The sequence below is a fragment of the Gordonia soli NBRC 108243 genome, assembly GCF_000334455.1.
GTDB classification, from domain to species: Bacteria; Actinomycetota; Actinomycetes; order Mycobacteriales; family Mycobacteriaceae; genus Gordonia; species Gordonia soli.
In genome coordinates this window covers 1-110,277 of the sequence record NZ_BANX01000018.1, presented here as the reverse complement: position 1 = coordinate 110,277, position 110,277 = coordinate 1, and the positions used below count along the sequence as shown (strand labels likewise).

Sequence of the window (110,277 nt, the reverse complement as noted above, 5' to 3'; positions counted from 1 at the left end):
CGGCGCGGTCGGGGACCGGCCGATCCCGAACAGTCGGCATGGGACCGCTCGGGCGAGTACACCGACCCCCTCCGCTCGGCGGTACCTCGGCGCGCGCGCCCGATCACGGTGCCGCCCCGCCCGGAGGGCGTCCCGCCAGGGCAGCGCCCGGAGGGCGTCCCGCCAGGTCCCCGCCCGGACGGCGTCCAGACAGGCCGGCGTGAACGCATCCGTGTCGACGATCGCGTCGACAGTCGGCCGTTCCGTGCGGCGCCTCCGGAGCCCGACACCGCCGACCAGGACTCGTTCGACCCCGTGCTCGATGACGGGCACCCGGACGAGGTGCCGGTCGGCCGCACGCACTTTCTCGACACGGGCGGCCAGGAGGCCCTCGTCGACGATCTCGAGGACGAGACGGGGCGACGCGACCGTGGCCGACGTTCTCGCGGTCGGCGCGACAACGCGTCGGCACCGCCTCGGCGTGGCCGGACCGGGGCGAATCGTGGTCGACGCCGCGCCGTCCTGGTTGTCGTCATGGTCTTCCTGCTCGCGTTGGTCGGCGGCGTCGGCTACGTAGGCGCTCGGATGACCGGACTCCTCGAGTCCAGCAAGGATTACGACAACGTCGCCGGGACGGCCGATGTGGTGGTCGACATCCCCGAGAACTCGACCCTGCAGGACTTCGGCCAGATCCTCGCCGACGACGACGTGGTCGGCAGCGTCAAGGCGTTCCTGGATGCCGCAGGCGGACAGGCGATGTCGGGCGGCCTCTACAAATTGCGCACGCAGATACCGGCCACCAGGGCGGTGGAGATGCTCACCGACGGCACCGCGCACCGGGTCGGCCGAGTCGTGATCCCGGAGGGGCTGCAACTCGACAGCAAACAAGGCATCGACGGCAAGACCACCCCTGGCATCTTCCAGATGATCGCCGATGCGACCGCGGTGACCATCAACGGTCAGCGTGAGGGTGTCTCGGTGGAACAGCTCGAACAAGCCGCCGCACAGGGATCGCCCGACGAGCTGGGCATCCCCGAGTGGGCCCGTGCCGTGTCCGCCGAACTCGCGGGCGATCATCGTCGGATCGAGGGTCTGATCGCCCCCGGCACCTGGGAGTCGGTCGATCCGCGACAGTCGGCGAGCGAGATCCTGAAGTCGTTGATCACGCAGAGCACGCGCCGGTTCGAGCAGTGGGGTCTGCTCACCGACAACGGTTCCGGGCTGACCCCGTACCAGTCGTTGGTCGCCGCGTCGGTGGTCGAGCGCGAGGTCGCGCAGGCGGGCGATTACGCCAAGGTGGCCCGCGTGATACTCAATCGGTTGGCGAAGGACCAGCGTCTGGAGATGGACTCGACCGCCAACTACACCGCCGAGGTCACCAACATCGATGTCTTCGGCGATGCGTACAAGGCGGACAACAAGTGGAACACCTACCGCAACAAGGGGTTGCCGGCCACGCCCATCGGGGCAGTCGGTCAGCGCGCCCTCGATGCGACCGAACACCCCGCCGTCGGTCAGTGGCTCTACTTCGTGACCATCGACCGCACCGGCACGACGTTGTTCGCCGACACCTACGAGCAGCATCGGGTCAACCGCGATCGCGCCTGCCAGAACAAGCTGCTGCAGACGGGATGTGGCTGACGTGCGCGTAGTCGCCACCACCCGCTGACGGGCGAGACGATGACCGAATCGATCCGCGCGCTGGCGATCCCGGGTCCGCGCAAGGCGGCCGTCCTCGGATCGCCGATCTCGCATTCTCGCTCGCCGGACCTCCACGCCGCGGCGTACCTCGCGCTCGGCCTCGTCGGCTGGACGTACGAGCGCATCGAGTGCTCTGCGGAGGAACTGCCGGGCGTCGTCGACGGCCTCGACGATATCTATGTCGGGTTGTCGGTGACCATGCCGGGCAAACTGGCCGCGCTGGCGCACGCCGCACGGGCCACCGAACGGTCCCGCCTGGTCGGGTCCGCCAACACCCTTGTCCGCACGGCCGACGGTTGGGTGGCCGACTGCACCGACATCGACGGGATGACCGGGGCGCTCGATGAACTCGGCGTCGAGGCCGCCACGAACCCTCGTGCTGTCGTCGTCGGCGCGGGCGGGACCGCGCTGCCGACCGTCGCCGCACTGGTGGACTCGGGGTTCACATCGATCCGGGTCGTCGCCCGTGATGCCGGTCGTGCGCAGCCCGTCCTCGATCTCGCGGACCGGCTCGGGGTGGTCGCCTCGGTGACCGGATTTGCCCCAACCCTCGAACTCGCCGGCGCCGTGGCGGATTCCGGCGTCGTGGTCTCCACCGTGCCCGCCACTGCGGCCGAACCGCTCATCGGTGCGCTCTCCGCCGCGTCGCATCTCGTCGACGTGATCTACGACCCGTGGCCGACACCGCTCGCCGCCGCCGTCTCCGAGAGAGGGGGCGGGGTCGTCGGAGGTCTGGTGATGCTGCTCAATCAGGCATACCGGCAGGTCGAGCTGTTCACCGGCGAACCGGCGCCGCGGGCGGCGATGGCGGACGTCGTCGGCGTCCGCTGATCCGTCGACCCGTCCACACCCTCGATTCCTTCCACAGTCTCCCGATCTCCGGACGGTTCCGAGCGCATCGCCGACGACACTGACGTCCATGAGCGTCCTGGTCTCACCGATCGTCGTCGCGTGGCTCGTTCTCGTCGCCGTCCGCGACGCCCGGACCGGCCGCATCCCCAATGCCGTCCTCTGGCCCGGCGTGTGTGGGGTCGTGGCGATGGGGTCCGATCGCCCCATCGTCATCGGCGCCGCAGTCGCCGCGGCGGCGCCCTACCTCGCCGCGTGGTGGGTCGGACACTGTGGTGGGGGTGATCCGAAGCTGGCGTTCGCGGTCGGCGGGTTGACTGCCGACGTCGGCATCGCGGCGGTCACCGTCATGACCGCCGCAGCGATCACGGTCGTCGTCCACCTGCTGTCGGATGACTCTGCTCGGCGCGGCCGATCGACTGGTCAGGGCGACGAGGCTCCCGAGTCGGCGGCCGGGGCGCGCCCGCACGGGCCGGCCCTGGTGACTGCCGCGCTCGCCTGGATGGTCGGGTGGTGATCGCCGGCACCGACGGGGTGCGGGTCGGGTGGACCCGGCATGGAAGAATCGAACACTGTGTTGCGCTGGATAACCGCCGGAGAATCCCATGGTCCGGCCCTGGTCGCCATCGTCGAGGGGATGGTCGCCGGGGTCGAGGTCACCTCGTCCGACATCGCCGAGCAGTTGGCGCGCCGACGCCTGGGATACGGGCGCGGCGCGCGGATGAAGTTCGAGGCCGATCAGGTGACGGTCCTGGGCGGCGTGCGCCATGGTCAGACCATGGGCGGTCCGGTCGCGGTCGAGATCGGGAACACCGAGTGGCCGAAGTGGGAGACGGTGATGGCCGCCGACCCGGTCGATGAGGCGGAGTTGGCCGGAAGTGCCCGCAACGCCCCCCTGACGCGTCCGCGCCCGGGGCACGCCGACTACTCGGGCATGCTCAAGTACGACTTCGACGACGCACGCCCGGTCCTGGAGCGCGCGAGTGCCCGTGAGACCGCTGCGCGTGTCGCGGCGGGCACGGTGGCACGTAACTTCCTGCGCCAGGTCCTCGGCATCGAGGTCCTGTCGCACGTGATCTGCATCGGCGCCAGCGAGCCGTACGTCGGACCGTCGCCGACCGCCGGCGACCTCGCGGCGATCGACGAGAGTCCGGTGCGCGCCTTCGATGCGACCGCCGAAGCCGCGATGATCGCCGAGATCGAGGCCGCCAAGAAGGACGGCGACACGCTCGGTGGAGTCGTCGAGGTGGTCGCCACCGGGGTGCCGGTCGGACTCGGGTCGCACGTGAGCGGCGAGACCCGACTCGACGCCCGCCTCGCGGGTGCACTGATGGGCATCCAGGCCATCAAGGGGGTCGAGGTCGGTGACGGCTTCGAGACGGCCCGCCGGCGCGGCAGCCTCGCCCATGACGAGATCGTCCCCGGGCCCGACGGCATCCTGCGGTCGACCAACCGCGCAGGTGGCCTCGAAGGCGGAATGACCAACGGCGCGGATCTCCGCGTCCGGGTGGCGATGAAGCCGATCTCGACGGTGCCACGCGCCTTGTCGACGGTCGACATGTCCACCGGCGAGCAGGCGAGCGCCATCCATCAGCGCTCCGACGTGTGCGCCGTCCCGGCTGCCGGCGTCGTCGCCGAGGCGATGGTCGCGCTCGTGGTCGCGCAGGCAGCGCTCGACAAGTTCGGCGGCGACTCCGCGGGTGAGACCGTCCGTAATCTCCGCAGCTACCTGGAGCGGATCGACACACGTCCACCCCGCTCATGAGTCCGGCCCGCGCCGAGGCACGTCCGGTCGCGATCGTCGTCGGCTTCATGGGGGCCGGGAAGTCCTCGGTCGGCCGCGTCGTCGCCGACCTGCTGGGCGTCGACTTCCGTGACTCCGACCTGGAACTGGAGACGAGGGCGGGCCGCGACATCCCGGAGATCTTCCGGACCGAGGGCGTCGACGGGTTCCGCTCCCTGGAGCGGGATGTGATCGTCGATGCCGTCACCGGCTTCGACGGAGTCGTCTCGCTGGGCGGGGGAGCGGTGACGACCACCGAGGTCAGGGAAGTCCTGCGCGGGTTGCGGGTCGTCTACCTCCGGATCGATCCCCGACAAGGCTATGCGCGGGTGCAGGGCACCGACCGGCCGTTGCTGGCCGTCGACGATCCGGAGACGCGATACCGGGAACTGCACGACGAGCGAGCGGCCCTGTACGAGCAGGTCGCGACCATCACGATCGACGCGGGAAGCGGGGACGCCGACGAGGTCGCCGACGCCGTGATCGCCTGCCTTGCAGACGAACTCGCCGCGCAGAGGAAGGTGTAGAGATGACCGAACCGACCATCATCCGGGTGGATGCCGGCAAGCCCTACGACGTCGTCATCGGTCGCGGATTGCTCGACCACGTGGCGACCGCGGCGGCCGGCGCGGACCGGATCGCGATCCTCTACCAGCCCCCGCTGGTCAAGACCGCGGAGCAGATCCGGGAATTCCTCGGGGACAAGGGGTTCGACGCCCATCGCATCGAGATCCCCGACGCCGAGGCAGGTAAGGACCTCTCGGTCGCGGCGTTCTGTTGGGATGTGTTCGGGCGGATCGGCCTCAAGCGCACCGACAAGGTGATCGCACTCGGCGGCGGTGCGGCCACCGACCTCTCGGGTTTCGTGGCGGCCACCTGGATGCGCGGTATCGGCGTGATCCAGATCCCGACCACGCTGCTGGCGATGGTCGACGCGGCAGTCGGCGGGAAGACCGGTATCAACACCGACGCGGGTAAGAACCTGGTCGGTGCGTTCCACGAGCCGGATGCCGTCCTGATCGACACCGCCACCCTCGAGACGGTCCCGCCGAACGAGGTCATCGCGGGGCTGGCCGAGGTGATCAAGACGGGCTTCATCGCGGATCCGGTGATCCTCGACACCATCGAGTCAGATCCCACGGCGGCCGTCGACACGTCGGGAGATGTTCTCCCCGAGCTGATCCGACGGTCGGTGCAGGTCAAGGCGGACGTCGTGTCGGCAGACCTGCGGGAGTCGTCGTTGCGCGAGATCCTCAACTACGGGCACACCCTGGGCCACGCCATCGAGCGTCGTGAGCGCTACCGCTGGCGTCACGGCGCCGCGGTGTCGGTGGGGCTCGTCTTCGCCGCCGAGCTGGCACGGCTGGCGGGGCGTCTCGACGACGCGACCGCCGACCGCCATCACGAGATCCTCGAGTCGGTCGGGCTGCCGGTGACCTATGACGCCGACGCGCTGGGGGATCTGCTCGAGACGATGGCGGGCGACAAGAAGAACCGATCGGGAATCCTGCGGTTCGTGGTGCTGGACGGTCTGGCCAAACCGGGACGACTCGAGGGTCCCGACCCCAGCCTGATCGCGGCCGCCTACTCGGCGGTTGCGGGACGCGCCGGCGGCGGAGGCTCGGTACTTCTCTGAGGGCCACCGATCACGCGCTGCCCTCAGAGCGGTGCGGACCGGGTGGCGGAGGCGACGCGCTGCCAGCGGCCGATCAGCGCACGAGCAGGTCTCCGACGCGGTCAGGGCCTGCTCGGCAGCGCTCAGCGAGCGGCGTGCTCGGCGTCCTGTGAACGGTCCTCGTGCACCGACCAGTCGTCCTCGACCGGGTGCTTCTTGTTGTAGTCGCGGCGGATCAGCCAGCGACCGACAGCAGCACCGACGAAGGCAGGGACGAAGACCAGCAGCGCGGTGAACGAGCCGCCCGCGATGATCTCGACGAACAGCCCCTGCTGACCGATGCCACCGAAGACGAACTTGCCGAGGATCCAGCTGATCAGACCCGCGAGCACACCGGCGAGAACGCCGGCCTGCAGCCAACGGACGGTGAGGTCTTCGTAGTCGTCGGGGTCCGGGTTCGCGCGGGCGTCGCGAAGGCCGTCCACACCACCCCAGAGCAGCGCGACGATGACGACGGCGGCGATGGCCACCGTCTTCCACACCGTGGTCTGCAGTGGCACGTTGACAACCGCGACCCCCAGCAGCACACGAGCGACGACGTGTACAGCGGTCATGACGAGACCGCGCAGCAACCACGAATGCATAGCGGACACCCTACTGAAGGCGGAACGTGTTGCGAAACACATCCCACTGATCGGCGTCGTGATGTCCGCAACGCCCTCGTCGCCGACAGGTGTCGGCGCGGTGCGGACGTCTGCCGGAGCAGGTCGTGCTCTCCCCGATCGAGGGGTCGGTCGAGGAGGTGATCGGCCGGTAGCGTCGAGGTATGTCCGACGCACCCAGCCAGCCCCACCCGGACCGACGCGCCCGCCTGCGCACCGCGGTGGCCACCTCGGCCGACCCGGTGGACGCCCTGGTCGTCACCGACCTGATCAACGTCCGCTATCTCACCGGCTTCACCGGCTCCAACGGGGCCGTCCTGGTGTGGACCGCCGACGCCGCCGCCGACCGGATCAGCACCGACGGCCGGTACGTCACGCAGGTCGGCGAGCAGGCCCCCGACCTGGAACCGGTCATCGCCCGCAACGGGCTGGCGGAGCTGATCGCGCACGCTGAGACTCACGGGGCTCGGCGCATCGGTTTCGAGGCCGACGCGGTGACCGTGGCCGCGCACCGCGCGCTCATCGACCGTGACACCGACCAGGCCGCGGAGTTGGTCGGACTCTCCGGTCTCGTCGAGCGCCTGCGCGAAGTCAAGGACGCCGGCGAGGTGGCGTTGCTCCGCTCCGCGGCCGCGATCGGTGATCAGGCGCTGGCATCCATCATCGACAAGGGCGTGCTCACCGCCGGACACACGGAGCGGGAGGTGGCCCGCGCCCTCGAGTGGGAGATGTACGCACTGGGCGCCGACGCCATCGCGTTCGAGACGATCGTCGCCGCGGGGCCCAACTCCGCGGTCCCGCACCATCGCCCCACCTCGGCCGTGTTGGCCGACGGCGACCTGGTGAAGATCGACTTCGGTGCGGTGTCCGGCGGGTACCACTCCGACATGACCCGCACCTTCGTGCTGAGCCGGGCCGCCGACTGGCAGCGTGAGATCTACGACCTCGTCGCGACCGCCCAAACGGCCGGTCGCGCAGCCCTGCACCCCGGCGCGGACCTGCGTGGTGTCGACGACGCCGCCCGGTCGGTGATCGTCGAGGCCGGTCACGGTGAGCATTACGTGCACGGTCTCGGCCACGGCGTCGGTCTGCAGATCCACGAAGCGCCCGGAATCGGTGCCACGGCGACGGGTACACTGCCATCCGGCGCAGCGGTCACCGTCGAGCCCGGCGTCTACCTCCCCGGTCGAGGTGGCGTCAGGATCGAGGACACACTCGTCGTCTCCGACGGCGAGCCGGAACTGCTGACGTCCACCGACAAGACATTCACCGTCATCTGAGGGTCGTCGGATCCCGACCGGGAGCCCCGACTCCCGGCACGCGCCGATCGGCGCGAACCGACCACCCCGTCGCGGGAGAGGAAGAGCGAACACCATGGCGACCACCGCCGATTTCAAGAACGGCCTCGTGCTGCGTATGGACGACCAGCTCTGGCAGATCCAAGAGTTCCAGCACGTCAAGCCGGGCAAGGGCCCCGCGTTCGTGCGGACCAAGATCAAGAACGTGCTGAGCGGCAAGATCGTCGACAAGACGTTCAACGCCGGCGTCAAGGTCGAGACCGCGACGGTCGACCGTCGCGACATGACCTACCTGTACAACGACGGTTCGGATTACGTGTTCATGGACGCGGAGAACTTCGAGCAGATCAACGTGCAGCCGGGAACCGTCGGCGACGGCGCACGGTTCTTGCTCGAGAACCTGAAGGTGCAGGTCGCGGTCCACGAGGGCAATCCGCTCTACGTCGAGTTGCCTGTCACCGTCGAACTCATCGTGTCGCAGACCGACCCGGGGCTGCAGGGTGACCGCTCCACGGGCGGCACCAAGCCGGCGACGATGGAGACCGGCGCCGAGATCCAGGTCCCGCTGTTCATCAACACCGGTGACAAGCTGAAGGTCGACTCCCGCGACGGCAGCTACCTCGGTCGCGTCAACTCCTGATCGTGAAACGACCAGGCACCCGGCACAAGGCGCGCAAGCGCGCGGTCGACCTGCTCTTCGAGGCAGAGGCCAAGAAGGTCAGTCCGGCTCAGCTCGTCTCGGAACGGCGTGAGTACGTCCGCGACGACGAGTCGGTCGGCACCATCCACGACTACACCGCGGTGGTCATCGACGGTCTGAGTGCCGACCAGGCCCAGATCGATGCGGTGGTCTCCTCGCATCTGCGGGACTGGACGCTACCGCGACTTCCTGCAGTCGACCGGGCGATCCTCCGCCTGGCGACGTGGGAACTGTTCAACTCCGTGGACGTCGACCCGGTCGTGATCGTCGACGAGGCCGTGGAACTGGCCAAGGAGCTGTCGACCGACGACTCGCCGGCCTTCGTCAACGGTGTGCTCGCGCGTATCGCCGACCTCGCTCCGCAGGTCCGCGCCGCTCACGGTGCGGTCGCCGGGGGCCGAGATGCAGACGGGGCCTCGACGGACTGATGCGCCCGTGACCGACTCCGGCTTTTACCGCGCGTCGGTGTAAAGTATCGCGATGACAGACATCCTTTAACGATCCGTCCTGTGAGGCGGAGAAGGAGGTCGGCTGGGTGACACCGATCGAAGGTGCGTCCGTTTCCGATTCCCGCGTCCTGCTCGACGCAGCAGACGTCTCCCGGACAATCGCCCGGGTCGCTCATCAGGTCATCGAGAAGACCGCGCTGGACAACCCGGCGTCGTCCCGAGTGGTGATCATCGGCATCCCGACCCGCGGTACGACGCTGGCGGAGCGTCTGGCGGCGCGGATCTCCGAGTTCGCCGGGGTGGACATCCCGGTCGGCTTCCTCGACATCACGCTCTACCGCGACGACCTGCGGGCCAAACCACATCGGCCCCTGGAGCGGACCGTGGTTCCGGCCGGCGGGGTGGACGACGCGATCGTCATCCTCGTCGACGACGTCCTGTACTCCGGTCGCACCGTACGGGCGGCGCTGGATGCCCTCCGCGATCTCGGTCGCCCCGCTTCTGTGCAGTTGGCGGTCCTGGTCGATCGTGGACATCGCGAGCTCCCGCTGCGGGCCGACTACGTCGGCAAGAACATCCCGACCTCGCGCGAGGAGTCGGTGTCGGTGCACCTGGTCGAGCACGACGGCATCGACGAGGTCGTCCTGAGTTCCGGTGCGCGACAACGCTCGTCGGATCAGGAGGCAGAGTCCTGATGCGTCATCTGCTCTCCACTGCCGACCTGAGCGCCGACGAGGCGACCGAGTTGCTGGACGAGGCGGAACGCTTCGAGCAGGCGCTGACGGGTCGCGAGGTCCGCAAGCTACCGACTTTGCGTGGTCGCACGGTGATGACCGTCTTCTACGAGAACTCGACCAGGACGCGGGTGTCCTTCGAGGTCGCGGGCAAATGGATGAGCGCCGACGTGATCAACGTCTCGGCCTCGAGTTCGTCTGCGGGCAAGGGCGAGTCGCTGCGAGACACTGCGAAGACGTTGCGCGCGGCCGGTGCCGACGCGCTGGTCGTACGCCATCCCGCCTCCGGCGCCGCCCAGCAGATCGCCGAATGGACCGCCGACGCCGACGGCGGCCCCGCCGTGATCAACGCGGGCGACGGGATGCACGAGCATCCCACGCAGGCGCTGCTGGACGCCCTCACGCTGCGCCAACGGCTGGGCTCACTGCGAGATCGCCGCGTCGCGATCGTCGGCGACATCCTGCACTCGCGGGTGGCCCGCTCCAACGCGCACCTGCTCGCAACCCTCGGCGCGGAAGTGGTGCTCGTCGCACCGCCGACCCTGGTCCCGGTGGGTGTCGAGCAGTGGCCGGTCCAGGTGTCTACCGACCTCGACGCGGAACTCGCGGGTGTCGACGCGGTGATGATGTTGCGGGTCCAGGCCGAGCGGATGAACGGCGGGTTCTTCCCGAGCGCACGCGAGTACTCGGTCCGCTACGGCCTCAACGACCGTCGTCTCGCCCTTCTCGACGATCACGCGGTGGTCCTGCACCCGGGGCCGATGCTGCGGGGCATGGAGATCGGCTGGTCGGTCGCCGACTCGCCGAAGACGACCATCCTCGAACAGGTCCGCAACGGTGTCCACGTGCGCATGGCGGTGCTCTTCCGCCTGCTCGTCGGCACCGAGGACTCCTCTCCCGCAACCACTTCGACGTCAGGAGCACAGTCGTGACCGCCGCCGCCACCGGACCCTCCGCATCGTCGGGTTCGGTGTTGATCGCCGATGTCCGGCCCTACGGCGACGGTGCATCGGTCGATGTCCTGGTCGTCGACGGTGTCATCACCGAGATCGGTCACGACATCGCGGCGCCGGCCGGCGCCGATCGCATCGAGGGTGGCGGCGCGGTACTGCTGCCGGGATTCGTCGATCTGCACACGCACCTTCGGGAACCCGGACGTGAGGACACCGAGACCATCCGGACCGGCTCCGCCGCAGCGGCTCTCGGTGGATACACCGCCGTCTTCGCGATGGCCAACACCGACCCGGTCGCCGACAACTCGACCGTCACCGACAACGTCTGGCGCGCCGGACGCGACATCGGTCTGGTCGACGTGCACCCGGTCGGGGCGGTCACCGTCGGACTCGAGGGCACCCAGTTGGCCGAGATGGGCATGATGGCCGGCGGCGTGGCCGGTGTCCGGATGTTCAGCGACGACGGCAAGTGCGTCCACGACCCCCTGATCATGCGCCGCGCGCTGGAATACGCGAAGGGCCTCGGCGTCCTCATCGCCCAGCACGCAGAGGAGCCACGCCTGACGATCGGTGCCATCGCACACGAAGGGCCGACGGCCGCGCGCCTGGGGCTGACGGGATGGCCCCGGGCGGCCGAGGAGTCGATCGTGGTCCGTGACGCGCTGCTCGCCCGCGACGCGGGCACCCGGGTGCACATCTGCCACGCCTCGACCGAGGGCACCGTGGAACTGCTGCGCTGGGCACGCGGCCAGGGCATCGACATCACGGCCGAGGTCACCCCGCACCACCTGCTGCTGGACGACTCGCGGCTGACGACCTACGACGCGGTCAACAAGGTCAACCCGCCGCTGCGTGAGGAGCGTGACAAAGCTGCGCTGCGCCAGGCGCTGGCGGACGGCATCGTCGATTGTGTCGCGACCGACCACGCACCCCATGCAGCACAGGAGAAGTGCTGTGAGTTCGCTCAGGCCCGGCCCGGCATGCTCGGTCTGCAGACTGCACTCTCCATCGTCGTCGAGACGATGGTGACGACCGGGTTGCTGGACTGGCGCGGCGTCGCGCGGGTGATGAGCGAACGTCCCGCAGAGATCGTCGGGTTGCCGGACCAGGGGCGCCCGATCGCGGTCGGCGAGCCGGGCAACCTCGCCGTCGTCGACCCGGACACCTCGTGGGTGGTCGAGGCCGATCGATTGGCCAGCCTCTCCCAGAACACCCCGTACGAGTCGATGACGCTGCCCGCCACCGTGACGGCGACCGTGTTGCGCGGCGTTGTCACCGCCCGCGACCAGGAGGTGACGCGATGAGCGGCTTCGACGTGGTGATCGTGGTGGTCGTGCTGTTGGTGTGGGCAGGATTGGTCGCGCTCGTCCTGCGTGGTTGGCGCAACCGCGGTCGACGCCAGGCCGACATCGTCGGCCAGCTGCCCGAGGTACCGGCCGATCCCGGACCTGCGTTGCGCGGACCCGACACCGGATTGTACGTGGGCAGCACGTTTGCCCCGAGCTGGCAGGACCGGGTCGCAGTCGGCGACATCGGCGATCGCGCGTCAGCGGCGCTGAGCGCCCACACCGGCGGGCTGCTGATCACGCGCAAGGGTGCGAGTTCGATCTGGATCCCCCGTGGGTCCATCACCGCGGTCCGTACCGAACGCGGACTCGCCGGCAAGGTGATGTCCGCCGACGGGGTGCTCGCCATCCGTTGGCGACTCCCGAACGGCACCGAGATCGACTCCGGACTGCGCGCCGATGACAAGACCGTCTATCCCGGATGGGTGGCCGACCACGAGGCCGACACCACTCATTCGGACCTCACCCTGTCCGACGAACCGGCTCCGGGCACCGCCGTCGTGGATCCGAATCCCGCGCGCCCAGACGCTTCGCACACCGCGCCCTCGGTGGTCGAACCCGCCGACGAGAACAAGAAAGACGACGAATGAGCACTGCAGTACTCGTGCTGGAGAACGGTCAGGTGTTCACCGGCCGCGCCTACGGAGCAGTCGGGGAGACCCTCGGCGAGGCGGTCTTCTGCACTGCGATGACCGGCTACCAGGAGACCCTGACCGATCCGAGCTACCACCGTCAGATCGTGGTGGCGACAGCACCGCAGATCGGCAACACCGGGTGGAACACCGAGGACGGCGAGAGCACCGGCAGTGCGGGCAGTGACGCCGATTCCGGGGACTCCGGCAAGATCTGGGTCGCGGGGTATGCGGTCCGCAATCCCACCCGCCGGGTGTCGAGCTGGCGTGCGACCACCTCGCTCGAGGACGAACTGGTGCGCCAGGGGATCGTCGGGATCTCCGGCATCGACACCCGCACGGTCGTCCGAATCCTGCGTGACCACGGGTCGATGCGGGCCGGCGTCTTCAGCGGCGCCGCGCTTCCCGGCGGGGAGACCGGCGGTCGCGTCTCGGACGCGGCGGTCGACGAACTCGTGGGCCGGGTGCGCGACCAGCCGTCGATGTCCGGTGCCGATCTCGCCGGTGAGGTCACCACGGCCGAGGGCTACGTCGTCGAGCCGACCACGGAACACCGGTACACCGTCGCCGCGGTCGACCTCGGCATCAAGACCAACACTCCGCGCATGTTCGCCGAACGTGGTGTGCGCGTCCACGTCCTGCCCGCGAGCGCCGGATTCGACGCCATCCGCGACATCGCGCCCGACGGTGTGTTCTTGTCCAACGGTCCCGGTGATCCCGCGACCGCCGATGCAGTGGTGGGCCTGACCCGCGAGGTGCTCGGTGCCGACATCCCGCTCTTCGGCATCTGCTTCGGCAACCAGATCTTCGGACGCGCGCTCGGCCGCAGCACCTACAAGATGAAGTTCGGTCACCGCGGCATCAACATCCCGGTGATCGATCATGCGACGGGCGCGGTGTCGATCACCGCGCAGAACCACGGCTTCGCGCTCGAAGGCGAGGCAGGCGAGGAGTTCGACACCGACTTCGGTCGCGCCCGCGTCAGTCATGTCTGCGCCAACGACGGAACGGTCGAGGGAGTCGAATTGCTCTCCGGCCGGGGCTTCTCCGTGCAGTACCACCCCGAGGCGGCGGCCGGCCCACACGATGCCGCCTACCTCTTCGACAAGTTCGTCACCGTCCTCGACGGTGACCGCGCACACGGAACGAGGGCCTGATGCCACGCCGTACAGACATCAACCATGTCCTCGTGATCGGCTCGGGTCCGATCGTGATCGGGCAGGCCTGTGAATTCGACTACTCCGGCACACAGGCATGCCGCGTCCTGAAGGCGGAGGGACTGCGCGTCAGTCTGGTCAACTCCAACCCGGCGACGATCATGACCGATCCCGAGTTCGCCGATGCCACCTACATCGAGCCGATCACGGCCGAGTACGTCGAGAAGGTGATCGAGGCCGAGCGCGATGCCGGGCACCCCATCGACGCCGTGCTGGCGACCCTCGGTGGCCAGACCGCACTGAACACCGCCGTCGCACTGCACGAGCGCGGCTCACTGGAGAAGTACGGCATCGAGCTCATCGGCGCCGACTTCGAGGCGATCCAACGCGGTGAGGACCGGCAGAAGTTCAAGGACATCGTCGCCGACATCGGTGGCGAGAGCGCGCGTTCGCGTGTCTGTCACACCATGGACGAGGTGCGCGACACCGTCGCCGACCTCGGTTACCCGGTGGTCGTCCGGCCGTCGTTCACGATGGGTGGTCTGGGCTCGGGGATGGCCTACGACGAGAAGGATCTCGAGCGCATCGCCGGTGGCGGTCTGGCTGCCTCACCGACTGCCAATGTCCTCATCGAGGAGTCGATCCTCGGATGGAAGGAATACGAGCTCGAGCTGATGCGCGACAACCGCGACAACGTGGTCGTCGTCTGCTCCATCGAGAACGTCGACCCGGTCGGCGTACACACCGGGGACTCGGTGACCGTCGCGCCCGCCATGACGCTGACCGACCGCGAGTACCAGATCATGCGCGACCAGTCGATCGCGATCTTGCGCGCAGTCGGAGTCGACACGGGCGGATGCAACATCCAGTTCGCCATGGACCCGCGCGACGGTCGCCTCGTGGTGATCGAGATGAACCCCCGCGTCTCGCGCTCGTCGGCGCTGGCGTCCAAGGCGACCGGGTTCCCGATCGCCAAGATCGCCGCCAAGCTCGCCATCGGCTACAGCCTCGACGAGATCGTCAACGACATCACCAAGGAGACTCCCGCGAGCTTCGAGCCGACGCTCGACTACGTCGTGGTCAAGGCTCCGCGTTTCGCGTTCGAGAAGTTCCCGGGTGCCGACGACACCCTGACCACGACGATGAAGTCGGTCGGCGAGGCGATGTCGTTGGGCCGCAGCTTCGCCGAGGCACTGGGCAAGGTGATGCGTTCGCTGGAGACCAAGGCGGCGGGTTTCTGGACCGAACCCAACCGTCCCGACCCGGCGTCGATCGATCTGCCGGAACTGCTGGAGACGCTGCGGGTTCCGCGCGACGGCCGGTTGTACGGCCTGATGCTGGCCTTCGAGGCGGGCGCGACCATCGAACAGCTCTACGAGGCGACCGCCATCGACCCCTGGTTCCTCGCGGAGATCGGCGGGATCGCAGCGCTCGGCGCGGAGATCCGAGACGCCGACACACTGGACGAGTCACTACTGCGCGAAGCGAAGAGCTCCGGTTTCTCGGATCGTCAGATCGCCGCGCTGCGTTCAGATCTGGCGGATGAGGCCGCTGCTCGGCAACAGCGTTTGGAGCTGGGGATCCGGCCGGTGTACAAGACGGTGGACACCTGCGCGGCCGAGTTCGAGGCCAAGACCCCGTACCACTACTCCAGCTACGAATTGGATCCGTCGGCGACGAGCGAGGTCGCCCCGCAGACCGAGCGGTCCAAGGTGCTCATCCTCGGTTCCGGTCCCAACCGGATCGGGCAGGGCATCGAGTTCGACTACTCCTGCGTGCACGCCGCGACCACGTTGTCCGAGGCCGGATACGAGACGGTCATGGTCAACTGCAACCCGGAGACCGTCTCCACGGATTACGACACCGCGGACCGCCTCTATTTCGAGCCGCTGACCTTCGAGGACGTCCTCGAGGTGTATTACGCGGAGTCCGAGTCGGGGACCGTCGCAGGCGTCATCGTGCAGTTGGGCGGTCAGACACCGCTGGGGCTGGCCGATCGCCTCGCGGCTGCAGGCGTACCGATCGTCGGGACCAGTCCCGAGGCGATCGATCTCGCCGAGGATCGCGGCGAGTTCGGCGCGGTGCTCACCGCGGCGGGGCTCCCGGCGCCGGCCTTCGGCACCGCGACCAGCTTCACGGAGGCGCGCGACACCGCTTCCCGGATCGGGTACCCGGTGCTGGTGCGGCCGTCGTACGTGCTGGGCGGTCGGGGGATGGAGATCGTCTACGACGAGAAGTCGCTGGAGGACTACATATCTCGCGCCACCGAGCTGACCCCGGATCATCCGGTGCTGGTGGACCGTTTCCTCGAGGATGCGGTCGAGATCGACGTCGACGCACTGTGCGACGGTGACGAGGTGTACATCGGCGGCATCATGGAACACATCGAGGAGGCCGGTATCCACTCCGGTGACTCGGCGTGCGCCCTTCCGCCGGTAACCCTGGGACGCTCCGATCTGGAGACGGTCCGCGCATCGACGGAGGCGCTCGCGAAGGGTATCGGCGTGCGCGGACTGCTGAACGTCCAGTACGCGCTCAAGGACGACATCCTCTATGTACTGGAGGCGAATCCGCGCGCCAGCCGCACCGTGCCGTTCGTCTCGAAGGCCACCGCGGTGCCGTTGGCGAAGGCCTGCGCCCGGGTGATGTTGGGCGAGTCCATCGCGTCGCTGCGCGAACTGGGTGTTCTGCCGGCAACCGGCGACGGCGGGGACAGCGCGGTCGACACCCCGATCGCGGTGAAGGAAGCGGTGCTGCCGTTCAACCGGTTCCGCCGATACGACGGCACCGGTGTGGACTCGTTGTTGAGTCCGGAGATGAAGTCCACCGGTGAGGTGATGGGTATCGACGCCGACTTCGGTCGGGCGTTCGCGAAGTCGCAGACCGCGGCCTACGGCTCGCTGCCGACCGGCGGTGCGATCTTCGTCTCGGTGGCCAACAAGGACAAGCGCGCGCTGCTGTTCCCGGTTGCCCGTCTCGCCGACCTCGGATTCGAGATCCTGGCGACCGAGGGTACGGCGGATGTGCTGCGCCGCAACGGTATCCGAGCGACTACGGTGCGCAAGCACTTCGAGGCCGACCTCGCACCGGGCGAGCCGACGATCGTCGACACCATCCGCGCCGGCGAGGTGTCGATGGTGATCAACACTCCGTACGGCAACTCGGGTCCACGAGTGGACGGTTACGAGATCCGCAGTGCCGCGGTGTCGGTGAACATCCCGTGCATCACGACGGTGCAGGGTGCCGGCGCGGCTGTGCAGGGCATCGAGGCCGCACTGCGCGATCGGATCGGCGTCCTGTCGCTCCAGCGACGGCACCAGGGGCTGGTGGACGCTCGGTGACCAGCCCGACCGGCTATGCGGCGCGGCATCGTGCCGTGGTGGCCGAGCGAGGCCGGTTGTGTGTCGGCATCGATCCGCACGACGAGTTGCTCGAACAGTGGGGGCTCCCCGGCACCATCGACGGGCTCCGTCGATTCGGTGACATCTGTGTCGAGGCCTTCGGGTCTGTCGCCGGGTTCGTCAAACCTCAGGTCGCCTTCTTCGAGCCGTACGGCGCAGCGGGTTTCGCCGTGCTCGAACGGGTGATCGCCGGCTGTCGGGAAGCGGGCGCACTGGTCATCGCCGATGCCAAACGCGGCGACATCGGCTCGACCATGGCCGCTTACGCACAGGCCTGGCTCGCCGACACCTCGCCGCTGTGCGCGGATTCGATGACCGTGTCGCCATACCTGGGATTCGGTGCGTTGGCACCGGCCGTCGACGCCGCGCGAGCGGGGGAGCGGGCCGTGTTCGTACTGGCCCGCACCTCCAATCCGGAAGGTGCTGCGGTGCAGACCGCCGACGCGGATGGACGCTCGGTGGCCCAGTCGATCGTCGACACCGCGGCGGCCGAGAACGCCGACGGCGCAGCGACGGTCGGCCTGGTGGTCGGTGCGACGCGTGCACACGGCCTGGACCTGTCGGCACTCGGCGGGCCGATCCTGGCGCCGGGCCTCGGTGCTCAAGGTGCCACCGCCGCCGACCTTCCCGAGGTCTTCGACGGCGCCGACCGTTCGTGGCTCGTCCCCGCCAGTTCCCGCGGAGTGCTCCGCGCCGGCCCGGACGTCACCAGCCTGCGCGACGCCGCCCTCGCCGCCCGCGATGAGGTAGAGGCCGCGCTGTAGGTCCTCAACTGTGCGGATCGGTAGCAGTTGGTGTCGGTGAGCGACACCAACTGCTGAGTCTCGCTGCAGCCGCTTATTCGATGGGGTAGAGAACGGGCGGATCCGCTGTGGGGCTCGACCTAGACAACACCGCGGTCAGAGCAGCAGTGAGTACGAACATGCGTAATCGTGTGGTCAGGAGATTTCTGCAACTCATCGCGGCGCCACGACTGGTTCCAAGACCGGGTCAGTCGGTGTGACCGGGATGAGGGGTGCGTCCTTCAGATGGACAGCCGTGAATCGTCCGTGTCAGCAAGTGGCCACCGGTCGGTCTTGTCCCAGTCGATCGACTGCACGGGCTGGTTGCCCCGCATGAAGATGTAGGAGCCGACTCGCCCGGCACCTTCGAGGTCGTCGGACCAGTAACTCCAACAGACTCCGGTGGTCTCGGTGAACCTATTTAGATCCGCCGGGTGCATCCACGAGATGCGTTGCACCATGCGGTCCCAGTCTTGGCTCCATCCGGCGGCGGTGGTGATCTCGGCCAGTGTGGTTGTCCGGCCCAGGTTGTGTGCAGCGGCCTCGGCGATGTCGAGGAACCGTTCCGCGGATCCCAGCGCCTCGGTGTTCGGGTTGGGGGGGGAACGCTGGTGTGTGACATGGCGGGTCGGCGGGTTCGGGGGCGAACCCTGACAGTCGGGGCAGCAGCGAGCACCCTGACAAGCACAGACACAGAGTGAGCAGTAGCACGACCCAGTGAGGGTTCCGTTTCACGTCAGTCTCCTCGCGCCGGGAGCGGCACACCGACAGAGTCGGCTTTCGGAGCTCCGACCACGCGATTTGTCCAGTCGATGTAACCGTCACCACCGATGGAGACCGTTGCTCCGTGGTGTACCTCGGAGGCGATCAGGTCAGCCAGTTCGTCGTCGCTCGCGTCCGGATGTGCGGCCGCGACCTTCCGTCCGGTCTCGTTGTTGTAGAGATCCATGGCCTCCCGGTGAGCCGGTTGACCACCCAGCCCTTCGTGTGCGGTTGCGTATTGACGAGCCCAGTCTGCGCCGAAGGTCTTGGTCATGAGGGCATTCCAGTACGCATGCCGGAAGGCGTCCCCCTTTCCGTCGTCGAGCTCCTCTGGAAACCTGGCGGCGGCAGCGGCTTTGGCCTCGTTCTCGATCCTCTGAAAATCGCCGATTGTCGGCTTGCCCGCTAGGGCAGCGCCCGGACTCGTGAGGACGAGCTTCTTCAGCATCGAGATCTCTTCCGGTGTCAGCAACTTCGGTTCCATGCTCACACCCAGGTGTTTGAGGCGGGCCATTGTCGTCGGATCCGGCCACAGCCGTGGTGCTCCGTGTGAGGTCCGCGTCTGATAGTCGGCGAGGATCCGCCGGAGTCGGGGGTCCGACGGCTGCGCGACGACGCCTTTCTTGACTCCGTCGCTGAGTTTCTCCAACCAGCCACGCAATTTCTCGCCGGCGTTCTGATCAGCCTCCTTGATCCGTGCGAGACCGGTCGTTATCTCTTCGGTGAGCATGAATTCGTCAGCTTCCTTGGCGGGAAGTTTGTACACGGTGCGAAAGCCCCATTCTTCCTTCCACTGGGCGTTGGACTTGCGCGAGTACACCTTTCCCTCATCGGTCACCGACAACTCGTACTCGGAATCGTCGACCTCCTGCAGCTTCGCGCGCAGGGTGGTGACTTCGGCGTCGAGAACTCTGATCGCCGAGGACGCGGTGTCGGCGACGGCGCCGACCACCTTCGCCGATCGGGACAGCTCTTCGCGGTGTACGGCTGCCGCCGATCGCGCCTCACCGCCGCCGAATCCTTTCCAGTAGTCGCCGGAGGAGTCGTTTACGGAACCGGTCGCGTTGCCGACCTGGAGGAGTTCGCCGGACTTCTCCGACATGCCCGCGGCGACAGTCTGCGCGGAATCGAAGTCCCACGAACGAACCACACCCACCGTGTAACGGTCGTCCGCCATCAGTTGTGCCCGGTCGCGAGGCGTTCCGCGTTCCGCGCCTCGGTTTCTTGATACAACTCTCCGCCGCGGACGGCTTTGGCGGACAGGTCGTCGAGTCTGCGTACGTGATACTCGAGGACGCGATCAAGGGCTTTCGCTGCATCCGCGAGACTGCGCGTGACCTCGGAGGTCCCCGATCCCTTGTTGGCGTTCGTCCCACCCGCCAGCGGCTTCTGGTTCTTGAGCGTCAGCGCATGTCCCGCCGTCGCACTGGCGAGCGCGAACACTCTCTCGACGTCGACATCCACGAACCGTTCTCCTCATCGTTCAGCCCCGGACGACCCCCGACCGAGCACACAAATTTCTGGCAGCCGTTCGATTGGACGCTCGGAGGACACGGATCGGTTCCCTCGACCGGATGACAGGGCCGCGAGGTGTCCCGTTGGTCGCCGACGCGGGTCCTCTCCGCGAGCGCGGGTGTCCCGACACCCGCGTCGGTGGACGCAGCCCGCGTGGGGGCGAACAGACGCCGGACGGACCCTCCGGGATGGGCTATAGCACGCTCGTCGGACAGCAAAACAGCAGGTGTAGGGCAGTTCGCGACACGCCCAAACGGAATCGAATCCGGTGAATTCGTCGACAACAACTCCCGTCACACACGTCCCACGGGAAGGCGACGGCAGGCGGCGTGCGTCGGCGCCGGCCGTCGGGTCGGGGTGCTGTCGTCGTGACAGCGCTGACCAGGCATTTCTCGAGCACGGTGTCGGAGCGGACGCGTAGGGTGGGCCACGGCGCACATCCACGAGGACCGAGCGGGGAAGCGCAACCTACAGGACCGCGACACCGCGGAAATGAAGGGGTGGCACTCGCAAATGCCTGCTCACGTGGGTACGGTCGCTTTCGCCGCACCACATGCGGGCGGCGGTGGCCGATCACCACTGGTGAACGCCACGGTCGCACGAGCGGCCAACCGCCATCAGACGCTGTCCCGGCGACTGATGACAGTCCAGATCGAACACACGAAAGACGGAGGAACCCCGTGGCCCTTCCCCAGTTGACGGACGAGCAGCGCGCTGCGGCGTTGGAGAAGGCAGCTGCCGCTCGGCGGGCCCGCGCCGAGCTCAAGGAGCGCCTGAAGCGCGGCGGCACCAATCTCGCACAGGTACTGAAGGACGCCGAGGACGACGAGATCCTGGGCAAGATGAAGGTCTCCGCACTTCTCGAGGCCCTGCCGAAGGTGGGCAAGGTGAAGGCGCAGGAGATCATGACCGAGCTCGAGATCGCCCCGACCCGCCGCCTGCGTGGCCTGGGTGATCGTCAGCGCAAGGCCCTGCTCGAGAAGTTCAGCTCCTGAGCGAGCGCCGACGCAGCAGCGTGCCGGTCGCGCAGGTCGGAGGGTGAACGCCCTGTCACCGCACCGATCACAGACCGAACGTACGAGGGGTCGACTGGTAGTCCTGGTCGGCCCCTCGGCCGTCGGTAAGTCGACTGTCGTGCGGCGCGTCCGAGAACTGCTGCCGCAGATGCATTTCAGCGTCTCCGCGACCACCCGCGCCCCGCGGCCTGGTGAGGTGGAGGGACGCGATTACCACTTCGTGAGCGGCTCGGAGTTCGATCGCATGATCGCCGACGACGAGCTGCTCGAATGGGCCGAGATCCACGGTGGTCTGCAGCGATCGGGAACCCCGGTGGCGCCGGTCCTCACCGCGCTCGCGGCCGGGACACCGGTCCTCGTCGAGGTCGATCTCGAGGGCGCCCGCAACGTCGTCAGCCGCCTCCCAGAGGCGACGACGGTCTTTCTCTCGCCCCCCACCTGGGAAGATCTGGTCGCCCGGCTCACCGGTCGGGGTACCGAGACTCCAGAGGCCGTGGAGCGTCGACTGACCACCGCGCGCGCCGAGATGGAGGCTGCGTCGCAGTTCGACCACGTGCTGGTCAACAGCGAAGTCGACCAGGTGGCCCATCAGTTGGTATCCTTGCTGGTCGGACCTGGTGACGCAGTCGTGTCGGCCCCCGCCGACGACGGACACGACGACATCAGCTGACCCCGAAGCCCCGGACCAGGTGTGCAACGTCGGCACCGGACCACACATACGCACGACCGATGCAGGAGATTGCGTGACCACCAACTTCGAACTGACCGAGATCAACGACGCGCCGGCATACGAGACGCCGCTGGGTATCACCAACCCGCCGATCGATGATCTCCTCGAGCGCGCATCGTCGAAGTACGCGCTGGTCATCTACGCCGCCAAGCGCGCACGACAGATCAACGACTACTACAACCAGCTCGGCGACGGCATCCTCGAGTACGTCGGACCGCTGGTCGAGCCGGGCCTGCAGGAGAAGCCGTTGTCGATCGCGATGCGCGAGATCCACTCCGACCTCCTCGAGCACACCGAAGGCGAATAGCCGGTAGGGCGATGACGACGCCTGGCGCATCGCGCCGTCGAATCCTGGTCGGGGTCGGTGGCGGGATCGCCGCCTACAAGGTCTGCTCGGTGATCCGACACTTCACCGAGGCAGGCCATGACGTGCGTGTGGTCCCCACTCCCGCAGCCCTCGAGTTCGTCGGTTCCGCCACCTTCGAGGCGCTGAGCGGCAACCCGGTGACCACCGGCGTCTTCTCCGATGTCGACCAGGTCGCACATGTTCGCCTCGGGCAGGGCGCCGACCTCGCGGTCATCGCACCGGCCACCGCCGACCTGATGGCGCGCGCGGCTGTGGGGCGCGCCGACGACCTCCTGACCGCATCCCTGCTGACGGTGCGATGTCCGGTGCTGTTCGCCCCGGCGATGCACACCGAGATGTGGGAGCATCCGGCCACCCAGGCCAACATCGCGACCCTCCGATCGCACGGTTCGACCGTCATGACCCCCGCGTCCGGGCGCCTCACCGGTGCCGACAGCGGTCGGGGCCGGCTTCCGGACCCGCAGGAGATCGCACTCCTCGGCGAACTGCTCATGGAGCGCGCCGATGCCCTCCCGTACGACCTCGCCGGCGTTCGCGTGGTCATCTCTGCCGGCGGCACCCGCGAACCACTCGACCCGGTGCGCTTCCTGGGGAACCGCAGCTCCGGCAAGCAGGGGTTCGCACTGGCACGAGCAGCCGCCCAGCGCGGAGCGCAGGTCACCGTCGTCGCCGGATCGACGGCCGAACCCGGTGATCCCGCGGGGGTCGAGGTCGTCCGGATCGCGACCGCCACCGAACTCGCCGACGAGATGACCAAGCGCGCGGCCGAGGCGGACGTGGTGATCATGGCGGCCGCGGTCGCCGACTTCCGGCCCACCAGCGTGGCCGAATCCAAGATCAAGAAGGGCGCCGCCGGTCCGGCACCCATCGAACTCGCCACCAACCCCGACATCCTCCGTGGACTCGTCGAGAGCCGCACCGAAGGCCGGATCCCGGCCGAGACGGTCATCGTCGGATTCGCCGCGGAGACCGGTGACGAACACGGCGGAGTCCTCGACCACGGACGAGCGAAACTCGGGCGCAAAGGATGCGACCTCCTCGTGGTCAACGCGGTGGGAGAAGGCAAGGCGTTCGGCACCGAGGACAACACCGGGTGGCTGCTCTCGTCGACGGGATCCGAGACAGCCCTGCCGCTGGGGTCCAAAACCCTCATGGCGAGCCGAATCCTTGACCAGGTCCGCACGCTGGTGCCTGATGGTCGTCGACGCTGACCGCACCGCGGCCGGCGACCGCGTCATCACGGGTGTGTAGGTTGGAATCCACTCAGGGGCCCGACCACGGCCTCCCGTTCCGGTCGCCGACCCCGGCGTGGGCGCCGACGACCGCGATGACCGGCATCGACACCGATGTCGGTGAAGCGGTAGAACATGCACGAAGACTTTCGACACACGGACCACCAGGTCGCCGCGCACCGGCGCCGACCGACCACCGCCACACCAGGACCACCCACGACACGGCCCGCACCGATCTCGCTGTGCGTCGCCGCACCGGCCCGGGCCGACCTTGAGAGGAACCGATGACCACCTCGTCACGTCTGTTCACCAGTGAGTCCGTCACCGAAGGGCATCCGGACAAGATCTGTGACGCCATCAGCGACTCGATCCTGGATGCCCTCCTCTCCGACGACCCCCGGTCGCGCGTGGCGGTCGAGACCCTGGTCACGACCGGTCAGGTGCACGTAGCGGGCGAGGTGACCACTTCGGCGTACGTCGACATCCCGGGAATCGTCCGCCAGAAGATCCTCGACATCGGCTATGACTCGTCCACCAAGGGCTTCGACGGCGCCTCCTGCGGCGTCAACGTCGCCATCGGTGCACAGTCGCCCGACATCGCCGGCGGCGTGTTCAACTCGCACGAGCACCGCAGCGGCATCTCCGAGGACGAGATCGACGCCCAGGGCGCAGGCGACCAAGGGCTCATGTTCGGGTACGCGACGAACGAGACCCCGGAGTACATGCCGGTGCCGATCGCACTGGCCCATCGGCTGTCGCGTCGGCTGACCGAGGTCCGCAAGACCGGTGTGTTGCCGTACCTGCGTCCCGATGGCAAGACCCAGGTCACCATCGAGTACGACGGCGACAAGCCGGTCCGCCTCGACACCGTTGTCGTGTCGACCCAGCATGCGGCCGACATCGACCTCGACAACCTGCTGTCACCGGACATCCGCGCGCAGGTGCTCGACCCGGTCCTCGCCGACCTCGACATCCCGACCCTGGACACCTCGGAGGTCCGCCTCCTGGTGAATCCGACCGGCAAGTTCGTGCTCGGCGGCCCGATGGGCGATGCCGGCCTGACCGGCCGCAAGATCATCGTCGACACCTACGGCGGCATGGCCCGTCACGGTGGTGGCGCGTTCTCGGGCAAGGACCCGTCGAAGGTCGACCGTTCGGCTGCCTACGCCATGCGATGGGTCGCCAAGAACGCAGTCGCCGCGGGGCTGGCCACACGCATCGAGGTCCAGGTCGCCTACGCCATCGGCAAGGCGGCACCGGTCGGTCTGTTCGTCGAGACCTTCGGCACCGAGACCGTCGACCCGTCCATCATCGAGAAGGTCATCACCGAGGAATTCGACCTGCGCCCGCTGGCGATCATCCGCGACCTCGACCTGCTGCGACCGATCTACGGTCCGACCGCCGCCTACGGGCACTTCGGCCGCACCGATGTCGACCTGCCGTGGGAGCGCACCGATCGTGCCGACAAGCTGCGGGCCGCTGCCGGTCTGTAGTCGCGGTCCGCGCCGCCCGGTGCTCCGGTGAGCCCGCGCACCTCGGGCGCGCGGCAGCGGGCCTCCGAGCGCCCCATCGGTACAGTGCTGCCGATGTTGGGGCTGGCGCATCTGGATCGTCCGTTCGACTACCTGATCGACACGGATCAGGACGCCGACGCGATACCCGGGGTGCGGGTACGCGTCCGATTCGCCGGTCGGCTCGTCGACGGGTACCTCCTCGATCGCATCGACGAGAGCGCACACGAAGGCAAGCTGGGTTGGGTGGAGCGTGTCGTTTCGGCCGAACCGGTCCTGACACCTGAACTCGCACAGCTGTGCCGGGCGGTTGCCGACCGATACGCGGGAACCATGTCGGATGTGATCCGGCTCGCCATCCCGCCCCGGCACGCGCGCACCGAGAAAGAGGAGACGCCGCCTCCCGAATCGGTGGTCGGCGTGCCCGACGGCGAGGGATGGGATACCTATGCCCACGCCGACTCGTTTCTGACATCGCTGTCCGACAACCATCCGCGCGCGATCTGGCAGGCGACGCCGGGTGAGGACTGGCCGACCCGACTTGCCGAACTCGCCGCGCGGACCGCAGCAGCCGGACGCGGCACCATCATCGTGGTGCCCGATCAGCGCGATCTCGATCGGGTGGCCGCCGCGTGTTCGCCCCTGCTGGGCGATCGCTGCGTCACCCTGGCGGCCGGTCTCGGACCGACCGCCCGATACCGCCGCTGGCTCGCCATCCGACGCGGCGCAGCGTCGGTCGTGCTCGGCACCCGCAGTGCGATCTTCGCCCCGGTCGCCGACCTCGGGTTGGTCGTGGTCTGGGACGACGGCGACGACAGCCTCGTCGAGCCACGCGCACCGTATCCGCATCCGCGTGAAGTGGCGGTGCTGCGATCGCACCTCGAGAAATCGGCACTGGTCATCGGCGGGCACGCCCGTACCGCAGAGGCACATGCACTCGTCGCCGCCGGGTGGGCCAACGATCTCGTCGCCGAGCGCGTCGACGTCCGCGCCCGCAGTCCGCATGTCATCGCGTTGAGTGACGAGGACAACCGCATCGCACGCGATCCGCTGGCCCGATCTGCCCGGATGCCCGCGGTCGCGTTCGACGCCGTCCGCAAGGCGCTCGCCGACGATCGGCCTGCGCTCGTCAGCGTCCCTCGTCGCGGATACATCCCGTCGGTGGCGTGTGAACGGTGCCGGACCCACGCGCGGTGCCGTGCGTGTCATGGACCGTTGCAGGTCCACGCGGACGGGGCGGTCGACTGTCGATGGTGCGGCAGGCCCGAGCGTGCCTTCCGGTGCCCGACGTGTGGTGGCCGACGGGTGCGGGCCCTGACCACCGGTGCTCGACGCACCGCCGAAGAGCTCGGTCGCGCGTTCGCCGGGGTCCCGGTGACCACCTCCGGTGGCGACACGGTGGCCGACGAGATCCCCACCGGCGCACGGTTGGTGGTCGCGACCCCCGGGGCCGAGCCGGTCGCCGACGGTGGCTACGGCGCGGGCGTGATCGTCGACACCTGGGCGCAACTCGACCGTGAGGACCTGCGCGCCACCGAGGATGCGGTCCGGCGGTGGATGGCGGTGGGGACGCTGGTGCGGCCGCACGGCGACGGTGGCACGCTCGTCGTCGTGGCAGACGCGACCCTGCCTGCGGTCCAGGCGGTGATCCGCTGGGACCCGGTCGGGTTCGCCGATCATGAACTGGCGCAACGTGTCGAGCTGGGTTTTCCGCCGGCTGTCACGATGGCGTCCATCGACGGTTCACCGGAGATGATCACCTCGTTCGCCGACACCATCGAACTGCCCGACGGCGCAGAACTCCTCGGCCCGGTGCCCCTGCCACCGGGGGTGCGGCCACCCGCGGGCGGCGATCGGGGCGAGCAGATCGAGGGAGAGGCCGAACGGATCCTCGTCCGGGTGCCGCGCCGGACCGGCCGGGCGTTGTCGGAGGCACTCGTCGGCGCCCAGGTCCGCCGCAACACCCATCACGAGACCGGGCCGATCCGCGTGCAGGTGGACCCGCCTACCATCGGATGAACACACGGCCGCCGCGACAGGCGTGGCGTCGACATCTGGAAGGGGTCGCATGAGGGTGGTCTTCGCCGGCACACCGGAGGTCGCGGTGCCGTCGCTCCGACTGCTCCTCGACTCGCCGCGGCACGAGATCGTCGGTGTGATCTCACGACCCGACGCGGTGTCCGGGCGTGGGCGGAAAGTGGTCCGGTCGCCGGTCGCCGAACTCGCCGACCAGCACGACATCGAGGTCCTCACGCCGCGCCGCCTCGGTGATCCGGGTGTACTCGACCGACTCCGCGACTGGCGGCCCGACGTCGGTGCCGTGGTCGCCTACGGAGGTCTGGTGCCCGCGGGCCTGCTCGACCTCCCCGCACACGGCTGGATCAACCTGCACTTCTCGGTGCTGCCCGCGTGGCGGGGTGCGGCGCCGGTCCAGGCCGCCATCGCGGCGGGGGACGAGGTGACCGGCGCCAGCACCTTCCGTCTCGAGGAAGGGCTCGACACCGGACCGGTCTTCGGGGTCATCACCGAGACCCTTCGTCCGGACGACACGAGTGGTGCTGTCCTGGAACGACTCTCCGTCTCGGGTGCCCAGCTCCTCGAGCAGACGATCGACGGCGTCGCCGCCGGTCGTCTCACCCCCGTGGCGCAGTCCACGGCCGGGGTGTCGCATGCGCCGAAGGTCACGGTCGAGGAAGCGCGCGTGCGTTGGGAACTCCCCGCGCACATCATCGATCGGCAGATCAGGGCACACACCCCGGCTCCCGGCGCGTGGACGACCTTCGCCGACCAGCGTGTCAAGGTCGGGCCGGTTGTGGTGGTCGACACCGACTCCGATCCCACCGCCCCCGCCGACCTGTCGATCGCGACCCTCGCGATCACCAAACGTGATGTCTTCGTGGGCACATCGTCGACTCCGGTGCGTCTGGGCTGGGTGCAGCCGCCGGGCAAGAAGCAGATGCCTGCCGCCGACTGGGCGCGCGGCGCGCGACTGACCGACGGGGCGGAGCTCGCATGAAGCGACCGGCGATGACACGTGACAAGCCCGTCGATCAGGTGCGCGCGACTGCGCGCGACGTACTGCGGGCGGTTCGGGAACGAGCTGCCTACGCCAACATCCTGCTGCCGAAGTTGCTGCGCGAGCGGGGGATCACCGGTCGGGATGCCGCGCTCGCGACCGAACTGACCTACGGCGCGGCCCGTGCACAAGGCCTCCTCGACGCGGTCATCGAGTCGGCGGCGCGACGTCCGGTCGCCGACATCGACGGAGCCGTCCTGGATGTCCTCCGGTTGGGCACCTATCAGTTGCTGCGTACCCGCATCGGGTCGCACGCGGCCGTCTCCACCTCGGTGGACCTGATCCGCTCCGAGGCCGGGATGGGGCCGTCGGGGTTCGTGAACGCGGTGCTGCGCAAGGTCTCCCAGCGCGACGAGGACCTCTGGGTCGACGAGTTGGCGCCATCCATGGCCGTTGACCTGGTCGGCAACCTCGCGTTCCGGTACGCCCATCCGCGCTGGATCGCCGAGGTCTTCGTCGACGCGCTCGGCGGCTCGGCCGGTCAGTTGCAGGCGGCCCTCGCCGCCGACGACGAACGCCCACCGGTCCACCTGGTCGCGCGCCCCGGGCTCATCACCGCCGAGGAACTGGCGCTGGTCTCCGGCGGCGACCCGGGTCGATGGTCGCCGTACTGCGTCTACCTTCCCGGCGGTGACCCGGGCCAGATCGATGCCGTGCGTGAGGGTTACGCGGGTGTGCAGGACGAGGGCAGTCAGTCGGTCGCGCGGGCGCTGACGCAGTTCGAGCTCGCCGACGACCACGGCCGGTGGCTGGACATGTGCGCCGGCCCCGGCGGGAAGGCGGCCCTGCTCGGTGCGATCGCGGACATCGACGGTGCGCACCTGGACGCCATCGAGGTGTCCGAGCACCGTGCGGAACTCGTGCGCAAGGTGACCCGAGACCTCCCGGTCACCGTCCGCGTCGCCGACGCCCGTCAGACCGATCTGGACCCGGGATACGACCGCATCCTGCTCGACGCCCCGTGTACCGGACTCGGTTCGCTGCGGCGCCGACCGGAGGCACGCTGGCGTCGGACCCCCGACGATGTGGTCACCCTCGTAGAACTCCAGCGTGAACTGCTCGACGAGGCCGTACGTCTCATCCGACCCGGCGGTGTCATCGTGTACTCGACCTGCTCACCGCATCCGGCCGAGACCACCGAGGTCATCGGCGCGGCCCTTGCCGCCAATCCCGCTCTGCGTCAGCTCGATGCGCGTTCAGAGGTCGGCGTGGACGATGTCGGGGCCGGGCCGTCGGTGCAGCTGTGGCCACACCTGCACGGCACGGACGCCATGTTCCTGGCCGCCCTGACCGTCGACGCCTGAGCTGGGGCCCACTCGGACCCATCGTCCGGGTCGACCGGATGGTGCGCGGTCGCGACACATGCGCGCCCTACAATCGTCACCATGTCTGCACCCGGCCGCACGCCGATGATCGCACCGTCCATCCTGTCCGCCGACTTCGCGCACCTCGCCGCCGAGGCCGCGGCGGTCGGATCCGCGGAGGATCGGCCGGGAGCCGACTGGCTGCACGTGGACGTGATGGACGCTCACTTCGTGCCGAACCTCACCCTGGGCCTGCCGGTGGTCGAGAGTCTGCTCAAGGCCACCGACATCCCGTTGGACTGCCACCTGATGATCGAAGATCCCGGTACCTGGGCACCGCCGTATGCCGAGGCCGGTGCTGCGAACGTGACGTTCCACGCCGAGGCCACCGATGACCCGAGTGCTGTCGCGCGAGACATCCGTGCAGCCGGAGCAGCGGCGGGACTCAGTCTGAAGCCGGGCACCCCGCTCGACGGTTACCTCGAGATCCTGCGCGACTTCGACACCCTGCTGATCATGAGCGTCGAGCCCGGTTTCGGCGGCCAGAAGTTCATCCCCGAGGTGCTCGACAAGGTTCGGGCCATCCGCAAGATCGTCGACTCCGGGCAGCTGCGCCTGACGGTGGAGATCGACGGCGGCATCAACGCCGACACCATCGAGCAGGCAGCGGAGGCGGGTGTCGACTGCTTCGTCGCGGGATCGGCCGTCTACGGTGCGTCCGACCCCGGGGTGGCCGTCGAAGCCCTGCGCGCGCAGGCAGCGGCGGCCGCGGTCGGGCACCGCGCCTGAGCCGATGCCAGACGACCTCGATCCGGCCGCGATCGATCCGACGATCGCCACGGCGATGGCGACCGCGATCGCCGAGTCGGTGGGATCGCAGGGATCGAGCTCGCCGAACCCTCCGGTGGGTGCCGTCATCCTCGATCGGGACGGGGCCGTCGTCGGTCGGGGCGCAACACAGCCGCCCGGCGGCCCGCACGCCGAGGTGATGGCTTTACGTGACGCCGGCCCGGCCGCGCGCGGTGGCACTGCCGTCGTCACTCTCGAACCCTGCAATCACACGGGTCGGACCGGACCGTGCGCCCGCGCACTCATCGATGCCGGGGTCGCGGCGGTCCGCTACGCGGTCCCCGATCTCTCGCCGGTCGCCGGCGGTGGCGCGGCGACCCTGCGTGCGGCGGGGATCGACGTGGTCGGCGATGTCGCCCGCACCGACGCGGAAGCGGGACCGTTGCGCCACTGGCTGTTCCGACAGCGCGTCGGCCGACCGTTCGTGACCGCCAAGATAGCGAGCACGCTCGACGGACGGATCGCCGCCCCGGACGGCACCAGCCAATGGATCACCGGTCCACGAGCACGTGCGGCCGTCCACGAGCAGCGGGCCCGGCTGGACGCGATCGTCGTGGGTACGGGGACAGTGATCCGCGACGATCCGTCACTGACTGCCCGACATGCCGACGGACACCTCTACCCGCACCAGCCGACGCGCGTCGCGATGGGGCGGCGCCGGCTCCCCGCCGATGCTCGTGTCGCCGATGACGCGGCACCGTTCGTGCAGGTCGGATCACACGATCCCGCCGATGTGCTCGCGGCTCTGCCGGACGCGCTGTGGGTCCTGGTCGAAGGCGGGCCGGCGATCATCGGTGCGTTCCTCGCCGCCGACCTCGTCGACGAGGTCGATCTCTTCCTGGCGCCGACGATCCTCGGCGCAGGCGCGGCATCCATCGACATCCCGTCCGTGCAGACCCTGACCGACGCGCGAGGTTTCTCGATCACCGGAGTCGACGGCCTCGATCCAGATGTGCGCATCCGGCTCGGACGTCCTACGAATCCCACCTGACGGGATGCTGTTACCGACGTCGGCGACGAGCGAACCAGCCGATGACCACTCCGATCAGGCACACGATCGTGAGCGTGAGCCAGAGGGGCGTCGTGACGTGCAGGAAGAGGAAGTCGATGCGCGTCCGCTGCCGGTTCTGGACGATGAACACCACCGCGATCACCGCCAGTAGGATCGGCAACCATTGTCGGCGTACCAGCGCCAGCGCGCGGGCACCCGGACCGGCATGGCTGGACGGGGCGTCGACGGTTGCGCGGTCGGACATCGGAGGTCTCCGTTCTCCCGGTCCCGTGGCGACGGTCGGAAGTGCCGCCGACCGACGAGACGATGGTCACATCGTAGTCCGGGCGCGGTGCTTCCGGCGTGCATCGGCAGGTCGGTGACCGGCTCGGATTTGCGCTCGCGATGAATGCGGGATATCGGGTGCTCGGGAGCCCGTGCTAGCGTCGAGGACATAGTTCTCGGGGCGGGGTGAAAGTCCCCACCGGCGGTGATCGTCCGCACGTCAGTGCGTGTGGACGGAAGCCCGCGAGCGCTCGCCGACAACGGCGAGGTCAGCAGATCCGGTGTGATTCCGGAGCCGACGGTCACAGTCCGGATATGAGAGAACAGGCGACACCTGTGCGCCCTCTCCGCTCCGAGCGAGCACAGAGGAGCGTTGCGTGTTCACTGGGATCGTCGAAGAACTCGGCACCATCGTCGCCCGCGAGGAGTTGTCCGACGCGGCGCGCATCACCGTCCGAGGACCACTGGTCACCAGCGATGCATCCTTCGGCGATTCCATCTCGGTCAACGGCGTCTGCCTGACCGTCGTCGAACAGAGCCCCGACGCGTTCACCGTCGACGTCATGGCGGAGACCCTCGACCGCAGTTCGCTCGCCCGCCTCGGTACCGGATCGCGGGTCAACCTCGAGCGCGCCATGGCCGCCGGTGGACGGTTCGGCGGGCACATAGTGCAGGGGCACGTCGATGGGGTCGGTGAGGTCGTCTCCGTGAGTCCGTCCGAGCACTGGACCGTCGTCCGGATCGCCGTCCCCGACGCGATCAGCCGCTACATCGTCGAGAAGGGGTCGATCACGGTCGACGGGGTGTCCCTGACCGTCTCGGCGTTGTCGGATGGTGCGCCCGGGGAACAGACCTGGTTCGAGATCTCGTTGATCCCGACGACCCTCGACGAGACCACCCTCGGTTCCGTGTCCATCGGAGACCCGGTGAACCTCGAGGCCGACGTGATCGCGAAGTATGTGGAGCGTCTGCACCCGGCGACCGCCGCCGTGCAGCCTGATGTGAAGTGAGCACCGAGATGACTACTGAGAGCACCACGCAGGGGAGTGCAACCACCGAGGGTGGTGGGGCACATGAGCGGGTGGAACTGGACTCCGTCGAGCGTGCGATCGCCGACATCGCCGCGGGCAAGGCTGTGGTCGTGGTCGACGACGAGGACCGCGAGAACGAGGGCGACCTGATCTTCGCCGCCGAGAAGGCCACTCCCGAACTGGTGGCGTTCATGGTGCGCTACACCTCCGGATACCTGTGTGTGCCGTTGTCCGGGGACGACTGCGACCGCCTCGGTCTACCGCCGATGTACTCGATGAACCAGGACAAGCACGGGACGGCCTACACCGTCACCGTCGATGCTCGCGAAGGCATCGGGACCGGCATCAGCGCCGCCGATCGCGCGACGACGATGCGCCTGCTCGCCGATCCGTCCAGCACTGCCAACGACCTGACCCGGCCCGGTCACGTGGTACCCCTGCGCGCCAAGGAGGGCGGCGTGCTGCGACGCCCTGGGCACACCGAGGCCGCGGTCGACCTGGCGCGGCTGGCCGGTCTCACGCCGGCCGGCGTCATCTGCGAGATCGTCAGCCAGAAGGACGAGGGCTCGATGGCGCAGACGGACGAGCTCCGCGTCTTCGCCGACGATCACGACCTGGCGCTGATCTCGATCGCCGACCTCATCGCGTGGCGGCGTCGCAACGAGAAGCACGTCGTGCGCGTCGCGGATGCCCGGATCCCCACCCGCCACGGCGACTTCCGCGCGGTCGGCTACTCGAGCATCTACGACGACGTCGAGCACGTCGCCCTGGTGCTGGGTGACATCGCAGGTCCCGACGGACAGGGCGACGACGTCCTGGTGCGTGTGCACTCGGAGTGCCTGACCGGTGACGTCTTCGGTTCGCTGCGCTGCGATTGTGGACCGCAACTCGACGCGGCCATGGAGATGGTCGCGGCCGAGGGGCGGGGCATCGTGCTCTACATGCGCGGCCACGAAGGCCGCGGGATCGGGCTGCTGCACAAGCTGCAGGCCTACCAGCTCCAGGACGCCGGCTCCGACACCGTCGATGCCAACCTGCAACTGGGCTTGCCCGCCGACTCTCGCGACTACGGCCTCGGTGCTCAGATCCTGGTCGACCTCGGGGTCTCCTCGATGCGGCTGCTGACCAACAACCCGGCCAAGCGCGTCGGTCTGGACGGGTACGGCCTGCAGATCGTCGACCGGGTCGCGATGCCGGTCCGGGCCAACGCGGAGAACCTCCGCTACTTGCGGACCAAACGAGACCGCATGGGCCACGACCTCGCCGGCCTCGATGATCCACTCCCGAACGATCCGGCCACCGGCCATGTCGGACACGGGGATCCGGCATGAGCGGGGCAGGGGAGCCGACGCTCGAACTCGACGACGCCGGGCAGGTCCGACTCGCCATCATCGCGTCACAGTGGCACGAGACCATCTGCACCGCACTGCTCGACGGCGCACTCCGAGCTGCCGAGCAGCACGGTGTCCCGGCACCGACCGTGGTGCGGGTGGCCGGCGCCATCGAGCTGCCGGTGATCGCCCAGGCCCTCGCCCGCACGCACGACGCCGTGGTCGCACTCGGTGTCGTGATCAAAGGTGAGACACCGCATTTCGACTACGTCTGCGATGCGGTCACCGCAGGCCTGACCCGCGTGTCGCTGGACGAGTCGACCCCGGTCGGCAACGGCGTGCTGACCACACTCACCGAAGAGCAGGCATTGGCACGCGCAGGCCTGCCGGATTCGTCCGAGGACAAGGGGGCACAGGCCACCACCGCAGCGGTCGCGTCGGCGCTGATCCTGCGCGGTCTCGACGACGGCGTGGTCGCCTCGACCGGCGCGGTCGCGACGGTCGGGACCGGCGGGAGCGCTTCGGGTGCCTGAGGGCGCCGACCATCCCGTGACCGGTCCGCCGGCGCGGGACACCGAGCCTTCCGATGTCTGGGAGTTCGTCTATCGGCCCCGACGCACGCCACGGATCGCGATCGCGGTGGCGATCGTGGTCCTGATCATCCACATCGTCTTCGGCGCGTTGCTGACGATCTCCGACACGGGGGTGCAGATCGGCCTGTCCGACCAGTTCGCCATCTGGATCATCGGTGTCGTCGTCGCGGGTGCCATCCTGCTGTTCACCCGGGTCCGGCTGCGGGTGGGCCCGCAGGGTGTCGGCGTGCGCAACCTCACCTCCGAACGCGTCTTCGGATGGGATCGCATCGTCGGGTTGACCTATCCCGACAAGGGGTTCGGCGCACGGCTGCTGCTCCCCGCCGACGAACACATCCCGGTGCTGGCCGTGCAGGCCGGTGACGGTGATCGGGCGGTCGGCGCGATGAACAGGTTCCGCGAGCTCCGACAGATCCACGCCCCTCGCCCGACGTCGGACTGATCAGCCGCCGATCGCGTGACGCGACCGGCACGGGGCGTCGGACTACGCGCTACCAGATGCAGCGCGTACCCCGTCGACCTCGGGTGCAGCCGCTCTGTGGGTGGTGCGTACTAGCCTGGGATCCGTGGCCGACCCGACTACCTACCGTCCCGCACCCGGGACGATCCCGACCGACCCCGGGGTCTACAAGTTCCGCGACAAGCACGGTCGGGTCATCTACGTCGGCAAGGCCAAGAGTCTGCGGTCGCGACTCACGTCGTACTTCGCCGACATCGCCTCGCTCCATCCCAGGACCCGGCAGATGGTCACCACAGCGGCCTCGGTCGAGTGGACCGTCGTCGGCACCGAGGTCGAGGCCCTCCAGCTCGAATACAACTGGATCAAGGAATTCGATCCGCGTTTCAACGTCCGCTATCGCGACGACAAGACGTATCCGATGCTCGCGGTCACGCTGAACGAGGAGTACCCGCGACTGTTCGTCTATCGCGGGCCACGCCGACGCGGGGTCCGCTATTTCGGACCGTATGCCCACGCCTGGGCGATCCGCGAGACGGTCGATCTGTTGACCCGGGTCTTCCCGGCGCGCACCTGCTCGACGGGAGTGTTCAAACGGCATCGTCAGATCGACCGCCCCTGTCTGCTGGGGTACATCGACAAGTGTTCCGCCCCCTGCATCGGTCGGGTCAGCGCTCAGGAACACCGCGAGATCGTCGATGACTTCTGCGACTTCCTAGCCGGCCGCACCGACCTGATGATCAAGCGGCTCGAGCGTGAGATGAGTACATCCGCAGAGCAACTCGACTTCGAACGTGCCGCCCGGCTACGGGACGACGTCGGGGCGATGCGCCGCGCCATGGAGAAGCAGGCCGTCGTCCTCGGGGACGGCACCGACGCCGACGTCATCGCGATGGTCGGGGACCAGCTGGAGATGTCGGTGCAGGTGTTCCATGTCCGGGACGGACGCGTCCGCGGTCAGCGTGGCTGGGTGGTCGAACGTTCCGATGACGACTCGGCGGGCGAACAGGTCGGCCAGTTCCTCACGCAGTTCTACGGCGCCCAGGTCGACCTCGACGCGACGGTCGAGATCGACGACGACCGGGTGCGTGGCGAGTCCATTCCCCGGGAGGTCCTCGTCGGCGATCTGCCCGCCGACCACGAGGAACTCCAGGACTGGTTGTCGGAGCTACGGGGGAGTCGTGTCAGTCTCCGCGTGCCACAGCGAGGCGACAAGAAGGCGCTGTTCGAGACCGTCACGCGCAATGCGGGGGAGGCCCTGGCACAGCACAAGCTCCGTCGCGCAGGAGATCTCACCACCCGGTCGGCCGCGCTGACCGAGATCCAGGAGGCTCTCGGCCTCGACCAGGCGCCGTTACGGATCGAGTGCATCGACATCTCGCACGTCCAGGGCACCGACGTGGTCGCGTCGCTGGTGGTCTTCGAGGACGGTCTGCCCCGCAAGTCCGACTACCGTCACTACTCGATCCGTGAGGCAGCCGGTGAGGGACGCTCCGACGACGTCGCCTCCATCGCCGAGGTGACCCGGCGGCGATTCCTCCGTCATCGCGCCGATCAGGCTCCGGACGACTCCGGCCCGACCGATCCGACGACCGCGGAATCCCCGAGCACCGGCGGGTCGAGTGCGACCGCCGCCGGAGTGGGTGGCGACCGCGGCGCGGCTTCGTCGGTCGCGGTGATCGACGAAGCCGACACGAATCCACGACCCGGAATCGACCCGACGACCGGTCGTCCGCGCCGATTCGCCTACCCGCCCAACTTGTTCGTGGTCGACGGCGGTGCCCCGCAGGTCCATGCGGCGGCCGCCGTCCTGGACGAGCTAGGCATCACCGACGTCTCGATCGTCGGGTTGGCCAAGAGGCTCGAGGAGGTCTGGGTCCCCGGCGAGGACGACCCGGTGATCCTGCCCCGAACCAGCGAGGCCCTGTTCCTCCTGCAACGGGTGCGTGACGAGGCGCATCGTTTCGCCATCACGTTCCATCGCAGCAAGCGCAGCAAGCGAATGACCGAATCGGTGCTCGACGGTGTGCCCGGGCTCGGGCACACCCGGCGTACCGCGCTGGTGACCCATTTCGGGTCGGTGGCGCGACTGCGTGAGGCGACCCTCGAGGACATCTCGGAGGTTCCCGGCATCGGGATCGCCACGGCACGGGCCGTCCGTGCCGCATTGGGTGGAGGAGAGCAATGACGATGCCCTGTCCCGCCGTCGCCGGCATCAGCGAGCGAGCAGGAGGTCGGCGATGACCGCCGCGTCACCGGCAGACGATGGAACCCCCACCGCCCCGGACGGTCTCGTGGTCTTGTTCGTGGCGGGCATGTCCGGTGCGGGACGCTCCACCGCGGCCAACGTGCTCGAGGACGACGGATGGTACGTCGCCGACAACGTGCCGCCCAGCCTCATCGCGACCATGGTCGACACGATCAGGGCAGGAGCGGTGCCCACCGCGCGTCTGGCGATGGTGATCCGGGCGTCCGACGCGACCATCGGCGACCGCCTGGTCGAGGTCCGGAAGTCGTTGGAGGACACCGGGGTGCGCACCAGGGTGTTGTTCCTCGACGCCAGTGATCAGATGCTGGTCCGGCGGTTCGAGCAGGTCCGCAGGCGGCATCCGTTGCAGGGCAAGGACACCCTGGTCGACGGCATCGCGCGTGAGCGCGCGATCCTGGCGCCGATCAAAGACTACGCCGATCTGGTCGTCGAGACGTCGGCACTGTCGGTGGCGAAGCTGCGGGAAGTCGTCGAGGACGCCTACCCGCACGACACCGACAACCGGTTGAGTGTGGCGGTGCAGTCATTCGGCTTCAAGTACGGGTTGCCGATCGACTCCGATCTGGTGGCCGATGTCCGATTCCTGCCCAATCCGCACTGGATTCCCGAACTGCGCGACCACACGGGACAGGAAGAGCCCGTCCGCGACTACGTGTTGGGGAGGCCCGGGGCCACCGACTTCCTCGCGCTCTACGTCGACCTGGTCCGACTCGTCGGGCAGGGCTACCTCCGGGAAGGTAAGCGCTACATGACGATCAGTGTCGGCTGCACGGGCGGCAAGCATCGCAGCGTTGCCATCACCGAGGCGCTGGCACGTCTCCTCGGCCAGGAGAAGGACGAAACCGGTCGATCGACCTACGACGTCCGGGTGCTCCATCGCGACCTGGGGCGCGAATGACACCGGGTGTGGGGGCCGGCGACACCGCACCCATCGAGGTCCGGCTGGAGGAGGCCGATCCCGGTGAGGCGACCGCGGACCGCGCAGCGCCGCGCATCGTCGCGCTCGGCGGCGGCCACGGCCTGTACGCGACGCTGACTGCGATGCGTTACCTCAGCCCGCACGTCACCGCGGTGGTGACGGTCGCCGACGACGGCGGATCGTCGGGCCGACTCCGCGCCGAGCTCGGCGTGATCCCGCCCGGCGACCTCCGGATGGCGATGTCCGCGTTGATGTCCGCTCCGGCGGCCCGCGACGCCGCCGGTGCCTCGACCGGGCTGGACGAAGAGCCGGTGGCCGATCGTCGCGAACTCTGGGCGCAGATGCTCCAGCACCGTTTCGGCGGACGCGGGGCTCTCGCCGGGCACCCCGTCGGCAATCTCGTGCTCGCCGGTCTCACCGAGGTCCTCGAGGATCCGGTCCTCGCGCTCGACGAACTGGTGGCGCTGTTCGGCGTCGACGGTCGGGTGCTGCCGATGTCGACGGTGCCGCTCGAGATCGAGGCCGACGTCTCCGGACTCGAGAGTGATCCGCGGATCAGCCGATGCATCCGTGGCCAGGTCGCGGTCGCGACCACGCCGGGCAAGGTGCGACGGGTCCGGTTGCTGCCGAACGACCCGCCGGCCTGCGACGACGCGATCGCCGCGATCGGCGCCGCCGATCTGGTGGTGCTCGGTCCGGGGTCCTGGTTCTCCAGCGTGATCCCGCACGTCCTCGTCCCGGAGCAATTGCGGGCGCTGCGGGAGACGTCGGCGCGCAAGATGCTGTTCGTCAACCTTGCCCCGGAGCCAGGGGAGACGACCGGCTTCTCGGTGGAACGGCACCTGCACGTGCTCCACGCCCACGCCGACTCGTTCCGCATCGACGACATCGTGGTCGATGCGGCCTCGGTGCCCGCCGGGCGTGAACGCGAGCACCTGGTGCGCGCTGCGGAACTCTTCGGTGCCCGACTGCATGTCGGCGATCTGGCCCGGCCCGGCAAGCCGGTCCATGACCCCGCTAAAGTCGCGATCCTGGTGAACGAACTGTGCGAAGGTGAATTGAGTCGATAGTCTTACCGGGCGCGAGATCGGAGCCGATCGGGGTGCGCCGGCGAACACCGTCGGCGGTCGGATCCCCGCGCGACGAGTCGACAGCACGAGCGATGACCGACCTCGGGTGGAGAAGGATGTGCTGGACCAGGTGACAGGAGGACAGGGACCGGTGGCGATGACCGCGGCGGTGAAGGACGAACTGAGTCGTCTGACCGTCACGCAGGTGAGTTGTCGGAAAGCCGAGGTGTCCGCACTGTTGCGCTTCGCCGGTGGGCTGCAGATCGTGGCCGGCCGGGTGGTGGTGGAGGCCGAGGTGGACCTCGGCAACGTCGCCCGCCGACTCCGGCGCGAGATCTTCGACCTGTACGGCTACCAATCCGACGTCCACGTCCTGCGTGGCGGCGGGATCCGCAAGAGTGCGCGCTACATCGTGCGCATCACCAAGGACGGCGAGGGCCTGGCCCGGCAGACCGGGCTGCTCGACCTCCGCGGTCGACCGGTCCGGGGGCTGCCCGCCCAGGTTGTCGGCGGCAGTGTCGCCGATGCGGAAGCTGCTTGGCGCGGAGCATTTCTCGCGCACGGGTCGCTCACCGAACCCGGCCGCTCGTCGGCGCTGGAGGTGAGTTGTCCCGGACCGGAGGCGGCGTTGGCGCTCGTCGGCGCAGCACGACGCCTGGGCGTCGCGGCCAAGGCTCGCGAGGTGCGCGGCGCCGACCGCGTGGTGATCCGCGACGGAGAGGCCATCGGTGCGCTGCTCACCAGGATGGGCGCCCACGACACGCGCCTGGTCTGGGAGGAGCGTCGCATGCGGCGCGAGGTGCGGGCGACCGCCAACCGCCTGGCCAACTTCGACGACGCCAATCTCCGCCGCTCGGCACGTGCCGCGGTCGCCGCCGCCGCTCGCGTCGAGCGTGCGCTGGAGATCCTCGGCGACGAGGTCCCCGACCATCTGGTCGCGGCCGGCCAGTTGCGCGTCACCCACCGGCAGGCATCGCTGGAGGAGCTGGGGCAGCTGGCCGACCCGCCGATGACCAAGGACGCCGTCGCCGGACGGATCCGGCGTCTGCTGTCGATGGCGGACAAGAAGGCGCGGACCGACGGCATCCCCGACACCGAGTCGGCGGTCACCACGGAGCTGCTCGACGACGCCTGACCAGCGCTCGGCCATCGGTCACACCCTGTGCTGTGGTCTCGACGTGCGCCGACTAGGCTGAGACCTGCCGAGGGCTCTGCGCAGCGGCAGTCGGGTGTTCGTGCCCGGTGGCCCCAGGCCCTGTACCGATGAATACCGCTAAGGAGCGCACAGTGACAGTTCGGGTTGGCGTCAACGGATTCGGCCGGATCGGCCGGAACTTCTTCCGCGCCGTGGAAGCACAGAAAGCGTTGGGTAGCACCGACATCGAGATCGTCGCGGTCAACGACCTGACCGACAACGCCACACTGGCGCACCTGCTGAAGTTCGACTCCATCCTGGGTCGCCTACCCGAGGACGTCAGCCTCGAGGGCGAGGACACGATCGTCGTCGGAGACAAGAAGATCAAGGCGCTGTCGATCAAGGAGGGCCCGTCGGCCCTTCCGTGGGGCGACCTCGGCGTCGACGTGGTGGTCGAGTCCACCGGCATCTTCACCGCCCGCGCGAAGGCCCAGGGCCACCTCGACGCCGGCGCCAAGAAGGTCATCATCTCCGCGCCCGCGTCCGACGAGGACATCACCATCGTCATCGGCGTGAACGACGACAAGTACGACGGCAGCCAGAACATCATCTCCAACGCCTCGTGCACCACCAACTGCCTCGGCCCGCTGGCCAAGGTCCTCAACGACGAGTTCGGCATCGTCTCGGGCCTGATGACCACCGTGCACGCCTACACCCAGGACCAGAACCTGCAGGACGGCCCGCACAAGGACCTGCGTCGCGCCCGCGCCGCCGCGGTCAACGTCGTCCCGACCTCGACCGGCGCGGCCAAGGCCATCGGCCTGGTGCTCCCGGAGCTGAAGGGCAAGCTCGACGGCTACGCGCTGCGCGTGCCGATCCCGACCGGCTCGGTCACCGACCTCACCGCCGTCCTGAAGAAGTCGCCGTCGGTCGACGAGGTCAACGGTGCGCTCAAGGCCGCCGCCGACGGTCCGCTCAAGGGCATCCTCAAGTACTACGACGCACCCATCGTCTCGAGCGACATCGTCACCGACCCGCACAGCTCGCTGTTCGACGCCGGTCTGACCAAGGTCATCGACAACCAGGTCAAGGCCGTCTCCTGGTACGACAACGAGTGGGGCTACTCCAACCGCCTGGTCGATCTGACCGGTCTGGTCGGCAAGTCGCTCTGACACGCAGTTCACGAGGAGACCCGCGAACATGGCTGTCCGCACACTGAAGGACCTTCTGGACGAGGGCGTCTCGGGACGCGGGGTGCTGGTCCGGTCGGATTTCAACGTCCCGCTCGATGGGACGACGATCACCGATCCGGGCCGCATCCTGGCCTCCCTGCCGACGCTCACCGCCCTCATCGAGGCCGGCGCCAAGGTCATCATCACCGCCCACCTGGGTCGCCCGAAGGGCGAGCCGGACCCGCAGTTCTCGCTCGCGCCGGTGGCGGAGCGGCTCGGCGCAGAGCTCGGTCGTAACGTCCAGCTGGCCGGTGACGTCGTCGGCACCGACGCCCTCGCGCGGGCGGAGGGCCTCACCGACGGCGACGTGTTGTTGCTGGAGAACATCCGGTTCGACCCGCGCGAGACGTCGAAGGACGACGCCGAGCGCGAGTCGCTGGCGGCGGCCCTCGTGGAACTGGTCGGGGACGACGGAGCGTTCGTCTCGGACGGATTCGGTGTGGTCCATCGCAAGCAGGCGTCGGTCTACGACGTCGCGAAGCTGCTGCCGAACTACGCGGGCGAACTCGTCGCCGCCGAGGTCGACGTTCTGTCGAAGCTCACCGACGAGGTGACCCGGCCGTACGCGGTCGTGCTCGGCGGTTCCAAGGTCTCGGACAAGCTGGGCGTCATCGAGGCGTTGGCCCCCAAGGTCGACACCTTGGTCATCGGTGGCGGTATGGCGTTCACCTTCCTTGCCGCACAGGGACATTCGGTCGGATCCTCGCTTCTGCAGGAAGACCAGATCTCGGTCTGCAAGGATCTGCTGGACCGTTTCGGCGATGTGATCCATCTGCCCGTGGACGTGGTGATCGCCGACCGCTTCGCCGCGGACGCCGACTCGTCGATCGTCCCCGTCGAGGAGATCCCCGACGGATGGTCGGGCCTGGACATCGGTCCGGAGTCGGTCAAGCGGTTCGCCGCGGTCCTGTCCGGTGCGCAGACCATCTTCTGGAACGGCCCCTCCGGCGTCTTCGAGTTCGAGAAGTTCGCGTCGGGCACGAGAGGTGTGGCCGAGGCGATCGCCGCGACCACCGCCAAGGGTGCGTTCACCGTCGTCGGTGGTGGCGACTCCGCCGCCGCGGTCCGCACACTCGGCCTGCCCGATTCCGACTTCTCACACATCTCCACCGGTGGCGGTGCCTCACTGGAGTACCTGGAGGGCAAGGAACTGCCCGGCCTGGCCGTGCTGGAACGAACAGGGGAGTGACGATGGCCGCATCCGCTCGTAAGCCGCTCATCGCGGGCAACTGGAAGATGAACCTGAATCATCTCGAGGCGATCGCCCTGGTGCAGAAGATCGCGTTCGCACTCCCCGCGAAGTACTTCGACAAGGTCGACGTGACGGTGATCCCGCCGTTCACCGACATCCGCAGCGTTCAGACGGTGGTCGACGGCGACAAGCTGCTGCTCACCTACGGTGCGCAGGATCTCTCCCAGCATGATTCGGGCGCCTACACCGGTGAGATCAGCGGTGCCTTCCTCGCGAAGCTCGGATGCACGCACGTGGTCGTCGGGCACTCCGAACGTCGCACCCTGCACGCTGAGACCGACGAGATCGTGCTGGCCAAGACGAAGGCCGCACTCAAACACGGGCTCACACCGATCGTCTGCATCGGCGAGGGGCTCGACGTCCGTGAGTCGGGCGAGCACGTGGCCTACAACGTCGCGCAGATCAAGGGTTCGCTCGCAGGTCTGTCGGCCGAGGACATCAGCAAGACCGTCATCGCCTACGAGCCGGTCTGGGCGATCGGCACCGGCCGGGTGGCCAGCGCCGAGGACGCGCAGGAGGTCAATTCCGCGATCCGTGCGGCGATCGCGGAGATCGCCGATGACGCGACAGCGGCGGGCATCCGCATCCTGTACGGCGGGTCGGTCAACGCCAAGAACGTCGGCGACATCGTCGGTCAGAACGATGTCGACGGTGCTCTGGTCGGTGGTGCGTCGCTGAAGTCGGACGAGTTCGCGACACTGTCGGCGATCGCCGCCGGCGGGCCCCTGCCCTGATTCGCATCACCGACGCGTAGACTGTGGCGGGTTGTGCTCAGGTCGATCGAGCACACCTGCCACACCAACGACCCGAACAGGACTCTCACCTCGTGAAGCTCGCACTCGACATCGGTTTGGTCATCACCAGCGTCTTGATGGTGGTGCTGGTGTTGCTGCACCGTGGCAAGGGCGGCGGTCTGTCGACCCTGTTCGGCGGCGGCGTGCAGTCCAGCCTGTCCGGATCGAGCGTCGTCGAGCGCAACCTCGACCGTTTGACGATCTTCGTCGGTCTGATCTGGTTCATCTTCATCATCGGCATCGGCGTCGACATCAAGCTGTCCTGACACCGACTCAGAGCTGACGCCGCCTTTCGGCGTCGGCCCCGTCATCCCGCCCGGTTCGTGCGCCGCACGACACCGGGCGGTTGCGTGTCCGGGGTTGCCCGTGACGCCGCGTAACGCCATCGCGGCGACCGAGTTGTCCGCGCACATACCTCTCCGGCCTCTCCCGAGATGCCACCTCCGACCCACGGCGGGATACTTGATCTCATGAGCGAAACCATCTCCTCACGCGGCGCTGCACAGTGGCGACCATCGATCTCGATCGTCGACCACGTCGTCGTCGATGACGAGGGACGCGCACTGACCGAACCGCTCCGCGAGGACATCCGTCTGCTCGGCGGCATCCTCGGCGACGTCGTCCGCGAGCACTCGGGTGTCGACGTCTTCGATCTGGTGGAGAACGCGCGCATCGCGGCGTTCCGGGTCCGCCGCTCGGAGATCGACCGCGACGAGCTCGCGGACATGTTCGTCGATCTCGACGAGACGTCAGCCGTACCCGTGATCCGTGCATTCAGTCACTTCGCGCTGCTCGCCAACCTGGCCGAGGACATCCACCGGGAGCGCAGGCGCGCGATCCACATCCATGCCGGCGATCCGCCTCAGGACAGCAGCCTCGCCGCCACGTACCAGAAGCTGTCGGATGCGGGCCTCGGTGACGATCGGGTCGGTGCGGCACTCGCCGACGCCACCGTCGTGCCGGTGATCACCGCACACCCGACCGAGACCCGGCGACGGACCGTGTTCGAGGCCCAGAACCGCATCACGGAATTGATGCGCTTCCGCGGCCGCACGCAGTTGACCCCGGAGGAGGACGCAGAAGTCCTGGAGGGGTTGCGCCGACAGATCCTCACGCTGTGGCAGACCGCCCTCATCCGACTCGAGCGTCTCACCATCAGCGACGAGATCCGTTCGGGACTGCGCTATTACGATGCTTCGTTCTTCGACGTGGTGCCCCGGATCAACACCGCGGTCCGCGCACGTCTGCACGAGGCGTACCCCGATGCCGGTCTGGGAGACCAGCCCATGATCAGGATGGGGTCGTGGATCGGTGGTGACCGGGACGGCAACCCGTACGTGACCGACGAGATCGTGACGGAGGCGACCACGAGTGCGGCGCGCACCGCGGTGACACATCATCTGGCCGAGCTGGAGACACTCGCGCAGGAACTCAGCATGTCCGCGCGGCTGATCGGGTCGTCGGAATCGCTGCTGGCACTGGCCGAGACCGACAGCGACGATCCGGGCGCCGACGAACCCTTCCGGGTGGCACTGCGACACGTCCGCGCCCGGCTGGCCGCGACCGCCGCACATATGTTCACCCCGGAGGCGTTGTCGGCCGATGACCGGCGACTGGGCGACGGCAAGGCAGCCTACGACGATGCCGCGGACCTGTTGGCAGACCTCGACATCATCGACGCCGAACTGCGGTCCAACCGCGACGAGTCGATAGCCGACGATCGGTTGCTCCGTCTGCGTGAAGGCGTGCGCACCTTCGGTTTCCACCTGTCGGGTCTGGACATGCGACAGAACTCGGAGATGCATGAGGAGGTCATCGGCGAGTTGCTCGCGTGGGCGGGTGTGCATCCCGATTATGCGTCACTGGACGAGGATCAGCGGGTGGCGATCCTGTCCGCCGAACTGCAGGCACGTCGGCCGCTCACCCGACCCGGCGCACGGCTGAGCGAGCTGGCCACCAAGGAACTCGGGATCGTCACGGCCGGCGCACGTGCTGTCGAGGTCTTCGGTCCGCAGGCCGTGCCGAATTACATCATCAGCATGTGCACGTCGGTCAGCGACATGCTCGAGGCGATGGTTCTGCTCAAGGAGGCCGGACTCTTCGATCCCAACGACGGCGAGCCGCGCTGCTCGGTCCGAGTGGTCCCGCTGTTCGAGACCATCGAGGATCTGCAGCAGGGGGCGAGCACGCTGCAGGCGATGCTCGAGCTCGACTTCTACCGGGCGCTCGTGAGGTCCCAGCAGAACATCCAGGAGATCATGCTGGGCTACTCGGACTCCAACAAGGACGGCGGCTACATGGCCGCGAACTGGGCCCTCTACCGCGCCGAGCTCGACCTCGTCGCCACGGCGGCCGAGAACGGGATCCGGCTGCGGCTCTTCCACGGTCGTGGCGGCACCGTCGGCCGGGGTGGCGGCCCCAGCTACGACGCGATCCTGGCTCAGCCGCCCGGCGCGGTGCAGGGGTCGCTCCGCATCACCGAGCAGGGTGAGATCATCGCCGCGAAGTACGCCGAACCCGTTGCTGCCCGACGCAACCTCGAGACCCTCCTCGCCGCCACGATCGAATCGTCGCTGCTCGACGTCGAGGGACTGGGCGACGAGTCGGAGTCGGCGTACGAGACCATGGACGAGCTGGCGGCCCTGGCCCGTTCGGCCTACAGCGAACTCGTGCACGACACACCGGGATTCGTCGAGTACTTCACCACGTCGACCCCGCTGTCGGAGATCGGTGCGCTCAACATCGGCAGCCGCCCGGCGTCGCGGAAGCAGACGGAGAAGATCTCCGACCTCCGGGCCATCCCGTGGGTGCTCTCGTGGACGCAGTCGCGTGTGATGTTGCCCGGCTGGTACGGCACCGGGTCCGCCTTCGAGCAATGGATCGGCGACGACACCGGACGACTCGAGACGCTGCGGCGCTACTACGCCGAGTGGCCGTTCTTCCAGACCGTGATGTCGAACATGGCTCAGGTGCTGGCCAAGTCGGACATGGGCCTGGCGCATCGCTATGCGCAGCTGGTGCCCGACGAGACTCTCCGCGAGACGGTCTTCGGCAAGATCGTCGATGAGCACGAGCGCACCATCGCCATGTACGCGCGTATCACCGGTACCGACGATCTGCTGGCCGACAATGCCGCGCTGAAGCGTTCGGTGTACAACCGCTTCCCGTACCTGGAGCCGCTCAACCTGCTCCAGGTCGAGTTGTTGCGCAGGTTCCGGGCCGGTGAAGACACCCCGCTCGTGCGGCGGGGTATTCAGCTGACGATGAACGGCCTAGCAACTGCACTCCGCAACAGCGGCTAGTCGTCGATCGTGCGCTCGGTCGCGTCGATCGTGCACCGTGCCGCGTCGACCGTGTGCTCGGATCCGTCGATCGTGCGCATAGCCGTGTCGACGCGCACGGTCGGTGATTTCAGGCGCACGGTCGACGATCTGGAGCGCACGGTCGACGGGTGTGGAACTACGTGGGTAGGTGCCCCGCCGCGGCGTGATCGAGGAACCAGACGGTCTCGGTCGTGCCGTGCGCGCCTGCCGCGGGCCAGTCGGCGGCCGCGGCTCCGGAGTGGGCCGCCGCGACGGCCGCGGCCTTGTCGGCGCCGGCCACCAGGAACCACACCGCGCGGGATCGGTTGACCGCCCGGAGGGTCAGCGTGAGTCGTCGCGGCGGTGGCTTGGGCGAATCCTCCACGGCGAGTACCGTCTTGGTCTCCTCGGCAGTGGCCGCGGTGTGCGGGAAGAGCGAGTTGATGTGCCCCTCGCCGCCCATGCCGAGGAGGTGGATGTCGAATGCTGGGGAGGGGGAGTCGTCGGTGGATGCCAGGACGGCCGCGTACTCCGCGGCGGCGGCGGCGATGTCGTCGCCGAGCGGGCCGTCGAGAGCGGCCATCGGGTGGATGCGGTCGGGGTCGACCGGAACGTGGTCGAGCAACGCTTCACGAGCCTGTCCCGAGTTCCGTTCCGGATCGTCGGATGCGACGAAACGGTCGTCGCCCCAGTAGATCTCGACACGGGACCAGTCGATGGTGCCGCTGTTCTCGGCGAGCCGACGAAGCAACGCGATGCCGTTGCTGCCACCGGTGAGTGCCACGGACGCGATCCCGCGCTCGGACTGGGCACGGGTGATCACGTCGACGAACCGGCGCGCGGCGGTGTCGACGAGTTCGGCGGAGTTCTCGAACACCAGTGTCTCGATCGGCTGTGACATCAGGCAGCTCCCTCGGTGACGAAGTCGAGTTCGGTGAGGCCGTGCAGTGCGAGTTCGTAGATCTCGTCGGGGTCGAGCCGACGCAGTTCTTCGGCGAGACAGTCGCTGATCCCGCGGACCATCATGGCGATGCGTCCGTCGGGCCGATTCGGGCTGCTGAGCACGGCATTGTTGTTCTGGTCGACGGCGAGGATCAGGACGCCGTCGGATCGTTCGATGCGCACCTCGAAGCTCCCGCGGGCCCGCAGTGTCGGTGCCCCGAGTGCGGATCGCAGCCACCCCGCGAGCAGGTCGACACTCGGCGACTCGGCCGGGCCGGTCACCTTCACGCTGTCGACGGTGGTGTGCGGCGGCCGGTCGAAGGCCGATGCCAGGAGCGCTCGCCACGGGGTGATCTGCGACCAGGCGATGTCGGAGTCGCCGGGGGCGTACCCCGCGCGGCGCGAGGCCAGGGCAGCAGCGGCGTCGCCGTCGTGGGAGGCGTCGGTGATCCGGCGATGTCCCAACTGGCCGAGCGAATCCTGGGCGGGGACCGCCGGGGCATGGCCCGGCCACCACGTGACGACCGGGGTGTCGGGCAGCAGGAACGGGATGACCACCGAGTGGCCGTGGTCGGCGAGCTCGCCGTAGAGGTTGAGCACCACCACCTCCGAGGCGCCGGCGTCGCCACCCACACGGATCTGGGCGTCGAGCCTCGACTCGACGGTCCGTTCACCACTGGCGACGACGATGACGCGGCAGGGATGCTCGCGGCTCGCGGCATTGGCGGCCTCGATCGCACCTTCGGTCGGCTCGCCGAGGTCGGTCTTGACCACGAGGGTGAGCACTCGGCCGAGCGTGACCGCGCCGCCTGACTCCCGCATCTTCACGAGCTCTTTGCTGACGGCGACGGTCGAGGTGTCGGGCAGATCCTTGATCATCGAAACCTCCCGGTGATCGAGATGACGAGGTGAGGTGTGGGTGCGGTCGCCGTCGGTCGAACGGGAACCGCTGTCCAGGTGCCCTGCACTGCGGCGTCCAGGAGATCGCTCATGGTCGGCGCCACACTCGACCGACCCGTTCCAGCATCTCGTCGGCCGACGCGGGTCCCCAGGTCCCCGACTCGTAGGTGTCCGGATGCCCGGCCTCGGACCATGCCTCGAGGACCGGATCGAGGATGCGCCAACACAATTCGACCTCAGCGTTGACGGGGAACAACGACGGTTCACCCAGCAGCACGTCGAGGATCAGGCGCTCGTAGGCCTCCGGTGAGGCGACGGTGAACGCCTGCCCGTAACTGAAGTCCATGTTGACGTCGCGGACCTCCATGCCGGGGCCGGGCACCTTGGAGCCGAATCGCAGCGTGACTCCTTCGTCCGGCTGGACCCGGATGACGAGTGCGTTCTGGCCCAACTCCTCGGTCATCGTCTGATCGAAGGGGAGGTGCGGGGCGCGCTTGAACACGATTGCGATCTCGGTGACCCTGCGTCCCAGGCGCTTTCCGGTACGCAGATAGAACGGCACCCCGGCCCACCGTCGGGTGTCGACCTCGACGGCGATCGCGGCGAAGGTCTCGGTGGACGAATCCTTTGCGAACCCCTCTTCGTCGAGCAGGCCCGGGACCTTGATGCCGCCCTGCCACCCCGGCCCGTACTGACCGCGAGCGGTGTTCTCGGCCAACGGCAGGATGTTGCGGGTCGCCGACAGGACCTTGATCTTCTCGGCCTGCAGCTGACTCGGCTCGAAGGAGACCGGCTCCTCCATCGCGATGAGGGCCAGCAGTTGCAGCAGGTGATTCTGGATGACGTCCCGGGCAGCGCCGATGCCGTCGTAATAGCCTGCGCGCCCGCCCAACCCGATGTCCTCGGCCATGGTGATCTGGACATGGTCGACATAGTGGGAACTCCACAGCGGATCGAACAGCTGGTTGGCGAAGCGCAGTGCCAGGATGTTCTGGACCGTCTCCTTGCCCAGGTAGTGGTCGATCCGGAACACCGATTCCTCGGGGAAGACGCTGTTCACGACCGCGTTGAGCTCCTGGGCGCTCTGCAGATCGTGGCCGAAGGGCTTCTCGATGACCACGCGTCGCCAGCTGCCGCCGGTCGGATCGGCCAAACCCGAGTCCTTCAGCTGTTGACACACCACCGGGAACGCACCGGGTGGGATCGACAGGTAGAAGGCGTGATTGCCGTCGGTGCCGCGCTGACGGTCCAGGTCGCCCAGTGTCTGCGCGAGCGCGGTGAACGCCTCCGGATCGTCGAAGGAGCCCTGTACGAACCGGAACCCCTCGGCCAGGCGCTCCCACACGTCCTCGCGGAACTCGGTCCGCGAGTGCTCGCGCACCGCATCGTGCACGATCTTGCCGAAATCCTCGGTGTCCCAGTCGCGCCGGGCGAAGCCGACCAGGGCGAAACTCGGCGGGAGCAGACCGCGGTTGGCGAGGTCGTAGACCGCAGGCATCAGCTTGCGGCGCGCAAGATCGCCGGTCACGCCGAAGATCACCAGACTGCTGGGCCCGGCGATCCGCGGCAGCCGCTTGTCGCGGCTGTCGCGGAGTGGATTAGCCCAGGACGCCTCACCGGCGCGCTCGGCCACGGCTCAGCCCTTTGCGGCGTCGAGCTGTTCGGCCGTCGCGCTGAGCAGCTCGTTCCAGGCCTGCTCGAACTTGTCCACACCCTCGACCTCGAGGACCTGATAGACGTCGTCGACGTCGATGCCGACCTTCGCCAGGTCCGCGAACACGGCCTCCGATGCAGGGCCGGTCCCGATGATCGAGTCCGCGTTGACCTCGCCGTGGTCGGCGAACGCGTCCAGGGTCTTCTCCGGCACCGTGTTCACCGTGTTCGGTGCCACCAGGTCGGATACGTAGAGGGTGTCGGGGTAGTCCGGGTTCTTGACACCGGTCGACGCCCACAGCGGACGCTGAGGGAGTCCGCCCTCGCCGACGAGTCCCTGGAAGCGGGACTCGACCTCGAAGTACTGCTGGTAGGCGACGTAGGCCAGGCGTGCGTTGGCCAGCGCGGCCTTGCCCTTGAGCGCAGTGGCCTCGGGGGTGCCGATGGCATCGAGTCGCTTGTCGATCTCGGTGTCCACCCGGGATACGAAGAACGACGCGACCGAGTGGATCGTCGACAGATCGTGGCCGGCCTTCTTCGCCTGCTCCAGACCGGCCAGATATGCGTCGATGACCGCCTTGTAGCGGTCGACGGAGAAGATCAGCGTGACGTTGACGCTGATCCCCTCGGCGAGGGTCCGGGTGATGGCCGGCAGACCCTTCTCGGTGGCCGGGATCTTGATGAAGAGGTTCGGCCGGTCGACGATCTTCCACAGTTCGATGGCCTGTGCGGCGGTCTTGTCGGCATCGTGCGCCAGCCGCGGATCGACCTCGATCGAGACGCGGCCGTCGACACCGTTGGACGCCTCGAACTGCGGAGCGAGGACATCGCAGGCCTCGCGGACATCGTCGGTGGTGACGGTGCGGACGGTCGCGTCGACGTCGGCGCCGCGGGCGGCGAGCTCACGGACCTGGTCGTCGTAGGCGTTCCCCTTGGAGAGGGCGGCCTGGAAGATCGACGGGTTGGTCGTGACGCCGACGATCGACTTGGTGTCGATGAGCTCCTGGAGGTTGCCGGAGCGGATGCGATCCCTCGACAGGTCGTCGAGCCAGACCGACACGCCGGCTTCCGACAGTGCTGCCAGATTCGGGTTCTGGGTCATCTCTATCCCTTCACGTTGGCGATCGAGCGTTGGGCGGCGGCGACGGCGGCCTCGGGCGTGATGCCGAACTCCCGGTAGAGGGTCTGGTAGTCGGCGGACTCGCCGTAGTGCTCCAGCGAGACGCTCTCACCGAAGCCACCGACGATCTTGTGCCACGACAGTGCGATCCCGGCCTCGATGGACACCCGGGCCCGAACGGTCGGGGGGAGCACCTGGTCGCGGTAGTTCTGGTCCTGACTCTCGAACCACTCGAGGCACGGCATCGACACGACCCGCGTGCCCACACCCTGCGCCTCGAGCGCCTCGCGGGCGGCGACCGCGATCTCGACCTCGGACCCGGTGGCGATCAGGATCACCTCCGGTAGCGAGGTGGAGGACTCGACGAGGACGTAGCCGCCCTTCTCCACACCCTCGGCCGAGGTGTTCTCCAGGACGGCGACCTTCTGTCGGGTCAGTGCCAGACCGACCGGGCCGCTGCTGCTGGAGCGCTCGAGGATGGTCTTCCATGCGTAGGCGGTCTCGTTGGCATCGGCGGGTCGGACCACGCTGAGGTTCGGGATCGCTCGCAGGGCGGCCAGGTGCTCGACCGGCTGGTGGGTCGGGCCGTCCTCGCCGAGACCGATCGAGTCGTGGGTCCAGACGTAGATGGGATCGATGTCCATCAGCGACGCGAGTCGTACCGCGGGCCGCATGTAATCGCTGAACTGCAGGAAGGTGCCGCCGTAGGCGCGGGTCGGGCCGTGCAGCACGATGCCCGACAAGATGGCGCCCATCGCGTGCTCACGAACACCGAAATGCAGTGTGCGCCCGTAGGGTTCGGCGTTCCAGGTGTCGGTCTTGATCGACACCGGACCGAACGAGTCGGCGCCCTTCATGGTGGTGTTGTTGCTGCCCGCGAGGTCGGCGGAACCGCCCCACAGCTCGGGGAGCACCGGGCCGACGGCGCTGAGGACGTCACCGGATGCGGAGCGCGTGGCGACTGAGCCGCCTGCCTCCCAGGACGGGAGCACGTCCGACCATCCGGCGGGCAGTTCGTCGCGGGTCACGCGGTCGAAGAGCTCCTTGCGCTCCGGCTCACGGGCGACCCATGCGTCGAAGTCCTGCTGCCAGGCGTGGTGTGCCTCGCGACCACGGTCGACCAACGCTCGGGTGTGGGCGATGACCTCGTCGCTCACGTCGAAGTTCTTCGACGGGTCGAAGTCGAGTGCCTTCTTGATACCGGCGACCTCGTCGTCACCGAGCGCGGCACCGTGGGCGGCGCCGGTGTTCATCTTGGTCGGTGCCGGGTATCCGATGATGGTGCGCAGCACGATGATCGACGGACGGTCGGTGACCTTCTTGGCCTCCTCGACGGCGGCCTCGATGGCCACCACGTCCTCGCCGCCCTCGACGACCTGTACGTGCCAACCGTAGGCCTCGTACCGCTTCGCGGTGTCCTCGGTGAGGGCGATCGTGGTGTCGTCCTCGATCGAGATCTTGTTGTCGTCGTAGAACAGGATCAGGTTGCCCAGCTGCTGGGTCCCGGCCAGCGACGACGCCTCGGAGGTGACTCCCTCCTCGATGTCGCCGTCGGATGCGACGACGTAGATGTAGTGGTCGAACGGGCTTGCGCCCCAAGCTGGCTCGGGATCGAACAGACCGCGCTCACGCCGCGACGCCATCGCCATGCCGACCGCGGAGGCCAGACCCTGGCCGAGTGGGCCGGTGGTGATCTCCACACCGCGGGTGTGGCGGAACTCCGGGTGGCCCGGGGTCTTCGACTTGTAGGTGCGCAGGGCCTCGAGATCCTCGAGCTCCAGACCGAAACCGCCGAGGTAGAGCTGGATGTAGAGCGTGAGGCTGGAGTGCCCGCAGGACAGCACGAACCGGTCGCGGCCGACCCAGGTGGGGTCGGCGGGATCGTGCCGGAGGATGCGCTGGAACAGGGTGTAGGCCAGCGGAGCCAGGCTCATCGCGGTGCCAGGGTGCCCGCTGCCGCATTTCTGCACCGCGTCGGCGGCCAGGACACGCACGGTGTCGACGGAGCGGGTGTCGAGGTCGGACCAGTCGCCGGGGTGATTCGGCCGGGTAAGTGCGCGGATCTCGTCGGTCTCAGCCACGGTCGTACTGTCTCCTGTACTTCGTCGGTGGTGAACCGTTCGCGACAGCGATCCGGGATGGTCCGGGGGCAGTCTGCAGCGGACGGTTCGGCCTGTTCGCAACCCAGCCTAGTCGTGCGCCGACCTCTCCGGCGCGTGGACCGGTCGGTAGGCGTCGACTCCGATGAGCAGCGCGTGTCGGGTGGGCGTCGCGCGGATGTCGGAGGTGGCGCGGATGTCGCTCCCGCAGGCCTCCACCTCGATTCTCTGTTAGCGGATCGCACGGTCTACCATGCTCTGTAGTAGCCGAGGCGTACCCGTTCACGACGGCATCCGAACGTCGTCCACACCCGACACCGGGGCGGACCGGGCGCCGGCAGAGGGAGTGGCCGTGAGGATTGGGGAGCGAGTGACCGGAGAGTGGTCCGCAGCATCACGCGGCACCCGGTCGACCTCCCCTCGGACGTCGGACTCGGGTCGGGTCGCCGAATCCGCGGACGTCCCGGCGACCGCCGATGCGGCCGACGTCGATTCCGCCACCGCACACCCGGAACCGACCGTGGACGTCGTCGAGGAGACGACCCCGGAGACCGGCTGGCGGCGGGTGCGGGCGACCGTCCTGGCGTACATCGCACTCACCAAGCCGCGCGTCATCGAGCTGCTGCTGGTGGCCACCATCCCGGTGATGCTGCAGGCCGACCGCGGTCACGTCGATCTCGCGCTCATCGCGTTCACACTGTTGGGCGGATGGCTCGGTGCGGCATCGGCCAACACACTGAACATGGTGGCCGACGCCGACATCGATCAGAAGATGAAGCGCACCGCGCGTAGGCCGCTGGCCCGCCGCGCCGTCGCACCCCGCAACGCACTTGTGTTCGGCATCCTGCTCGGTGTCGGTTCGTTCGTCGTCCTGTGGTCGGCCGCCAACCTGCTCAGTGCGCTCTTGGTGACCGCGACGATTGCGTTCTACGTCGGCGTCTACACGATGATCCTCAAACGCCGGACCTGGCAGAACGTCGTCTGGGGCGGCGCAGCCGGGTGCATGCCGACATTGGTCGGTTGGGCCGCGGTGACGGGTTCGCTGAGCTGGCAGCCGGTCGTGCTGTTCGCGGTGATCTTCTTCTGGACACCTCCGCACACGTGGGCCCTCGCCATGCGATACAAGGAGGACTACAAGGCTGCCGGCGTGCCGATGCTGCCGGTCATCGCGACCGAGCAGCAGGTCACCCGACAGATGGTCTGGTACACGTGGGCCACCGTCGCAGCATCGCTGGTCCTGATCGCCGCCACCAGCTGGATCTACGCCGGCCTCGCGGTCGCGGCGGGTATCTGGTTCGGCAGCCGAGTGCAGAAGCTCTACCGCGAGACCCGTCGTGGCGCAGAGGTTGCGCCACTCAAGGTGTTCCTGCAGTCCAACGAATACCTCGCGATCCTGTTCTGCGGACTCGCGATCGATGCGGTGGTCAACTTGCCGCTGGTGACCAGCTACTTCTGATCCGAGACGCGGGCTCGCGGAGATCACGAGCGCCGGCCGCACCCCGCCCCATCCCCGGACCCCGCTCGATCCCTGGCTCCGCTCGACGCCCCGTCATGCTCGATGCCTGCTCACGGTCGGCCGGGGACCAGAACCGTACTGCCGGTCGTCGCACGGCCCTCCAGATCGCGATGCGCCTGCTCGGCATCGGCCAGCGCGTAGCGATTCCCGACATGGACGTCCAGCGTCTCGTCGGTGACGGCCGCGAAGAACTCACCGGCCCGCCATGCCAACTCATCGGGGTCGGCGATGAAGTGCGCCAGGGTGGGCCTGGTCACCGACAGTGAGCCGGCCTGGTTGAGCCGCTGCAGGTCGAACGGCGGCACCGGTCCGCTGGCCGCCCCGAACAGCACGATCGTGCCCCGGATCGCAGCGGCGGCGAGCGAGTGCTCGAATGTGTCGGCGCCGACGCCGTCGTAGACGACCGAGACGCCGCGTCCGCCCGTGATGTCACGCACCCCGGAGACCAGACCGTCGCCGTACCGCAGCACCTCGGCGGCACCGGCGGCCCGCGACAGCTCCTCCTTGGCGTCGTCGGAGACGGTCGTGATGACCCGAACCCCTCGCGCAGAGGCCAGACGGGTGAGCAACAGTCCGACACCACCGGCTCCGGCATGCACCAGGATGGTGTCGCCTGCCTCGGGATGCGCGCTGCCGTCGAGCAGGTAGTGGGTGGTCAAACCGCGCAACAACGACGATCCGGCCACCTCGTCGGGCACTGCGTCGGGGACGGGCACCGCGCGGTCGGCGCGAACCGCGACCGACTCCGCGTAGCTCGCCGGGGCATCGGTCCAGGCGACGCGGCGGCCGACCTCCAGATCATCGACCTCGGTACCGACGGCGGTGACCACACCCGCGCCCTCGGTGCCCGGGATGTACGGCGGGGTCGACGGATAGAGCCCGCGGCGCAGATAGGTGTCGATGAAGTTGACGCCGATCGCGGTGGTCCGGACCACGACCTCGCCGGGAGCGGGAACCGGGTCGTCGACCGATCCGTAGGTGAGAACCTCGGGACCGCCGTGTCGGGTCACCTGGATTGCACGCATGGGACCGTTCTACACGCCCCACCGCGCTCGGAACCGACCGTGCCGGTGGCGGTATGCTCGACGCATGAGCGACGACACGGGCTCGGAGACGACCACCGACACCACCACCGAGGAGGCCGCGAGCGCACCCCGTCCGTCGGTGCCCGGACGGGTCATCTCGGCGGTCTCTTCTTTTGTCTCGCGGGAGGGTTCGGCCAAAGCCGTCCTCCAGCCGATCGGTGGCGCCGGGGTCCGCATCACTCTCGTCGGTGAGAAGGGTGGCCTCCTCGGCGATCAGGTGGTCGCCGACCTCGCCGTCGCCCAGGCCGTGGTCGACACCGTCGACGGCGTCGAGGTCGCCGAATGGGATCGCGAGCTCACGTCGGAGACCACCGTGTCCCCGACCCACTACCGGAAGATGGCCGGCTGGGTCGCCGGCCAGAAGCACTTTCCGAAGGCGCGCAACTCCGCCGTCCTCTGATCTCGGCCACCGTGTGATTCTCGGGGTTCTCTGATCTCGACTGTCCACTGCCGGATCCGGATCGCATGCGTGCGGCGCCGTCCCCGGGTTGCCCGGCGATCCGGGGACACCGACCGTCAGCTGGATACGGTCAGACTGCTGAGGACGCCTTCTCTGACCCGCCGTAGGGTTCAGCCTCGGCGGTACGGAACCGCAGGACCAACCACGTCGCACCGACCAGCAGCAGCGCGCTGCCGATCATGTGCGCGATGACGAGCGCGATCGGTAGGTCGGTGACGTACTGCACGACACCGATCACGGCCTGGAGGACGAGCAGCCCGACGTAGGTCAGCACCACCCGCGCCTGGGGCAGGCGGCCGACGAGCGCGACGACTGTGATCGCGATGGTGAGTCCGACCAGCACGAACACGGCATCGGCGTGCAGTTGGGTGGCGGCACCGGGAGCCAGGCCGTTGCGGGGTGCCTTCACGTCCCCGGCGTGCGGACCGGAACCGGTCACGACCGTCCCCAGGTAGACGGTCACCCAGGTGGCGAGGTACAGCAGCCAGGACAGCACGACGCCGTAGCGGGCCGACAGTGAGGGCGTCGATCCCGGTGTGAGGTTGGGGCGGGTTCGGTAGACCAGGACCGTCGCCCCGGATACGAGACCCATCGAGAGCAGGAAGTGCAGCGCGACCACCCACGGATTGAGCTGGGTCAACACCGTGATCCCACCGATCACGCCCTGGAACGGGATCCCCAACGCGAGGACCGTGGCCAGCAGGGTGTCGCGACGTGGGCTGGTCGTCGCGCGGAGCACGGCTGTCCAGGTCGCGATCGCGATGATGATCAGCACCCAGGTGAGCATCCGGTTGCCGAACTCGATCACACCGTGGATGCCGAGCTCTCCGTGCGGCACGAAGGAGTTGTCGGTGCACTGGGGCCAGGTGGGGCAGCCGAGACCGGAGCCGGTGAGGCGCACCGCTCCGCCGGTGGCGACGATGCCGATGTTCGCGACGAGCAGGCCGATGGCCCAGCGGTGGACGAACGAAGGTGTGGGACGACCGAATCCGGGGATCCGCGACCAGCGGGAACCGTTCGGGTCCGTGGTCTGCGCGACCGCGGTATCGGCCGGGCGGGGAGCCTGCGACGTCGTCATCGGAATCGGAACCACCTCACTGCCAGGACTGTCGCGACGACCGCCCACACGAGCAACACGCCCACCCCGATCATGTCGAACGATCCACGCGACGCCTGGTCGAGCGCTTCCGTCAGTGCACCGGACGGCATGCACCGGGCGATCCACACGACGGCGTCGGGAACCCGTGATCCGAGGATCACCAGGCTGCCGATGCCGACCATCGCGAACCAGAGCAGGTTCGCCAGAGCCAGGACCACCTCGGCCTTCAGCGTGCCGCCGAGCAGCAGTCCGAGTGCGGCGAAGGTCGCGGTCCCGATTGCGATCATGATGGCCCCGAGCAGCAGGGCCAGCGGATGCGGACGCCAACCGAAGGCCAGTCCGATCGCACCGATGATCGCCGACTGCGCTGTCACGACGGCGATCACCGCGACCGACTTGCCCGCGATGATGCCCCAGCGCGGGATGGGCGTGGCACCCAGACGTTTCAACGCTCCGTAGCGTCGGTCGAATCCGACGGCGATCGCCTGCCCGGTGAACGCCGTCGACATCACCGCCACGGTCATGATCGCCGGCACGAAGGTCGTCGCGCGGGCTGCGGGACCGTCACCGAGGCCGGTGTCGATGGGGAACAGGCACAGGCCGATCAGCAGGGTGACCGGGATGAACAGGGTCAGCAGCAACTGCTCACCGTTACGGACGAGGAGCCGGAACTCCAGGGCCGACTGCGCGGTCAGCATCCGGACGATCCCGGCGGGTGCGGGGCGCGGCGCGAATGTGCCGGCGGGGAACAGGTCTGTCGATGCCGAGCTCATGAGCGCAACGCCCGTCCGGTCAGGTCCAAGAACACGTCTTCGAGGCTGCGTGTCTCCACGCGCAGGTCGGTTGCGAGGACGTTGATCTTCGCACACCAGGCGGTGACCGTCGCCAGCACCTGAGGGGTGACCGAACCCACCACCAGGTACTTGCCCGGTGTCGGTTCGGTGCACACATAGCCCTCGGGGAGTGCCAGTTCGAGCATGGACAGGTCCAACCCCCGCGGTGCCGAGAAGCGCAGCTCGTTCTCGGCTCCCTGGCTGGTCAGCGTGGCGGGTGTGCCGGCGGCCACCACTCGACCGTGGTCGATGATCACGACCTCGTCGGCCAGTTCCTCGGCCTCGTCCATCATGTGTGTGGTCAGCAGTACCGAGACACCGTCGGTGCGCAGTCGATCGATCAACTCCCACACCACGATCCGTGCGTGGGCGTCGAGCCCGGCGGTGGGTTCGTCGAGGAACACCAGCTCTGGTCGGCCGACGATCGCGCAGGCGAGGGAGAGTCGCTGCTGCTGACCGCCGGAGAGTCGGCGGAAGGGGGTGCGGGCGACCTCGCGGAGGCCGAGTGCGTCCAGGAGCCAGTCGGGGTCGATGGGGTCGGCACAGTAGGCGGCGCAGAGTCGGACCATCTCCTCTGCTCGTGCGCCGGGGTATGCACCGCCGCCCTGCAACATCACGCCGATCCGACTGCGGAGGTGATCGTTGTCGGCGATCGGATCCAGCCCCAGTACCGAGACACTGCCCGCGTCCGGGGTCTGGAAGCCCTCGCAGATCTCGACGGTGGTGGTCTTGCCGGCGCCGTTGGGGCCGAGCAGCGCGAGCACGCCACCGACCGGGAGTTCCAGGTCGAGACCGTCCACCGCGGTGCGATGGCCGAATCGTCTGACCAGACCGGACACCCGGACAGCCAGATCGGGACGGGTCGCCGACGTCGGGCTCACGGGACGAGCCATCGACGTCCGGTCGTCGTCCGGATTCCGCTGTCGGGTCGTCGTGCTGGGCACATCGATCAGCCTAGGCGGTGGGAGCCGTCGCCCAAAAAATCGTCCGGCGGGCAGGCGTCGACTCCTCTCACGGCGACGTGGAGGTGGGGACCTCGTCCTCGGACTCCGTGACCGGGGTGCGACGTCGACGGAGTCGGAGATCCTCGAAGAAGAGGGCGGTCAGGATCGCGACCATGATCACGCCGGCGAGAAGCCCTTGCGCGAGAACGACTCCGCTGGTGTTCGAGCTGGTCGGCATGACGACGATCGCGATGATCGCCGACGCGGCGATCGCGGTGAGACGGAACCAGCGGCCGGTGGCCCAGGCAGCCAACGGGATGACGGCCCACAGCAGGTACCAGGCCTGGACGAAGGGGAAGAAGAGCACCACTGTGGCCATTGACACACCGAGGGCACCTAGCGGATGCAGCCGACCACCGAGCGCCGCCAGCAGCCACCGGACGACGAAGACCGCCGCGATCAGCTGTCCGATGGGCCGACAGACGTCGAGGATGGCCTGTGTCTGGTCGCCGAGCCCGAGCCCGATACCGATGCGGCCCGTCGTCACCGACAACAGCGTCGGCATCGACATCCAGGACCGCACGATCTCGCCGGTGCTCAATGTGGACGTCCACCCGAACCCGAGGCCGGTGCCGACGCAGATCCCGATCACGACGACCCCGAGGATCACCGCCAGCGACGCCGCCGAGGCCGACAGCGCGATGACCGATTGCTTCGATCGCGCCCACCACTGTGAACGGGGTGCATGCCGGAGGGCCGGCAGTGTCGCGCCCCACCGCTGCGCGAGGGCGATGCCGACGAACCCCAGCGCCAGCATCGAGGTGACCTTCACCATCGACGACGCCGACAGCACCGCGACACCCGCGATCAGGATCCAGCCGGATCGCGAGGGCCAGAATGCGGATCCCTCGCGGCGTAATCGGTCGGCACCGTAGATGGCCCGGAAGGACAGTTCGAGGCCGACCAGCATCATGCCGAGCATGAGGGCCTCGTTGTGGATGCCGCCGACCAGATGCAGGATGACCAGCGGGTTCATCGCGCCGAGCCAGAGCGCGGCGACCGACGAGACACCACAGCGACGGGCCAGACGAGGCAGTGCCCAGACGATCAGTGCCAGACCGACGAGGGCGACGATCCGGTGCAGGAAGATCGCTGCGGTGATGTTCTCGCCGGTCACAGCGGTGATGCCCTTGCCGATCCACAAGAAGAGCGGCCCGTAGGGCGCGGGTGTGTCCCGCCAGAGGTTGGGCACCGACCGGGTGAGTTCGTGTACCACGCCCAGACCTCGGACCGGACTCACCACGTACGGGTCCATGCCGCGGAAGGCGATCGCGCTCTGGGCGAGATAGGAGTAGACGTCCTTGCTCAACAGCGGGGGAGCGATGACGATCGGGGCGATCCACAGCAGCAGGGTCCGGTCGGCCTGTCGTCGCGTCATGCGCCGTTCGGGGCTGCGGCCGTGGAAGACCTCGACGCTGAACCTGCCGACCGCGAACCGCCCGATCAACAGCCAGGCGACGACCAGCATCAGCGTGCCGCCGATCGACAGCGTCAGCGCGGTGCTCCACATGCGCGAGGGCAGCGAGAGCACGCGGACACCCGCGGTCGGGTTCTGCAGCACGGGGACGGCCCCCGTACCGAGCGAACCGATCAGCAGCAGTACCGAACCGGTCGCCCCGAACAGCTTGATGCGCTGCAGGCGACGGTTCTCCTCGGCGTTGAGCGGACCGACCTCACGCTCGTCGTCGTGCAGACGCGCGACGGCGCGACCATAGTCACCGGGACGGTCGGCGTCCGGCCGAACCGCCGATTTCCGCCGTCCGCCGGCGAGCCCGAGGTAGTCCAACGCGCGACGCAGGACTGTGGTTTCTGGCACACGACGACTCTAGTGCCAGTCCGGTCGAGGCCCACATCCCCTCGCACGGGCCTCGACGGCGGGGTCGACACGCCGGCGGATGAACGAACGCTAAGGGTGCCCTTGCTGGAAAGGAGGAATCAATTACGTCACACTCGTGTTGTGAAAACCGTGCGGAGTGATGTCGTGCCCTCGGGCGCCGGAGTCGGGGATACCCCCGTCGCCGGACATCACGACGGCCACACCCGGAACGCAGTGGTGACACTGCTGGTCGAGGGTGGTCCGTTGACCGCAGGCGAGATCGCGGAGCGTCTGGGTATCAGCCCGGCGGGCGTCCGCCGACACCTGGACGCGCTCGTCGCCGCGGGCGACGTGGAGGTCTCGTCCTCGGGCTTCGGGCAGCGTGGTCGTGGACGTCCGGCCAAGTGGTTCCAGCTGACCGCAGGCGGTCGCGGCAAACTGCGGCACGCCTACGACGATCTCGCGGGCGCCGCGATGCGCAAGCTGCGTGACATCGGTGGCTCGGACGCGGTGGAGGATTTCGCCCGCGACCGGGTGGAACGAATCGTCGCAGGGGTCACCCCGGCCGACGAGTCGGGTTCCGTGGCCGAGACGGTCGACGAGATCGCCGACGCCCTCACCAGCGCGGGATTCGCGGCGAACACCCGGCAGGTCGGCACCGGTATGCAGATCTGCCAACACCATTGTCCGGTCGCCCACGTGGCCACCGAGTTCCCGGAGTTGTGTGAGGCGGAGACCGCGGTCTTCACCCAACTGCTCGGCACGCATGTGCAACGCCTGGCGACGATCGCCAACGGTGACTGCGCCTGCACCACCCACGTGCCGCTGCATCCTCCGCCGGATGGTGTCGCATCGCCTGCCGATGCAGACACGACAGCGAGCGGGCCCCAGCCCACACCCGCTCACCAGAAGACGAGTCGAAAGGCCTCGCGATGACAGTCACCGATCCCGCCGCGACCGACACCGGTACGCCGGTCAAGCCAACGCCGTTGTCGCAGGAGGAGACCATCGCCTCCCTCGGCACATACGGCTACGGCTGGTCCGACTCCGACGAGGCGGGCGCCAGCGCCCAGCGCGGTCTGTCCGACGCGGTCGTCGCCGACATCTCGGCGAAGAAGAGCGAGCCCGAATGGATGCTGGAACAGCGTCTCAAGGCGCTGCGCATCTTCGATCGCAAGCCGATGCCGCACTGGGGCGCCGAGCTCGACGGCATCGACTTCGACAACATCAAGTACTTCGTGCGGTCCAGCGAGAAGCAGGCCGCGTCCTGGGACGACCTCCCCGAGGACATCAAGAACACCTACGACAAGCTCGGCATCCCCGAGGCCGAGAAGCAACGTCTGGTCGCCGGTGTCGCCGCCCAGTACGAGTCGGAGGTGGTCTACCACTCGATCCGTGAGGACCTCGAGCAGCAGGGCGTGATCTTCCTCGACACCGACACCGGTCTCAAGGAGCACCCGGAGCTGTTCCAGGAGTACTTCGGATCGGTCATCCCCGCAGGCGACAACAAGTTCTCTGCGCTGAACACCGCGGTGTGGTCGGGTGGATCGTTCATCTACGTCCCGCCGGGTGTGCACGTCGACATCCCGCTGCAGGCCTACTTCCGGATCAACACCGAGAACATGGGTCAGTTCGAGCGGACGCTGATCATCGTCGACGAGGGCGCCTACGTGCACTACGTCGAGGGCTGCACCGCGCCGATCTACAAGACCGACTCGTTGCACTCGGCCGTGGTCGAGATCGTCGTCAAGAAGGGCGGCCGCTGCCGCTACACGACCATCCAGAACTGGTCGAACAACGTCTACAACCTGGTCACCAAGCGTGCGAAGGCCGAGGCCGGCGCGACCATGGAGTGGATCGACGGCAACATCGGCTCCAAGGTCACCATGAAGTACCCGGCCGTCTGGCTGACAGGCGAGCACGCCAAGGGCGAGGTCCTGTCGGTCGCCTTCGCCGGCGAGGGGCAGCACCAGGACACCGGCTCCAAGATGGTGCACCTGGCGCCGAACACCTCCAGCAACATCGTGTCCAAGTCGGTGGCGCGCGGCGGCGGACGAGCGTCGTACCGCGGCCTGATCAAGATCAACAACGGTGCCCATGGCAGCCGCTCGACGGTGAAATGTGATGCGCTGCTGGTCGATCAGATCAGCCGGAGCGACACGTATCCGTATGTCGACATCCGTGAGGACGACGTGACGATGGGTCATGAGGCCACCGTCTCGAAGGTGAGCGACGACCAGTTGTTCTACCTGATGAGTCGCGGGCTGACCGAAGACGAGGCGATGGCGATGGTCGTCCGCGGATTCGTGGAGCCGATCGCCAAGGAACTCCCGATGGAGTACGCGCTGGAGCTCAACCGGCTCATCGAGCTGCAGATGGAAGGGGCGGTCGGCTGATGGCGGATCCCACGATCCCCGCCACCCCGGCGGCCCTCGCGGTCAACAAGGGTGAGCAGTTCACGTCGTTCGACGTGGACGCCTTCGAGGTGCCCCACTCACGTGAGGAGGCATGGCGGTTCACGCCGTTCCGTCGCCTTCGCGGTCTGCACGACGGGTCCGCGCAGCGGTCCGGTGAGGCGGGCGTCGAGGTCGAGGGAGTCACCGACGGCGTCCGTGTCGAGACCGTCGGTCGTGATGACGAGCGCCTCGGCCAGGGTGGCGTGCCCTTCGACCGCATCGCCGCACAGGCGTACTCAGGTTTCACCGAGGCCACCGTCGTGACGGTCGGCACCGAGATCGAGCTGTCCGACCCGGTCACCATCACCGTGACCGGACCGGGTGAGGGCGAGGTGGCCTTCGGGCACCTGCAGATCCGGTTGGAGCCGTTCGCGCGCGCCGTCGTGGTCCTCGACCAGAAGGGCAGCGGGACATACGCTGAGAACGTCGAGTTCGTCGTCGGTGACCAGGCCGCGCTGACCGTTGTCAACGTCCACGACTGGGCCGACGACACGGTTCACGTGGCCGCACATCACGTGAAGCTCAGTCGCGACTCGGTGATCCGTCACTTCGCGATCAGTTTGGGCGGCGATCTCGTCCGCTTGTCCCCGGTGGTGCATTACGACGCCCCCGGCGGTGACGCCGAACTCTGGGGTCTGTACTTCGCCGACGCGGGACAGCACCTCGAGCAGCGACTGCTGGTCGATCACAGCCAGCCCCACTGCCGTTCGAACGTCGTCTACAAGGGTGCCCTGCAAGGCGTCCCGGGCGATCGCGCCCGCGAGGCGCACACGGTGTGGATCGGCGACGTGCTGATCCGTCCCGAGGCCGAGGGCACCGACACCTTCGAGTTGAACCGCAACCTGGTGCTGACCGACGGCGCACGCGCGGACTCGGTGCCGAACCTGGAGATCGAGACCGGCGAGATCGTCGGCGCCGGGCATGCCAGTGCCACCGGCCGATTCGACGACGAGCAGCTGTTCTACCTGCAGGCCAGGGGCATTCCGGAGGACCAGGCTCGCCGTCTCGTGGTGCGTGGGTTCTTCCGCGAGGTGATCGCCAAGATCGGTGTCCCGGAACTGCGTGAGCGTCTCGAGGCGGCCATCGAGGTCGAACTCGAATCCGCCGGCGCCTGAGCGCGCGGACTTCAGCCAACCACAGCCCCGAATCATCAAGGAAGACATCGTGACCACTCTGGAAATCCGCGACCTGCATGTCGACGTCGCACAGTCCGACTCGGATGCCGAGCCGATCCACATCCTCAAGGGTGTCGACCTCACGGTCAGCTCCGACGAGACGCACGCCATCATGGGCCCCAACGGGTCCGGCAAGTCGACCCTGTCCTACGCCATCGCCGGCCATCCCAAGTACGAGGTGACCTCCGGGTCGATCACCCTCGACGGTGAGGACGTGCTGGAGATGAGCGTCGACGAGCGCGCCCGCGCGGGGCTGTTCCTGGCGATGCAGTACCCGGTCGAGGTGCCCGGCGTCTCCATGTCGAACTTCCTCCGGACCGCGGCGACCGCGGTCCGCGGCGAGGCCCCGAAGCTGCGCCACTGGGTCAAGGAGACCAAGGAGGCGATGACGGCGCTGGAGATCGATCCGTCGTTCGGCGAGCGCAGCGTGAACGAGGGGTTCTCCGGCGGCGAGAAGAAGCGCCACGAGATCTTGCAGCTCGACCTGCTCAAGCCGAAGATCGCGATCCTCGACGAGACCGACTCCGGTCTGGACGTCGACGCCCTGCGTGTGGTGTCCGAGGGTGTCAACCGGTACAAGGCGAACGAGCACGGCGGCATCCTGCTGATCACCCACTACACGCGAATCCTGCGCTACATCAAGCCCGACTTCGTGCATGTGTTCGTCAACGGCCGGGTCGTGGAGTCGGGTGGTCCGGAGCTCGCCGACGAGCTCGAGGACAACGGTTACGTCCGGTTCACGTCGGCCGCGGCCGCGTCCTGAGGTAGCCCGTTTAGACCGTTCCCGCGACGACTTCTGCAGCACGGGAACGGTATCCACGCAGTCCGCAGCGAAGGAGATACGACGGTGACGTTGTCCACGGATGACATCCGTACCGCGGCCCCGGCCGCCGGCGCCGCACTCGACGTGGCTCGCGTGCGCGCCGACTTCCCGATCCTGGCCCGTACCGTGCGGGACGAGAAGCCTTTGGTCTACCTCGATTCCGGTGCCACCTCGCAGCGGCCGGTGCAGGTTCTCGACGCCGAGCGCGAGTTCCTGATCACATCCAACGCAGCAGTGCATCGTGGTGCTCACCAACTCGCGGAGGAGGCGACCGACGCGTACGAGAGTGCTCGGGCGACCATCGCTTCCTTCGTCGGCGCGACGTCCGACCAGATCGTCTTCACCAAGAACGCGACCGAGGCGCTGAACCTCGTCACCTACACCCTCGGTGACGACCGGATTGCCACGGTGCTCGGCGGCCGTCCGCTCGGCCCCGGCGACACCGTGGTGACCACCGAGCTCGAACACCACGCGAACCTCGTTCCCTGGCAAGAACTGTGCCGACGAACCGGTGCGACCCTGCGGTGGTACGGCGTCACCGACGATGGCCGGATCGACCTCGACTCGCTCGAATTGGACGACACCGTCAAGGTCGTCGCCTTCACGCATCAGTCGAATGTCACCGGTGCGGTGGCGGACGTGGACGAGTTGGTCCGGCGAGCACGGGCGGTCGGCGCACTGGTCGTTCTCGACGCATGCCAATCGGTTCCGCACACGCCGGTCGATTTCCCCGCGCTCGACGTGGACTTCGCGGCCTTCAGCGGGCACAAGATGTTCGCGCCGTCCGGAGTGGGTGTGTTGTACGGCAAGTCGGCACTCCTCGAGGCCCTCCCACCGTTCATCACCGGTGGGTCGATGATCGAGACCGTGACCATGGAGGTCTCGACGTACGCGCCGCCGCCGCAGCGTTTCGAGGCGGGAGTACCCATGACGTCGCAGGTCGTCGGGCTCGGCGCAGCCGTCGACTACTTGAATTCCCTCGACATGGACGCGATCGCTGCCCACGAACACCGACTCACCGCGCACGCGCTCGAGCGACTGTCGGCCATCCCGGGCGTACGCATCATCGGGCCGACCACCGCCGTGAACCGAGGGGGCGCGGTCTCGTTCGTCGTCGACGACATCCACGCGCACGACCTCGGCCAGGTCCTCGACGACGAGGGCGTCGCGATCCGTGTCGGACACCACTGCGCCTGGCCGCTGCACCGCAGGTTCGGTGTCGCCGCAACCGCCCGTGCGTCCTTCGCCGCGTACAACACACTCGCCGAGGTCGATGTGCTCGCCGATGCGATCGTGACCGCGCAGCGATTCTTCGGCGTCACACCGGGGGACTGATCGCCGTGCGGATGGAACAGATGTACCAGGAAGTGATCCTGGACCACTACAAACACCCCCATGGGCGCGGACTGCGAGACCCGTTCGGTGCCGAGGTCCACCACGTCAACCCCACCTGTGGAGACGAGGTGACGCTCCGGGTCACGTTGTCGGACGACGGGACGGTCGTGGAGGACATCTCCTACGACGGCCAGGGATGCTCGATCTCGCAGGCCTCCACCTCGGTGCTGCACGATCAGGTCGTCGGCTCGAAGGTGGATGATGCATTGGCCACCATCGGCGCGTTCAACAGCATGATGACCTCCCGCGGCACCGAAGCGGGCGACGAGGACATCATCGGCGACGGCATCGCCTTCGCCGGCGTGAGCAAGTACCCGGCGCGTGTGAAATGCGCGTTGCTGGGATGGTTGGCGTTCAAGGACGCGTTGGCACAGACGGTCGACGAGAAGCACGCCCCCGTGACCGCAAAGGAGTCCTGATGACCGAAGACACCACCACCGGCACCGCGCCGAAAGCGCCCACCACGTCGCTGCCACTGGTCGAAGACGTGGAAGAGGCGATGCGCGATGTCGTGGATCCGGAACTCGGGATCAACGTCGTCGACCTCGGCCTCGTCTACGGGATCGACATCGACAACGACGCCGTCGCCAAGCTGGACATGACGCTGACCTCGGCCGCGTGTCCGCTCACCGACGTCATCGAGGACCAGTCGCGAGCAGCCCTGGTGAGCAGCGGACTTTGCACCGACCTCGAGATCAACTGGGTGTGGCTGCCGCCGTGGGGGCCCGACAAGATCACCGACGACGGACGCGAACAGCTCCGCGCGCTGGGCTTCACGGTGTAGATGGCCCGACGCCCGCTGTCGCTCCGGTCCTCACTCCTGCGTCGCTGTGATCCTCACTCGGCGACGTCGGTCTGGGTTTAACAGCCGTGCATCGGTTCGAGTCGCGCGTCGAGCGCCTCATCCGCGAGGCCACCGCCCGCGGTGACTTCGACGATCTGCCGGGTGCGGGCAAGCCTCTCGACCTCTCCGACAGCGACGACCCCGATTGGTGGGTCAAACGCAAGATCCGTGACGAGAATCTCGGCTCCTCTGCGCTGCTGCCGCCGGTCCTCCGATTGCGCAAAGAGGCCGACGGCTTCCCGGAATCGTTGCGCGGTCTCACCGGGGAAAATGCGGTGCGGGCCGTCCTCGAGGACTACAACCGGCGCGTACGGTACGAGCGGCTGGGTTCCCGCGGCCGCGGACCGACGTCGAACCTGGTCGCGCCGCTCGTCGACGTGGACGCCATGATCACCCGGTGGCGCGAGCTGTCCTGAACCGGGCACGGTTGCACGCCGCTCACCCGAAATCGGTTGCGTACCTGCGTACCGTGAGACCGTGATCCTGTCGATGGAAGTCTCGCGGAGCGGGCAGTACCCGGCGACCGATCTCGGCTACCTGTTGCACAAGCATCCCGACCGGGTCCAGGAGTTCGCGACCAGTCAGGGCCGCGCGACCGTGTTCTATCCCGTCGCGACCTCCGACACCTGTCGTGCGGTCCTGCATGTCGACGGCGAGGGCGCACAGATCGACCGCGGCGGCGACGTCGACCGACACGTCAACACTGTCCCGTATGCGGCATCGTCGCGCTTGATCGTGGCACTGGGCAAGGTCTTCGGCGACGCACTCGCCGGCCGATGCGCGAACCGTCCCGACCTCGTCGACGTCCGCTGGCCACTCACCCTGACGATCCCGTCGGTTCCGGTGCGCTCGCAACGGAAGCCGACCGAACTGTTCGCACCGCTCGGCTGGCGGGTGTCGGAGGTCGCGCAGCCGTTGAGTCCGCAGGAATGGGGTGACTCCGACTTCGTCACCATTCGGTTGTCGGGCAGTCAATCGATCCGAGACGCGTTGCGCCACATCGCAGTGGTGATCCCGGTGCTCGCCGACGACAAGCACTACTTCGTCGACGACGAGGAGATCGACAAGCTCGAGCGACTCGGGGACGGATGGCTCGTCGACCATCCCCACCGCGACGACATCGTCGCGGGCTATGTCAAGAACCTGCGCCATCTGGCCGAAACCGCCTCCGCGCGGATGGCATCCGACGTGTCGTCGTCGGACGGTCGCGATGGAGCGGGACCGGACGGCGGATCCGGGACGTCGGGGGAGGCCGCGGCGCCCCACCGCGAACCACTCGCGCGCCGGCGGCTGTCCCGGGTGGTGGACGTGCTCGAACAGACCGGAGCCCGATCGGTGCTCGACGTCGGGTGCGGCGAGGGGAGACTACTCGCAGCGCTGGCCCGCAACGGGTTCGGCCGGCTGGCCGGGATCGACGTCGCGCCGGCGGTTCTCGATGCCGCTCGGGCTCGGCTCGACCGATGGCCCGGAATCGACCTGTGGCAGTCGTCGCTGATGTACGCCGACGAGCGATGTCGTGGTTACGACGCCGTCGTGCTGATGGAGGTCGTCGAACACGTCGACGCCGACCGCCTGGCCACCGCGATGGCATCCGTGTTCGACGAGATGTCGCCCCGCACGGTCGTCGTGACGACCCCGAATCGTGAGTACAACGCGGTGTACGGGCTGGGCGCGCGGTTCCGCCACCCGGATCACCGATTCGAGTTCACGCGTGCGGAGTTCACCACCTGGGCCGCGTCGGTCGCCGACGAGTACCGATACGCCGTGACCTATGACGGTATCGGTGACGAGGACCCGGATGCGGGCACGCCGACCCAGGTCGCCGTGTTCACCCGAGACGACGAGGACGACTCATGACCGACGAGAACGCGGTGTTCCCCGTGGACGACGCCGCGAGCCCCGTGACCGCAACCGGACTGGACATCCCGGCCCTGTGCCTCGTCGTACTCGTCGGTGTCTCCGGTGCGGGCAAGTCGACGTTCGCCCGGCGGGTCTTCCAGGAGACCGAGGTACTGTCCTCGGACGCCTTTCGCGGTCTGGTGGCGGATGACCCGACCGACCAGTCGGCCACCACCGATGCGTTCAGTGTGATCTTCGACGTAGCGGCACGTCGACTCCGTCGAGGTCTGTTGACCGTCGTCGACGCCACGTCGGTGCGCCCGGAGGATCGGCGTGCCCTCGTCGATCTGGCCAAGGAGCACGACGTCTTCGCGGTCGCGATCGTCCTCGACGTGCCGCTCGACGAGCTGACGCGACGTACTGCGGGGCGGACGGACGTCGACGGCGGTGTCGTCGTGCGTCAGCACCGGCTGCTGCGCCGATACGGGCGCGGACTTCGCAAAGAGGGCTTCCGATTCGTCCACATCCTCGAGGGTGTGGACGCGATCGATGCCGCGTCGATCACTCGCACGAGACTCTTCAGCGATCGGACCGACGAGACGGGACCGTTCGACATCATCGGCGACGTCCACGGTTGTCACGCCGAGCTCGTCGAGTTGCTCGAACGCCTCGGCTGGAGACCGGCTCCGCGTCCCGACGGGGCAGCGGTCGCGACGATGGAGGATCACCCGGACGGCCGTCGGGTCATCTTTGTCGGTGACCTCGTCGACCGCGGGCCGGACACCCCGGCGGTGCTCCGTCTCGTCATGTCGATGGTGGCTGCCGGACAAGCGATCTGCGTGCGCGGGAACCACGAGGAGAAGCTACTCAAGGCGCTTCGGCAGCGCACCGGCAGCGGGCGTGACCGAGGTCGGCTCACCATGAACCACGGTCTGGCGGAATCCCTGGCGCAGTTGGCCAGGGAGCCCGATGACTTCGTCGCCGCGGTGATCACCTTCCTCGACGGCCTCGTGTCGCACTATCTGTTCGACGGCGGACGTCTCGTCGTGGCCCACGCAGGTCTCGCGGAGCGATACCACGGTCGATCGTCCGGGCGGGTTCGGAGCCTCGCGATGTACGGCGAGACCTCCGGCGAGGTCGATCGTCATGGCTTTCCGATCCGGATCGACTGGGCGCGTGACTATCGAGGCGCCGCAGCGGTCGTCTACGGGCACACACCCGTTCCGGCGGTCGGCTGGGTCAACAACACGCTGTGCATCGACACCGGTTGTGTCTTCGGTGGCCGGCTCACGGCGCTGCGCCATCCCGAGCGTGAGACCGTCGCGGTCTCGGCGCACGAGACGTACTGGGAGCCAGAGCGTCCGATGGGCTACGGCGACTCGGATGCCGACGCCCGCGTACGCGCGCGGGTGCGGCTCGACGATGTCGCCGGGAAGCGGGTCATCACCACGCGTCTCGGGCCGTCGGTCACCGTTCGCGCCGAGCACGCGGCGTCGGCACTCGAGGTGATGTCGCGATATGCGGTGGACCCACGGTGGCTGAGGTACCTGCCGCCGACGATGAGCCCGGTGGGTGGACGGAGCCCGGGACTGCTCGAGGATCCCGACGCGGCCTTCGACTTCTATGCGCGGTCAGGTGTGGCGGAGGTGATCTGCGAGGAGAAGCACATGGGCTCGCGGGCGATGGTGGTGGTGACCCGTGACCAGGCTGCCGCGGCTTCGGCATTCGGTGTCGTGGACGGGTTGGGCGCGATCGTCACCCGGACGGGCCGAACCTTCTTCGACGCTCCGACGACGGCGGATCTGCTCGACCGGACCAGGGATGCCGCGTCCGGCGTCCTCGACACCCTGCAATCGGACTGGCTGATCCTCGATGCCGAGCTGTTGCCATGGAACATCAAGGGCGAAGGCCTGATCCGCGATCACTTCGCCGCCGTCTCCGCGGCGGCGGGTGCCGAACTCGATCTGTTCCGGACCGAACTCTCCGCGGCTGCGGACCGCGGGTTGGATGTCGGTGAGATGTTGGCCGCGACGCAGGACCGACGTCGCGACGTCGACGCGTTCACTGCTGCCTACGGGCGGTACGTGGACGCCACGGCGACCATCGCGGATGTCCGCATCGCACCGTTCGAGATCCTCGCCCACGGCGCCGGCGCGGGCGGAGTGACAGCCGAGACACAACCACACAGTTGGCATCTCGACGTTGCCGATCAGCTGGTGGAAGCCGATCCATCGCTGTTCGCGTCCACCCGTCGGTGCGTCGTCGACGTAGGCGACCCGGCGTCCCGAGCCGCAGGTGGTCGGTGGTGGACGGAGCTGACCGCGGCCGGCGGTGAGGGCATGGTGGTGAAGCCGGCGGCGAACGCCGTGCGTGACGACAAGGGGAGGGTCGTGGCACCGGGCGTGAAGGTTCGCAGCTCGGAGTACCTACGCATCATCTACGGGCCGTCCTATCTCGACCGGCTGGAGGTGCTACGAGAGCGGGACCTCCGGCACAAGCGGTCGATGGCGCTGCGTGAGTACCTCCTCGGGCGTGAGGCGTTGGCGCGGCACGTCGCGGGTGAGCCGTTGTGGCGAGTGCACGAGTGTGTGTTCGGGTTGCTCGCCCTGGAATCGGAGCCGGTCGACTCGCGGCTGTAGATCAGCGTCCGACGAGGTGCGGCGCCGCTCGCACGAGGTGGCGACGCAGTCGCCGATCGGTCGCGGTGAACAGGGTGAGCATGGCTGCGAGCAGACCTCGCAGGTCATCGCGATCGGACAGGTACGCGCGTTGACGATGGACTGGTAGGTCGAAGAAGTCGTCGAAGAATCGCATCGTGTCGTCGGCGTCGAGGTGTAACAGCACCGCGAGGCCGGCCGCGCGTAGGCGCTGGACCATGCGTGCCGAGTGCGGCCACAGGGTACGCGTGGGATCGCCACCTGCGCTGATCGCAGCGGCGAGCGGATCGGCGGTGGCCAGTGACGCCGCGACGCTGTATCCGGACGCCGGGTGCATGAGTCCGGCCCGTGCGCCGAACATCGTCGGTCGTCGGTGCCACGGGTCGCGGCTGGCGCCCTGCAGACCGAAGGAGACCTTCTCGGTCGCGGTGGCGAGTGCCGGATCGATCCCGGTCCGGGACAGCCGTTGGGCCAGCCGGGTACGCAACTCCGACAGCGGAAGTGCTGGATCGCCCGCCAGGCACGTCTCCTCGAGGAGCACGCGGTCACCGTCGAGTGGAACCGCGTACAGGAAGGAGGGGAGTCCGGTGACCGTCGGGTCCGCGGGCCGCAAATCCATCAGGATCGCCGACGCACCGTCGAGGACGGGCGCGGCCACATCGGTCGGTACGACTATGCCCCATGCGGTCTGTCGCGGCCCTGTCCCGCCGACTCCCCGGGCGTCGATGATCACCCGACCATCGATCCGTCGGCCGTCGTCGAGGGTGACCCCGTCCGGCGCCACGGCGACCGCCTCGGCAGTGCAGACGACGAGAGGAGAGTCACCGACGACCGACAGGGTCTCCTGCAGACGATCGGTGTCGAGCACCGCATACCCACGGTGGACCTCGGTGCGGCGGTGACCGATGACCCGCACCGAGTCGACCTCGGCCGAGACCACCGACGGATCGAGCCAGTCAGGCAGTTCGTCGGACCAACAGGCGTAGGTCGACCGCCACGGACGCGCGGGGTGCGGATCGATGAGCGTGACCGCGACCCCGCGGTGCGCCAGCCGATGCGACAACGCACGGCCTGCCGGCCCCGCCCCGACCACCACGACCCTGTCGGGTGCCCCGACCTCCACGACCCTGTCGGGTGCCCCGACCTCCGAAACCCTGTCGGGTTGATCGGGGAAAGGGGTCACAGGGATCCGGTGGAGAGAAGGCCGCCGTCGACGCGCAGGGTGTCGCCGGTGATCCAGGCGGACTCGTCGCCGACCAGGAACGCGACGGCGCGGGCGACATCCTCGACCTCACCGATCCGGCCGAGCGGATAGCCCTGCACCGCTCGTTCCTCGTTGTCGCCCGCGATCAGTCCGGACGCGAACCTGGTGCGGACGATGGCGGGCGCCACGGCGTTGACCCGGATCCCCGGGCCCAGTTCCCAGGCGAGTTCCTCGGTGAGTCGGATCAATGCGGCCTTGGAGGTGCCGTAGGCAGCGATCACGCCGGTGGACCGGATGCCTGCCACCGACGAGATGTTGACGACCGACCCACCGGTCTCGCCCATCCCGGCCGCGTGGGCCTCCTGCACGAAGCCCAGGGCGGCGACCACATTGGTGTCGAAGATCTTGCGATACGCCTCGAGGTCGGCGTCGATCAACGGCCCGGCCAGCGGGTTGATGCCGGTGTTGTTGACCAGGATGTGGATGCCACCGCCCTGGGCGACAGCGGCGGCGACAGCGGCTTTGCGGTGGTCGGCGTCGCCGGTGTTGCCCGGGATGGCCGTCACGGCGGCCTCCGGGACCGCGGCACGGATGCGGCCGGCTGCCTCTTCGAGCGGTTCGGCCTTGCGGCCGGTGATGACGACGGCCGCGCCGCGGCGGGCCAGTTCGGTTGCGATCGCCTCACCGATGCCGCGGCTGGCACCGGTGACGATCGCGGAGCGTCCGGAGAGATCCGACGTGGTCTGCTGTCCTGTGGTTTCGGTCACTCCCACACCGTAACCGGAGGTACATCGTCGCCGGGGCCATCGGACGGAGCGACTTCGCACAGCGTGCGGTCCGCGGAGGCCGGCAGGGTGACGGGAGCCACTGGTGACCTACCCGTAGACTGGACCGTCGTGATCACCGCGACCGACCTGGAAGTTCGAGCGGGCGCTCGGACCCTGTTGTCGGCGCCCGGCTCCGCGCTGCGCATCGCGCCGGGAGACCGGATCGGCCTCGTGGGCCGCAACGGCGCGGGCAAGACCACCACTCTCCGAATCCTGGCCGGTGAGACCGAGCCGTACGCGGGCACCGTCGTCCGCAACGGCGAATCCGGCTACCTCCCGCAGGACCCGAAGGAAGGTGACCTCGACGTCCTCGCGAAGGACCGGGTCCTCTCCGCGCGTGGGCTCGACTCGATCCTGCACGACATGGAGAAGCAGCAGGCCCTCATGGCCGAGGCCGCCGACGACCGGGTCCGGGACAAGGCGGTCCGCAAGTACGGACAGCTCGAGGAGCGGTTCTCCGCGCTCGGTGGCTACGTGGCCGAGTCCGAGGCAGCCCGAATCTGCAACAGCCTCGGGCTTCCCGACCGCGTCCTCGGTCAGCCGCTGCACACGTTGTCGGGTGGCCAGCGACGACGAATCGAGTTGGCGCGCATCCTGTTCGCGGCATCCGACGGTTCCGGTAAGTCGGACACGACGCTGTTGCTCGACGAGCCGACCAATCACCTCGACGCCGACTCCATCACCTGGTTGCGCAGTTTCCTGCAGAACCACGAGGGCGGGTTGGTGGTCATCAGCCACGATGTCGACCTGCTCGCCGACGTGGTGAACCGCGTCTGGTTCCTGGATGCGGTGCGGGGCGAGGCCGACATCTACAACATGGGCTGGAAGCGCTACCTCGACGCGCGTGCCACCGACGAGCAACGTCGCAAGCGGGAGCGCGCCAACGCCGAGAAGAAAGCCGCGGCGCTGCGCACCCAGGCTGCAAAGCTCGGTGCGAAGGCGACCAAGGCCGTCGCAGCCCAGAACATGCTCAAGCGTGCCGATCGGATGCTCGACGCACTCGACGAAGAGCGGGTGGCCGATCGCACCGCGCGGATCCGGTTCCCGGAGCCGGCGTCCTGCGGCAAGACCCCGCTCATGGCCAGCGGCCTGACCAAGATGTACGGATCACTCGAGATCTTCACCGGAGTCGACCTGGCCATCGACAAGGGCAGTCGGGTCGTCGTGCTGGGACTCAACGGTGCGGGCAAGACGACGCTGCTCAAGTTGCTGGCCGGCGTCGAGAAGCCAGACCGTGGTCAGCTCGAGCCCGGCTACGGTCTCAAGATCGGGTACTTCGCCCAGGAACACGACACCCTCGACGACATGGCCAGCGTCTGGGAGAACATCCGGCATGCTGCCCCCGACGCCGGGGAACAGGATCTCCGCGGGTTGCTCGGCGCGTTCATGTTCAGCGGTGCGCAACTGGACCAGCCGGCCGGCACGCTCTCGGGTGGCGAGAAGACGCGACTGACGCTCGCCGGCCTGGTGTCGTCGGCCGCCAACGTGCTGCTGCTCGACGAGCCGACCAACAACCTGGATCCGATCTCCCGCGAGCAGGTTCTCGACGCCCTACGTAGCTACACCGGAGCCGTCGTCCTCGTCACCCACGACCCCGGCGCCGCCGCTGCGCTCGATCCACAGCGGGTGATCCTGCTGCCCGACGGCACCGAAGACCACTGGAGCGCCGAGTACCAGGAGCTCATCGAGTTGGCATGATCGCCGGTCGCCGATCAGTGCGCCGGTTCAGGCCAGTACCGCTTGCGGAGTACACCCTTGACCAGCTTGCCGGTCGGGGTGCGCGGCAGGTCGTCGACGAAGTCGACCGTCCGGGGCGCCTTGTAGGCGGCCAGTGACTCCTTGGTGAATTCGATGAGATCGGCTGCGAGTTGGTCCGACGGCGCGAAGGCCGGGTCGAGTTGGACGCAGGCCTTCACCTGCTCGCCGAGGTCGTCGTCCGGGACGCCGATGACCGCGACGTCGTACACGGCCGGGTGTCCGACGAGCACGTTCTCCGCCTCTTGCGGGTAGATGTTGACCCCGCCCGAGATGATCATGAAGGCCTTGCGATCGGTCAGGTAGAGGTAGCCATCGCCGTCGACATATCCGACGTCGCCGGTCGTCGCCCAGTTCGCGTGTGCGGGATGCTGTGCGCCGCGGGTCTTCTCCGGCGAGTTGTGGTATTCGAAGGTCATCTCCTCGCGTTCGAAATAGACCTGCCCGACGTCGCCGACGGGAAGGTCGGCGCCGTCCTCGTCGCAGATGTGGACCACGCCGAGCAGTGCCTTGCCCACCGAGCCGGGATGGTCGAGCGCCTCCTGGGGGCCGATGAACGTCGCGCCGGCGGCCTCGGTGGCCGCGTAGTACTCGTGCACCACCGGACCCCACCACTCGATCATCGCCCGCTTGACGTCGGCGGGACACGGCGCCGCGGCGTGCACGGCCAGCTTCAGGCTGCTGACGTCGTACTTCTCCCGGACTGCCGCGGGGAGCTTCAACATCCGGATGAACATCGTGGGTACCCACTGGCTGTGGGTCACCCGATAGGTCTCGATCGCCTGTAGGGCGGCCTCCGGTTCGAACCGCTCCATCATCACGACGGTGCCGCCCACCGAGTTGGTCATCCCGCAATACCGCAGTGGCGCTGCGTGATACAGCGGGGCGGGGGACAGGTAGACCGAGTCGGCGTCGAATCCGTACATCGGGGCGAAGATCGCTGTGTAGGCATCGGGTACCGCGTCGACCTGCCCCTCCGGCGGCGGCACCTTGATGCCTTTCGGCCGACCGGTGGTACCCGAGGAGTAGAGCATGTCGGTGCCGCGCGGCTGGTCGACCCGCGGTGTGGCGGACGCCGTGGCCAGTACGGCGTCGTAGTCGGCGAAGCCGTCGATCGGGCCACCCCAGGCGATGCGCCGACCGTCGTCTGCGAGGGCCGGGATGGTGCCGGTCGAGGCGACCGCCTCGGCCACCGACGCCCCGGCGAAGAGCACTCGGGCGTTGCAGTCGGTCAGGATGTAGTCCACCTCCGCAGCGGTGAGGTGACTGTTGATCGCGGTGACGTAGAGACCGCTGCGCAGCGCGGCCCAGTACACATCGAAAAGTCGGAGATCGTTGGTCGAGATCATGGCGATGGTGTCGCCCGGTCGGAGCCCGAGGTTCTCGAGGTGATTGGCGAGCCGCGTCGAGTTCTCGTCGAGTTGCGCGTAGGTGAGCTGCGCTCCGGTGGCGGCGACGATCACCGCGGGCTTGTCGGGAGTGGTGGCGGCGAAAACTCCAGGGAACAACGACGTTCTCCTCGCAACGGGGATGGTGCTGCGATCGTACAAGTGCACCCGAACCCGTTGGGACGTTTTGACAGTTCTGTTCCAACAGCGTGTGCCGATCTGGGGATCACGGGTCGCTCGGTGCGCACCCGACGCCACGGGCACGCTGTTCCCGCAGTGCCCACGCGACGATCCCGAGGCGCGCCGAGATCGGAGGCAGCGACGCGTCAGGCGTGCGAGCGCACCGACTCCTCGACGAGGTCGAGGACCGCGTTCAGATCGGCGGTCGGCTGGCCGGACGCCAGTCGCGTGATGAGTCCGTCGAGGACGAGGTCGAGGTACTTCACGAGGACCTCGGTCGGCACGTCGTCGCGCAGTCGGCCCGCCTCACGGCCACGTTCGAGTCGGCTCAGCGTGGCCGACTCGAGATCGGCGGAGTGGGCCAGCCACGCAGAGCGAAAACTGCTGTCGGTGCGCAGTTTCCGAGCGATCTCCAGTCGGGTCCCGAGCCAGTCGAAGTCCTGCGGACGTGCGAGCACGTCCCGCATGACCTGGACGAGTCCCTGCTCGGCCGCGACGTCGGCCATCCGCTCGGCATCTTCGTGGGCCAGCGCCAGGAACAAGGCCTCTTTGTCGCGGAAGTGGTGGAAGATCGCTCCGCGGGACAGCCCCGTGGACTCCTCGATCCGCTTGACGGTGGCGCCGTCATAGCCGTACTCGGCGAAGCAGTGCCGCGCGCCGTCGAGAATCTCCCGACGGCGCGCGGCCAGGCGGTCGTCACTGACCTTGGGCACCGAGGTCTCCCGAGGTCGATCGACTCATGGTCAAGACTCAGCTCTTGATCATGTTCCGCAGGACGAACTGCAGAATGCCGCCGTTGCGGTAGTAGTCGGCCTCACCGGGGGTGTCGATGCGGACCACGGCGTCGAATTCGATCTTCTCGCCGCTCTCCTTGGTCGCGGTGACGTGGACCGTCTTCGGCGTCTTGCCCTCGTTGAGCTCCTCGATGCCTTCGATGTCGAAGACCTCGGTGCCGTCGATGCCGAGCGACTTGTAGCTCTCGCCCTCGGGGAACTGCAGCGGGACAACACCCATGCCGATCAGGTTCGACCGGTGGATGCGCTCGAAGGACTCCACGATGACCGCACGCACACCGAGCAGCATCGTGCCCTTGGCGGCCCAGTCACGCGACGACCCGGAGCCGTACTCCTTGCCACCGAGGACGACCAGCGGGGTGCCGGCCTCCTGGTAGTTGCGCGACGCGTCGAAGATGAACGACTGGGGGCCACCCTCCTGGGTGAAGTCACGGGTGTACCCGCCGCTGACGTCGTCGAGCAGCTGGTTGCGCAGCCGAATGTTCGCGAAGGTGCCGCGGATCATCACCTCGTGGTTGCCTCGACGTGAACCCAGCGAGTTGTAGTCCTTGCGGGCCACACCGTGCTCGTCGAGGTACTGCGCCGCCGGGGTGCCCGGCTTGATCGCACCGGCGGGGGAGATGTGGTCGGTCGTGACCGAGTCACCCAGGGCCGCGAGCACGCGGGCACCCTTGATGTCGGTGACCGGCTCCGGCTCCTGCGTCATCCCGTCGAAGTACGGGGCCTTGCGGACGTAGGTCGAGTTCTCGTCCCACTCGAAGGTGTCGCCCTCCGGGGTGGGCAGGCTGCGCCACCGCTCGTCACCCTTGAACACGTCGGCGTACGACTTGGTGAACATCTCCTGGGAGATGGCCTGGGAGATGGTGTCGTCGATCTCCTTGGCGGACGGCCAGACGTCCTTGAGGAAGACGTCGTTGCCATCGGTGTCCTGGCCCAGCGGGTCCGACTCGAAGTCGAAGTCCATGGTTCCGGCGATCGCGTACGCGATGACCAGCGGCGGAGACGCGAGGTAGTTCATCTTCACGTCCGGCGAGATGCGACCCTCGAAGTTGCGGTTGCCCGACAGGACGGCGGTGACCGTCAGGTCGTTCTCGTTGATCGCCTTCGAGATCTCCTCGGGCAGCGGCCCGGTGTTGCCGATGCAGGTGGTGCATCCGTAGCCGCCGAGGTAGAAGCCCAGCTTCTCGAGGTACGGCCAGAGGCCCGCCTTCTCGTAGTAGTCGGTGACGACCTGCGAACCCGGCGCCATGTTGGTCTTGACCCACGGCTTGGAGGTCAGGCCCTTCTCGACCGCCTTCTTGGCCAGCAGTGCGGCACCGATCATGACCGACGGGTTGGAGGTGTTGGTGCACGACGTGATGCCCGCGACCGCCACGGCGCCGTGGTCGAGGATGAACTCGCCCTGTGCCTCGGCCTTCACGCGGACCGGCTTCGTCGGCCGTCCCTCGGAGCCGTTCGCGGCCGACTGGACCTGCACGGCACCGTCATCGGCGAAGGACAGCGTCGCCGGATCACTCGCCGGGAACGACTCCTCGAGTGCCTCGTCGAGCTGGGTGTGATCCGCCGGGTGGTTCTCCTCGACGTACTGGTGGATGTCCTTGCGGAAGGCGGTCTTCGCCTCCGACAACAGGATTCGGTCCTGCGGTCGCTTCGGTCCGGCGATCGACGGCACGACCGAGCCGAGGTCGAGCTCCAGGTACTCCGAGAAGACCGGCTCCTTCTCGGCGTTGTGCCACATGCCCTGCTCCTTGGCGTAGGCCTCGACCAGGGCCAGCTGCTCCTCGTCGCGACCGGTCAGCCGCAGGTAGTCGACGGTGACCTCGTCGATCGGGAACATCGCTGCGGTGGAACCGAACTCGGGGCTCATGTTGCCCAGCGTGGCGCGGTTGGCCAGCGGGACCTCGGCGACACCCTCGCCGTAGAACTCGACGAACTTGCCGACCACCCCGTGCTGACGGAGCATCTCGGTGACGGTGAGGACGACGTCGGTCGCGGTGACGCCGGCGCTGATCTGACCGGTGAGTTTGAAGCCGACGACGCGGGGGATCAACATCGAGATCGGCTGGCCCAGCATCGCGGCCTCGGCCTCGATACCGCCGACGCCCCAGCCCAGCACGCCGAGCCCGTTCTCCATGGTGGTGTGCGAGTCGGTGCCGACACAGGTGTCGGGGTAGGCCTGGCCGTTGCGGACCATGATCGACCGCGCGAGGTGCTCGATGTTGACCTGGTGCACGATGCCGGTGCCGGGCGGGACCACCTTGAAGTCGTCGAAGGCGCCCTGGCCCCAGCGCAGGAACTGATAGCGCTCACCGTTGCGTTGGTATTCGAGGTCGACGTTGCGCTCGAAGGCGTCGGCGCGACCGAAGACGTCGATGATGACCGAGTGGTCGATGACCATCTCGGCGGGTGCCAGCGGGTTGACCTTGGTCGGGTCGCCGCCCAGGGCGGTGACCGCCTCGCGCATCGTCGAGAGGTCGACGATGCAGGGCACGCCGGTGAAGTCCTGCATCAGGACCCGGGCGGGGGTGAACTGGATCTCGATGCTCGGGTCGGCCGAGGGATCCCAGTTCGCGATGGCCTTGATGTGGTCTTCGGTGATGTTCGCGCCGTCTTCGGTACGAAGCAGGTTCTCGGCGAGCACCTTCAGCGAGTAAGGGAGTTTCTCGGTGCCCTCGACTGCACTGAGTCGGAAGATCTCGTAGGAGTTGTCGCCCACCTCCAGGGTGCCGCGGGCGCCAAAGGAATCCTTGCTCACGTGTACTCCACTCTCTCGTGTGTCGACGGGCTGCGCCGACGGTGACGGCGGGCGATCTCCGCTCGCCGACAGTGATCTCACCGACGGGCTGCGCCGGTGTTGTCCGGTGACCGCGATGGTGCTGCGGCGACTCCTCGATTCTAACAGTACGGCCGTACTGTTTACAACCGACCCCCGTGTCGGTCGGCGTGTCCGTCCGCCGGTTCCGGCACTCGCCGTCCAGCGTGTGCACGATCGACGACAGGGCAGGGGAGACCTGCGTCCAGTATCGCGCGCCGTGCCAGGCTAGGTTTGCCGACAGGCGGATGTCCGTGGGATCTTCATGGGCGCGAAACACCGACGTGGTGCGTTGTGCACCGGCCGCGCGAGCGCGGGGAAAGGCAGCGTGGCAGATGAGTCCCGGTTCGACGTCATCCGGAGCTGCTCTCGCCGATCCGGGTACCTTCGTGCTCGCCGCGCCGGTCGGAGCCACCGACAACCTGTCGATCATCCCGGAGGACATCGACATGGCGGCGTTGCTCGCCGACATCCAGGACGATCACGTCGCCGCGCCCGCCGATCAGGTCGCGGGCCTGCGCGAGGTCGTCGCGCACGCGAAGGCCGAGGGGTACGACGTCAGCTTCGTGGTGCTGCCCGAGGCCCAGCCCAAGTTCACGTACTACCGGGACATCGCCAGCCAATTGCAGTCGGAGACCGGTGGCACGGTGATCGTGCTCGGCCCCAACTCGGTGGGTAGTTCGTCGCCGTACTTCAGTCGCGTCCAGCAGGAGGAGGCGACCGACAACCTCACCCTCACGAACCCGCCGCTGGCGGCGCGTCAGATGTTCGACCAGATGACCGAGCCGGGCGTGAACTGGACGTTGGTGACCCTGGTCCTGCTCGTTGTCGTGGTGGTCGGGGCCGTGCTCGCACGCTTGCGCGGCCTGCACATCTCGCGGAATGCCACCACACGCGATACGTCGGAATCGGCGAGTTCGCCGACCGTCGCGGCCCCGTCCGGCCCGGCCACGGTCGCCGCGCCGCCTTCGGATGCCGAGCCCTCGGATGCCGACGATGCATCCGTCGAGTCCGGCGGGCCGGGCTCCGACTCCCGGGCCTGACCGCCGGCGTCGCCCCTCGGGACCGACCGTCTCACGCGTCCGGCACGCGTACGGGAGCCCCGACTGCGACCAGCTTCCAGACACTCTCGGGACGCCGCTGCGACGTCGGACGTCATGAATCTCTCGGCGACCTCGCTGTTGCCAATTCGATACCTCGTGGACCCATGCCGCCTTTGTCCAGTTCACAGCATTTTCGCAGGTAATCACGCGTTTGTAATTCACGAACAGCGATTTTCTATGTGGCTCATGTGACGTACGGTTCTCATGTCACGTGTGGTGTGCAAGTGGAATCTGCCGACACATGTGATGGGTGGTGCACGACGGACAGATGTTGGCCCGGGGCGTCCGTACACCACCGAACCGACGTGTGGGTGAGCTACGCGAACCCTGGACGACAAGGGAGCTCTGGTGAGGCGAGGTACTACTCGTGTGACGCGTGGGACGCCGCGCTCGGCACGCCTCGGTGCTGTCGTGGCCGTCCTGCTGCTCGGCACACTCGGCGCGGGTCAGGCATTCGCGGCTCCGCAGCAGTCCGGCAAGGGCGGGAATTCGTCGATCTCCGGGCTGATCAATCAGATCGCCACCGCAAACCAGAACCTGGTCGACCTCGACAACGCTGTCGCCATCAAGCAGGAGAACGTCAACCGGACACTCGTGGACTACCAGAACTCGCTCGCCGCACAGCGGCTCGCAGCAGTCGCGGCCAAGGGTGCGCAGGGTTCACTGGTGAAGGCGCAGCGCGCCGTCACCGACGCTCAATCCTCTTTCGACAAGTTCGCGCGCGACGTGTATCGGCAGGGAAGCGCGTCCGGCTCGATGTCCAACTACGTCTCCTCGCCGAACCCGCAGTCGGTGCTCGATCGGGTCACGGTGCTCGATCGCGTCGGCAAGGAGCAGCGAGACACCATCCAGCGTCTGCAGGTGGCACGTAACCAACAGGCCAATCGGGTCGCGGCCGCACAGGCGACCAAGCGGCAGGCGGCTGCGGCGACCAAGAGTGCTGCGACGCGTAAGAGCGATGCGTTGGCGGCCATCGCCGCCGCCCGGAGTGCCGCGTCGTCGGAGCAGCAGCGTCGGTCCGAGCTCGTGCACAAGCGCGACGGTGTCCAGGCGCGGCTCGACGCGCTGCGGGGCGCGCGCAAGCCGGTCGAGAGCACCACCGGAGGCGGAGTGCTGTCGGGGCTGCTGCCCAACGGTCAGGCCGACCCATCAGCGCCTGCCGCACCGAGCGGGCCGCAAGCCGTGCCGGCCGCCGGCGACAACGAGGCCATCAAGATGGCCGCGCAGGCTGCCGCGAAACTGGCCGTCGATCTGGGCCAGAAGGCTCTCGCAGCGCTGATCGGCGACCAGCAGGTGCCGCACTCGGAGTTGCTCGACGAACTCGGCGTCGGCGGCTCCAGCTTCACCGGTAGCGGCCCGGACACACTGAGCTCGCGTATCGGGTCGGGATCTCTCGGTTCACTGTTCGGCGGGAGTTCCTCCGGTGGTGGCGGTTCGGGCGGCGACGTCCGGCCGGGCCTGCGTGGGCCGGCAGCCGTCGAGGTCGTGGTCAACCGGATGATGTCGCAGCTGAACGTCCCCTACGCGTGGGGTGGCGGCGACGGCAACGGCCCGACGCAGGGCATCCGCGACGGTGGTGTAGCCGACAGCTACGGCGACTACAACAAGACCGGCTTCGACTGCTCGGGTCTGATGATCTACGGGTTCGCCGGTGTCGGCATCGACCTGCCGCACTACACCGGCTACCAGTACACGTCGGGTCCGCAGTTCCCGCTCTCGCAGATGAAACGCGGCGACATGATCTTCTACGGCCCCAACGCCAGTCAGCACGTGGCGCTGTACCTCGGCGACAACAAGATGATCGAGGCCCCGCAGTCCGGCGACGTGGTCAAGGTGTCGCCGCTGCGCACCTCGGGTGCGATGCCGAACGTCGTCCGCCTGGTCTGACGTCCTTCTCATCCGAGTGCACCTCCGACGGCGCCGATGCCGGTTCCGGTCGATCGGACAGTGCACCCGGTGCGTCTTCTTGGCGAGATTTCAGCCGACGTGACTAGGCTGTCAACGACAGGTCGACGACTGGATCGGCGTCGGCCTACCTGAACGCAGCAGGCGGAGGAACTCCGCTGACGGGTGTCGGCTCCGGGGCGGGACGACGCGGACACGAACAGGAGCACGGGTTGACCTCATCGCATGCAGGTGTCGACTCCGCGGGGGGTGTGGGACCCGGACCGAACGGTGGTGAGCCCGCCACCCTCAGCGACGCCGACGTCAAACTGCTCGAGCGCGCCATCTACGAGGTCAAGCGGGTGATCGTCGGCCAGGATCAGCTCGTCGAGCGCATCTTGGTCGGACTACTGGCCCGCGGTCACATCCTCCTCGAGGGTGTGCCCGGTGTGGCCAAGACACTGGCGGTGGAGACCTTCGCGCGTGTCGTAGGCGGCTCGTTCTCCCGCGTGCAGTTCACGCCCGACCTCGTCCCGACCGACCTGATCGGTACGCGGATCTACCGGCAGGGCAAGGAGGAGTTCGACACCGAACTCGGCCCGGTGGTGGCCAACTTCCTGCTCGCCGACGAGATCAACCGCGCGCCGGCCAAGGTGCAGTCGGCGCTGCTCGAGGTGATGGCCGAGCGACATGTGTCGATCGGTGGCACCACCTACTCGATGCCGGACCCGTTCCTGGTCATGGCGACGCAGAACCCCATCGAGAACGAGGGCGTCTACCCGCTGCCCGAAGCGCAGCGCGACCGGTTCCTGTTCAAGATCCTGGTCGACTACCCGTCGGTCGAGGAAGAGCGCGAGATCGTCTACCGGATGGGCAACGTCCCGCCGACGGCGTCGCAGGTCCTCGATCCCGCGGCGATGCTGCGGTTGCAGAAGACCGCAGCGACCGTCTTCGTCCACCACGCGCTGGTCGATTACGTCGTCCGCGTCATCAACGCCACCCGACGTCCCGCCGAGCTCGGTCTGTCCGACGTCGCGTCCTGGTTGTCCTACGGCGCCTCGCCGCGCGCCACCCTCGGCATCGTCGCCGCGGCCCGCGCGCTGGCTCTGGTCCGGGGGCGCGACTACGTGATCCCGCAGGACGTCGTCGAGATCATGCCCGACGTGCTCCGACACCGCCTCGTGCTCAGCTACGACGCGCTGGCCGACGAGGTCGACGCGGACCAGGTCATCAACCGCGTCCTGCAGACGGTCGGTCTCCCGCAGGTCGGCACCCAGCCGGTCGCCGGCGGTGCCCAGCCCGGACCGGCCAACGGTTATCCGGCCGCGCCTCAACCGAACCCCACTCAGCAACCGGCGCAACCCTTTCCGGGACCGAACGGCGCGCCGGTGAATCAGGCGTCTGGGCGGTATGGCGGCCAATAGCGAACTGCCCTCGCTGGGCGCCGGCCTGCTCCAGGACCCGCAGCTCACCGCTGCCCTCAAGTCCCTGGAGCTGACCGTTCGTCGCAAGCTCGACGGGGTCCTGCAGGGAGAGCACCTCGGGTTGATCCCGGGGCCGGGCTCCGAGCCGGGGGAGGCCAGGGCGTACCAGCCCGGCGACGACATCCGGCGGATGGAGTGGTCGGTCACCGCGCGGACCACCCAACCCCATGTGCGCCAGATGATCGCCGACCGCGAGTTGGAGACGTGGCTGGTGGTCGATGTGTCGGCCAGCCTGGACTTCGGCACTGTCGCCTGCACCAAACGCGATCTGGCGGTCGCCGCCGCAGCCGCGATCGTCCACCTCACCACCGGCGGAGGCAACCGCCACGGCGCCATCGTGGTCAGTGGCGACACCCTCGTACGAGTGCCCGCGCGTGCCGGACGCGCCCACGCACAGAACCTGCTGAAGGCGATCGCGACCACCGGACGCAGCGGGCCGGGCGTGCGAGGCGATCTGAAGGGTGGGATCGAGGCGTTGCGCAGACCACAGCGCCGCCGAGGGCTTGCCGTGGTCATCAGCGACTTCCTCGGGCCCATCGACTGGGAACGTTCGCTGCGGGCCATCGGCGCCCACCACGAACTGCTCGCGGTCGAGGTACTCGATCCGCGTGACCTCGAACTGCCCGACGTCGGCGAGGTGACCCTGGCCGACGCCGAGTCGGGCGAGGTCCGGGACATCGTGATCACCGACCGCGTCCGGCGCGACTTCGCGGCGGCCGCCGCGGCGCATCAGTCGACCGTGCATCGCACCATCCGCGGGTGCGGTGGTCCGACCATGACCCTGCGCACCGATCGCGACTGGATCGCCGACACCGTCAAGTTCATCGCCCAGCGTCGCCGTGGGCTGGCAGCCGGAGTCGGGTGATCCCTGGTGTCGTTTCTGTCCAGCCCGTGGTGGCTGCTGTTCCTGCTGGTCGTGGCGCTGCTGGGTGCCGCATACGTCTACGTGCAGCGGATGCGTCGCAAGCGCGCCCTACGGTTCGCCAACCTCGACCTCCTGAACACTGTCGCGCCCTCCGAGCGCAACCGGTGGCGGCACGTCCCGATCGCACTCCTGCTGGTGTCGCTGATCCTCTTGACCATCGCGGTCGCCGGCCCGCAGGCCGACCGTCGGGTCCCGCGCAACAAGGCGACGGTGATCCTGGTGATCGACGTGTCGCGGTCGATGAACGCGACCGACGTGTCGCCGTCCCGTATCCGCGCCGCACAGGAGTCGGCGAAGAAGTTCGCCGACGAACTGACCGACGGGATCAACCTCGGCCTGATCTCCTATGCGGGCACCGCGGCCACCCTGGTCTCGCCGACTCCCGACCACAACGCCACCAAGACGGCGGTCGACAAGCTGCGGCTCGACGACAAGACGGCCACCGGCGAGGGCATCTTCGCTGCCCTGCAACAGATCCAGACCCTCAACGCCGTCCTCGGTGGTGACGCGGCCGCGCCGCCCGCCCGCGTGGTGCTGCTCTCCGACGGCAAGGAGACCGTCCCTGACGACCCCGACGACCCGCGGGGCGCCTTCACCGCGGCCCGCAAGGCCAAGGAGGAGAAGATACCGGTCTCCACCATCTCCTTCGGTACGATGACGGGCACCGTGGACCTCGAGGGGGATCAGGTCCCGGTACCGGTCGACGACGAGTCGCTGCGGAAGATCGCGAATCTCAGTGGGGGAGACTTCTTCACGGCCGCCAGCCTCGACGAGCTGAACAAGGTGTACGAGACGCTGCAGGAGCAGATCGGCTTCGAGAAACGGCGCGGCGACAACTCCCGTCCGTGGCTCATCGCCGGCACCCTGCTCGCGGTGCTGTCCGCCTTCGCGGCGCTGGCGATCAACCGCCGACTCCCGTGATCGTCAGCACCGGTACCCGCCAGGTCTCCACCTGGGCGGTACTGCAGTTCGACGAACGGATAGGTTGACGACCATGGCAGACAGCAATGCAGAGCAGGGCGGACGGAGCGGTCAGGTGTCGCGATCGGTGTTGGTGACCGGCGGCAACCGCGGCATCGGGTTGGCCGTCGCGCGGCGACTCGCCGCCGACGGACACAAGGTCGCGGTGACGCACCGCAGTTCGGGTGCTCCGGAGGGGTTGTTCGGCGTCCAGTGCGACGTCACCGACAACGCGTCCGTCGAGCGTGCGTTCGACGAGGTGGCCGAGCATCAGGGACCGGTCGAGGTCCTGGTCGCCAACGCGGGGATCACCGACAACATGCTGCTGATGCGTCTCTCGGAGGATTCCTTCGAGAAGGTGATCGACGCGAACCTGACCGGTGCCTTCCGCTGCGCCAAGCGGGCCACCAAGGGGATGCAGCGCGCGAAGTTCGGTCGGATGATCTTCCTCGGCTCCGTGGTCGCGACTTCCGGTATCCCCGGGCAGGCCAACTACGCCGCCTCCAAGGCCGGCCTGATCGGCCTCGCGCGTTCGATCGCCCGCGAGGTCGGCTCGCGCAACATCACGGCGAATGTGGTGGCACCGGGCTTCATCGAGACCGACATGACCAACGAGATGGAAGACCGCTACGTCGAGATGGCAAAGCAGGCGATCCCGCTCGGTCGCGTCGGCCAGCCCGAGGACGTGGCGGCCGCCATCAGCTTCCTCGCCTCCGACGAGGGCGGCTACATCACCGGCGCGGTCATCCCGGTCGACGGCGGCATGGGCATGGGCAACTGAGCACCCGATCCTCGATCGACCCGACCGACATCCGACGCTCGATCGATTCGAGCAGCACACACCAGGAGTGAACCCGTGAGCGGAATCCTCGACGGCAAGACAGTTCTCATCACCGGCATCATCACCGACGCCTCGATCGCGTTCCACGCGGCGGCGATGGCCCAGGAGCAGGGGGCCACGGTGATCATCACCGGTATCCCCGAGCGCCTGCGGCTGATCGATCGGATCGCCAAGCGGCTCCCCAAGGAGGTGCCGCCGGCCATCGGGCTCGACATCACCAGTGAGGACGACCTCAACGCCCTCGCGGGCAAGATCGCCGAGCTGGCACCTGACGGCATCGACGGCGTGCTGCACTCGATCGCGTTCGCACCGCGGACCCTGATGGGGCCGGAGGCGAAGCCGTTCCTCGAAGGACCGGGTCCAGATGCCGCAAAGGCCTTCGAGATCTCAGCGTGGAGTTACGCATCGCTGGCGCGCGCCGTCCTGCCCGCACTCAAAGAGGGTGGCTCGATCGTCGGCATGGACTTCGACCCGCGCACCGCGCTGCCGTACTACAACTGGATGGGCGTCGCGAAGGCCGCGCTCGAGTCGGTCAATCGCTATGTCGCGCGCGAGGTCGGTACGGCGAAGCGCGTCCGGTCGAATCTGGTCGCCGCCGGTCCGATCAAGACCCTGGCCGCCAAGGCCATCGCGGGTACCGCCACCGACGACGCCAAGCAGCTGACCATGCTCAACGAGTACTGGGACGGCGCGTCGCCGATCGGGTGGGACGTCGACGACCCGACCGTCGTGGCCAAGTCGGTGGTCGCGCTCTTGTCCGACTGGCTGCCCGGCACCACCGGCTCGATCGTCTACGTCGACGGCGGGGCCAGCCACAACACCTGGTTCCCGGACAACTTCGTCGGGGGCGATTCCTGACGTGACGACGGCGGATGCGTCGAAGGCGGTCGGAAGCCCGATCGCCTTCGACGCGGTGCTGTTCCTGTCGTTCGGCGGACCGGACGAACCGGCAGACGTCCGGCCGTTCCTGGAGAACGTCACACGTGGTCGAGGCGTGCCCCCCGAACGCCTGGACGAGGTGGCCGAGCACTACCTGCACTTCGGTGGTGTCTCGCCGATCAACCGGCTCAACCTCGAGATGATCGACTCCCTTCGCGGCGAACTCGTATCCCGCGGAGTCGACCTGCCGGTCTTCTTCGGCAACCGCAACTGGCATCCCATGATCGAGGACACCGTCGTCGAGATGTACCGGGCCGGCCACCGTCGCGTGCTCGTCTTCCCGACCTCCGCGTGGGGTGGGTACTCGGGCTGCCGTCAGTACAACGAGGACATCGGGCGTGCGCTGTCGGCGGCCACGGCGGCACTGCCCGAGATCGCATCCGATCCGATGCTGTTGCGCAAACTGCCGCAATACTGGCACGAGCCCTCGTTCGTCGAGGCCTTCGGCGACGCCGTCATCCGCGCGGTCGGGCAACTCCCGAACCGGCCCGTCCGTCCGCGACTGGTGTTCACCGCCCATTCGATCCCCGTCGCCGCCGACCGTTCCGACGGACCGGCGGGTTCCGGTGGGCAGCTGTATCAGCGGCAGGTGTCGGCTGCTGCCGCGGCTGTCGCCGAGAAGGCCGGTTACGGTACCGAATTCGACCTTGTCTGGCAGTCCCGCTCGGGTCCGCCCCAGGTGCCGTGGCTCGAACCCGACATCTGCGACCACCTGGAAATCGTTGCCACACAAGGTGCCGAGCAGGTCGTCGTATGTCCGGTCGGCTTCGTCTCCGATCACCTCGAGGTGGTCTGGGATCTCGACAACGAGGCCGCCGAGACGGCCGAGCGGCTGGGGTTGGGCTATGTCCGGGCGGACACCGTCGGGACCGACACCCGCTTCATCGCACTGATCGCGGATCTGATCGACCGCTACCGCGGGGGAGAGGTGCCGACCGGCCCGACGTCGCTCCCCGGAGACGATGCCGGGCGTGAACTGGGTTGCGCCGACAACGGTTCCACCTGCCGGGCAGTGTGCTGCGTCCCCGCCCGCAGGCCCGCGCGCACCTGAGTCGACGGTTCGGTGTGGGTCGTTCGGTCGGTTCGGTGTGGTTCCATCCGGTGGCGTTCGGTTTCGTCCGCGGATTTCTGGCACGTGAGCGAGGCTCAGTCGGGTATGTGCGCAGCGCGACGCGCTCAGGTGTCAACAATCTGAAATCCCCACGAGAAGCCGACACGCAAGAAGCCGACAGCCGGCGACTCGGCGAACGGGCACCCGACAGTCGGAGGCAGCGAACACCGCCTCAGCCGCGCTTGGACCGGTCAGTCTGCGGTCAGCTCCGCGATGACCGCATTGACCGCGGCCGCGCGCGCGGATCGCGCCGACCTGACGAGTCCGCGCAGGTGTGTGTCGCCGGCGTCGACGGTGCGCGCGGTGGCGCCGAAGGTCGCACCCTCGTCGAGCGCCAGCGCGACGATGGCCTCGATCTGCGCCGTGCTCTCGAGGATGCGATCCGCTCGGGTGACGTCGTGTGGGGGAAGGTCGACGAGCAGTCGCAGGACCAGTCGCTGAACCGCCAGACGGAGGTCGGTGGCCCGACGGGCCGTGGCGGACCCGCGGCCGAGTTCGCCGAGCATCTCGGCACTCTCCCGGATGGCCGTGCGCAGATCGTGATCCACCTGTCCGAGCCCGCCTCCCGACGGGGTGGTGATCGGGGCAGCGTATCGATGCACCGACCATCGGCACACGTCGTCGGTGATCAGTGGGATCACCCCGACCGGGGTCGGTGAGTCCCCGCCGATGACCAGTATCTGACCGGCGAGCAATGCGGCCTCGGTCGCGGGACCGGGCGGCAATCCGTCCGGATTCCCGCTCACCGGCAGATGGATCCGGAGGTCGCGGCGGCCGCGGACCATCGCCAGCACCGCGAGCGGTCCGTCACCGGAGTCGTCCTCGGCGGGGCCGACCACCTCGTGTCGGACGGCGAACCCGCTCAACGTGTCCACCACGTCGTCGGGTGAGCAGCGGCCCGACACCCATGCGGCTGCCCATGCGCCCAGGGCACAGGCCGGCCACGCCGAGGGGCCCGAGACGACGAGATCAGAACTGGTCATGATCCCCATACGATACCGATCGGCCGGTCCGCTGGCGTGTCGGGTGAAGCCGCGCTCGGTCCGACCAATATCGTGTCCCGCGTGAGCGATTCAGGACTGGCCCACCATGGCTGACCGGTATGGCAAGGATGTGCTGAGCAGCCCTCGCCGTGCCCGTCCACGGGTGCCCGAGATGGCCGCTGAGCGCGACCTGGTGGTCGAGGACGCGGCATCGGGCTTCTGCGGTGCCGTGGTGGGTCTCGAGCGGACCTACGACGGTGAGTTCGTCCGTCTCGAGGACCGTCGCGGCGCGACACGGTTGTTCGCCCTTCGGCCTGCGGCATTCCTCATCGACGGACGTCCGGTCACCCTGGTGAAGCCCCGCGTCCGTCGGCCCGCCCCGGTGACCACCACGGCGTCCGGGTCGCGGGTCGCGCCGACCCGACGTGCCCGGACCGCGCGGGCCAGTCGCCTGTTCGTGGAAGGCGTGCACGACGCCACCTTGATGGAACGGGTGTGGGGAGCCGATCTGCGTGACGAGGGTGTGGTCGTCGAGAGCCTCGACGGACTCGACAACCTCGAGGAGGCGTTGGCCGAATTCGGACCCGCGCCGAATCGTCGGGCGGGCATCCTCGTCGACCATCTCGTCGCCGGCTCGAAGGAGGCGCGCCTGACGACGTCGCTACCCGGCCACGTCCTCGTGTGCGGTCACCCCTACATCGATGTGTGGCAGGCGGTGAAGCCTGCGTCGGTGCGCATCCGGGAGTGGCCGGTCATCCCGCGCGGGATCGACTGGAAGACCGGTGTGTGCAACGCATTGGGTTGGGGCACACCGCAGGACGGCTGGCGTCGCGTTCTCGGAGCCGTGTCGGACTTCCGTGACCTCGAAGTGGATCTGCTGCGATCTGTCGAGGAGCTGATCGACTTCGTGACCGCCGCTCCCGAGGACTCCTGAGCCGCGACCGGATCCGGACGCGGCGTGCCGCCCGGGGCCCGTTCGGGTCCCGGGTGCCGCGTGTGTGATCGGTGCTGAGCGTGCCGATGAATCAGTCCGACTAATCGGACATCTGGCAGACTGGTGACATGAGCGCACTGCTCTGGCTGGTAGCCGCGATCGTGTTGGTGGTCGCCGAGATGTTCGGCGGCGAACTCTTCCTGCTCATGTTGGCCGGCGGTGCGTTGACCACGGCGGGCGTCGACTATGTCTTCGATCCACCGGTCTGGGTCGACGGCGTGGTGTTCGCGGTGGTGTCGGTGCTTTTGCTGACCGCGGTCCGGCCGATTGCCCGGCGTCACATGCTGAGTCGGCCTCGAGTGTTGACCAACACCGAGGCCCTGGAGGGCCGGCACGCGGTCGTGACCGAGCAGGTCGACGAGCGCGACGGACGCGTCAAGATCGACGGTGACGTGTGGTCGGCGCGGTCCATGAACCCGGGCGAGGTCATCGAACCGGGAATCGAGGTGACGGTCGTACAGATCGACGGCGCGACCGCCATCGTGTGGAGAGGGTGAATCAGATGGAGATCTTCGGTCTCGTCGTCCTGGTGCTGCTCGTGGTGCTGGCGGTGACCGTGCTGGTCAAATCGGTGGCGCTGATCCCGCAGGCCGAGGCCGCGGTGATCGAACGACTCGGGCGATACACCCGGACCGTGTCCGGTCAGTTGACGCTGTTGCTGCCGTTCATCGACCGCATCCGTGCCCGCGTCGACATCCGTGAACGTGTCGTCTCCTTCGAGCCGCAGCCGGTGATCACCGAAGACAACCTCACCCTGTCGATCGACACCGTCGTCTACTTCCAGGTGACCAACCCGCGGTCGGCGGTGTACGAGATCGACAACTACATCGCCGGCGTCGAGCAACTCACCATCACCACGTTGCGCAACGTGGTCGGTGGGATGACGCTGGAGGAGACCTTGACCTCCCGGGACTCCATCAACGGTCAGCTGCGCGGTGTCCTCGACGAGGCGACCGGACGGTGGGGACTGCGCGTCGCCCGTGTGGAGCTGAAGAGCATCATGCCGCCGCCATCGATCCAGGAGTCGATGGAGAAGCAGATGAAGGCCGACCGTGAGAAGCGCGCGACCATCCTCTCCGCCGAGGGGCAGCGCGAGTCGGCGATCAAGACGGCCGAGGGAAACAAGCAGAGTCAGATCCTCGCCGCGGAGGGTGCCAAGCAGGCCGCGATCCTGGGTGCGGAGGCCGACCGACAATCGAGAATCCTGCGTGCACAAGGTGATCGGGCCGCACAGTATCTGCGCGCGCAAGGCGAGGCGAAGGCGATCGAGAAGACGTTCGCCGCGATCAAGTCCAGCAAGCCGACGCCGGAACTCCTCGCGTACCAGTACCTGCAGCAGTTGCCGGAGATGGCCAAGGGCGAGGCGAGCAAGGTGTGGGTCGTCCCGTCCGACTTCGGCTCGGCGCTACAGGGTTTCGCGAAGTCGTTCGGCGAGCAGGGCGACGACGGGGTGTTCCGCTACGAGGCGCCGGACGAGCCGGTGGCCGAGGTCGACGACTCCGATGTCGAGGACTGGTTCTCGCTGGCATCCGATCCCAAGGTGGCACAGGCGGTTCGGGAGGCCGAGGCGGTCGCGCGTACCCCGGTGGCGGATCCGTCGGCACTCACCAGCCGTTCCATGGGAAGCGTCCCGACCGCCTCGCAGGGCTCGCTGGACTGGCAGGCGCCACCCGAGGCCACGCCGCCCGGTGTCGACGACGGCGCATCCTGACGCCGAGGGCTGAGTTCGACGGTCGGGCGGGTGTCAGCGCACCAGGATCTGACCGACCCCGGCCGCGGCGGCGGCCCAGATCACCGAGGCGAATGTGCCGATGATGAACTGCTCGGCCGCCCCCGGTTCGCGGAGTTCGGGGTAGCGGCCCAGACCTTTGACGGCCATCGCGATGGCGATCGCCTCGGGCCAGTGCGTCGCGAGCGCCCCCACCACCACGAGACGCTCGAGATATCCGATCACCCGGCCGCCGCGTAGTGGAGCGATCGACGGATCCCGGCGCTCGTCCGGTGACGTGGCCGCATCCGCTGCCGGCGGTGTGCCTGCGGGTGGCGGTGTCCGTGCCCGGTCGGCGCCGACGGATTCAGCGTCGTCGCCTGCGACGTCCTCGGAACCGTCTCCTGGCGATCGCCACGGAGGGATACCGCCGGTGACGAGTGCGCCGCGGACCATCGCCGTGCCTCCGGTCACCGCGACGAGCGCGACCAGGAAGTACGTGATCACCGCGGGTACACCGGTCACGCGGTCGGTGCCCAGTGCGAAAACGGCCGCGACACCGAGCACCACGATCATCCCGGCTGCGAGAGCGATCGTGCGCCACGGCGGTGCCGTCCTGGTGAACCTGCCGAGTACCACGGGGACGACGGCGAGCACCGCGAGCAGGGTCAGTGCGGTCGCGGTCATCCGGCGCTCCTCAACAGGTCGGCGGCGAGCATGCGGGTGTCCTCCTCGAGATGCCAGTTGGCGGTGCGCAGGCGTTGGGACATCGCCTGCGGGGTGATGCCCAGTCTCGCAGCAGCCTCCGACTGTGTTCCGTCCCGACGCATCTGGGCCACCGCTGCTCGCCCAGCGGGTGATCGCTCCGACACCACGAGATACAACAGCCGTACCGCGGTTCGGGCAGCGGTCGTGGCATCGTCGTCGGATCCGACGACGGAGACCGGGTACGGCGCGCGCTTGGCGTCGGTCACGGCGACGCGCGCCCGCTCGAACGCCTGCCCGCGACCAGCCCGGGTCTGGGCGGGGAGGGGCTGCTCGACATCGCCGATGCCGATGCCGATGCTCCACCCGCCCAGCTCGGCCAGGATCACGACCGCCGAGATGACGTCGTCGACGTCGTCGAGTACCGCCTGGAACTCGTCTCCTGCCGTGCGATCGAACGTTCGGACCGTGTGGATCCCACTCAGGGCCTCGATGGCACCGGGAACACGATCCGGTTCTCGACGGCTGCGTTGCTGGTCGGTCGTCATCACGTACACGGCGAGTCACCTGACATCCCTGATAGTGGCTACGTTCCCATGGTCGATCAAGCCAGGAAACGCAACTTGCACAAATCAAGCTATCAAACTTGATATGGGTGAATCAAGGTAATGCCTCGACGAACCTGGCGATCGTCACCCTGCGGAAGCGGTCGACTGGTCGTCGCGCATGGCTGCTGGGTCCTCGCCGGTGGTCGGGTCGGCGTCGGGGGAGCGCACGGGCAGTCGGGCGTCGAGTACCAGGCCGATGATGCCCAGCGAGAAGAACAGCGCGCTGAGTCCCAGGAGCAGCGGGTTGCGCTGGCCGGTTAACGCATCGCCGATGAAGACGACGGCCGCTGTGCCAGGGGCCATCCCGAGGACGCTGGCGACGAGGTAGGGCAGTGGTCGCACCGACGACAGCGCCGAGCAGTAGTTGGCCACCGAGAACGGGCAGGCGGCGATCAACCGGATCGACCCCACGGCCAGCCAGCCTCGTCGACTCAGCCGGTATTCGATGGAACGGACGATCGGCTTCGTCAGGAACGGTTGGACGCGTCTGCGCCCGAGTCCCCGGACCAACCAGAACGCGGCCATGGCGGCGACCGTCGACGCGATCATCGCCCCGACGAAGCCGACCAGCGGACCGAACAGAACACCCGACATCACCGTGAAGGTCGATCGCGGGATCGGCGCGATGGTCACCACGGCATAGGCGACGAAGAACAGGACGACGAACCACGGTCCGAGGTCCTCACCCCAGGAGCGGACACTCGCCACCGAAGGGAGTGGCACCAGATACGACGCGGCCACCACTGCGGCGAGGACGACTGCGACGACAGCTGCGCGCTTCACCACACGGGCGTCGACACGCCGACGCGGAGCGGTGTCCGACGCCGTGGCCGCAGACCGGTCGGATGGCGCGACGGACGGGGGTTCGGACACCTGCGTCACTCTACTGGCGGATTCGCGGGTGCCGTTGTCGCGCCGGAGCGTCCGGGTCGGGTCCCGACCGAGCGATCGGCTAAGGTCGGGTACGCGCTCGACAGGGAGCAACACGGAGGTGGAACGCCCCAATGCCCACAGACCACCAACCGCCGACCGATCAGGACGCTTCTCAGCGATCCGGTCCACTGGACGGCCAGGCGCTCGACGACGCCTATAGGTCCTGGTCAGATGCCGCTGCGGCTGTGCTGGCCAAGGCGCGGCGGAGCACTGTCGAGGAGTTGCCGGCGTCGGCCGAGGAACTGTTGTCGACGACCACGGCCGACGGCCTGACGGTGCGTCCGCTCTACACCCGACGCGACGAGCTCCCCGAGGTCGGCCTGCCGGGGGGCTTCCCGTACGTGCGCGGTGCCGACCCGGTCCGCGACGTGAACGTCGGCTGGCGTGTCACCGAGCGATTCGGCGACGACCTGGACGCGCCGATCGCCGATGTGAACACCGGCATCCTGGATGCGTTCGCCAACGGCGCGAGCGGTCTCTGGTTGCGTGTCGGCGCAGGTGTCGGAGTCGACGACATCGCTGCCGTACTCGCCGGCGTCTACCTCGACCTCGTACCCGTCACGCTCGATGCGGGCGCCGACGGTGTCGCCGCTGCCCGCGCACTGCTGGCGTTGCGTGAGGCGGCAGCAGGGGCACCGGTCGCCGCCGACCCGACGCCGGCGACGACGCTGTCGCTCGGCCTGTCACCGCTGACCGCGGCGTTCTCCAGGCGCCCGACGGTCGACCCCGCAGACGCCGTCGCGCTTGCCGCCGAAGTTCCCGCCGACGTCCGGACGTTCCGGGTCGACGGCACCGACTTCGCCACCGCGGGAGCCGATCACGGCCTCGAGTTGGCACTGGTCGTCGCTGCCGCCGTCGCACACCTGCGCGATCTCACCGCCGCCGGACTCGCCCCCGCGGACGCACTGCGGCAGATCACCTTCGCGGTCTCGGTCGACGACGACCAGTTCGCCGGGATCGCGAAACTGCGTGCGCTGCGGGCACTCTGGGCGCGCGTCGCCGAGGTCGCGGGCGCCCCCGAGGCCGGCGGCGCACTCACCCACGCGGTCACCGACCTCTCCATGTTCACCCAGCGCGATCCGTGGGTGAACATGCTGCGCAGCACCATCGCCGCCTTCGGGGCGGGCGTCGGTGGCGCCGACCAGGTCACCGTGCTCGGTTACGACGCCGCGTTGCCGGTCGACGACCGGACATCGAAGCCTTCCTTCTCCCGGCGCATCGCCCGCAACACCCAGCTGCTGCTCCTCGAGGAGTCCAACCTCGGCAAGGTGATCGACCCTGCCGGAGGCTCCTGGTTCGTGGAGTCGCTCACCGCAGAGGTCGCCGCGAACGCGTGGTCGGTCTTCACCGACATCGAGGCTCGCGGTGGGTACCGACAGGCCCTCGCCGACGGTTGGATCGCCGACCGGGTCGCCGGGTCACTGGCTCGACGGGACGCCGAGGTCGCACATCGCCGCATCGCCGTCACGGGGGTCAACGAGTTCCCCAACCTGGCCGAGCGAGCCCTGGCCGACGGTGCCGCGGGAACGACGGACGTCCCCGACGGATCGCCCCGACTCGCCCGTGTCGCACGACGATTCGAGGAACTGCGTGACCGATCCGACGCGCGACTGGCGCGCGACGGCCGTCGCCCGAGCGTGCTGTTGATCCCGCTGGGACCGGTGGCCGAGCACAACGGCCGCACCACCTTCGTCGCGAACCTGCTCGCCGCCGGCGGTATCGACGCCACCAACCCGGGGCCTCTGGCCGCGGATGCGATCGCCACCGCTGTCACCGAGGCACAGACGCCCGTCGCGGTGTTGTGCGGCACCAAGAAGAGGTACGCCGAAGACGGCCCGGCCGCGTTGACCGCGGCCCGCTCCGCCGGTGTCGGCCGAGTGCTGCTGGCGGGGCCGGCGGCCGAGTGGCCCGACGGCGACGACGCACCCGACGACTCGCTGCGCGTCGGCATCGACGCCGTGACCGTCCTCGACGCGCTGCTCGTCGAGCTGGACGACTCCGACAACACGACCGCAGGCGACCGGGTGGGAGCGAGCTCATGACGCAGACCGACACGACGACAGGGGCGGCGGACGGCGCCGGATCGTCGCAGACCATCCCGAACTTCGCCGACGTCCCGCTCGTCGACGACACGGCGACCACCGACCCGGGAGCCACGGCACAGCCGTCCACTCCCGATCGAGAAGCAGCGGCCGAGGCAATCAGTCGGCTCGCGACTGCCCATGGCTATAGCGACGAGCAGGTGACGTGGTCGACGCCCGAGCAGATCGACGTGCGGCCGATCTACACCCGCGCGGACCGCGATGCCGTGGCGACAGAGGGAGACCATCCGTACCCCCTCGACTCGATCCCCGGTGAGGCCCCGTTCGTCCGCGGGCCGTACCCGACGATGTACGTCAACCAGCCGTGGACGATCCGCCAGTACGCAGGTTTCTCCACCGCGGCCGAGTCGAACGCCTTCTACCGGCGTAACCTCGCCGCGGGCCAGAAGGGGCTCTCGGTGGCCTTCGACCTGGCGACACACCGCGGCTACGACTCCGACCACCCGCGCGTCGCCGGTGACGTGGGCATGGCGGGTGTCGCCATCGACTCCATCCTCGACATGCGCCAGCTGTTCGACGGCATCGACCTGGGTGCGGTCTCGGTGTCGATGACGATGAACGGTGCGGTGCTGCCGATCCTCGCGCTCTATGTGGTGGCCGCCGAGGAGCAGGGGGTGCCGCCGGAGAAGCTGGCCGGGACCATCCAGAACGACATCCTCAAAGAGTTCATGGTCCGCAACACCTACATCTATCCGCCGGAACCGTCGATGCGGATAATCTCCAACATCTTCGAGTACACCAGTGCCCGGATGCCGAAGTTCAACTCGATCTCGATCTCCGGCTACCACATCCAGGAGGCCGGGGCCACAGCTGATCTCGAGCTCGCCTACACCCTCGCCGACGGTGTGGAATACATCCGTGCCGGCCTCGAGGCGGGCCTGGACATCGACAAGTTCGCGCCACGTCTGTCCTTCTTCTGGGGAATCGGCATGAACTTCTTCATGGAGGTCGCCAAACTCCGTGCCGCCCGGTTGCTGTGGAGCGAGCTCGTCGCCGACTTCGCCCCGACCAACCCGAAGTCGCTGTCGCTGCGTACGCATTCGCAGACCTCAGGATGGTCGCTCACCGCGCAGGATGTCTTCAACAACGTCGCGCGCACCTGTGTCGAGGCCATGGCCGCGACCCAGGGGCACACACAGTCGTTGCACACCAACGCGCTCGACGAGGCGATCGCGCTGCCGACCGACTTCTCGGCACGTATCGCCCGCAACACCCAGCTGCTGCTGCAACAGGAGTCGGGGACGACGCGGCCGATCGATCCGTGGGCGGGCTCGGACTACGTCGAGTGGCTGACCCACCAGCTGGCGCAGAAGGCACGGGCGCACATCCGCGAGGTCGAGGAGGCCGGCGGTATGACGCAGGCCATCAACGAAGGGCTGCCCAAGCTCCGCATCGAGGAGGCCGCAGCCCGCACGCAGGCTCGCATCGACTCCGGACAGCAGCCCCTGATCGGCGTGAACAAGTACCAGGTCACCGACGACGAGGAGATCGAGGTCCTCAAGGTCGAGAACTCGCGGGTCCGCGCCGAGCAGCTGGACAAACTCGAGCGCCTGCGGGCCGAGCGTGACCAGGCCGCCGTGGCCGCCGCGCTCGCGGATCTGACCCGCGCGGCAGGCAGCAGCGACGGTGGCATGGAGAACAACCTGATGGCCCTCGCCATCGAGGCCGCGCGACACCAGGCGACCGTCGGCGAGATCTCGGCCGCGATGGAGAAGGTCTATGGTCGCCATCAGGCGGAGATCCGGACGATCAGCGGGGTGTACCGACATGAGGCTGGACAGGTGAGCAACATCGAGGCGGCGACGTCGGTCGTGGCCGAGTTCGCCGAGGCCGAGGGCCGTCGCCCCCGCGTCCTGGTCGCGAAGATGGGGCAGGACGGTCATGACCGCGGGCAGAAGGTGATCGCGACCGCGTTCGCCGACCTCGGTTTCGATGTCGACGTGGGCCCGCTGTTCCAGACCCCCGAGGAGGTCGCCTCGCAGGCGGCAGACAACGACGTGCACGTCGTGGGGGTCTCGTCGTTGGCCGCAGGTCACCTCACTCTGGTGCCTGCCCTCAGACAGGCACTCGAGGACGTCGGTCGCGGCGACATCATGATCGTGGTCGGTGGTGTGATCCCGCCGGGAGACTTCCAGGAGCTCTACGCCGCCGGCGCGGCGGCGATCTTCCCGCCCGGCACCGTCATCGCCGACTCGGCGGTCGAGCTCGTCACCAAACTCGCCGGCAACCTCGGGCACGAACTGTCGGGAGCGACCACCGGCTGATGGGGGACACCGCACCGTCCTCGCGGCCCGTCCGCGGGCGACCCATCGACGTCGATGCGCTGGCCGAGGCCGTCCTCGCCGACCGCAGATCCGAACTGGCGCGGGCGATCACGCTGGTCGAGTCGACCCGTGCCGACCACCGCGCCGCCGCGCAGGAGCTCCTGCTGCGGTTGACACCGCATGCGGGGAAGTCGTTCCGGGTGGGCATCACCGGTGTCCCCGGCGTGGGCAAGTCGACGACCATCGAGACCCTCGGCACCCATCTCATCGAGCAGGGCCACAAGGTGGCGGTCCTGGCGGTCGACCCGTCGTCGACGCGCACGGGCGGGTCGATCCTGGGTGACAAGACCCGTATGGGGAAGCTGTCGGTGGCCAAAGAGGCCTATATCCGGCCGTCCCCGACGTCGGGCACGTTGGGCGGTGTCGCGAAGGCCACGCGCGAGTCGATCGTCCTGGTCGAGGCCGCGGGGTTCGACGTGGTGCTCGTGGAGACGGTGGGAGTGGGGCAGTCGGAGGTCACCGTCGCGAACATGGTCGACACCTTCACCTTTCTCACGTTGGCCCGGACCGGGGACTCGCTGCAGGGCATCAAGAAGGGCGTTCTCGAGCTCGCCGACGTCGTCGTGGTGAACAAGGCGGACGGCAAACACGCGATCGAGGCACGTTCGGCCGCGCGGGAACTGACCAACGCCCTCAAACTCATCCACCCGCATGACGCGCTCTGGACGCCGCCCGTGCTGACGATGAGCGCGATGGAGAACACCGGTGTCACCGAGTACTGGGACGAGGTCACGCGGCACCGCGAGGTGCTGACCGAAGCGGGCCGATTCGATGAGACCCGTCAACGCCAGCAGGTCGAGTGGACCTGGTCGATGGTCACCGACATCGTCCTCACCCGCCTCGGCCGCAGCGCCGAGGTGAAGGGAATCCGGGACGAGGTGGAGAGCCGGGTCCGGGATGGATCGTTGACACCGGCCCTCGCCGCGCAGCAGATCGTCGACGCCTTCGACTCGCCGTCCTGAGGCGCCCCACGGCAGTCGCTCGAGCTCGCACGTCGTCACCGCCCAGAAGGCAACAGCCCAGAAACAGCGCAGCAGGGCGACGCGCAGCCGCGCGACGGGGCGGACCGTCGCGCGGCAGCGCGTCAGCAGGTCACTTGATCAACGGGGCCAGTGCCTCACCGAGCAACTGGACCCTGCCTTCGATGTGCCCGTTGGCGGGCAGGTTCACGGTCACCCCGTCGACCCCGGTGGCCAGGAGCGACGCGTATGCCTCCGCGACCTCGGCGGGAGCGCCGACGATCGCCGTTCCACGACGCACCCCGGCTTCGGGGGTGCGCTCGAGGTACGCGTCGAACTCACGCTCGGCCTCTTCGCGGGTCGGCGCGACACATGCCGACGTCTGCAGGCTGACGGTGATCTCCGAGCGGTCGCGGCCGAGCCGTTCGCAGTGCCCGGCAAGGGCTTCCAGCTTGCGGCCGATGTCCTCGACCGCGCATATCAGATTGGATTCGTCGGCGTACTGGGCCACGAGTCGCAGCGTCTTCTTCTCGCCGCCGCCGCCGATCAACACCGGGATGCGGCTCAGTGGGGCTGGGGAGTTGATCGCGTCGCGGACCTGATACCACTTGCCGTCCAGGCTGGGACGCTCACCGCGCAGCATGCCGAGGACGATCTGCAGCGACTCCTCGAGCTTCTCGAAACGGTCGGTGAAGGTACCGAATTCGTAGCCGAGCGAGTCGTGCTCGAGCTCGAACCAGCCCGCACCGATTCCCAGTTGCGCGCGGCCGCCAGAGACCACGTCGAGCGCGGTGACGGTCTTTGCGAGCAGTGTGGGATGCCGGTAGGTGTTGCCGGTGACGAGTGAGGACAGGCGGACCCGCGAGGTGTGCTGGGCGAGCGCCGTCAGGAGGGTGTAGCACTCGAGCATCTCCTGGTCGGGGCTGCCGAGCATCGGGAGCTGATAGAAGTGGTCCATCACGAGGACCGTGTCGAATCCCGAGTTCTCGGCCTCGACGGCCTGGCGGGTGATGGTGGGGAAGAGTTCGTCGGCGGGGACGTCCGGGTAGGTGAAGTTGGGGATCTGATAGCCGAGTTTCGTCACACCGCGACGCTACTCCGGCTCGGCAGCCCTCGCCGCCGACCGGATGCGCCCTACTGGTCGTCCCCCGTCTCCTGTTCGTCCCCCGTCTCCTGTTCGTCCCTCGTCTGCTGTTCGCCGGCAGCAGGGCGCGACCCGACCGCGTCGCGGTGGGCGGCGGCCAGTGCGGCGACGCGGTCGATCACCTCGTCGAAGACCGCGTCGGCGTCGACCGCCGTGACGATCCGCGCGTTGACCGACCCTCCCCACAGCCCACGCTCGTCTGCGACGGTGGCGCCGCGGGTCAGCGAGCCGACCAACTCGACGTCGACGTGCGCCGGCCGCGTCTCGGCGATTCCCGGATCGAGGGCGATCACGGCCGCCAGCGGATCGTGCAGGTGGGCGATGTAGCCCTCGTCGTGAGCGTCGTGGAACTCGAAGTAGAAGCGCAGTGCATCGGTCAGGTGCCGGATGACAGGGGTGTCGGCGACCGATCGCGTGCCGAGATCGTCGGTGCCGTCCAGCAGTTCGACCGGCGACGATCCCGCGGCACCTGCGAGTCGGACGACGTGATCGGGGGTCATGGCGATGGACTCGGTGATGTCCAGCGGGCATACGATCGGGGTGGGTGCGGCGTCGTCGGCGAAGGCGTGGAACATCTCCGCCGCGGCTTCTGGATCCACCGTGACGTTCCACTCGCCGAGTGGGGTGGTGTTGCCGTGGACGTGGAAGGCCCCGCCCATCACCACCAGTCGGCGGAGGCGGGTCGGCAGCGCGGGGTCCCGACGGATCGCGGTGGCCAACGACGTCGCTGGACCGGTGACCAGACCGACGAGTTCGCCCGGGTACTCCTGTGAGGCCGCGATCCATGCGTCGGCGGCATCGGTCGCGGCGACGGTCTGTGTGGGTGTCGGCAATTCCGCGTAGCCGACTCCCAGCGGACCGTGGGTGTCCTCGGTGGTGGTCAGTCCGCCGACGAGGGGGACCGCGGATCCTTCGTGTACCGGGATCTCGTCTCGCTGGAGCAGCGTCAACCACGCCAGATTGTTCTGGGTGACCACGTCCACGGGGACGTTGCCCGCGGTCGATGCGATGCCGACGATGTCGGCATCGGTCCGCGCCAGCAGGTACAGCAGGGCCACCGAGTCGTCGATGCCGGTGTCGCAGTCGAAGAGGATGCGCGTCACGAGAGACGATTGTGTCCTACGACAGTCCCGTCGGTCCTGCCGGGCGGGAGGCCGGTGTGTGTCCTGGCGCACCGGCTGGGACGCCGCGGGGCGGCGTCACCGGCACTCGACAACCTCGGAAACGTACGTACGGTCGGGGTCATGACTGCGCAAGTTCTGGCTTTCGAATGGACCGACACGAGCCGACAGTGGCTCATCGAGAACCCGATCCGGATCGCGGCCTACTTCCTGGTGGCGATCATCCTGAGATTGATCCTGCATCGGGTCATCGACCGCGCGACCCGCCGCCCGCCCGGCCGGCCCGACGCCGCTCCCGGTTCCGACAGCACCAAACCCGCTCTGCTGCGCCATCTACGGGATCGGTCACCCCGGGGTGGCAAGGATCCGGTCGTCGCCGAGCGACGCGCGCAACGGGCGCAGACGATCGGCTCGGTCCTGAAGTCGACGGTGTCGATCATCCTGTTGGTCTGGTTCGTCCTGTCCGCACTGTCGGTGCTTGGCGTCAACATCGCACCCTTCATCGCCTCCGCCGGGATCATCGGTCTCGCAATCGGTTTCGGTGCCCAGAATCTGGTGCGCGACTTCGTGTCGGGTGTGTTCATGTTGCTCGAGGACCAGTACGGGGTCGGTGACATCGTCGACGTCGGTGAGGCGATCGGTGAGGTCGAGACGGTCGGTCTGCGGATCACCACGCTGCGGGACATCGACGGCACGCTCTGGTACGTGCGCAACGGAGAGATCATCCGTGTCGGCAACATGAGCCAGGAGTATGCGGTGGCCCGAGTGGAGGTGCCGGTCGCGCTGACTGCGGACATCGACCGCGCCCAGGAGGTCGCGTTGGAGGCTGCGCGTGCCGCGATCGCCGACCCGGCCGTCGCCGGCGACGTGCTCGGCGTGCCGGAGATGCTCGGCGTCCAGGACGTCTCGCCCGACATGATCACCCTGCGGCTGACCCTGAAGACCAAGGCGAACGCACAGTGGGCGCTACAGCGGCGGATCCGTCGCGACATCCTGCGCGCCTACGAGGAACACGGCGTCGAGCTTCCCTATCCCAACGGCCGCCCGGCGGGCGCGTTCCTGGGTGAGCCCGGCTGAGCCAAGGGGACGCGCGGCCCTTGCCGCACAACGAGAAACCCCCGGAATCCTGGTGGATCCCGGGGGTTTCTGTTCTGGGTGTCCGAGGGGGGACTTGAACCCCCACGCCCGTTAATAGGGCACTAGCACCTCAAGCTAGCGCGTCTGCCATTCCGCCACTCGGACCTGGTTGCGTGCACTGCTGATTGCAACCGCCGGACCACATTAACCGAGGTTGCCCCCGTACCCCAAATCCCGTAGGAGTGTGGAGGTGACTTCCCAGCGTGCGGTCGACGAAGTGGTCGATCTGGTCAGCAGACTCATCCAGTTCGACACCACCAACACCGGGGAGCCCGAGACCACCGTCGGTGAGGCCGAGTGCGCACGCTGGGTCGCGGAGCAGCTCGAGGAAGTCGGATACGAGACGGTCTACGTCGAGTCCGGACGCCCGGGGCGTGGCAACGTCTTCGCGCGGTTGGCCGGTCCGGCGGACTCCGATCGCGGTGCGCTGCTGGTGCACGCCCACCTCGACGTCGTCCCCGCCGAACCTGCCGACTGGAGCGTCCATCCGTTCTCCGGTTCCGTCGAGGACGGTTACATCTGGGGTCGTGGCGCGGTCGACATGAAGGACATGGCGGGTATGGCGCTCGCCCTGGCCCGTCAGTTCAAACGCGAGAACACCGTGCCCCCGCGAGAGCTGGTGTTCGCCTTCCTGGCCGACGAGGAGGCGGGCGGCACCTGGGGTTCGCACTGGCTGGTCGACAACCGTCCGGACCTCTTCGAAGGAGTGACCGAGGCGGTCGGCGAGGTCGGTGGCTTCAGCCTCACCGTCGACCGTCCGGACGGTTCGACCAGGCGTCTGTACCTGGTCGAGACCGCGGAGAAGGGGTTGTCGTGGATGCGACTCACCGCGGACGCCACCGCCGGACACGGGTCGTTCCTGCACGAGGACAATGCCGTCACGGCCATCGCCGAAGCGGTCGCGCGGATCGGTAATCACACCTTTCCGCTGGTCATCTCGGACTCGGTCGCGGAGTTCCTGGGAGTGGTCTCGGAGGAGACCGGACTCGACCTGCGCCCCGGCGCACCGGACCTCGACACCACGCTGTTCAAGTTGGGCAACCTGGCGCGCATCATCGGTGCGACGCTGCGGGACACCGCCAACCCGACGATGCTCAAGGCCGGATACAAGGCGAACGTGATCCCGCAGAAGGCCGAGGCGGTCATCGACTGCCGGGTACTGCCCGGCCGGCAGGCCGCGTTCGAGGCCGAGATCGACGAGTTGCTCGGTCCCGGCATCACCCGCGAGTGGATCACCCATCTCGACTCGTACGAGACGACGTTCGACGGACACCTGGTCGATGCGATGAACGACGCCGTCCTCGCCCACGACCCCGACGGCAAGACGGTGCCGTACATGCTGTCCGGCGGCACCGACGCCAAGGCGTTCGCGCGGCTGGGTATCCGGTGTTTCGGTTTCGCTCCGCTGCAGTTGCCGCCTGAACTCGACTTCGCAGCGCTCTTCCACGGCGTCGACGAGCGGGTTCCGGTGGACGCAGTTCGCTTCGGCACCAACGTCTTCGAGCACTTCTTGCACAACAGCTGATCGTCGGGTGGTGACTGCGGCGACGACGGTCGCGCGCGCCGGCGGTGGCATAGTGGGAGTGGTCCGGCCGCCAACAGAGAGGTGACGTCACCGATGTCGACGAACGATCCCTACGAGCCGTTGCCCGACCTGCCCACGTTCACCGTGACGTCGGAGAGCTTTGCCGACGGTGACGCGCTGCCCAACGCCCAGGTGAGTGGGTTGATGGGTGCCGGCGGTGAGGACCGATCGCCCCAACTGTCGTGGTCGGGGTATCCCGAGGGCACGAAGAGCTTCGCGGTCACCGTCTACGACCCCGACGCCCCCACCGCCTCCGGGTTCTGGCACTGGGCCGTCGCCGACATCCCGGTCTCGGTGACCTCACTGGCCGAGGGCGCGGGTGACGAGGCCGCGAGCGGCGTGCCCGACGGTGCCGTCACGCTCGCCAACGACGCCTCGTTGGCCCGATACGTCGGCGCTGCGCCGCCACCCGGCCACGGCGCCCACCGGTACATCGTCGCCGTGCACGCGGTGGACGTGGAGTCGTTGGAGCTACCCGACGGTGCGACCCCGGCCTACCTCGGGTTCAACCTGTTCTCGCATGCGATCGGGCGCGCCCGGATCGTCGGCACCTACGAGCAGCCGGCGGAGGACGTCTGAGGTGGGACGGCTCGTGGGGCCCTCCTGCGTCTGATCGGGGTGCCGTCATCTCCGCGGAGGTGACGGCATCACCCGTTCTCACCGGTTGTGGTGCGGTGTCCGGCCCGATGGAGCGCGGTGACATGCCCGTGGGTGTGGCTCGTCAGTCGCGAGTCGCGCTGCCGACGGCCTCGGCCAGAGCGGCGAACCCACCGGCTCGGACCCGCTCGGCGATCCCCAGATTGATCCGGCGCGCCCACAGCGGTCCGCCGTAGATGAAACCGGTGTAGCCCTGAACGAGGTCGGCTCCCGCGATGATGCGCTCCCAGGCCTGGTCGACGGTCTCAATCCCGCCGACGCTGATCAACGCGAGCCGGCCGCCGACGCGTCCGTAGAGACGACGCAACACCTCGAGGGAACGATCAGCGACCGGGGGACCGGAGACACCGCCGGCGCCGAGATCGGCGACCTCCGCGTCATCCGAGCGCAGGCCTGCACGCGAGATGGTGGTGTTCGTCGCGACGATGCCGGCGAGCCCGAGCTCGATGGCGAGGTCGGCGACCGCGTCGACGTCGGCGTCGGCGAGGTCCGGCGCGATCTTGACCAAGACCGGTACCGACACCTCGGCGACCACCGCGGCCAGGATCGGCCGCAGCGCATCGACGGCCTGCAGGTCACGGAGCCCGGGGGTGTTCGGGGAGCTCACGTTGACCACGACGAAATCCGAGAGCGGTCCGAGCAGTCGTGCGGACACGAGGTAGTCCTCGGTGGCCTCGTCCAACCCGACGATCTTCGTCTTGCCGATGTTCGCGCCGATCGGCACGGCCACCGGTCCGCGCCGGACGGCGGCCAGATTCTCGGCAGCCGCATGCGCACCGGGGTTGTTGAATCCCATCCGGTTGAGCAGCGCGCGGTCCGCGGGTAGTCGGAACAATCGGGGTTGCGGGTTGCCGGGCTGCGCACGACCGGTGATCGTGCCGACCTCGGCGTATCCGAATCCGAGTTGCCCCCAGGCGTTCACCGACGCAGCGGTCTTGTCGAAACCGGCGGCCAACCCCAGCGGTGCGGGGAAGTCGACGCCGAACACCCGTTGTCGCAGTACCGGGTCGTCGACGGCCAGCAGTGTGGCGGCGAGGTAGCGGAGGCCAGGGGTGCGTCCGACGATGCGGATGGCTGCGGCGGCGACGGTGTGGATGCGCTCGGGGGAGAAGAGGAACATCACCCGGAGCAGCAGTGGGTAGAGCGCCGCGTCCAGGCGATTCAGCATGCGGCCGCGTCCTGCCCCGAGAAGCCCTGGTCGCCACGTCGCGGCTTGCGACGCTTCAGCAACACCTTCCGGGTGCCGTCGGTGTACAGGCGCACGCGGGACAACTCCCACCCGCCGAACTCGGCCTCGAGCGACAGCCGCATCGACGCGGTGACCCGTGTGACATCGGGCGGCAGGTTCACCAGCATCGTCTCGACGTCCTCCGAGGAGACCTCCCAGCCGCGCGGGTAACGCGAGCCGAATCGTGTTCCGGCGCGGCCGGTGCGCGGGCGCACCACGTGATCGTCAGCGGCCACGTTCACCGTCCCGGCGTCGCGGCGTCGGTGGAGGCGTCGGCGCCGACGAGTTGCAGTTCGCCGGTCCGCGCGGAGAGGACGGCGACGGTCCCGCTGCGATCGTCGACGACGACCGAATCCGGCTGGGCGACTGCGGGGAATCGACGCTTCTCCGTGGGCTCACCGCCGGACAGGTCATAGGCCACCACCTCGTTGTTCGCCGTCGTCGACACCCAGAGGACTTCGCGGGTGTCGTCGTAGTCTACGGCGTACGGACCGTCGGGCACGGGGTAGCGGAACCGCATGACCAGCGGTGAACCGAAGAATCCGATGATCTCGCCGTCCCGGGTGTTGGCGACCGACACCCGGCCGAAGTGATCGATGGTCGCGTTGGTCGCCCCGTTGCCTGCACGCAGCGCAGGTTTCAGCGATCCATCGTCGATGTCGACCGGTGTCGCCGACGACTGTGCGCGATCGACCACCACCACCTGCTCGTCGGGGAGGTCGGCACCGCGCGGCGATGCGGTCAGCTCGTCGACCCTGATGAAGCCGCGGATCGTGCGGACCTGCGCCAGGTTCTCGTCGAAAACCACCACTTGGCCGCCGGCCGTGCCGACCACCACCCGACCGTCGGCGGTCTGGGCGACCGCGGTCGGGTCGTTCACCGTTGTCTTCACGGTGGTGGTGGCTCCCGTGGCGTCGACGCGCACCAGCACGCCGGGGCCGACGCCGACCAGGCCCCCGCCCTCGGCGGGCACGAGGGCCACGAGATCGGGCGTGGCGACACGTGGCGGAACGGCGGGACGACCGGAGAGGTCGTACCGCAGGAGGCCCTGGCCGGGAGCCAGGACACTGACCACCCCGTCCGCGATGGCGAGGCCGCGCGC

98 protein-coding genes, 1 tRNA gene and 1 riboswitch are annotated in these 110,277 nt (G+C 68.2%); of the genes, 69 read left to right on the top strand and 30 right to left on the bottom strand.

The window, feature by feature from the left end:
• The 6 genes from GS4_RS13120 to aroB form a co-directional block, all read left to right on the top strand.
• On the top strand, positions 1–1,620 hold a 1,620-nt coding region (locus GS4_RS13120), incomplete at its 5' end, for an endolytic transglycosylase MltG (protein ID WP_245555659.1).
• 39 nt (positions 1,621–1,659) lie between these two features.
• Positions 1,660–2,511: a shikimate dehydrogenase gene (locus GS4_RS13115; RefSeq protein ID WP_007621268.1), complete on the top strand. Its 852-nt coding sequence runs from the start codon at positions 1,660–1,662 to the stop codon at positions 2,509–2,511.
• An 88-nt stretch (positions 2,512–2,599) separates the two neighbouring features.
• On the top strand, positions 2,600–3,046 hold the full coding sequence (locus GS4_RS13110) for a prepilin peptidase (protein ID WP_007621266.1): 447 nt from the start codon (positions 2,600–2,602) through the stop codon (positions 3,044–3,046).
• Positions 3,047–3,085: 39 nt separating this feature from the next.
• The gene (gene aroC, locus GS4_RS13105) at positions 3,086–4,294 is read left to right on the top strand and encodes a chorismate synthase (RefSeq protein ID WP_007621264.1); all 1,209 of its coding nucleotides are present in this window, start codon (positions 3,086–3,088) and stop codon (positions 4,292–4,294) included.
• Positions 4,291–4,839 (top strand): shikimate kinase, encoded by a 549-nt coding sequence (locus GS4_RS13100; RefSeq protein WP_007621258.1) that lies wholly within the window; start codon positions 4,291–4,293, stop codon positions 4,837–4,839. The genes aroC and GS4_RS13100 overlap by 4 nt, the downstream gene beginning before the upstream one ends.
• Before the next feature lie 2 nt (positions 4,840–4,841).
• Positions 4,842–5,948 (top strand): 3-dehydroquinate synthase, encoded by a 1,107-nt coding sequence (gene aroB, locus GS4_RS13095; RefSeq protein ID WP_007621256.1) that lies wholly within the window; start codon positions 4,842–4,844, stop codon positions 5,946–5,948.
• Between the two features lie 122 nt (positions 5,949–6,070).
• On the opposite strand, the gene GS4_RS13090 is transcribed toward aroB, so the two are convergent.
• Complete coding sequence (locus GS4_RS13090; protein ID WP_007621255.1) at positions 6,071–6,571, bottom strand: B-4DMT family transporter; 501 nt, start codon at positions 6,569–6,571, stop codon at positions 6,071–6,073.
• 182 nt (positions 6,572–6,753) lie between these two features.
• Here GS4_RS13090 and GS4_RS13085 point away from each other — a divergent pair, with 182 nt between their 5' ends.
• From GS4_RS13085 to pyrF, 10 genes are all read left to right on the top strand, one after another.
• Entirely contained in the window at positions 6,754–7,869 is a 1,116-nt protein-coding gene (locus tag GS4_RS13085; RefSeq protein WP_007621253.1) for a M24 family metallopeptidase, read from the top strand.
• A 94-nt stretch (positions 7,870–7,963) separates the two neighbouring features.
• Entirely contained in the window at positions 7,964–8,527 is a 564-nt protein-coding gene (gene efp / locus GS4_RS13080; RefSeq protein WP_007621252.1) for an elongation factor P, read from the top strand.
• A gap of 2 nt (positions 8,528–8,529) precedes the next feature.
• The gene (gene nusB / locus GS4_RS13075; RefSeq protein WP_007621250.1) at positions 8,530–9,015 is read left to right on the top strand and encodes a transcription antitermination factor NusB; all 486 of its coding nucleotides are present in this window, start codon (positions 8,530–8,532) and stop codon (positions 9,013–9,015) included.
• A 107-nt stretch (positions 9,016–9,122) separates the two neighbouring features.
• Positions 9,123–9,731 (top strand): bifunctional pyr operon transcriptional regulator/uracil phosphoribosyltransferase PyrR, encoded by a 609-nt coding sequence (gene pyrR, locus GS4_RS13070; RefSeq protein ID WP_007621249.1) that lies wholly within the window; start codon positions 9,123–9,125, stop codon positions 9,729–9,731.
• Positions 9,731–10,702 (top strand): aspartate carbamoyltransferase catalytic subunit, encoded by a 972-nt coding sequence (locus GS4_RS13065; RefSeq protein WP_007621248.1) that lies wholly within the window; start codon positions 9,731–9,733, stop codon positions 10,700–10,702. Before pyrR ends, GS4_RS13065 begins: the two co-directional genes overlap by 1 nt.
• Positions 10,699–12,027: a dihydroorotase gene (locus GS4_RS13060; RefSeq protein WP_007621247.1), complete on the top strand. Its 1,329-nt coding sequence runs from the start codon at positions 10,699–10,701 to the stop codon at positions 12,025–12,027. Before GS4_RS13065 ends, GS4_RS13060 begins: the two co-directional genes overlap by 4 nt.
• Positions 12,024–12,659, top strand: coding sequence for a PH-like domain-containing protein (locus GS4_RS13055; protein ID WP_007621245.1), 636 nt, complete (start codon positions 12,024–12,026; stop codon positions 12,657–12,659). The genes GS4_RS13060 and GS4_RS13055 overlap by 4 nt, the downstream gene beginning before the upstream one ends.
• Positions 12,656–13,858: a glutamine-hydrolyzing carbamoyl-phosphate synthase small subunit gene (gene carA / locus GS4_RS13050; protein WP_040510437.1), complete on the top strand. Its 1,203-nt coding sequence runs from the start codon at positions 12,656–12,658 to the stop codon at positions 13,856–13,858. Before GS4_RS13055 ends, carA begins: the two co-directional genes overlap by 4 nt.
• Complete coding sequence (gene carB, locus GS4_RS13045; RefSeq protein ID WP_007621241.1) at positions 13,858–17,199, top strand: carbamoyl-phosphate synthase large subunit; 3,342 nt, start codon at positions 13,858–13,860, stop codon at positions 17,197–17,199. The genes carA and carB overlap by 1 nt, the downstream gene beginning before the upstream one ends.
• On the top strand, positions 17,196–18,023 hold the full coding sequence (gene pyrF / locus GS4_RS13040) for an orotidine-5'-phosphate decarboxylase (RefSeq protein ID WP_007621240.1): 828 nt from the start codon (positions 17,196–17,198) through the stop codon (positions 18,021–18,023). Before carB ends, pyrF begins: the two co-directional genes overlap by 4 nt.
• 260 nt (positions 18,024–18,283) lie before the next feature.
• Here the strand turns inward: pyrF and GS4_RS13035 are convergent, their stop codons facing one another.
• The 3 genes from GS4_RS13035 to GS4_RS13025 all read right to left on the bottom strand — a co-directional run bounded on the left by GS4_RS13035 (position 18,284) and on the right by GS4_RS13025 (position 20,267).
• A complete protein-coding gene (locus GS4_RS13035; RefSeq protein WP_040510435.1) occupies positions 18,284–18,502 on the bottom strand; it encodes a hypothetical protein in 219 nt (72 codons plus the stop codon).
• A gap of 275 nt (positions 18,503–18,777) precedes the next feature.
• Positions 18,778–19,959 carry a DUF6973 domain-containing protein gene (locus tag GS4_RS24815; protein ID WP_157226614.1) on the bottom strand — a complete coding sequence of 394 codons (1,182 nt, stop codon included), beginning with the start codon at positions 19,957–19,959 and terminating at the stop codon, positions 18,778–18,780.
• A 20-nt stretch (positions 19,960–19,979) separates the two neighbouring features.
• Entirely contained in the window at positions 19,980–20,267 is a 288-nt protein-coding gene (locus GS4_RS13025; RefSeq protein WP_007621234.1) for a hypothetical protein, read from the bottom strand.
• Between the two features lie 731 nt (positions 20,268–20,998).
• Between GS4_RS13025 and mihF the strand changes: the two genes are divergently transcribed.
• The 10 genes from mihF to ribD all read left to right on the top strand — a co-directional run bounded on the left by mihF (position 20,999) and on the right by ribD (position 31,394).
• Positions 20,999–21,313, top strand: coding sequence for an integration host factor, actinobacterial type (gene mihF, locus GS4_RS13020; protein WP_007621232.1), 315 nt, complete (start codon positions 20,999–21,001; stop codon positions 21,311–21,313).
• 43 nt (positions 21,314–21,356) lie between these two features.
• Positions 21,357–22,004 carry a guanylate kinase gene (gene gmk / locus GS4_RS13015; RefSeq protein WP_007621230.1) on the top strand — a complete coding sequence of 216 codons (648 nt, stop codon included), beginning with the start codon at positions 21,357–21,359 and terminating at the stop codon, positions 22,002–22,004.
• 73 nt (positions 22,005–22,077) lie between these two features.
• Entirely contained in the window at positions 22,078–22,371 is a 294-nt protein-coding gene (rpoZ, locus tag GS4_RS13010; protein ID WP_007621228.1) for a DNA-directed RNA polymerase subunit omega, read from the top strand.
• An 11-nt stretch (positions 22,372–22,382) separates the two neighbouring features.
• Positions 22,383–23,642, top strand: coding sequence for a bifunctional phosphopantothenoylcysteine decarboxylase/phosphopantothenate--cysteine ligase CoaBC (gene coaBC / locus GS4_RS13005; protein WP_007621227.1), 1,260 nt, complete (start codon positions 22,383–22,385; stop codon positions 23,640–23,642).
• A 305-nt stretch (positions 23,643–23,947) separates the two neighbouring features.
• Positions 23,948–25,156, top strand: a complete 1,209-nt coding sequence (gene metK, locus GS4_RS13000; RefSeq protein WP_007621226.1) for a methionine adenosyltransferase — start codon at positions 23,948–23,950, stop codon at positions 25,154–25,156.
• A 93-nt stretch (positions 25,157–25,249) separates the two neighbouring features.
• Entirely contained in the window at positions 25,250–27,193 is a 1,944-nt protein-coding gene (locus GS4_RS12995) for a primosomal protein N' (RefSeq protein ID WP_040510455.1), read from the top strand.
• Between the two features lie 49 nt (positions 27,194–27,242).
• The gene (gene fmt, locus GS4_RS12990) at positions 27,243–28,190 is read left to right on the top strand and encodes a methionyl-tRNA formyltransferase (RefSeq protein WP_040510433.1); all 948 of its coding nucleotides are present in this window, start codon (positions 27,243–27,245) and stop codon (positions 28,188–28,190) included.
• Positions 28,187–29,554: an RsmB/NOP family class I SAM-dependent RNA methyltransferase gene (locus tag GS4_RS12985; protein WP_007621223.1), complete on the top strand. Its 1,368-nt coding sequence runs from the start codon at positions 28,187–28,189 to the stop codon at positions 29,552–29,554. The genes fmt and GS4_RS12985 overlap by 4 nt, the downstream gene beginning before the upstream one ends.
• Before the next feature lie 81 nt (positions 29,555–29,635).
• Positions 29,636–30,343 (top strand): ribulose-phosphate 3-epimerase, encoded by a 708-nt coding sequence (gene rpe / locus GS4_RS12980; protein WP_007621221.1) that lies wholly within the window; start codon positions 29,636–29,638, stop codon positions 30,341–30,343.
• Positions 30,344–30,347: 4 nt separating this feature from the next.
• Positions 30,348–31,394, top strand: a complete 1,047-nt coding sequence (gene ribD, locus GS4_RS12975; protein WP_007621220.1) for a bifunctional diaminohydroxyphosphoribosylaminopyrimidine deaminase/5-amino-6-(5-phosphoribosylamino)uracil reductase RibD — start codon at positions 30,348–30,350, stop codon at positions 31,392–31,394.
• Between the two features lie 10 nt (positions 31,395–31,404).
• On the opposite strand, the gene GS4_RS12970 is transcribed toward ribD, so the two are convergent.
• Complete coding sequence (locus GS4_RS12970) at positions 31,405–31,659, bottom strand: lipopolysaccharide assembly protein LapA domain-containing protein (protein WP_007621218.1); 255 nt, start codon at positions 31,657–31,659, stop codon at positions 31,405–31,407.
• A 188-nt stretch (positions 31,660–31,847) separates the two neighbouring features.
• Positions 31,848–32,008, top strand: a riboswitch (FMN riboswitch).
• A 48-nt stretch (positions 32,009–32,056) separates the two neighbouring features.
• Between GS4_RS12970 and GS4_RS12965 the strand changes: the two genes are divergently transcribed.
• From GS4_RS12965 to ppc, 13 genes are all read left to right on the top strand, one after another.
• The gene (locus GS4_RS12965) at positions 32,057–32,689 is read left to right on the top strand and encodes a riboflavin synthase (protein ID WP_007621212.1); all 633 of its coding nucleotides are present in this window, start codon (positions 32,057–32,059) and stop codon (positions 32,687–32,689) included.
• A gap of 8 nt (positions 32,690–32,697) precedes the next feature.
• Positions 32,698–34,041, top strand: a complete 1,344-nt coding sequence (locus GS4_RS12960; protein WP_245555657.1) for a bifunctional 3,4-dihydroxy-2-butanone-4-phosphate synthase/GTP cyclohydrolase II — start codon at positions 32,698–32,700, stop codon at positions 34,039–34,041.
• Positions 34,038–34,574, top strand: coding sequence for a 6,7-dimethyl-8-ribityllumazine synthase (gene ribH, locus GS4_RS12955; protein ID WP_007621202.1), 537 nt, complete (start codon positions 34,038–34,040; stop codon positions 34,572–34,574). Before GS4_RS12960 ends, ribH begins: the two co-directional genes overlap by 4 nt.
• Before the next feature lie 16 nt (positions 34,575–34,590).
• Complete coding sequence (locus tag GS4_RS12950; protein ID WP_051989722.1) at positions 34,591–35,076, top strand: PH domain-containing protein; 486 nt, start codon at positions 34,591–34,593, stop codon at positions 35,074–35,076.
• Positions 35,077–35,200: 124 nt separating this feature from the next.
• Positions 35,201–37,279, top strand: a complete 2,079-nt coding sequence (uvrC, locus tag GS4_RS12945) for an excinuclease ABC subunit UvrC (protein WP_007621200.1) — start codon at positions 35,201–35,203, stop codon at positions 37,277–37,279.
• Between the two features lie 52 nt (positions 37,280–37,331).
• Positions 37,332–38,258 carry an RNase adapter RapZ gene (gene rapZ, locus GS4_RS12940; protein WP_007621199.1) on the top strand — a complete coding sequence of 309 codons (927 nt, stop codon included), beginning with the start codon at positions 37,332–37,334 and terminating at the stop codon, positions 38,256–38,258.
• Positions 38,255–39,349, top strand: a complete 1,095-nt coding sequence (locus tag GS4_RS12935; protein WP_083862721.1) for a gluconeogenesis factor YvcK family protein — start codon at positions 38,255–38,257, stop codon at positions 39,347–39,349. Before rapZ ends, GS4_RS12935 begins: the two co-directional genes overlap by 4 nt.
• A gap of 157 nt (positions 39,350–39,506) precedes the next feature.
• Positions 39,507–40,484: a DNA-binding protein WhiA gene (whiA, locus tag GS4_RS12930; protein WP_174344014.1), complete on the top strand. Its 978-nt coding sequence runs from the start codon at positions 39,507–39,509 to the stop codon at positions 40,482–40,484.
• Positions 40,485–40,636: 152 nt separating this feature from the next.
• Positions 40,637–41,656 carry a type I glyceraldehyde-3-phosphate dehydrogenase gene (gap, locus tag GS4_RS12925; RefSeq protein WP_007621195.1) on the top strand — a complete coding sequence of 340 codons (1,020 nt, stop codon included), beginning with the start codon at positions 40,637–40,639 and terminating at the stop codon, positions 41,654–41,656.
• A gap of 28 nt (positions 41,657–41,684) precedes the next feature.
• Positions 41,685–42,905 (top strand): phosphoglycerate kinase, encoded by a 1,221-nt coding sequence (locus GS4_RS12920; RefSeq protein ID WP_007621194.1) that lies wholly within the window; start codon positions 41,685–41,687, stop codon positions 42,903–42,905.
• 2 nt (positions 42,906–42,907) lie between these two features.
• Positions 42,908–43,702 carry a triose-phosphate isomerase gene (gene tpiA, locus GS4_RS12915; RefSeq protein WP_040510431.1) on the top strand — a complete coding sequence of 265 codons (795 nt, stop codon included), beginning with the start codon at positions 42,908–42,910 and terminating at the stop codon, positions 43,700–43,702.
• Between the two features lie 92 nt (positions 43,703–43,794).
• A complete protein-coding gene (gene secG, locus GS4_RS12910) occupies positions 43,795–44,028 on the top strand; it encodes a preprotein translocase subunit SecG (RefSeq protein ID WP_007621192.1) in 234 nt (77 codons plus the stop codon).
• A 204-nt stretch (positions 44,029–44,232) separates the two neighbouring features.
• Entirely contained in the window at positions 44,233–47,064 is a 2,832-nt protein-coding gene (gene ppc / locus GS4_RS12905) for a phosphoenolpyruvate carboxylase (protein WP_007621191.1), read from the top strand.
• Between the two features lie 157 nt (positions 47,065–47,221).
• Here the strand turns inward: ppc and pgl are convergent, their stop codons facing one another.
• From pgl to tkt, 5 genes are all read right to left on the bottom strand, one after another.
• Complete coding sequence (gene pgl / locus GS4_RS12900) at positions 47,222–47,965, bottom strand: 6-phosphogluconolactonase (protein ID WP_007621190.1); 744 nt, start codon at positions 47,963–47,965, stop codon at positions 47,222–47,224.
• Positions 47,965–48,885 (bottom strand): glucose-6-phosphate dehydrogenase assembly protein OpcA, encoded by a 921-nt coding sequence (locus GS4_RS12895; protein ID WP_007621189.1) that lies wholly within the window; start codon positions 48,883–48,885, stop codon positions 47,965–47,967. Before GS4_RS12895 ends, pgl begins: the two co-directional genes overlap by 1 nt.
• A 109-nt stretch (positions 48,886–48,994) precedes the next feature.
• A complete protein-coding gene (gene zwf, locus GS4_RS12890) occupies positions 48,995–50,539 on the bottom strand; it encodes a glucose-6-phosphate dehydrogenase (RefSeq protein ID WP_007621187.1) in 1,545 nt (514 codons plus the stop codon).
• Positions 50,540–50,542: 3 nt separating this feature from the next.
• Positions 50,543–51,661: a transaldolase gene (tal, locus tag GS4_RS12885; protein ID WP_007621185.1), complete on the bottom strand. Its 1,119-nt coding sequence runs from the start codon at positions 51,659–51,661 to the stop codon at positions 50,543–50,545.
• A 2-nt stretch (positions 51,662–51,663) separates the two neighbouring features.
• Positions 51,664–53,760 carry a transketolase gene (gene tkt / locus GS4_RS12880; RefSeq protein ID WP_007621183.1) on the bottom strand — a complete coding sequence of 699 codons (2,097 nt, stop codon included), beginning with the start codon at positions 53,758–53,760 and terminating at the stop codon, positions 51,664–51,666.
• Between the two features lie 538 nt (positions 53,761–54,298).
• On the opposite strand from tkt, the gene GS4_RS12875 reads away from it, so the two are divergent.
• Entirely contained in the window at positions 54,299–55,234 is a 936-nt protein-coding gene (locus GS4_RS12875; RefSeq protein WP_007621181.1) for a heme o synthase, read from the top strand.
• Positions 55,235–55,344: 110 nt separating this feature from the next.
• Here the strand turns inward: GS4_RS12875 and GS4_RS12870 are convergent, their stop codons facing one another.
• Positions 55,345–56,319: a quinone oxidoreductase family protein gene (locus tag GS4_RS12870; protein WP_007621174.1), complete on the bottom strand. Its 975-nt coding sequence runs from the start codon at positions 56,317–56,319 to the stop codon at positions 55,345–55,347.
• Between the two features lie 64 nt (positions 56,320–56,383).
• Here GS4_RS12870 and GS4_RS12865 point away from each other — a divergent pair, with 64 nt between their 5' ends.
• Positions 56,384–56,779, top strand: coding sequence for a hypothetical protein (locus GS4_RS12865; RefSeq protein WP_007621173.1), 396 nt, complete (start codon positions 56,384–56,386; stop codon positions 56,777–56,779).
• A 130-nt stretch (positions 56,780–56,909) separates the two neighbouring features.
• On the opposite strand, the gene GS4_RS12860 is transcribed toward GS4_RS12865, so the two are convergent.
• The 4 genes from GS4_RS12860 to mptB form a co-directional block, all read right to left on the bottom strand.
• A complete protein-coding gene (locus tag GS4_RS12860) occupies positions 56,910–57,917 on the bottom strand; it encodes a COX15/CtaA family protein (protein WP_007621172.1) in 1,008 nt (335 codons plus the stop codon).
• A complete protein-coding gene (locus GS4_RS12855) occupies positions 57,914–58,711 on the bottom strand; it encodes an ABC transporter permease (protein WP_007621170.1) in 798 nt (265 codons plus the stop codon). The genes GS4_RS12860 and GS4_RS12855 overlap by 4 nt, the downstream gene beginning before the upstream one ends.
• On the bottom strand, positions 58,708–59,664 hold the full coding sequence (locus GS4_RS12850; RefSeq protein ID WP_007621168.1) for an ABC transporter ATP-binding protein: 957 nt from the start codon (positions 59,662–59,664) through the stop codon (positions 58,708–58,710). Before GS4_RS12850 ends, GS4_RS12855 begins: the two co-directional genes overlap by 4 nt.
• 118 nt (positions 59,665–59,782) lie before the next feature.
• On the bottom strand, positions 59,783–61,591 hold the full coding sequence (gene mptB / locus GS4_RS12845) for a polyprenol phosphomannose-dependent alpha 1,6 mannosyltransferase MptB (protein ID WP_007621166.1): 1,809 nt from the start codon (positions 61,589–61,591) through the stop codon (positions 59,783–59,785).
• Between the two features lie 102 nt (positions 61,592–61,693).
• Between mptB and GS4_RS12840 the strand changes: the two genes are divergently transcribed.
• The 10 genes from GS4_RS12840 (at position 61,694) to GS4_RS12795 (ending at position 72,762) form a co-directional block, all read left to right on the top strand.
• Complete coding sequence (locus GS4_RS12840) at positions 61,694–62,527, top strand: helix-turn-helix transcriptional regulator (protein WP_083862722.1); 834 nt, start codon at positions 61,694–61,696, stop codon at positions 62,525–62,527.
• The gene (gene sufB, locus GS4_RS12835) at positions 62,524–63,987 is read left to right on the top strand and encodes a Fe-S cluster assembly protein SufB (protein ID WP_007621164.1); all 1,464 of its coding nucleotides are present in this window, start codon (positions 62,524–62,526) and stop codon (positions 63,985–63,987) included. The genes GS4_RS12840 and sufB overlap by 4 nt, the downstream gene beginning before the upstream one ends.
• The gene (gene sufD / locus GS4_RS12830) at positions 63,987–65,162 is read left to right on the top strand and encodes a Fe-S cluster assembly protein SufD (protein WP_007621163.1); all 1,176 of its coding nucleotides are present in this window, start codon (positions 63,987–63,989) and stop codon (positions 65,160–65,162) included. The genes sufB and sufD overlap by 1 nt, the downstream gene beginning before the upstream one ends.
• Positions 65,163–65,211: 49 nt before the next feature.
• Positions 65,212–65,985, top strand: a complete 774-nt coding sequence (sufC, locus tag GS4_RS12825) for a Fe-S cluster assembly ATPase SufC (protein WP_007621162.1) — start codon at positions 65,212–65,214, stop codon at positions 65,983–65,985.
• Positions 65,986–66,069: 84 nt separating this feature from the next.
• Positions 66,070–67,380, top strand: coding sequence for a cysteine desulfurase (locus GS4_RS12820; RefSeq protein ID WP_007621161.1), 1,311 nt, complete (start codon positions 66,070–66,072; stop codon positions 67,378–67,380).
• Between the two features lie 5 nt (positions 67,381–67,385).
• The gene (gene sufU, locus GS4_RS12815) at positions 67,386–67,859 is read left to right on the top strand and encodes a Fe-S cluster assembly sulfur transfer protein SufU (RefSeq protein ID WP_040510427.1); all 474 of its coding nucleotides are present in this window, start codon (positions 67,386–67,388) and stop codon (positions 67,857–67,859) included.
• The gene (locus GS4_RS12810) at positions 67,859–68,224 is read left to right on the top strand and encodes a metal-sulfur cluster assembly factor (protein ID WP_007621153.1); all 366 of its coding nucleotides are present in this window, start codon (positions 67,859–67,861) and stop codon (positions 68,222–68,224) included. The genes sufU and GS4_RS12810 overlap by 1 nt, the downstream gene beginning before the upstream one ends.
• A gap of 86 nt (positions 68,225–68,310) precedes the next feature.
• The gene (locus GS4_RS12805; protein WP_007621152.1) at positions 68,311–68,700 is read left to right on the top strand and encodes a DnaJ family domain-containing protein; all 390 of its coding nucleotides are present in this window, start codon (positions 68,311–68,313) and stop codon (positions 68,698–68,700) included.
• A 61-nt stretch (positions 68,701–68,761) separates the two neighbouring features.
• Complete coding sequence (locus tag GS4_RS12800) at positions 68,762–70,141, top strand: 3' terminal RNA ribose 2'-O-methyltransferase Hen1 (RefSeq protein WP_007621151.1); 1,380 nt, start codon at positions 68,762–68,764, stop codon at positions 70,139–70,141.
• On the top strand, positions 70,138–72,762 hold the full coding sequence (locus tag GS4_RS12795; RefSeq protein WP_007621150.1) for a polynucleotide kinase-phosphatase: 2,625 nt from the start codon (positions 70,138–70,140) through the stop codon (positions 72,760–72,762). The genes GS4_RS12800 and GS4_RS12795 overlap by 4 nt, the downstream gene beginning before the upstream one ends.
• A gap of 1 nt (position 72,763) precedes the next feature.
• Here the strand turns inward: GS4_RS12795 and GS4_RS12790 are convergent, their stop codons facing one another.
• The gene (locus GS4_RS12790; RefSeq protein ID WP_040510426.1) at positions 72,764–73,903 is read right to left on the bottom strand and encodes a lycopene cyclase family protein; all 1,140 of its coding nucleotides are present in this window, start codon (positions 73,901–73,903) and stop codon (positions 72,764–72,766) included.
• Between the two features lie 56 nt (positions 73,904–73,959).
• Positions 73,960–74,751, bottom strand: coding sequence for an SDR family oxidoreductase (locus tag GS4_RS12785; RefSeq protein WP_007621148.1), 792 nt, complete (start codon positions 74,749–74,751; stop codon positions 73,960–73,962).
• Positions 74,752–74,880: 129 nt separating this feature from the next.
• Between GS4_RS12785 and GS4_RS12780 the strand changes: the two genes are divergently transcribed.
• Positions 74,881–76,509 carry an ABC-F family ATP-binding cassette domain-containing protein gene (locus tag GS4_RS12780; protein ID WP_007621147.1) on the top strand — a complete coding sequence of 543 codons (1,629 nt, stop codon included), beginning with the start codon at positions 74,881–74,883 and terminating at the stop codon, positions 76,507–76,509.
• A 14-nt stretch (positions 76,510–76,523) separates the two neighbouring features.
• Here the strand turns inward: GS4_RS12780 and GS4_RS12775 are convergent, their stop codons facing one another.
• From GS4_RS12775 to acnA, 3 genes are all read right to left on the bottom strand, one after another.
• Complete coding sequence (locus GS4_RS12775) at positions 76,524–78,074, bottom strand: AMP-binding protein (RefSeq protein WP_007621146.1); 1,551 nt, start codon at positions 78,072–78,074, stop codon at positions 76,524–76,526.
• Positions 78,075–78,280: 206 nt separating this feature from the next.
• Positions 78,281–78,847, bottom strand: coding sequence for a TetR/AcrR family transcriptional regulator (locus GS4_RS12770; protein WP_007621144.1), 567 nt, complete (start codon positions 78,845–78,847; stop codon positions 78,281–78,283).
• Positions 78,848–78,884: 37 nt separating this feature from the next.
• On the bottom strand, positions 78,885–81,683 hold the full coding sequence (gene acnA, locus GS4_RS12765) for an aconitate hydratase AcnA (RefSeq protein WP_007621142.1): 2,799 nt from the start codon (positions 81,681–81,683) through the stop codon (positions 78,885–78,887).
• A gap of 392 nt (positions 81,684–82,075) precedes the next feature.
• Between acnA and GS4_RS12760 the strand changes: the two genes are divergently transcribed.
• From GS4_RS12760 to GS4_RS12725, 8 genes are all read left to right on the top strand, one after another.
• Positions 82,076–82,783 carry an Rv1476 family membrane protein gene (locus GS4_RS12760; protein ID WP_007621140.1) on the top strand — a complete coding sequence of 236 codons (708 nt, stop codon included), beginning with the start codon at positions 82,076–82,078 and terminating at the stop codon, positions 82,781–82,783.
• A 408-nt stretch (positions 82,784–83,191) separates the two neighbouring features.
• Positions 83,192–84,730 carry an NlpC/P60 family protein gene (locus GS4_RS12755; RefSeq protein WP_040510424.1) on the top strand — a complete coding sequence of 513 codons (1,539 nt, stop codon included), beginning with the start codon at positions 83,192–83,194 and terminating at the stop codon, positions 84,728–84,730.
• Between the two features lie 230 nt (positions 84,731–84,960).
• Positions 84,961–86,151, top strand: a complete 1,191-nt coding sequence (locus tag GS4_RS12750; RefSeq protein WP_007621129.1) for an AAA family ATPase — start codon at positions 84,961–84,963, stop codon at positions 86,149–86,151.
• Complete coding sequence (locus GS4_RS12745) at positions 86,138–87,076, top strand: DUF58 domain-containing protein (RefSeq protein WP_007621127.1); 939 nt, start codon at positions 86,138–86,140, stop codon at positions 87,074–87,076. Before GS4_RS12750 ends, GS4_RS12745 begins: the two co-directional genes overlap by 14 nt.
• A gap of 6 nt (positions 87,077–87,082) precedes the next feature.
• Complete coding sequence (locus GS4_RS12740; protein ID WP_007621125.1) at positions 87,083–88,057, top strand: VWA domain-containing protein; 975 nt, start codon at positions 87,083–87,085, stop codon at positions 88,055–88,057.
• Between the two features lie 73 nt (positions 88,058–88,130).
• A complete protein-coding gene (gene fabG1 / locus GS4_RS12735; protein WP_007621124.1) occupies positions 88,131–88,877 on the top strand; it encodes a 3-oxoacyl-ACP reductase FabG1 in 747 nt (248 codons plus the stop codon).
• Between the two features lie 75 nt (positions 88,878–88,952).
• Positions 88,953–89,795 (top strand): NADH-dependent enoyl-ACP reductase InhA, encoded by an 843-nt coding sequence (gene inhA / locus GS4_RS12730; RefSeq protein WP_007621121.1) that lies wholly within the window; start codon positions 88,953–88,955, stop codon positions 89,793–89,795.
• A gap of 1 nt (position 89,796) precedes the next feature.
• Complete coding sequence (locus tag GS4_RS12725; RefSeq protein WP_007621119.1) at positions 89,797–90,927, top strand: ferrochelatase; 1,131 nt, start codon at positions 89,797–89,799, stop codon at positions 90,925–90,927.
• A gap of 251 nt (positions 90,928–91,178) precedes the next feature.
• Here GS4_RS12725 and GS4_RS12720 read toward each other — a convergent pair whose 3' ends face one another.
• Entirely contained in the window at positions 91,179–91,970 is a 792-nt protein-coding gene (locus tag GS4_RS12720) for an Rv1486c family protein (RefSeq protein ID WP_040510441.1), read from the bottom strand.
• 106 nt (positions 91,971–92,076) lie between these two features.
• On the opposite strand from GS4_RS12720, the gene GS4_RS12715 reads away from it, so the two are divergent.
• The 3 genes from GS4_RS12715 to GS4_RS12705 all read left to right on the top strand — a co-directional run bounded on the left by GS4_RS12715 (position 92,077) and on the right by GS4_RS12705 (position 94,675).
• Positions 92,077–92,904, top strand: a complete 828-nt coding sequence (locus tag GS4_RS12715; protein ID WP_007621115.1) for a DUF3097 domain-containing protein — start codon at positions 92,077–92,079, stop codon at positions 92,902–92,904.
• Positions 92,905–93,032: 128 nt separating this feature from the next.
• Positions 93,033–93,461: an NfeD family protein gene (locus GS4_RS12710; protein WP_007621113.1), complete on the top strand. Its 429-nt coding sequence runs from the start codon at positions 93,033–93,035 to the stop codon at positions 93,459–93,461.
• Between the two features lie 5 nt (positions 93,462–93,466).
• Positions 93,467–94,675, top strand: a complete 1,209-nt coding sequence (locus tag GS4_RS12705) for an SPFH domain-containing protein (RefSeq protein ID WP_157226613.1) — start codon at positions 93,467–93,469, stop codon at positions 94,673–94,675.
• 33 nt (positions 94,676–94,708) lie between these two features.
• On the opposite strand, the gene GS4_RS12700 is transcribed toward GS4_RS12705, so the two are convergent.
• The 3 genes from GS4_RS12700 to GS4_RS12690 all read right to left on the bottom strand — a co-directional run bounded on the left by GS4_RS12700 (position 94,709) and on the right by GS4_RS12690 (position 96,858).
• Positions 94,709–95,359, bottom strand: a complete 651-nt coding sequence (locus tag GS4_RS12700) for a hypothetical protein (protein WP_007621110.1) — start codon at positions 95,357–95,359, stop codon at positions 94,709–94,711.
• Positions 95,356–95,934 carry a hypothetical protein gene (locus GS4_RS12695; protein ID WP_007621108.1) on the bottom strand — a complete coding sequence of 193 codons (579 nt, stop codon included), beginning with the start codon at positions 95,932–95,934 and terminating at the stop codon, positions 95,356–95,358. Before GS4_RS12695 ends, GS4_RS12700 begins: the two co-directional genes overlap by 4 nt.
• 135 nt (positions 95,935–96,069) lie before the next feature.
• Entirely contained in the window at positions 96,070–96,858 is a 789-nt protein-coding gene (locus GS4_RS12690; RefSeq protein WP_007621107.1) for a TVP38/TMEM64 family protein, read from the bottom strand.
• Positions 96,859–96,989: 131 nt separating this feature from the next.
• Here GS4_RS12690 and GS4_RS12685 point away from each other — a divergent pair, with 131 nt between their 5' ends.
• Genes GS4_RS12685 through meaB form a run of 3 tightly spaced genes read left to right on the top strand, consistent with a single transcriptional unit; the run spans position 96,990 to position 102,306 of the window.
• Positions 96,990–98,960, top strand: coding sequence for a methylmalonyl-CoA mutase family protein (locus GS4_RS12685; RefSeq protein WP_007621106.1), 1,971 nt, complete (start codon positions 96,990–96,992; stop codon positions 98,958–98,960).
• Complete coding sequence (gene scpA / locus GS4_RS12680; RefSeq protein WP_007621105.1) at positions 98,957–101,284, top strand: methylmalonyl-CoA mutase; 2,328 nt, start codon at positions 98,957–98,959, stop codon at positions 101,282–101,284. Before GS4_RS12685 ends, scpA begins: the two co-directional genes overlap by 4 nt.
• Positions 101,284–102,306, top strand: coding sequence for a methylmalonyl Co-A mutase-associated GTPase MeaB (gene meaB, locus GS4_RS12675; protein WP_007621104.1), 1,023 nt, complete (start codon positions 101,284–101,286; stop codon positions 102,304–102,306). The genes scpA and meaB overlap by 1 nt, the downstream gene beginning before the upstream one ends.
• A 130-nt stretch (positions 102,307–102,436) precedes the next feature.
• Here the strand turns inward: meaB and GS4_RS12670 are convergent, their stop codons facing one another.
• A complete protein-coding gene (locus GS4_RS12670; protein ID WP_007621101.1) occupies positions 102,437–103,387 on the bottom strand; it encodes an LLM class F420-dependent oxidoreductase in 951 nt (316 codons plus the stop codon).
• Positions 103,388–103,437: 50 nt separating this feature from the next.
• Complete coding sequence (locus tag GS4_RS12665; RefSeq protein WP_007621100.1) at positions 103,438–104,550, bottom strand: nucleoside hydrolase; 1,113 nt, start codon at positions 104,548–104,550, stop codon at positions 103,438–103,440.
• Positions 104,551–104,691: 141 nt separating this feature from the next.
• On the opposite strand from GS4_RS12665, the gene GS4_RS12660 reads away from it, so the two are divergent.
• Positions 104,692–105,645: a mechanosensitive ion channel family protein gene (locus tag GS4_RS12660; RefSeq protein WP_007621098.1), complete on the top strand. Its 954-nt coding sequence runs from the start codon at positions 104,692–104,694 to the stop codon at positions 105,643–105,645.
• A gap of 79 nt (positions 105,646–105,724) precedes the next feature.
• On the opposite strand, the gene GS4_RS12655 is transcribed toward GS4_RS12660, so the two are convergent.
• Positions 105,725–105,810, bottom strand: a tRNA-Leu gene (locus tag GS4_RS12655).
• Between the two features lie 85 nt (positions 105,811–105,895).
• On the opposite strand from GS4_RS12655, the gene GS4_RS12650 reads away from it, so the two are divergent.
• The gene (locus tag GS4_RS12650; RefSeq protein ID WP_007621096.1) at positions 105,896–107,230 is read left to right on the top strand and encodes a M20/M25/M40 family metallo-hydrolase; all 1,335 of its coding nucleotides are present in this window, start codon (positions 105,896–105,898) and stop codon (positions 107,228–107,230) included.
• Between the two features lie 93 nt (positions 107,231–107,323).
• Positions 107,324–107,869, top strand: a complete 546-nt coding sequence (locus GS4_RS12645) for a YbhB/YbcL family Raf kinase inhibitor-like protein (RefSeq protein ID WP_007621094.1) — start codon at positions 107,324–107,326, stop codon at positions 107,867–107,869.
• 142 nt (positions 107,870–108,011) lie between these two features.
• Here the strand turns inward: GS4_RS12645 and GS4_RS12640 are convergent, their stop codons facing one another.
• From GS4_RS12640 to GS4_RS12630, 3 genes are all read right to left on the bottom strand, one after another.
• Positions 108,012–109,115, bottom strand: a complete 1,104-nt coding sequence (locus tag GS4_RS12640) for a quinone-dependent dihydroorotate dehydrogenase (RefSeq protein ID WP_007621092.1) — start codon at positions 109,113–109,115, stop codon at positions 108,012–108,014.
• Complete coding sequence (locus GS4_RS12635; RefSeq protein ID WP_007621090.1) at positions 109,109–109,411, bottom strand: DUF5703 family protein; 303 nt, start codon at positions 109,409–109,411, stop codon at positions 109,109–109,111. Before GS4_RS12635 ends, GS4_RS12640 begins: the two co-directional genes overlap by 7 nt.
• Before the next feature lie 2 nt (positions 109,412–109,413).
• Positions 109,414–110,277, bottom strand: an 864-nt coding sequence (locus tag GS4_RS12630) for a YncE family protein (protein WP_007621081.1), incomplete at its 5' end; no start/stop codon positions are given.

Excerpts from the sequence above, each read along its gene's own strand:
- GS4_RS13115 (WP_007621268.1), top strand. The coding sequence starts at position 1,660 with ATGACCGAATCGATCCGCGCGCTGGCGATCCCGGGTCCGCGCAAGGCG.
- GS4_RS13110 (WP_007621266.1), top strand. The coding sequence starts at position 2,600 with ATGAGCGTCCTGGTCTCACCGATCGTCGTCGCGTGGCTCGTTCTCGTC.
- aroC (WP_007621264.1), top strand. The coding sequence starts at position 3,086 with ATGGAAGAATCGAACACTGTGTTGCGCTGGATAACCGCCGGAGAATCC.
- GS4_RS13100 (WP_007621258.1), top strand. The coding sequence starts at position 4,291 with ATGAGTCCGGCCCGCGCCGAGGCACGTCCGGTCGCGATCGTCGTCGGC.
- aroB (WP_007621256.1), top strand. The coding sequence starts at position 4,842 with ATGACCGAACCGACCATCATCCGGGTGGATGCCGGCAAGCCCTACGAC.
- GS4_RS13090 (WP_007621255.1), bottom strand. The coding sequence starts at position 6,571 with ATGCATTCGTGGTTGCTGCGCGGTCTCGTCATGACCGCTGTACACGTC.
- GS4_RS13085 (WP_007621253.1), top strand. The coding sequence starts at position 6,754 with ATGTCCGACGCACCCAGCCAGCCCCACCCGGACCGACGCGCCCGCCTG.
- efp (WP_007621252.1), top strand. The coding sequence starts at position 7,964 with ATGGCGACCACCGCCGATTTCAAGAACGGCCTCGTGCTGCGTATGGAC.
- GS4_RS13065 (WP_007621248.1), top strand. The coding sequence starts at position 9,731 with ATGCGTCATCTGCTCTCCACTGCCGACCTGAGCGCCGACGAGGCGACC.
- GS4_RS13055 (WP_007621245.1), top strand. The coding sequence starts at position 12,024 with ATGAGCGGCTTCGACGTGGTGATCGTGGTGGTCGTGCTGTTGGTGTGG.
- carA (WP_040510437.1), top strand. The coding sequence starts at position 12,656 with ATGAGCACTGCAGTACTCGTGCTGGAGAACGGTCAGGTGTTCACCGGC.
- carB (WP_007621241.1), top strand. The coding sequence starts at position 13,858 with ATGCCACGCCGTACAGACATCAACCATGTCCTCGTGATCGGCTCGGGT.
- GS4_RS13035 (WP_040510435.1), bottom strand. The coding sequence starts at position 18,502 with ATGGTGCAACGCATCTCGTGGATGCACCCGGCGGATCTAAATAGGTTC.
- coaBC (WP_007621227.1), top strand. The coding sequence starts at position 22,383 with ATGACGACGCCTGGCGCATCGCGCCGTCGAATCCTGGTCGGGGTCGGT.
- metK (WP_007621226.1), top strand. The coding sequence starts at position 23,948 with ATGACCACCTCGTCACGTCTGTTCACCAGTGAGTCCGTCACCGAAGGG.
- GS4_RS12995 (WP_040510455.1), top strand. The coding sequence starts at position 25,250 with ATGTTGGGGCTGGCGCATCTGGATCGTCCGTTCGACTACCTGATCGAC.
- fmt (WP_040510433.1), top strand. The coding sequence starts at position 27,243 with ATGAGGGTGGTCTTCGCCGGCACACCGGAGGTCGCGGTGCCGTCGCTC.
- GS4_RS12985 (WP_007621223.1), top strand. The coding sequence starts at position 28,187 with ATGAAGCGACCGGCGATGACACGTGACAAGCCCGTCGATCAGGTGCGC.
- rpe (WP_007621221.1), top strand. The coding sequence starts at position 29,636 with ATGTCTGCACCCGGCCGCACGCCGATGATCGCACCGTCCATCCTGTCC.
- ribD (WP_007621220.1), top strand. The coding sequence starts at position 30,348 with ATGCCAGACGACCTCGATCCGGCCGCGATCGATCCGACGATCGCCACG.
- GS4_RS12970 (WP_007621218.1), bottom strand. The coding sequence starts at position 31,659 with ATGTCCGACCGCGCAACCGTCGACGCCCCGTCCAGCCATGCCGGTCCG.
- GS4_RS12960 (WP_245555657.1), top strand. The coding sequence starts at position 32,698 with ATGACTACTGAGAGCACCACGCAGGGGAGTGCAACCACCGAGGGTGGT.
- ribH (WP_007621202.1), top strand. The coding sequence starts at position 34,038 with ATGAGCGGGGCAGGGGAGCCGACGCTCGAACTCGACGACGCCGGGCAG.
- rapZ (WP_007621199.1), top strand. The coding sequence starts at position 37,332 with ATGACCGCCGCGTCACCGGCAGACGATGGAACCCCCACCGCCCCGGAC.
- GS4_RS12935 (WP_083862721.1), top strand. The coding sequence starts at position 38,255 with ATGACACCGGGTGTGGGGGCCGGCGACACCGCACCCATCGAGGTCCGG.
- whiA (WP_174344014.1), top strand. The coding sequence starts at position 39,507 with ATGACCGCGGCGGTGAAGGACGAACTGAGTCGTCTGACCGTCACGCAG.
- GS4_RS12920 (WP_007621194.1), top strand. The coding sequence starts at position 41,685 with ATGGCTGTCCGCACACTGAAGGACCTTCTGGACGAGGGCGTCTCGGGA.
- tpiA (WP_040510431.1), top strand. The coding sequence starts at position 42,908 with ATGGCCGCATCCGCTCGTAAGCCGCTCATCGCGGGCAACTGGAAGATG.
- ppc (WP_007621191.1), top strand. The coding sequence starts at position 44,233 with ATGAGCGAAACCATCTCCTCACGCGGCGCTGCACAGTGGCGACCATCG.
- pgl (WP_007621190.1), bottom strand. The coding sequence starts at position 47,965 with ATGTCACAGCCGATCGAGACACTGGTGTTCGAGAACTCCGCCGAACTC.
- GS4_RS12895 (WP_007621189.1), bottom strand. The coding sequence starts at position 48,885 with ATGATCAAGGATCTGCCCGACACCTCGACCGTCGCCGTCAGCAAAGAG.
- tal (WP_007621185.1), bottom strand. The coding sequence starts at position 51,661 with ATGACCCAGAACCCGAATCTGGCAGCACTGTCGGAAGCCGGCGTGTCG.
- GS4_RS12870 (WP_007621174.1), bottom strand. The coding sequence starts at position 56,319 with ATGCGTGCAATCCAGGTGACCCGACACGGCGGTCCCGAGGTTCTCACC.
- GS4_RS12865 (WP_007621173.1), top strand. The coding sequence starts at position 56,384 with ATGAGCGACGACACGGGCTCGGAGACGACCACCGACACCACCACCGAG.
- GS4_RS12860 (WP_007621172.1), bottom strand. The coding sequence starts at position 57,917 with ATGACGACGTCGCAGGCTCCCCGCCCGGCCGATACCGCGGTCGCGCAG.
- GS4_RS12855 (WP_007621170.1), bottom strand. The coding sequence starts at position 58,711 with ATGAGCTCGGCATCGACAGACCTGTTCCCCGCCGGCACATTCGCGCCG.
- GS4_RS12850 (WP_007621168.1), bottom strand. The coding sequence starts at position 59,664 with ATGGCTCGTCCCGTGAGCCCGACGTCGGCGACCCGTCCCGATCTGGCT.
- sufB (WP_007621164.1), top strand. The coding sequence starts at position 62,524 with ATGACAGTCACCGATCCCGCCGCGACCGACACCGGTACGCCGGTCAAG.
- sufD (WP_007621163.1), top strand. The coding sequence starts at position 63,987 with ATGGCGGATCCCACGATCCCCGCCACCCCGGCGGCCCTCGCGGTCAAC.
- GS4_RS12810 (WP_007621153.1), top strand. The coding sequence starts at position 67,859 with ATGACCGAAGACACCACCACCGGCACCGCGCCGAAAGCGCCCACCACG.
- GS4_RS12795 (WP_007621150.1), top strand. The coding sequence starts at position 70,138 with ATGACCGACGAGAACGCGGTGTTCCCCGTGGACGACGCCGCGAGCCCC.
- GS4_RS12760 (WP_007621140.1), top strand. The coding sequence starts at position 82,076 with ATGAGTCCCGGTTCGACGTCATCCGGAGCTGCTCTCGCCGATCCGGGT.
- GS4_RS12745 (WP_007621127.1), top strand. The coding sequence starts at position 86,138 with ATGGCGGCCAATAGCGAACTGCCCTCGCTGGGCGCCGGCCTGCTCCAG.
- fabG1 (WP_007621124.1), top strand. The coding sequence starts at position 88,131 with ATGGCAGACAGCAATGCAGAGCAGGGCGGACGGAGCGGTCAGGTGTCG.
- GS4_RS12720 (WP_040510441.1), bottom strand. The coding sequence starts at position 91,970 with ATGACCAGTTCTGATCTCGTCGTCTCGGGCCCCTCGGCGTGGCCGGCC.
- GS4_RS12715 (WP_007621115.1), top strand. The coding sequence starts at position 92,077 with ATGGCTGACCGGTATGGCAAGGATGTGCTGAGCAGCCCTCGCCGTGCC.
- GS4_RS12710 (WP_007621113.1), top strand. The coding sequence starts at position 93,033 with ATGAGCGCACTGCTCTGGCTGGTAGCCGCGATCGTGTTGGTGGTCGCC.
- GS4_RS12705 (WP_157226613.1), top strand. The coding sequence starts at position 93,467 with ATGGAGATCTTCGGTCTCGTCGTCCTGGTGCTGCTCGTGGTGCTGGCG.
- GS4_RS12700 (WP_007621110.1), bottom strand. The coding sequence starts at position 95,359 with ATGACCGCGACCGCACTGACCCTGCTCGCGGTGCTCGCCGTCGTCCCC.
- GS4_RS12685 (WP_007621106.1), top strand. The coding sequence starts at position 96,990 with ATGCCCACAGACCACCAACCGCCGACCGATCAGGACGCTTCTCAGCGA.
- scpA (WP_007621105.1), top strand. The coding sequence starts at position 98,957 with ATGACGCAGACCGACACGACGACAGGGGCGGCGGACGGCGCCGGATCG.
- meaB (WP_007621104.1), top strand. The coding sequence starts at position 101,284 with ATGGGGGACACCGCACCGTCCTCGCGGCCCGTCCGCGGGCGACCCATC.
- GS4_RS12660 (WP_007621098.1), top strand. The coding sequence starts at position 104,692 with ATGACTGCGCAAGTTCTGGCTTTCGAATGGACCGACACGAGCCGACAG.
- GS4_RS12645 (WP_007621094.1), top strand. The coding sequence starts at position 107,324 with ATGTCGACGAACGATCCCTACGAGCCGTTGCCCGACCTGCCCACGTTC.
- GS4_RS12640 (WP_007621092.1), bottom strand. The coding sequence starts at position 109,115 with ATGCTGAATCGCCTGGACGCGGCGCTCTACCCACTGCTGCTCCGGGTG.